The sequence below is a fragment of the Thalassospira sp. GB04J01 genome (assembly GCF_000751115.1).
Lineage (GTDB): Bacteria > Pseudomonadota > Alphaproteobacteria > Rhodospirillales > Thalassospiraceae > Thalassospira > Thalassospira lucentensis.
In genome coordinates this window covers 1-115,343 of sequence record NZ_CCDX020000011.1, presented here as the reverse complement: position 1 = coordinate 115,343, position 115,343 = coordinate 1, and the positions used below count along the sequence as shown (strand labels likewise).

103 protein-coding genes and 1 pseudogene (1 of these 104 running past the window's edge) are annotated in these 115,343 nt (G+C 54.6%); 42 read left to right on the top strand and 62 right to left on the bottom strand.

Annotated features, from left to right (window positions below; all coding sequences use genetic code 11):
* The 5 genes from AMM48_RS11365 to AMM48_RS11345 form a co-directional block, all read right to left on the bottom strand.
* A protein-coding gene (locus tag AMM48_RS11365) for a TIGR02285 family protein (RefSeq protein WP_146030403.1) crosses the window boundary here: on the bottom strand, window positions 1-122 show its 5' end (the start). It extends 799 nt beyond the left edge of the window; only the first 122 of its 921 coding nucleotides appear in the window; it begins with the start codon at window positions 120-122; the stop codon falls past the left edge of the window.
* Window positions 123-264: 142 nt separating this feature from the next.
* Window positions 265-1,164, bottom strand: coding sequence for a hypothetical protein (locus AMM48_RS11360; protein ID WP_102784132.1), 900 nt, complete (start codon window positions 1,162-1,164; stop codon window positions 265-267).
* A 245-nt stretch (window positions 1,165-1,409) separates the two neighbouring features.
* Window positions 1,410-4,604 (bottom strand): efflux RND transporter permease subunit, encoded by a 3,195-nt coding sequence (locus AMM48_RS11355; RefSeq protein ID WP_102784148.1) that lies wholly within the window; start codon window positions 4,602-4,604, stop codon window positions 1,410-1,412.
* A gap of 25 nt (window positions 4,605-4,629) precedes the next feature.
* The gene (locus tag AMM48_RS11350) at window positions 4,630-5,841 is read right to left on the bottom strand and encodes an efflux RND transporter periplasmic adaptor subunit (RefSeq protein WP_102784131.1); all 1,212 of its coding nucleotides are present in this window, start codon (window positions 5,839-5,841) and stop codon (window positions 4,630-4,632) included.
* Window positions 5,842-5,955: 114 nt separating this feature from the next.
* Complete coding sequence (locus AMM48_RS11345) at window positions 5,956-6,540, bottom strand: PadR family transcriptional regulator (RefSeq protein WP_102784130.1); 585 nt, start codon at window positions 6,538-6,540, stop codon at window positions 5,956-5,958.
* A gap of 397 nt (window positions 6,541-6,937) precedes the next feature.
* On the opposite strand from AMM48_RS11345, the gene AMM48_RS11340 reads away from it, so the two are divergent.
* The gene (locus tag AMM48_RS11340) at window positions 6,938-8,266 is read left to right on the top strand and encodes a helix-turn-helix domain-containing protein (RefSeq protein WP_102784129.1); all 1,329 of its coding nucleotides are present in this window, start codon (window positions 6,938-6,940) and stop codon (window positions 8,264-8,266) included.
* Between the two features lie 205 nt (window positions 8,267-8,471).
* A complete protein-coding gene (locus AMM48_RS11335; RefSeq protein WP_244271204.1) occupies window positions 8,472-8,990 on the top strand; it encodes an isoprenylcysteine carboxylmethyltransferase family protein in 519 nt (172 codons plus the stop codon).
* Window positions 8,991-9,059: 69 nt separating this feature from the next.
* On the opposite strand, the gene AMM48_RS11330 is transcribed toward AMM48_RS11335, so the two are convergent.
* The 7 genes from AMM48_RS11330 to AMM48_RS11305 form a co-directional block, all read right to left on the bottom strand.
* Entirely contained in the window at window positions 9,060-9,389 is a 330-nt protein-coding gene (locus AMM48_RS11330; RefSeq protein ID WP_102784127.1) for a hypothetical protein, read from the bottom strand.
* Window positions 9,390-9,647: 258 nt separating this feature from the next.
* On the bottom strand, window positions 9,648-9,950 hold the full coding sequence (locus tag AMM48_RS11325; RefSeq protein WP_146030402.1) for a hypothetical protein: 303 nt from the start codon (window positions 9,948-9,950) through the stop codon (window positions 9,648-9,650).
* A gap of 81 nt (window positions 9,951-10,031) precedes the next feature.
* Window positions 10,032-10,193 carry a hypothetical protein gene (locus tag AMM48_RS22190; RefSeq protein ID WP_022731978.1) on the bottom strand — a complete coding sequence of 54 codons (162 nt, stop codon included), beginning with the start codon at window positions 10,191-10,193 and terminating at the stop codon, window positions 10,032-10,034.
* Window positions 10,194-10,390: 197 nt separating this feature from the next.
* Window positions 10,391-11,182, bottom strand: a complete 792-nt coding sequence (queE, locus tag AMM48_RS11320) for a 7-carboxy-7-deazaguanine synthase QueE (protein ID WP_102784125.1) — start codon at window positions 11,180-11,182, stop codon at window positions 10,391-10,393.
* Entirely contained in the window at window positions 11,179-11,535 is a 357-nt protein-coding gene (queD, locus tag AMM48_RS11315) for a 6-carboxytetrahydropterin synthase QueD (RefSeq protein ID WP_102784124.1), read from the bottom strand. Before queD ends, queE begins: the two co-directional genes overlap by 4 nt.
* A 162-nt stretch (window positions 11,536-11,697) precedes the next feature.
* Entirely contained in the window at window positions 11,698-12,429 is a 732-nt protein-coding gene (gene queC, locus AMM48_RS11310) for a 7-cyano-7-deazaguanine synthase QueC (protein WP_102784123.1), read from the bottom strand.
* A gap of 182 nt (window positions 12,430-12,611) precedes the next feature.
* A complete protein-coding gene (locus AMM48_RS11305; protein ID WP_244271203.1) occupies window positions 12,612-13,490 on the bottom strand; it encodes a class I SAM-dependent methyltransferase in 879 nt (292 codons plus the stop codon).
* Between the two features lie 152 nt (window positions 13,491-13,642).
* On the opposite strand from AMM48_RS11305, the gene AMM48_RS11300 reads away from it, so the two are divergent.
* On the top strand, window positions 13,643-15,085 hold the full coding sequence (locus tag AMM48_RS11300; RefSeq protein WP_102784121.1) for a hypothetical protein: 1,443 nt from the start codon (window positions 13,643-13,645) through the stop codon (window positions 15,083-15,085).
* Window positions 15,086-15,540: 455 nt separating this feature from the next.
* Here the strand turns inward: AMM48_RS11300 and AMM48_RS22085 are convergent, their stop codons facing one another.
* The 4 genes from AMM48_RS22085 to AMM48_RS11280 all read right to left on the bottom strand — a co-directional run bounded on the left by AMM48_RS22085 (window position 15,541) and on the right by AMM48_RS11280 (window position 18,716).
* Window positions 15,541-16,137, bottom strand: a complete 597-nt coding sequence (locus tag AMM48_RS22085; protein ID WP_146030401.1) for a hypothetical protein — start codon at window positions 16,135-16,137, stop codon at window positions 15,541-15,543.
* Between the two features lie 5 nt (window positions 16,138-16,142).
* Window positions 16,143-16,775, bottom strand: a complete 633-nt coding sequence (locus AMM48_RS11295; protein WP_102784120.1) for a hypothetical protein — start codon at window positions 16,773-16,775, stop codon at window positions 16,143-16,145.
* 2 nt (window positions 16,776-16,777) lie between these two features.
* The gene (locus AMM48_RS11290; RefSeq protein ID WP_102784119.1) at window positions 16,778-17,572 is read right to left on the bottom strand and encodes a TIGR04255 family protein; all 795 of its coding nucleotides are present in this window, start codon (window positions 17,570-17,572) and stop codon (window positions 16,778-16,780) included.
* A 475-nt stretch (window positions 17,573-18,047) separates the two neighbouring features.
* Complete coding sequence (locus tag AMM48_RS11280) at window positions 18,048-18,716, bottom strand: DUF5610 domain-containing protein (RefSeq protein ID WP_101302173.1); 669 nt, start codon at window positions 18,714-18,716, stop codon at window positions 18,048-18,050.
* A 415-nt stretch (window positions 18,717-19,131) separates the two neighbouring features.
* Between AMM48_RS11280 and AMM48_RS11275 the strand changes: the two genes are divergently transcribed.
* On the top strand, window positions 19,132-22,134 hold the full coding sequence (locus AMM48_RS11275) for a class I tRNA ligase family protein (protein WP_102784117.1): 3,003 nt from the start codon (window positions 19,132-19,134) through the stop codon (window positions 22,132-22,134).
* A gap of 59 nt (window positions 22,135-22,193) precedes the next feature.
* Here AMM48_RS11275 and AMM48_RS11270 read toward each other — a convergent pair whose 3' ends face one another.
* Window positions 22,194-22,988: a transporter substrate-binding domain-containing protein gene (locus AMM48_RS11270; RefSeq protein ID WP_158246463.1), complete on the bottom strand. Its 795-nt coding sequence runs from the start codon at window positions 22,986-22,988 to the stop codon at window positions 22,194-22,196.
* A 168-nt stretch (window positions 22,989-23,156) separates the two neighbouring features.
* On the opposite strand from AMM48_RS11270, the gene AMM48_RS11265 reads away from it, so the two are divergent.
* Window positions 23,157-24,446 (top strand): nucleotide sugar dehydrogenase, encoded by a 1,290-nt coding sequence (locus AMM48_RS11265; RefSeq protein ID WP_102784115.1) that lies wholly within the window; start codon window positions 23,157-23,159, stop codon window positions 24,444-24,446.
* A gap of 23 nt (window positions 24,447-24,469) precedes the next feature.
* Here the strand turns inward: AMM48_RS11265 and AMM48_RS11260 are convergent, their stop codons facing one another.
* The 7 genes from AMM48_RS11260 to AMM48_RS11230 are packed head-to-tail and all read right to left on the bottom strand — an operon-like array spanning window position 24,470 to window position 32,356.
* Window positions 24,470-24,835 (bottom strand): MmcQ/YjbR family DNA-binding protein, encoded by a 366-nt coding sequence (locus AMM48_RS11260; RefSeq protein WP_102784114.1) that lies wholly within the window; start codon window positions 24,833-24,835, stop codon window positions 24,470-24,472.
* Complete coding sequence (locus AMM48_RS11255) at window positions 24,825-26,663, bottom strand: glycosyltransferase (protein ID WP_158246462.1); 1,839 nt, start codon at window positions 26,661-26,663, stop codon at window positions 24,825-24,827. Before AMM48_RS11255 ends, AMM48_RS11260 begins: the two co-directional genes overlap by 11 nt.
* On the bottom strand, window positions 26,656-28,161 hold the full coding sequence (locus AMM48_RS11250; RefSeq protein WP_102784112.1) for a hypothetical protein: 1,506 nt from the start codon (window positions 28,159-28,161) through the stop codon (window positions 26,656-26,658). Before AMM48_RS11250 ends, AMM48_RS11255 begins: the two co-directional genes overlap by 8 nt.
* The gene (locus tag AMM48_RS11245) at window positions 28,146-28,898 is read right to left on the bottom strand and encodes a hypothetical protein (protein WP_102784111.1); all 753 of its coding nucleotides are present in this window, start codon (window positions 28,896-28,898) and stop codon (window positions 28,146-28,148) included. Before AMM48_RS11245 ends, AMM48_RS11250 begins: the two co-directional genes overlap by 16 nt.
* The gene (locus AMM48_RS11240; RefSeq protein ID WP_102784110.1) at window positions 28,895-30,049 is read right to left on the bottom strand and encodes a hypothetical protein; all 1,155 of its coding nucleotides are present in this window, start codon (window positions 30,047-30,049) and stop codon (window positions 28,895-28,897) included. Before AMM48_RS11240 ends, AMM48_RS11245 begins: the two co-directional genes overlap by 4 nt.
* A complete protein-coding gene (locus tag AMM48_RS11235) occupies window positions 30,042-31,256 on the bottom strand; it encodes a glycosyltransferase family 4 protein (RefSeq protein ID WP_102784109.1) in 1,215 nt (404 codons plus the stop codon). Before AMM48_RS11235 ends, AMM48_RS11240 begins: the two co-directional genes overlap by 8 nt.
* The gene (locus tag AMM48_RS11230; RefSeq protein ID WP_158246461.1) at window positions 31,253-32,356 is read right to left on the bottom strand and encodes a glycosyltransferase; all 1,104 of its coding nucleotides are present in this window, start codon (window positions 32,354-32,356) and stop codon (window positions 31,253-31,255) included. The genes AMM48_RS11235 and AMM48_RS11230 overlap by 4 nt, the downstream gene beginning before the upstream one ends.
* 153 nt (window positions 32,357-32,509) lie before the next feature.
* Between AMM48_RS11230 and AMM48_RS11225 the strand changes: the two genes are divergently transcribed.
* The 3 genes from AMM48_RS11225 to AMM48_RS11215 all read left to right on the top strand — a co-directional run bounded on the left by AMM48_RS11225 (window position 32,510) and on the right by AMM48_RS11215 (window position 36,080).
* Window positions 32,510-33,181, top strand: coding sequence for a WecB/TagA/CpsF family glycosyltransferase (locus AMM48_RS11225; protein WP_102784107.1), 672 nt, complete (start codon window positions 32,510-32,512; stop codon window positions 33,179-33,181).
* A gap of 107 nt (window positions 33,182-33,288) precedes the next feature.
* Entirely contained in the window at window positions 33,289-33,993 is a 705-nt protein-coding gene (locus AMM48_RS11220; protein WP_146030399.1) for a hypothetical protein, read from the top strand.
* Window positions 33,990-36,080 carry a tyrosine-protein kinase domain-containing protein gene (locus tag AMM48_RS11215; protein ID WP_102784105.1) on the top strand — a complete coding sequence of 697 codons (2,091 nt, stop codon included), beginning with the start codon at window positions 33,990-33,992 and terminating at the stop codon, window positions 36,078-36,080. The genes AMM48_RS11220 and AMM48_RS11215 overlap by 4 nt, the downstream gene beginning before the upstream one ends.
* Before the next feature lie 309 nt (window positions 36,081-36,389).
* Here AMM48_RS11215 and AMM48_RS11210 read toward each other — a convergent pair whose 3' ends face one another.
* Window positions 36,390-37,628, bottom strand: a complete 1,239-nt coding sequence (locus AMM48_RS11210) for an O-antigen ligase family protein (RefSeq protein WP_102784104.1) — start codon at window positions 37,626-37,628, stop codon at window positions 36,390-36,392.
* A 201-nt stretch (window positions 37,629-37,829) separates the two neighbouring features.
* On the opposite strand from AMM48_RS11210, the gene AMM48_RS11205 reads away from it, so the two are divergent.
* The 3 genes from AMM48_RS11205 (at window position 37,830) to hrpB (ending at window position 42,807) form a co-directional block, all read left to right on the top strand.
* Window positions 37,830-38,900 (top strand): O-antigen ligase domain-containing protein, encoded by a 1,071-nt coding sequence (locus AMM48_RS11205; RefSeq protein ID WP_244271202.1) that lies wholly within the window; start codon window positions 37,830-37,832, stop codon window positions 38,898-38,900.
* Entirely contained in the window at window positions 38,893-40,230 is a 1,338-nt protein-coding gene (locus AMM48_RS11200) for a prenyltransferase/squalene oxidase repeat-containing protein (protein WP_102784103.1), read from the top strand. The genes AMM48_RS11205 and AMM48_RS11200 overlap by 8 nt, the downstream gene beginning before the upstream one ends.
* A gap of 72 nt (window positions 40,231-40,302) precedes the next feature.
* Window positions 40,303-42,807 (top strand): ATP-dependent helicase HrpB, encoded by a 2,505-nt coding sequence (gene hrpB / locus AMM48_RS11195; RefSeq protein ID WP_102784102.1) that lies wholly within the window; start codon window positions 40,303-40,305, stop codon window positions 42,805-42,807.
* 51 nt (window positions 42,808-42,858) lie between these two features.
* Here the strand turns inward: hrpB and AMM48_RS11190 are convergent, their stop codons facing one another.
* Window positions 42,859-43,785 carry a LysR family transcriptional regulator gene (locus tag AMM48_RS11190; protein WP_022732008.1) on the bottom strand — a complete coding sequence of 309 codons (927 nt, stop codon included), beginning with the start codon at window positions 43,783-43,785 and terminating at the stop codon, window positions 42,859-42,861.
* 98 nt (window positions 43,786-43,883) lie between these two features.
* Between AMM48_RS11190 and AMM48_RS11185 the strand changes: the two genes are divergently transcribed.
* The gene (locus AMM48_RS11185) at window positions 43,884-44,900 is read left to right on the top strand and encodes an NADP-dependent oxidoreductase (protein WP_102784100.1); all 1,017 of its coding nucleotides are present in this window, start codon (window positions 43,884-43,886) and stop codon (window positions 44,898-44,900) included.
* Between the two features lie 83 nt (window positions 44,901-44,983).
* On the opposite strand, the gene greB is transcribed toward AMM48_RS11185, so the two are convergent.
* The gene (gene greB / locus AMM48_RS11180) at window positions 44,984-45,463 is read right to left on the bottom strand and encodes a transcription elongation factor GreB (RefSeq protein ID WP_102784099.1); all 480 of its coding nucleotides are present in this window, start codon (window positions 45,461-45,463) and stop codon (window positions 44,984-44,986) included.
* 93 nt (window positions 45,464-45,556) lie between these two features.
* Complete coding sequence (locus AMM48_RS11175; RefSeq protein WP_244271201.1) at window positions 45,557-46,531, bottom strand: LysR family transcriptional regulator; 975 nt, start codon at window positions 46,529-46,531, stop codon at window positions 45,557-45,559.
* A 29-nt stretch (window positions 46,532-46,560) separates the two neighbouring features.
* Between AMM48_RS11175 and AMM48_RS11170 the strand changes: the two genes are divergently transcribed.
* Together AMM48_RS11170 and AMM48_RS11165 are read left to right on the top strand one after the other, a co-directional pair.
* A complete protein-coding gene (locus AMM48_RS11170; protein WP_102784097.1) occupies window positions 46,561-47,025 on the top strand; it encodes an ester cyclase in 465 nt (154 codons plus the stop codon).
* Complete coding sequence (locus AMM48_RS11165) at window positions 47,022-47,945, top strand: NADP-dependent oxidoreductase (protein ID WP_102784096.1); 924 nt, start codon at window positions 47,022-47,024, stop codon at window positions 47,943-47,945. The genes AMM48_RS11170 and AMM48_RS11165 overlap by 4 nt, the downstream gene beginning before the upstream one ends.
* A 74-nt stretch (window positions 47,946-48,019) precedes the next feature.
* Here AMM48_RS11165 and AMM48_RS11160 read toward each other — a convergent pair whose 3' ends face one another.
* From AMM48_RS11160 to AMM48_RS11145, 4 genes are all read right to left on the bottom strand, one after another.
* Entirely contained in the window at window positions 48,020-49,324 is a 1,305-nt protein-coding gene (locus AMM48_RS11160; RefSeq protein ID WP_102784095.1) for an MFS transporter, read from the bottom strand.
* A gap of 91 nt (window positions 49,325-49,415) precedes the next feature.
* Complete coding sequence (locus tag AMM48_RS11155) at window positions 49,416-50,363, bottom strand: LysR family transcriptional regulator (protein WP_102784094.1); 948 nt, start codon at window positions 50,361-50,363, stop codon at window positions 49,416-49,418.
* 106 nt (window positions 50,364-50,469) lie between these two features.
* Window positions 50,470-51,624 carry a DUF3095 domain-containing protein gene (locus AMM48_RS11150; RefSeq protein WP_102784093.1) on the bottom strand — a complete coding sequence of 385 codons (1,155 nt, stop codon included), beginning with the start codon at window positions 51,622-51,624 and terminating at the stop codon, window positions 50,470-50,472.
* A gap of 99 nt (window positions 51,625-51,723) precedes the next feature.
* Window positions 51,724-51,942: a SlyX family protein gene (locus tag AMM48_RS11145; protein ID WP_022732017.1), complete on the bottom strand. Its 219-nt coding sequence runs from the start codon at window positions 51,940-51,942 to the stop codon at window positions 51,724-51,726.
* A gap of 113 nt (window positions 51,943-52,055) precedes the next feature.
* Here AMM48_RS11145 and AMM48_RS11140 point away from each other — a divergent pair, with 113 nt between their 5' ends.
* A complete protein-coding gene (locus AMM48_RS11140; protein ID WP_102784092.1) occupies window positions 52,056-52,595 on the top strand; it encodes a class I SAM-dependent methyltransferase in 540 nt (179 codons plus the stop codon).
* 9 nt (window positions 52,596-52,604) lie between these two features.
* Here AMM48_RS11140 and AMM48_RS22495 read toward each other — a convergent pair whose 3' ends face one another.
* From AMM48_RS22495 to AMM48_RS11125, 3 genes are all read right to left on the bottom strand, one after another.
* A complete protein-coding gene (locus AMM48_RS22495; RefSeq protein WP_102784091.1) occupies window positions 52,605-52,844 on the bottom strand; it encodes a GDCCVxC domain-containing (seleno)protein in 240 nt (79 codons plus the stop codon).
* Window positions 52,831-53,715, bottom strand: coding sequence for an NAD(P)-dependent oxidoreductase (locus tag AMM48_RS11130; RefSeq protein ID WP_102784090.1), 885 nt, complete (start codon window positions 53,713-53,715; stop codon window positions 52,831-52,833). Before AMM48_RS11130 ends, AMM48_RS22495 begins: the two co-directional genes overlap by 14 nt.
* A gap of 305 nt (window positions 53,716-54,020) precedes the next feature.
* A complete protein-coding gene (locus AMM48_RS11125) occupies window positions 54,021-54,434 on the bottom strand; it encodes a tellurite resistance TerB family protein (RefSeq protein ID WP_101302223.1) in 414 nt (137 codons plus the stop codon).
* 386 nt (window positions 54,435-54,820) lie between these two features.
* On the opposite strand from AMM48_RS11125, the gene AMM48_RS11120 reads away from it, so the two are divergent.
* On the top strand, window positions 54,821-57,964 hold the full coding sequence (locus tag AMM48_RS11120; RefSeq protein ID WP_244271200.1) for an EAL domain-containing protein: 3,144 nt from the start codon (window positions 54,821-54,823) through the stop codon (window positions 57,962-57,964).
* A gap of 76 nt (window positions 57,965-58,040) precedes the next feature.
* Here AMM48_RS11120 and AMM48_RS11115 read toward each other — a convergent pair whose 3' ends face one another.
* The 3 genes from AMM48_RS11115 to AMM48_RS11105 form a co-directional block, all read right to left on the bottom strand.
* Window positions 58,041-58,685, bottom strand: a complete 645-nt coding sequence (locus AMM48_RS11115) for a Crp/Fnr family transcriptional regulator (RefSeq protein WP_102784089.1) — start codon at window positions 58,683-58,685, stop codon at window positions 58,041-58,043.
* Between the two features lie 194 nt (window positions 58,686-58,879).
* Window positions 58,880-59,323 (bottom strand): DUF2946 family protein, encoded by a 444-nt coding sequence (locus AMM48_RS11110; protein ID WP_244271199.1) that lies wholly within the window; start codon window positions 59,321-59,323, stop codon window positions 58,880-58,882.
* A 140-nt stretch (window positions 59,324-59,463) separates the two neighbouring features.
* Window positions 59,464-60,354 (bottom strand): DMT family transporter, encoded by an 891-nt coding sequence (locus AMM48_RS11105; RefSeq protein ID WP_101302229.1) that lies wholly within the window; start codon window positions 60,352-60,354, stop codon window positions 59,464-59,466.
* Window positions 60,355-60,454: 100 nt separating this feature from the next.
* On the opposite strand from AMM48_RS11105, the gene AMM48_RS11100 reads away from it, so the two are divergent.
* From AMM48_RS11100 to AMM48_RS11090, 3 genes are all read left to right on the top strand, one after another.
* Window positions 60,455-61,354, top strand: coding sequence for a LysR substrate-binding domain-containing protein (locus AMM48_RS11100; protein ID WP_102784088.1), 900 nt, complete (start codon window positions 60,455-60,457; stop codon window positions 61,352-61,354).
* Window positions 61,355-61,701: 347 nt separating this feature from the next.
* A complete protein-coding gene (locus AMM48_RS11095; RefSeq protein WP_244271198.1) occupies window positions 61,702-63,543 on the top strand; it encodes a heavy metal translocating P-type ATPase in 1,842 nt (613 codons plus the stop codon).
* A gap of 126 nt (window positions 63,544-63,669) precedes the next feature.
* On the top strand, window positions 63,670-64,239 hold the full coding sequence (locus AMM48_RS11090; protein WP_102784086.1) for a DUF308 domain-containing protein: 570 nt from the start codon (window positions 63,670-63,672) through the stop codon (window positions 64,237-64,239).
* 111 nt (window positions 64,240-64,350) lie between these two features.
* Here AMM48_RS11090 and AMM48_RS11085 read toward each other — a convergent pair whose 3' ends face one another.
* Together AMM48_RS11085 and AMM48_RS11080 are read right to left on the bottom strand one after the other, a co-directional pair.
* A complete protein-coding gene (locus AMM48_RS11085; RefSeq protein WP_102784085.1) occupies window positions 64,351-65,259 on the bottom strand; it encodes an MBL fold metallo-hydrolase in 909 nt (302 codons plus the stop codon).
* A 56-nt stretch (window positions 65,260-65,315) separates the two neighbouring features.
* Window positions 65,316-65,954, bottom strand: coding sequence for a DsbA family protein (locus AMM48_RS11080; protein WP_102784084.1), 639 nt, complete (start codon window positions 65,952-65,954; stop codon window positions 65,316-65,318).
* 99 nt (window positions 65,955-66,053) lie between these two features.
* On the opposite strand from AMM48_RS11080, the gene AMM48_RS11075 reads away from it, so the two are divergent.
* Complete coding sequence (locus AMM48_RS11075) at window positions 66,054-66,965, top strand: LysR family transcriptional regulator (RefSeq protein ID WP_102784083.1); 912 nt, start codon at window positions 66,054-66,056, stop codon at window positions 66,963-66,965.
* 45 nt (window positions 66,966-67,010) lie between these two features.
* Here the strand turns inward: AMM48_RS11075 and AMM48_RS11070 are convergent, their stop codons facing one another.
* The gene (locus tag AMM48_RS11070; protein ID WP_102784082.1) at window positions 67,011-69,797 is read right to left on the bottom strand and encodes an ATP-dependent DNA helicase; all 2,787 of its coding nucleotides are present in this window, start codon (window positions 69,795-69,797) and stop codon (window positions 67,011-67,013) included.
* A gap of 101 nt (window positions 69,798-69,898) precedes the next feature.
* Between AMM48_RS11070 and AMM48_RS11065 the strand changes: the two genes are divergently transcribed.
* The gene (locus AMM48_RS11065) at window positions 69,899-70,750 is read left to right on the top strand and encodes an AraC family transcriptional regulator (protein WP_102784081.1); all 852 of its coding nucleotides are present in this window, start codon (window positions 69,899-69,901) and stop codon (window positions 70,748-70,750) included.
* Between the two features lie 132 nt (window positions 70,751-70,882).
* Here the strand turns inward: AMM48_RS11065 and AMM48_RS11060 are convergent, their stop codons facing one another.
* From AMM48_RS11060 to AMM48_RS11050, 3 genes are all read right to left on the bottom strand, one after another.
* Entirely contained in the window at window positions 70,883-71,497 is a 615-nt protein-coding gene (locus tag AMM48_RS11060) for a LysE family translocator (RefSeq protein WP_198413527.1), read from the bottom strand.
* A gap of 225 nt (window positions 71,498-71,722) precedes the next feature.
* Window positions 71,723-72,085: a hypothetical protein gene (locus AMM48_RS11055; protein WP_028791500.1), complete on the bottom strand. Its 363-nt coding sequence runs from the start codon at window positions 72,083-72,085 to the stop codon at window positions 71,723-71,725.
* Between the two features lie 194 nt (window positions 72,086-72,279).
* A complete protein-coding gene (locus tag AMM48_RS11050) occupies window positions 72,280-72,735 on the bottom strand; it encodes a YqaA family protein (RefSeq protein WP_181951568.1) in 456 nt (151 codons plus the stop codon).
* A 111-nt stretch (window positions 72,736-72,846) separates the two neighbouring features.
* On the opposite strand from AMM48_RS11050, the gene AMM48_RS11045 reads away from it, so the two are divergent.
* Both AMM48_RS11045 and AMM48_RS11040 read left to right on the top strand, forming a co-directional pair.
* A complete protein-coding gene (locus AMM48_RS11045) occupies window positions 72,847-74,457 on the top strand; it encodes a phospholipase D-like domain-containing protein (protein ID WP_102784080.1) in 1,611 nt (536 codons plus the stop codon).
* 43 nt (window positions 74,458-74,500) lie between these two features.
* Window positions 74,501-74,923: a hypothetical protein gene (locus AMM48_RS11040; protein WP_022732036.1), complete on the top strand. Its 423-nt coding sequence runs from the start codon at window positions 74,501-74,503 to the stop codon at window positions 74,921-74,923.
* A 61-nt stretch (window positions 74,924-74,984) separates the two neighbouring features.
* On the opposite strand, the gene AMM48_RS11035 is transcribed toward AMM48_RS11040, so the two are convergent.
* The 3 genes from AMM48_RS11035 to AMM48_RS11025 all read right to left on the bottom strand — a co-directional run bounded on the left by AMM48_RS11035 (window position 74,985) and on the right by AMM48_RS11025 (window position 77,054).
* On the bottom strand, window positions 74,985-75,281 hold the full coding sequence (locus AMM48_RS11035) for a putative quinol monooxygenase (RefSeq protein ID WP_102784079.1): 297 nt from the start codon (window positions 75,279-75,281) through the stop codon (window positions 74,985-74,987).
* A gap of 180 nt (window positions 75,282-75,461) precedes the next feature.
* Window positions 75,462-75,887 (bottom strand): organic hydroperoxide resistance protein, encoded by a 426-nt coding sequence (locus AMM48_RS11030; RefSeq protein ID WP_102784078.1) that lies wholly within the window; start codon window positions 75,885-75,887, stop codon window positions 75,462-75,464.
* 135 nt (window positions 75,888-76,022) lie between these two features.
* On the bottom strand, window positions 76,023-77,054 hold the full coding sequence (locus AMM48_RS11025; protein WP_102784077.1) for an alpha/beta hydrolase: 1,032 nt from the start codon (window positions 77,052-77,054) through the stop codon (window positions 76,023-76,025).
* Window positions 77,055-77,329: 275 nt separating this feature from the next.
* Here AMM48_RS11025 and AMM48_RS11020 point away from each other — a divergent pair, with 275 nt between their 5' ends.
* Complete coding sequence (locus AMM48_RS11020; RefSeq protein ID WP_102784076.1) at window positions 77,330-77,788, top strand: MarR family transcriptional regulator; 459 nt, start codon at window positions 77,330-77,332, stop codon at window positions 77,786-77,788.
* A gap of 13 nt (window positions 77,789-77,801) precedes the next feature.
* Here the strand turns inward: AMM48_RS11020 and AMM48_RS11015 are convergent, their stop codons facing one another.
* The 5 genes from AMM48_RS11015 to AMM48_RS10995 form a co-directional block, all read right to left on the bottom strand.
* Complete coding sequence (locus tag AMM48_RS11015) at window positions 77,802-78,230, bottom strand: DUF1801 domain-containing protein (protein ID WP_244271197.1); 429 nt, start codon at window positions 78,228-78,230, stop codon at window positions 77,802-77,804.
* A 22-nt stretch (window positions 78,231-78,252) separates the two neighbouring features.
* Window positions 78,253-78,660 carry an MAPEG family protein gene (locus AMM48_RS11010; RefSeq protein ID WP_102784075.1) on the bottom strand — a complete coding sequence of 136 codons (408 nt, stop codon included), beginning with the start codon at window positions 78,658-78,660 and terminating at the stop codon, window positions 78,253-78,255.
* 132 nt (window positions 78,661-78,792) lie between these two features.
* Window positions 78,793-80,868 carry a methyl-accepting chemotaxis protein gene (locus AMM48_RS11005; protein ID WP_102784074.1) on the bottom strand — a complete coding sequence of 692 codons (2,076 nt, stop codon included), beginning with the start codon at window positions 80,866-80,868 and terminating at the stop codon, window positions 78,793-78,795.
* Window positions 80,869-81,040: 172 nt separating this feature from the next.
* Complete coding sequence (locus tag AMM48_RS11000) at window positions 81,041-83,491, bottom strand: EAL domain-containing protein (protein WP_102784073.1); 2,451 nt, start codon at window positions 83,489-83,491, stop codon at window positions 81,041-81,043.
* 3 nt (window positions 83,492-83,494) lie between these two features.
* Window positions 83,495-84,556 carry a histidine kinase dimerization/phosphoacceptor domain -containing protein gene (locus AMM48_RS10995; RefSeq protein WP_102784072.1) on the bottom strand — a complete coding sequence of 354 codons (1,062 nt, stop codon included), beginning with the start codon at window positions 84,554-84,556 and terminating at the stop codon, window positions 83,495-83,497.
* Window positions 84,557-84,967: 411 nt separating this feature from the next.
* Between AMM48_RS10995 and AMM48_RS10990 the strand changes: the two genes are divergently transcribed.
* The 4 genes from AMM48_RS10990 to AMM48_RS22185 all read left to right on the top strand — a co-directional run bounded on the left by AMM48_RS10990 (window position 84,968) and on the right by AMM48_RS22185 (window position 88,908).
* Window positions 84,968-86,560 carry a lysine--tRNA ligase gene (locus tag AMM48_RS10990; protein WP_102784071.1) on the top strand — a complete coding sequence of 531 codons (1,593 nt, stop codon included), beginning with the start codon at window positions 84,968-84,970 and terminating at the stop codon, window positions 86,558-86,560.
* 233 nt (window positions 86,561-86,793) lie between these two features.
* The gene (locus tag AMM48_RS10985; RefSeq protein WP_102784070.1) at window positions 86,794-88,542 is read left to right on the top strand and encodes an SUMF1/EgtB/PvdO family nonheme iron enzyme; all 1,749 of its coding nucleotides are present in this window, start codon (window positions 86,794-86,796) and stop codon (window positions 88,540-88,542) included.
* Window positions 88,539-88,766, top strand: coding sequence for a hypothetical protein (locus tag AMM48_RS10980; RefSeq protein ID WP_102784069.1), 228 nt, complete (start codon window positions 88,539-88,541; stop codon window positions 88,764-88,766). The genes AMM48_RS10985 and AMM48_RS10980 overlap by 4 nt, the downstream gene beginning before the upstream one ends.
* Window position 88,767: 1 nt before the next feature.
* On the top strand, window positions 88,768-88,908 hold the full coding sequence (locus tag AMM48_RS22185; protein WP_158246460.1) for a hypothetical protein: 141 nt from the start codon (window positions 88,768-88,770) through the stop codon (window positions 88,906-88,908).
* A 76-nt stretch (window positions 88,909-88,984) separates the two neighbouring features.
* Here AMM48_RS22185 and AMM48_RS10975 read toward each other — a convergent pair whose 3' ends face one another.
* Window positions 88,985-90,040, bottom strand: a complete 1,056-nt coding sequence (locus AMM48_RS10975) for a hypothetical protein (RefSeq protein ID WP_102784068.1) — start codon at window positions 90,038-90,040, stop codon at window positions 88,985-88,987.
* Window positions 90,041-90,232: 192 nt separating this feature from the next.
* Here AMM48_RS10975 and AMM48_RS10970 point away from each other — a divergent pair, with 192 nt between their 5' ends.
* Both AMM48_RS10970 and AMM48_RS10965 read left to right on the top strand, forming a co-directional pair.
* Window positions 90,233-90,823 carry a TetR/AcrR family transcriptional regulator gene (locus AMM48_RS10970; protein WP_158246459.1) on the top strand — a complete coding sequence of 197 codons (591 nt, stop codon included), beginning with the start codon at window positions 90,233-90,235 and terminating at the stop codon, window positions 90,821-90,823.
* 154 nt (window positions 90,824-90,977) lie between these two features.
* Window positions 90,978-91,565: a DUF4136 domain-containing protein gene (locus AMM48_RS10965; RefSeq protein WP_102784066.1), complete on the top strand. Its 588-nt coding sequence runs from the start codon at window positions 90,978-90,980 to the stop codon at window positions 91,563-91,565.
* 93 nt (window positions 91,566-91,658) lie between these two features.
* Here AMM48_RS10965 and AMM48_RS10960 read toward each other — a convergent pair whose 3' ends face one another.
* Window positions 91,659-92,534 carry a branched-chain amino acid aminotransferase gene (locus AMM48_RS10960; protein ID WP_102784065.1) on the bottom strand — a complete coding sequence of 292 codons (876 nt, stop codon included), beginning with the start codon at window positions 92,532-92,534 and terminating at the stop codon, window positions 91,659-91,661.
* A gap of 275 nt (window positions 92,535-92,809) precedes the next feature.
* On the opposite strand from AMM48_RS10960, the gene AMM48_RS10955 reads away from it, so the two are divergent.
* The 5 genes from AMM48_RS10955 (at window position 92,810) to AMM48_RS10935 (ending at window position 99,470) form a co-directional block, all read left to right on the top strand.
* The gene (locus AMM48_RS10955; RefSeq protein WP_158246458.1) at window positions 92,810-93,862 is read left to right on the top strand and encodes a LacI family DNA-binding transcriptional regulator; all 1,053 of its coding nucleotides are present in this window, start codon (window positions 92,810-92,812) and stop codon (window positions 93,860-93,862) included.
* Window positions 93,863-94,169: 307 nt separating this feature from the next.
* Complete coding sequence (locus tag AMM48_RS10950; RefSeq protein ID WP_102784063.1) at window positions 94,170-95,204, top strand: ABC transporter substrate-binding protein; 1,035 nt, start codon at window positions 94,170-94,172, stop codon at window positions 95,202-95,204.
* A 106-nt stretch (window positions 95,205-95,310) separates the two neighbouring features.
* Window positions 95,311-97,542: an iron ABC transporter permease gene (locus AMM48_RS10945; RefSeq protein ID WP_102784062.1), complete on the top strand. Its 2,232-nt coding sequence runs from the start codon at window positions 95,311-95,313 to the stop codon at window positions 97,540-97,542.
* Window positions 97,539-98,627: an ABC transporter ATP-binding protein gene (locus tag AMM48_RS10940; protein WP_102784061.1), complete on the top strand. Its 1,089-nt coding sequence runs from the start codon at window positions 97,539-97,541 to the stop codon at window positions 98,625-98,627. The genes AMM48_RS10945 and AMM48_RS10940 overlap by 4 nt, the downstream gene beginning before the upstream one ends.
* Before the next feature lie 30 nt (window positions 98,628-98,657).
* On the top strand, window positions 98,658-99,470 hold the full coding sequence (locus AMM48_RS10935; RefSeq protein ID WP_102784060.1) for an inositol monophosphatase: 813 nt from the start codon (window positions 98,658-98,660) through the stop codon (window positions 99,468-99,470).
* 57 nt (window positions 99,471-99,527) lie between these two features.
* Here AMM48_RS10935 and AMM48_RS10930 read toward each other — a convergent pair whose 3' ends face one another.
* The 8 genes from AMM48_RS10930 to AMM48_RS10895 all read right to left on the bottom strand — a co-directional run bounded on the left by AMM48_RS10930 (window position 99,528) and on the right by AMM48_RS10895 (window position 109,673).
* Window positions 99,528-102,731 (bottom strand): ATP-binding protein, encoded by a 3,204-nt coding sequence (locus AMM48_RS10930; RefSeq protein WP_244271196.1) that lies wholly within the window; start codon window positions 102,729-102,731, stop codon window positions 99,528-99,530.
* Window positions 102,732-102,858: 127 nt separating this feature from the next.
* A complete protein-coding gene (locus AMM48_RS10925; protein ID WP_102784058.1) occupies window positions 102,859-103,479 on the bottom strand; it encodes a helix-turn-helix transcriptional regulator in 621 nt (206 codons plus the stop codon).
* Window positions 103,480-103,567: 88 nt separating this feature from the next.
* On the bottom strand, window positions 103,568-104,851 hold the full coding sequence (locus tag AMM48_RS10920; protein ID WP_158246457.1) for a four-carbon acid sugar kinase family protein: 1,284 nt from the start codon (window positions 104,849-104,851) through the stop codon (window positions 103,568-103,570).
* Window positions 104,852-104,858: 7 nt separating this feature from the next.
* Window positions 104,859-106,130: a ribulose-bisphosphate carboxylase large subunit family protein gene (locus AMM48_RS10915; RefSeq protein WP_102784056.1), complete on the bottom strand. Its 1,272-nt coding sequence runs from the start codon at window positions 106,128-106,130 to the stop codon at window positions 104,859-104,861.
* Window positions 106,131-106,133: 3 nt separating this feature from the next.
* Window positions 106,134-106,673 carry a VOC family protein gene (locus AMM48_RS10910; protein WP_102784055.1) on the bottom strand — a complete coding sequence of 180 codons (540 nt, stop codon included), beginning with the start codon at window positions 106,671-106,673 and terminating at the stop codon, window positions 106,134-106,136.
* A 10-nt stretch (window positions 106,674-106,683) separates the two neighbouring features.
* A complete protein-coding gene (locus tag AMM48_RS10905) occupies window positions 106,684-107,958 on the bottom strand; it encodes a TRAP transporter large permease (RefSeq protein ID WP_102784141.1) in 1,275 nt (424 codons plus the stop codon).
* Entirely contained in the window at window positions 107,958-108,560 is a 603-nt protein-coding gene (locus AMM48_RS10900) for a TRAP transporter small permease (RefSeq protein ID WP_102784054.1), read from the bottom strand. The genes AMM48_RS10905 and AMM48_RS10900 overlap by 1 nt, the downstream gene beginning before the upstream one ends.
* Before the next feature lie 87 nt (window positions 108,561-108,647).
* Window positions 108,648-109,673 carry a TRAP transporter substrate-binding protein gene (locus tag AMM48_RS10895; protein ID WP_198413526.1) on the bottom strand — a complete coding sequence of 342 codons (1,026 nt, stop codon included), beginning with the start codon at window positions 109,671-109,673 and terminating at the stop codon, window positions 108,648-108,650.
* Between the two features lie 148 nt (window positions 109,674-109,821).
* Here AMM48_RS10895 and AMM48_RS10890 point away from each other — a divergent pair, with 148 nt between their 5' ends.
* The 7 genes and pseudogenes from AMM48_RS10890 to AMM48_RS10860 all read left to right on the top strand — a co-directional run.
* Window positions 109,822-110,874: a LacI family DNA-binding transcriptional regulator gene (locus tag AMM48_RS10890; RefSeq protein ID WP_102784053.1), complete on the top strand. Its 1,053-nt coding sequence runs from the start codon at window positions 109,822-109,824 to the stop codon at window positions 110,872-110,874.
* A gap of 387 nt (window positions 110,875-111,261) precedes the next feature.
* Window positions 111,262-111,702, top strand: coding sequence for a hypothetical protein (locus AMM48_RS10885; protein WP_102784052.1), 441 nt, complete (start codon window positions 111,262-111,264; stop codon window positions 111,700-111,702).
* Window positions 111,690-112,196, top strand: a complete 507-nt coding sequence (locus AMM48_RS10880; protein ID WP_102784051.1) for a hypothetical protein — start codon at window positions 111,690-111,692, stop codon at window positions 112,194-112,196. The genes AMM48_RS10885 and AMM48_RS10880 overlap by 13 nt, the downstream gene beginning before the upstream one ends.
* A 224-nt stretch (window positions 112,197-112,420) precedes the next feature.
* On the top strand, window positions 112,421-112,669 hold the full coding sequence (locus AMM48_RS10875) for a hypothetical protein (RefSeq protein ID WP_102784050.1): 249 nt from the start codon (window positions 112,421-112,423) through the stop codon (window positions 112,667-112,669).
* A 3-nt stretch (window positions 112,670-112,672) separates the two neighbouring features.
* Window positions 112,673-114,346, top strand: coding sequence for a portal protein (locus AMM48_RS10870; protein WP_244271195.1), 1,674 nt, complete (start codon window positions 112,673-112,675; stop codon window positions 114,344-114,346).
* Window positions 114,343-114,582 carry a hypothetical protein gene (locus AMM48_RS10865; protein ID WP_102784048.1) on the top strand — a complete coding sequence of 80 codons (240 nt, stop codon included), beginning with the start codon at window positions 114,343-114,345 and terminating at the stop codon, window positions 114,580-114,582. Before AMM48_RS10870 ends, AMM48_RS10865 begins: the two co-directional genes overlap by 4 nt.
* 139 nt (window positions 114,583-114,721) lie before the next feature.
* Window positions 114,722-115,343: pseudogene (locus AMM48_RS10860) on the top strand (hypothetical protein); the annotation flags it as partial.

Here is a 115,343-nt window from a genome sequence, read left to right as displayed (position 1 = left end):
GGCTGGGCCAACACCGGGGTGATAAAAGCCGGGGACATAAATACCGGGGCGCTTAACGCTGGGGCAAACAATCCCAGCGCCATCCATCGGGCGCGCTTAAGGCAGGAACGAAATAACAACATCAACACCAAACCGGTTGTTCATTGAAATCTATTCTACCCTTAGTAATAAGTGTACTGCAGATGGAATTTGCAAATTTTTTCTGATTTTAATCAGATGCTTGCTCAGATAAACGATCCAGCTTGAGGGGAAGTTGGTCCAAGGTTAGAAAATGCTGGCACTGATAAATTGCTGGCGGGCCTGTTCAAACCATTCGCGGTCCTTGGTATTAAGCCATGCGGCGTAAAAGTCGGTCCAGGGCATGGTGGGGTTGGCATCAATAATCGCATTGATCCGCTTGATAACAGTCCGTCCCGCCGGTGTGTTGGCACAGCCAATCGTTGCTTCAAGCAAGTTGGTGTTGCCTGCAATCGGCAATGCCATGATCGCCTGATCGGGGGCTGACTGGCGGCGGTAATATTCTGCTTCAGACGGGAAATACAGGCTCCAGTCGATCCGTTTTAACGCCAGCATCTTTAAAAGCTTGGTGTCATCGACAACTTCCATCACTTGGTCGGAGGTGCGATAACGCGCCAGATGGCTGTCAACCAGCCCGCCATAAGCGCGCTCAAGGCGCACCGCACCTTGAAAATGAACGTTCGACAGCAACTGCCACAAAAGAATGTGGCCCTGATCATTCATGAACGGTTTGTAACGATCAAAATCTTCTTGGCGGATAACAATCGAAATCGGCAGATGCAAAAGAACCGTTTTCGCAAAGACAATGAATTCGCGCCGGTCCGGGGTCGGGATCAGGGTGGTGCTGCACCGGATGCCATCGGCCGTATTGCGCATTTCCGCAAGCAGGCGTGACAAAGGAATGTGCAGGACAGTGTGGTCGTAATCGGTCAAACGCTGCACGAACCAATTCTGGGTATCGGCGGCATAGCCTGTCAGGTTTGACTGGTCAGTGATGAAAGCCGGCGCAAACGGGGGAACCGCCCATGTCAGCATTTCTTTTGCCAACGGCGCGGTTGGTTTTGCAAAGGCGCACATCACAAACGCACCGGCAAACGCACCAACAAACGCGGTGTACCTCAGCCACTTTTTAACAGCTGTTTTCATTCGATCTTCCCACACGGACTATTCTTATGTGTCTTCTTCTTAGCGCTAAGGATAAGCCAGAAACCCTTATCAAAATATGTATGTAAGGCAATGCGCATCTTAAAGAGGGCGCTGCTGTGGGGATAAAACGTTCGGGCAGTGTCTTGGGCCGTGATCCTAAAGATAACCAGCCCCCAAACGGGGAAGTTTGGGGGCTGGTCTAACCGCGCGGCGGGGTCGGGGGGAAGTGTCGCGCGGCTATTGGGTTAACGTGAAGTCGCGGGTCTGATCTTTCCCATCACCTCGGACGTTTTTTGTCCAATCCATGGTTTGAGCCGCCTGAAACCACCGCCCATCTTGTGACGCATCATCAGCGCACAGGGGGTAAAGATCAGGGTCAAGACCGTGGCGAAGGCCAGACCAAACGCAATGGAGGTTGAAAGCTGCACCCACCATTGCGTGGAGGGCGCACCGATGCTGACGTCACGGGCGACGAAATCGATATTGATCTGAAGCACCATCGGCACCAGACCCAGAATGGTCGTCACCGTGGTCAGCATCACCGGACGCAAACGTTGCGCACCGGTCTGAAGAATGGCCGCCTCGATACTGCCAGCGGTATGTTTAAGCCGGTCAAATGTATCAATCAGAACGATGTTGTTGTTCACGACAATCCCCGCAAGTGCCACCACCCCGATGCCGTTCATCACAATGGAAAACGCCTGCCCGGTGATCATCAGGCCAAGGAACACGCCCGCTGTCGACATGACGATCGCAATCATGATCAGAAGCGAACTTGAGATGCTGTTAAACTGTGTCACCAGAATAATGAACATAATGAACAGCGCGACCGTAAAGGCATTCATCAGGAAGTCCGCCGATCTTTGCTGTTCTTCGTCCTGACCTTTGAATTCAATCGACACACGCGGATCAATATCAAGGTTGCTCATCCATGCCTTGACTTCACCAAGCTTGGTATCGACCAGAACACCATCGGCAACGTCGGCCTTAACCGTCAGCGCCCGGCGGCTGTCAACACGGGTCAGTGTACCGGTTTTAAGCTTCGGCGTGCGTTTGACAAAGTTCGCCAGCGGCACCAACCCTTTTTCGGTGGCAATCTGAAGGTTGTTAAGCTCATCAAGAGATCGATATTTGGCCGGGAACCGTCCGACAATGTCGATTTCCTCGGTGGAATCATCGGGGCGATAGGTCGAAAAATCGATCCCGTTGGTCACCAGTTTAATGACATTGCCAATCTGATTGATGTCGGCGCCAAATTTAAGCGCCTGTGCGCGATCAACGCTAAATTCCCAATCAATACCGGGTGGTGATTTACCATCCTCGTAATTGTACATGCCGCCGATTTCCTGCAATCCGGCAATCAGTTTGCTGGCGGTTTCATCAAGAAGCTCGGGATAGAACGACCGCAACTGGATCTGGATATCCTTGCCTTGCGGCGGGCCTGCTTCCTCGGCACGGACTTCGACCTGAATGCCCGCCAGATCGGCGGTTTCGGCCAAAATACGTTTTTCAATTTCGCTAGCTGTGGGGCGTGTTTGCCAATCGGCATATTCAAGTTGAACCACACCAATGACGTCTTCCGGGGCCTCGTTGCCGCCTGCACCGTTGCCCGACCGGGCATAGATGGTGTCAAACCAGTTCTCACCTTCATGATGGGTATCAAGGGCCAGGATGCGGTCTTCAACTTCTTTAAGCAACGCATCCTGTTCGTAATAGGACATGTTGCCGCGCGCACGGACCTGAACAATGGCGACTTCCGGTTCAACTTCGGGGAAAAACTCAACCCCCTTGCCGAGGATACCAAACGATGCCCAAACAGAAGCAAGGATCACAAACGCCGCGGGCACCACGGCCCAGTAATAGCGAAGCGACCCGCGCAGCATGCGGATATAGAACCCGGTGCCACCTCTGACCTTATCAATGTCATCGGCATGGTCGGCGGCAATGGCTTGGAGGCTTTCATTCGAAGTTGCACCGGGTTTGCCAAACCATGCGCCAACGGTCGGTACAAAGATCAAAGCCATGGCAAGCGATGCGGTCAGGGTAAACAGCACCGTAATCGGCAGGAACTTCATGAATTCGCCAACAACATCGGGCCAAAATGCCAGCGGCAGGAAGGCCGCAAGTGTCGTTGCCGTCGATGCAATGATCGGCATTGCCATGCGTTTGGCCGCCAGTGGATAGGCTTTGCTACGATGCAGGCCGTCAATCATTTTACGATCGGCATATTCGGTGACAACAATTGCCCCGTCAACCAGCATCCCGACCGCCAAAATCAGGCTGAACAGCACGACCATGTTAACCGTCATGCCGAGCGCCCACAGGACCAGAATAGCTGTCAGGAAAGATCCAGGGATCGCAAGACCCACCAGCAAGCCTGACCGCCAGCCAATGGACCAGATCACGACAACCATCACCAGCAGGATCGCCAAGATGACACTGTTTTGCAGGTCATTAAGCATCATTCGGATGTCAGATGATTTGTCCTGCGAATAATTGATGGTCAGGTTGGGCGGAAACGCTTGTTGTGCTTCGGCCGTGGTGGCCTTGATAGCATCAATCACCTCGATGATATTTTCACCAACGCGTTTGGAAACTTCAATTGCGATGGCGGGTTGACCATTGAGCCGGGCAAAGCTTTGGGCGTCTTTGAACGTCCGGCGAACTTCGCCGATATCGCGGAAACGAATGACGGAATCGCCATCGACAATCAACGGCATATCAAGGATGTCATTGACCGATTCAAACAGGCCGGGAACCTTGATGTTAAAGCGCCCCGTACCGGTATCAACCGCACCCGCAGCCACCAGCGCGTTCGAATTGCGCACAAGCGACACGATGTCGATGCCATTAAGCCGATAGGCCTCGATCTTCATCGGATCGATGATGAACTCAACCAGTTCTTCACGATCCCCGGCAAGATTGGCCTCAAGAACGGCAGGCAATCCTTCGATGGAATCTTTCAGGTCGCGCGCCATGCGCAGCAATGCGCGTTCGGGCACATCGCCAGACAGGGTGACAACCAGAACCGGGAACAGCGACAGATTGATCTCGTGAACTTTGGGCTCGTCTGTTTCTGCGGGTAATTCGGATTTGGCGATATCAACCCGTTCGCGCACATCGGCAAGCGCTTCGTCGATATTAACATCGGAATAAAATTCAAGCGTGACAGACGCCCCGTCCTGATAGGACTGGGAACTCATTTCCTTCACACCTTCGATGCTGCGCAGTTCCTGTTCCATCGGACGCAGCAAAAGCCGTTCGGCATCTTCGGGCGACACGCCGTCATGATGCATGGTGACATATAAAACCGGGATCTGAACATCTGGATCGGCTTCTTTGGGGATGGTGTTATAGCCAACCCAACCCGCCGCCAGCAACAGGATCAGAACCAGAATAACCGTGCGTGATCTGTGTAATGCGTGATCAATCAGGGACATTTTCATTGCTCCTCATGTCCACGCATCAGCGCGCGACTTTTTCCGACAGGGTGGTCGCACTTTGGTCATCGGCATCCGTCTCGGCATCTTTCACCTCGGTCGGGATCGGCAGGCCGTTTTCATCTGTTTCCAGATGCACAACGCCGACAGTCGCCCCTTCCTTGACCCAGTCATGGCCGACAACGATCAGTTCGAACTTTTCGGGCAGGCCGCCAATCCACACCCGTTCACGATTGCCGCCCTGAAGCTCGACGGGCAGGAAATCGACCTTGTTGCCGTCAACCACCGAGCGCACGCCAAGTTTTCCGTCGTCATTCAGGGTCAAGACCGATGGTAGAACCTGATGGGCGCGTTTGGTGCCAACCGGAATTTCCATCTCGGCGGTCATGCCGTCGGGAATGGAAAGATCGGTGTTGTCGATTTCAACTTCGACCCGGAAGGTGCGTGTGCTGTTGTCAGCAACCCGTGCCGCATACCGCACGATACCGTCATATTCAGTCCCGTCATACAGCCGCACATGGGCAAGCTGGCCCAGATCAATTGCCCGGATTGAATGTTCGGGAACATGGGCGACCACCAGCATCGGGTCTGCCTTGATCAGGGTTGCAACAGGATCACCAATTGACATCAGATCGCCGATGTCTGCGGGCAGGTTTTCAACAATGCCGTCAAACGGGGCGCGGATTTCGGTGTGGTTCAACTCGGTTTGGGCGATTTTAAGGTCGGCACGTGCCTCTTCGAGCAATGCCAGCGTTTGGGCAACACCGGTTTTCGACCGGTAGTTCTTTTCGGCCAGACTTTCGGCCGCCTTGCTTTCAAGTTCACGCTGGGCCACAAGCGCACGCGCCTTTTGGACCTGTGCCATGCGGCCATCAACGGCCAGCTTGGCAATCAGATCGCCTTTGTTGATGGGCTGGCCTTTGGCAATGCCAAGCTCAACAACGCTTGCTTCGGTTTCTGCCCGGATTTCAACGGAAATGACCGCTTCTGTCCGTCCCGATACTCTCAGGAAATCAACATGATCAACCGCATTGCTGGTGATGGTGCGGACACTGGCGCGTGTGGCCCCATCGGTGCCGGGGGCATTCGCGGTGCCTGAGGCACCTGTCGTGCTGGCGTCATCAGCCTGTGCCATGGCGGCGTCATCAGCAGTATCGTCTCCGACCAGATAGGCCGAGCCAATCCATATGACGGTCCCAACGACCAGAAAAATGGCAATAAGCCGTGATGCATTCATGTTCTTGTTCCCTCAAATATTCCGGTGGCGGAATGCGTCTTTGACATCATCGTAGGCACGTCTTTGGCGTGGTGATCAGATGTAGTCCGGGGCCGTTCGGGGCTTGCCGTCTGATCAGGATTTGTTGGACTTGAAGGTCTTCAAATCTTTGATCAGGTCCTGTTTGTTGTCTTTGATGAATTTCACCGTGGCATCGCACATTGCCTGACCCAATCCGGCAACGAATTTGCAACCGGGCGTGATATTGCCGTCATCATCGCGGCCGGGACCCGATGCACAGTCCTCTTTGTCCGGGTTGTTCGGATCAATCAGGTTGTTCATGGTTTCATAGCGAACGGCAAATTCATCTATCAGCGCCTCGGTCAGCTCAATCGGAAGCTCTTCGGCAAAGGTCAGCGTGAACAGAATATCGGAACGGTATCGATCTTCCGCCGGACGGTTTTGCAACAGGGTGCGGATGAATTTCTGTCGACCATCAGACGTCAGTCGATAGATTTTCTTGTCCGGGCGGTTTTCCTGTTCATGTTCGACAAACGTCACAAGCCCGTCTTGTGTCAGTTTGGTCAAAGCCGGATAGATCGAGCCAAGCGACGCGATTTGAAAATGGCTAAACGGGCCATCTTCAAACATCTTGCGGATTTCATATCCGGTCGCTTCCCCGCCCATCAGGGCGCCCAGGCAAAGTGTACGTACATCCATATTCTGTTCAGTGTCCTTTTTGACTTCCCCCGAACTGACGACGTGCTGGCGGGGGAAGATGCCAGAACGACTATATCAGTTCGATATATGCTGAATTGTCATATATCGAATTGATATAGTCAATAGAATATGAGCGAAAATTTTGTAACGGCTTTTCCATCAGGACGATCCAAGATGGTGCGATGTTACAGACAGCCCGCAAAACTCTATGGCCGCACATCAAGGGGATGTTGATCGGTTGGCCGCCAAATTGTCTTAAAATGCGACATCCTGCGTCCGTTTGTGCATAGTCGGACGCTTTTCACGTCCGACTATGCCTATTGAAACGATATAGTTGGACTGATGGGGCAAAACGGACCAACGCAGATGCAATATAAATGAACAGGAGCATGCCGGAATGGCAAGTTGGACGGACTATGTAAGTGTCGTGGTTGCGGTGATCGGATTGGCGCAGGCGGTATTCTTATGTCTGCTGCTACGCTCCGAAGGCGGACGTGCGTTTGGCGCGAACCGCTGGATGATCCTGTTTATCATAACCATCGCTTTTAATCTGATCGAAGACGTCGCCGATATCTTCGTCATTGGTGACAGTGAAAGGCTGCTGAACCTCTTTTTCGGGCCAATCAATTTCGTGATCGCACCCGCTGTCTATCTGTACTTCCGTGAAATATCGGGAAACCCTTCACGCCGACCATGGGTGCATTTCATTCCTGCCCTGATTGTTTTCAATCTGATGGGCTGGACGGTTTTCCGTCAGGAAGAGCAGACCGGGGCTCTTTCGATGGCCGAGGTCGTCGATGCAATTTGCTGGGGTGCCATTTTCGTTCAGATATCGGCCTATATAGCGCTTCTGTGGCGCGTGGCGTGTCGTTATTTCCGTCAGACACAAGTACAGCTCGGCGCGGATCGGAAGGCGATGCAACGCTGGATGTGGGTTATTCTGGGCGGCGTGACGTTTGCTTTTATTTCCGTGGCCGTGGGGCGAATTATCGGACTTTATATGCCTGACAGTACGGACATGTTTGGCACCGAAATCGCCTTTACCCTCGCGCTGTTTGCCATGAGTTATGAAACCGCGACCCGCCCGGTTCTGTTTGTCATGCCCGACTGGCCATCCGACTTTGAATCTGACGACATCAGGGGCGGCGGCGACCTTGCCCGTCCATCAAACGTTTCAAACCTGCCCAATCGTAACATGTCCAATGCGATTGCCGGCTCAATTACCGGTGTGGCGGCACGAAGCACAGATGCGACAGACAAAGAGGCACGTCCGGCAACAACCGAGCCGACAGGCGTGCGGCCGTTGCTCGATGAGGACGGGGTTGAACGGGTCGTCGCCTTACTGGGTGATTTTCAACGGCGTGGGGACATCCTGAATGATCCGCTGGTGTCGATGCCAAAGCTTGCACGTGCCGTTGGCGTGTCGCCCAATCAGTTGTCTTATGTGCTTAATCACCATATCGGGCAGAATTTCTTTGATTTCGTCAACAGTGCCCGGATCGAGGAAGCCCGATCGGTCTTGCTGCTGGAGCCTGATCGCACCATTCTTGATGTGGCACTCAGTGTCGGGTTCAATTCGAAATCGACGTTCAATCTGGCGTTTAAGAAAATGACCGGCGAAACACCAAGTGCGGTGCGTGAGGCGGCAAAGAAGGCGGAAAACCAACAACCCGAAGCGTCCGATGTAGCACCCGAACGACCAGATATGCAGCCTAGGACGCCATAACAGTAATTTGACGATAAAGCTTCTGCAGTTTTTAGTGCAGGAGCTCGAGAAAATGTATCGCCAGTCTAAGGCCCGTTCCCCCAATAAAGGGACAAAAATCATAGCGCCGACGGTCGATGATCTGCGACAGATACAGCGTCGTCGAAAATTGGTTCTGCGGATTGGGGTCGTGATGCTCTTGGTTTTGGTGGCCGGAAGTCAATCGATGGCTGCCCGCGAAGGCTATGTTCACCAGATGATCACGACGATTGGAGTTGTTGCGATTGCAATCTGTATTTTCGGTCGCGGGTGGTGTTCACTTTATATTGGCGGACGCAAGAGAACCGAACTGGTGACGCGCGGTCCATATTCAATCTGTCGCAATCCGCTTTATGTTTTCAGCTTTATTGGCGCTTTCGGGTGTGGGGCACAGACCGGCAGTGTGGTGATGGGGTTTATCTTTGCCCTGGGATGCTGGCTGGTGCTTCGAAGCGTCGTTTTGCGTGAAGAGGCAATGTTGGCTGAACGGTTCGGCGTGGTTTTCACGCGGTATCAAAACACGGTGGCACGCTTTCGGCCGACCTGGTTCCGCTGGCAGGATGAAAACAAACTGATCTGCCAACCATCATCATATCTTGCCACCACACGTGATGCCCTGTGGTTTCTAATCGCAATCCCGGTGTTTGAAGGTGTGAAGCTCTTGCAAGATCACGGCTGGCTGATGCCACAGATCAGGTTGCCGTAACATATACGGGCGGGGGCAAGGTTCCGGGGTTGGGGTGAGCGACCTCTATCGGGTTTGGCTAAGGCTTTCTCAGGCCGCATCATCCTCTGGCTGACCACCATGCGATATGATCATTTGCTTGCGATCAGCAGCGCGCAGCGGATCAGAATCAAGGGCAAGTGCCGCCTCAAGCTTCTGCGGATCAACGGTCAGGATGTTGGTGGCTTCGCTTTTGTCTTTGTCCGACCAGATATGGACATGACATTCCAGCGCTATGTAGCGGCGCATGGGGGCGTCAAGATCAAGCTTTTCAAGCGTATCGATCTCATATTCACCTGCGGGCAGCAATCCGTCATGACCGGGCAGGTGGGTTGGATGAAAGAACGTCACCGTGCGATGGGTTGTGCGGGTAATGCTCATGATCATGGCTCCTTCGAGCAACCGGCGCGTCGCGATGCGATCTGTTGATACGCAAAGCGTTCCGGCAGTTTGACAGGGCCCGTGTTCCCGATTTTAAGATCCCGATCTTTCGGGGCATCCTGTTGCGGGCAGGGACCCTGAAACAACATGCGTGCTATTTTGCAAGTTAGACGCGAAATAGCTTATATCTATAATATGGTAAGGTTGCCGCGAATGTGCAATTCCATACCCGCCATGTATTTGGAATTACACATTTTTTTAGTGGTTTAGAATGTCGGTCGGGGTGGATGGTGCATCCAAAAAGGCTGCATCCTTGGCAAGGGCGGCGTCCAGATCCGTCGGAGTGACGCTTAAAATCCGTTCGGACATCATGCCGTTGATTTTGGTCCGCAGGTGCAGTTCCGTTGACACCCGGCGATAGGCCGTGATCGAGACGCTTTCGATCAGCTCCTCGGTGGTGTCGACCACGTATTTCCCTGCCGGAAAAAGGTCTTTAAACCCGCTAAGCTGAAACGGATGGCGGAACGTCACTGTCTGGTTGGATGTGCGCGAAATGGTCATGGCTTTGGTGCCCTGTAACGTTGGCGAACGATAAAACAACGACGGAGGGGCATGCCCCTCCGTCCGTGCAAAGATCAAAGATCAGTCGTTCGCACCTTGATGCGGGGCGGGCATCGGGGCGTGTTCGGCGGCCGATTTATCGGGCAGCGATCCGGGCGCATCGCGTGCGACGCCGTCCAATGGCTGAATGGGGATGTTTTTGACCGTCTCGGGATGGGTTTTGGAAAAATCGCGAAATGACATGATCTGTACTTTCCATGGTGAAGCACAAAATGCGCTTCCTTCTTGGAAATGTAGAGGATCGGCGCAATAGCAAATCGTGATGATCGATCCAGTGGCACCGACAACCGCCATCCCCATGATAAGGATCAGCAATTTGGGATAAAATATATTTTCATATCATCTGATGAAATAAAACCAATGCACCCAGCCGCCGATCCCTATACCCCGCGCAGATTGCCCCAGACATGCACATGCCATTGCGGCAATACGCGCACATCAAACCATTTGCGTTTGGCCACCTCATCGACCAGCCAGCGATAGCGCGCGGTCAGCCCTTCAAGATCAACACCGTCCGCGCCATCGGGGTGGGGTTCCGCCGGCGTTGTGTTGACCGGCTGCACACAGACCGGAATGCCGGTGTGAAGACGGCGCACGTGATCGGCAAACAGAAGGTCGGCATCATCGCGCACCGGGAATTTCAACGTAATCGCCGGGCCGGAAAGCATCCCCTTGGCATTGGCCGCATCAATGCAGGCGTTAAGCGCATCGGCGTCAAAGCTGGTCGAGGCACTGGGCGGTTTGGGGCTGATGGTCAGGTAATTCAGATCGGCAAACCAGTCCTTGGCAATACTGCCCTGCGTTTCAATCGCAAAGCTAAAGCCTTCTTTCTGACCGAGCTCAATCAACCGGCCCAGCGGCTGGATCGCCGGATTGCCGCCCGACAGCGTGATCAGGATCGGCGCACCACCGGTCAGTTTTTTGACTTCATCAAGTACGGCCTCTGCGCGCATCGGTTTCCAGTCGGCGCGAAAGGCCGGATCAACCGCATAGAGCGTATCACACCACGAACAGCGAAAATCACAGCCGCCCGTGCGCACAAACACCGTCGGCATGCCAATCAGGGTGCCTTCGCCCTGCACGGTGGGGCCGAAAATCTCCGATATGCGGATTTTACCGTTTTTATCCTGTGTGTCTGAAAGTGCGGCAAGGTTTGGATCATGTGCACTCATGGCCGATATTCCGCCCATGTTTTTGGCGTTTCCGACACCCGCACGGCGGATACTTCCGGCCAGCGATCATGGGCCCAGTCATAGAAAAACAGGGCCAGTTGCTCGGCCGTCGGATGATCGTGACCCAGAACTTCATTGAGGTGCCGGTGATCAAATTCATCATCAATCAGGCGCTTAAGCGGCCCAAGTTCGCGGTAATCACGCACGAACCCGCGCGCATCAAGGGTCTCACCCTTAAGCTCCACCTCGACAATATAGTTATGGCCATGCAGGCGCGAACAGGGGTGGTCGGCATCAAGCCCGGCCAATTGATGGCTGGCGGAAAAGGCGAATTGCTTGGTGATGGTAAACATCGGATTTCTTTCGGTGTTTCTTTGATGCGGCGACCATGCGGATCGAGGTTCCCGCCTGCGCGGGAATGACCTACGTTCCTTTTTACAAAGGAAGTCCCGTCATGACAGCTTCGGCGGGCATCTATGGCCGCACATAAATTGTATGAGGATTAATTCGCCGCGTTATCCCGGTGCGTTCTGACGGGCAAACTTGCGCGCCACATGCTCGGCGTGGGCCTGTTTCCAGTACTCGCGATCCTCATAAACCGTCGGATCTTTCACACACGCCAGCTCAAGCGCTTCGCGTCGCTCAACACAGGTACCACATCGTCCGCAATGGGTGTCATGGCCCTTGTAGCACGACCATGTCAGGTCAATCGGCACGCCAAGGCGCCCGGCCTCAAGGGCGATGTCGGCCTTTGATACATGGACAAACGGCGTATAAAGCGAAACGTCCTTAACACCGTCAAGCGCATGGTTTTGCATCGCCCCAAACGCATTGATGAAATCCGGGCGGCAATCAGGATAGATGAAATGATCGCCGCCATGTACGGCGGTCGCCACCGCATCGGCCCCGGCACTTGCCGCCGCACCAAAGGCCACGGCCAGCATGATGGCATTGCGGTTGGGCACCACGGTGATGCGCATGGTTTCTTGCGCGTAATGGCCATCGGGCACATCAATCTCATCACTGGTTAGCGACGATCCACCCAAAAGGGCACCGACCGAGGTCAAATCCACAATGTGATGTTTAACCCCAAGATCACGCGCGGTACGCGCGGCGTAATCAAGTTCCTTTTTATGGCGTTGGCCATAATCGAACGAAATCAGGGAATGGAGCTTATGCTCGGCCGCGACCTTATAGGCCAGGGTTACGGAATCAAGCCCGCCAGAGCAGACGACAATCGTCTTCATAGTCATATGTCTTTCGTGTTTTTAACCTGGTGCTACGACAGGGGAACGTTACATCGTTCCAAGGGTGCGCGGTGTGCCACGCCATCGGTAAAAAGGCAAGAAAAAACCAAGTATCTCCACCATGTCACATTGGCAGGGATGCTTGGCTTTTGATCAAAATTGCCGGTTAAAAACACGGTTGATTAGGCGTGCGTTCCGCTAAGCACATGAAAACAAATCGGAACCTGAAAATGGCCGTCTTCGACATAGGGCGAAAGTGTTTCAAACATCGCCGCATTAAGTGCGCCCATCTCCATATCCGATGCTTCGCGCAGGATATGGCCAAACAGCATGTCCATCTGCGGTTTCCAAAATGCCACCGTTTCGGGAATACGCCCCGCCGGGCTGTGGGTGGTGGCCTGAATGCCCCGAAACCCGGCACTTTCAAGGCGCATCATCGACTGATCGACATTGCCAAAGCTAAACGGATCAAGCCCGGCCTTATCAAACCCGATGCCAAGAATATTGCCCAGCACCGCATCCATCGCGGCAAAAAGTGGATTATCGACCAACGGCGCCCAGACCATAAAGACGGCCCGGCCACCAGCCCGCAACACCCGGTGACTTTCACGCAACGCCAAATCCGGATCGTCACAAAACATCACGCCAAACCGGCACGACACCACATCAAACGACTGGTCGTCAAACGGCAGGTTTTCCATATTGGCGGGCATGACGGTGATGTTGGCAATGCCGTCTTCTTGGGCGCGTGCACTTAATCCGTCGCACATCTCGGGCACGATATCGGTGGCGGTGACATGGCCGGTAATACCTGGTGTGTTAGCGCTAACATCGCGCTGCCCCGACAGGGCCCGGGCAAAGGTAAAGGCCGGTTCACCGACCCCGGATGCCAGATCAAGAACGGCCAAATCCGCCCCGCCTCGCGCATGGGCAAGGGCGGGCAGATCAACCGCCTCAATCATATGACGATTGATTTTCCCCGCCGCCGGGGCAAGGCGATCCGCCCAGTTGATCCAGTCAGAGGAAAGGTTGTGCCACGTCGTTTGGTCCTGATGGGTCATGATCATCCGAGCTGTCGGTTTAAAGATGCGACGACAATAGGGGGAAAGATGGGGCGAAAGAAAGACCGATTTCCCCCAATGCGCCCCTCACATGTGCGATGGCCACGCGTCAATAAACCGATGCCCGCATAAATTGCGACGTGAGAGGCACCATGTCCCTTCAGAAAGAGACCAACACAGCACTCGCACGCCTTGGCAGTGCCGGGATTCTGATGAGCCTGGCCTGTGTGTTGTATGTTGGATTTGTCGTGACCCTGTTTGCCGGGTTCACCGCCGATATTCAGCGCGACATGCTCAGCCGTGAAATCGCCACCTCCGCGCCCGGTGATCTGGAACGCATGATCCGCCAAAGCTTCTACGAGGCCGAACTTCACGAAGAAATCAAGCAATTACAAAGCGATATCCGCAAAACAAATACTGCTGCACTTGAAAAATTCCGCGTCGGTCTGACCCTTCGCAAAGATGCGATGGCCGCCTTCTGGCAGGCCTATGATGGTGCCGCCGCCCTAAGCACAACCGTAACGCAAAACCGCGCAACGTTTGAGGATGATTTTGCCGCTGCCTACCTTGACGCCATGACGATGGCACATGATTTTGTCGCCCGCTTTCAGGCGCAAAAACAAAACCCGTCTTCTGATCAAACCCCGCTTTCTGATCAAAATAACGGCGACACGGAGACATCCGGTGGACTGCACGCAGATGACGGGGCATTGGTCGTTGCCGCCCTTCGCGCTGCTCTGGCCAAACTGGCCTTTGCAGGCACGACAGGCGATATCGGCTTAACGGTTGTCAGCACGTTTGAACAAGGAGTCTATGACACGGTTGATCAGCTTGGCAAAACGTTTCGACACTTTGATGATCAAAACATCCAGTCGCGGGTCGTGTGGGAAAACATCCGGGCGGAGCAACGCCAGGTCGACAAGATTTTACGCAACATGCAGGCTCAGATTGACGAGATCGAAACAGAACTTGCGCAGAGCAAGACCAAAAAGGAGATCGATCTTTCCGCCCTTGTCGCCCTGTTTCAGAACCCGATTGGCGGTTTTCTGTCCATTCTGGTGCAATTGCCCACCATCATGCTGACCCTGCTGGTCACGGTTGCGGCCGGGGGATTGGGGGCGGTGGTTGCCTTCACCCGCCAGAATTTTGGGCACAGATCAAAAGAGACGCCGCCAAACATAGACCCCGGCCCACCTCAACCCGGTTCGGACCAACCCAGTTCAGACCAACCAAGCTCAAACCAGCCGAGCTCGGACCAGCACGACCCAGCAGCATATGTGCCCCATAGGCCCTTTGACACTGCACCGGATAACACCGCGCATGGCCTTATGGCCTCGGCCCGTCTCCTGATGATGACCGGAGAAGGGATTGCGGCCGCAATTGCGATTTTCCTGTTCTCAGAAGCCGGGATGCTGATGCTGACCCAAGGTGGGCCGAATGGCAGCGGCCAGGTCGATATCAGCCCGTATCTTGTGACCTTCATGGCATTTGTCTCGGGCTTTATGGCCAAGGACGCCTTTAGCAAAATTCAGGATGCCGGGCACAAGATTTTCAAAATCCGCGATAATGACGACGCATCAGGTATGGGGCTTTGAGGCCGATTTGATACGGTCGTGATTGGCAAGGGGAGTGCCGCCGCGATTGCGGTTTTTCTGTTTTCAGATGCTGGGATGCTGATGCGGGCCCAAGGCGACCCGGATGGCAGCGGTCAGGTCCGTATAGCCCGTATCTAGTAACCTTCATGGCGTTTGTCTCGGGCTTTATGGCCGAAAACGCGTTTAACCGCATTCAGGATGCAGGCCGAAAATTGTTTCCGGGGGCATATGGATGGCCGTGGTCCCGGTTCAGTTAAGCCGGGTGGGTAGAGGGATTGCTGGTTTATCACGCCCAGATGCCAGATCAAGTGCCGCCAACGCACTGTTTCGCGCGGGGGCAATATCAGCCAGATCAACCGCCTCAATCATATGGCGATTGATTTTCTCGGCTGAGGGGGCAGGGTGATTGGTCCAATTGATCCAGTCTGAGGAGATGTAGTTCTAGATCGCCATAATCAATCAGATTTTGTAGTAAGGATTAGAGAACCGTCACGGAAGCTGGCAGCAGATGAAAAGTTCGTTCCGATTTGATCTATGATTTCTTTAATTACGATTTTCTTGCGCTGGCTTAATTGCCTTCGAGTTAATACTTGTTCAGGACCTGTCCAAGGAGCTGACATGACATCTGCATGGTTTGGTTTATCTGGTAGTGCGGTGTCGTAGATACAACACAAACGCTTACCCTCAAGGTATCGGACGGATCGAGCATCAAACGAGACTATCCCTTCGAGTTTGCGTTCTTTAGATTCCCATCTTGGGCGAAGTTGTTTGATCGTAAGCTCAAACTCTGAATTTGACGCTGTGTTACGTAATACACTTAGGCCATTAAGTGCTACTTGATTCATGAATAAAGGATTTATGTGCCCGCTCTCGGTTCTTCCATCTGGAGTAGGAACCAAATAGTTTAAGGTTTCCTCATCTAGAACAGGACCGGGGGAGTTTTCAGATGCGCGGTATTTTTCACATCCGCAGGGCTCGGATGTGCATTTGTTAACTTCATTAACCTTGTCTTCAGTTGCAGATAATGCCGCTCTGCACGCCTCACATGACATTTAGCCTACTTTAAAATTTTAGCCGCTACGGTTACAAAATTAATTCCATTGACTAGTACATCGTCTCCAAATGATTCTTGTTTGTCTTTTACAACGTACCAAGAGATCAGCTCTGGAGCGTCAATGGTTAGGTGCAGGTATATGTGGTCATTGTACAGAGAAAACCCGGGGCAACCTTCTGAGTCGACAGAGAAACTTGGTCTTAGATGGCTATCTAAATAGCTGAATCCAAGTGCTAAAAATTCTGCGGTCGTTAAAGATGCGTTCTCTGGTGCTGGAGCCAATGCTCCGTCCCAACCGTCTTTGAGGTGTTTGTGCGCGTTGATGGCTTCCAAGCAATTGTTCAGCCAAGTATCGCGGTACTGAATCATCGATAGTGGATCAAAATCAGTATGCTGCGTTGGGTTCGCCGTTGTTGAGTTTTCTGAAATCTGAACACTTTGGTCGACTACTAACTCATAGGGTTCCGACTTTGTCGAACGTGCACTAATTAAAAAATAATGGTCAGGAGGGTTTTGAATTGAGTTCATGGAATTAATGTAAGTGCTTGATGCTACCTCACCTATTTCTCTAGTAAGAGTTATACTGTCTGCGGTAAGGTAGCTTTCGCTTTTTATTGAAAAATTCAGTTGAGGCATATTCATTCACCTGAATTTAAATTGATCATTTCTGAAGCACTGGGCGTTAGAACTTGCGACAACAAGTGCTTCATCTCGTCGTGTATTTGGTCAAAACGCTTTATTAAACTCAATGTGTTTAATTCATCTCTTTCTGCATCTGTCCGAGTTTGATCGTGAACCATTGTATATATACCAACACTGGGTTGATCAGTAGCTGTAGGTGAGTTTATGCTAATCAAGTCAATATTAACATTTATTAACCGTCGACCAAAATTTTTTGTCTCAAACCAACCAACATGATTATGCCATTCTCGGGAAAATTGTCCTGCCGCCTTGATTGAGAGTTCACTATCGGACTTCAATAGTTTTTTGATGTCTAGGTCATCCCAATTTCCTTGCCAGAAAAAACGATCCCAGTATTCGAGTTTGATTGAGGAAACGTTTGTTGCTTTATCAAACTCGCTTAATAATGGTTCAGTGCTTTTCTGAAAGTCTTGCCTAAAATTTTTCCAACGCAGGTATTGTTTAGTTCCCCAAACTATAGCGTCTGGTAACACATGTAGTTGTACAACATTGTTTTCTGACGAGAACTGCGTTGGACCATGACCGTCAATTGGAGAGACCTTACCAGTCGCCACATCAAACTGAAATCCGGATGGTTGCTGACCTTGCACAAGCCCATTAGCAGTTAAAAGCGGGGTCGCACTCTCTAGCAATTGACCAAATACTTTCTTTGGCAGCTGATCGCCAAATGCAACCGTTGCCGCACATTTTTCAATTGCATGAGATTTATATATGGGGCGGAATTCAGGCATCTTCCTCGCAGTTCAAAGTTTGAGCGGCATCAACTAACTTTTGCTAATAATATTTTTTGCACGAATTTAGAAAATTTTTTCATTCTCTATTCCCATAAAGCGTGCATACAAATACATTTGTTATAAGGACGATACCGGAATGGTTTTGTGAAATCCATCGTTAATCGTGAGATAAAATTTTGCCTTGTTTTTGGTTCGCTTAAGAGACTTGCAGGGGGGACATTTATTCGCCTTGTTCTCATGGGATTGTCCAGCATCACGACGAAATCTGAAGTGATATTTAACGAGCACAGGCCGAATAAAGAGGTCGATTTTTTCATGTGTTTGTATCAGATCAAAGTTAATTTCATAGTTTCTCTATTCGGTGGAGATACCTTTTTAAGGTTGTAGGTAACGCTGAGATTAGTTTAATACGCGAAAACCGGTGCCGTAGGCACCGGTTTTCGAAAAGTTTAAGCAAGCAAAAGATTTAGGTTTACCCGTTCGTCCCATACCGTGGCGCATTGCGCTGGGCGTTGGTGGCGGACTCGGCATAGGCTTGGCTTGCCTGTGCGGTCTGGGTGACCTGCGATTGCAGGACCTGCTCGTCACGTTCCGGGGTGATGTTGGCGGCTTCTTCTGACGGGCTGCTGTTATAAAGCTCGGTCAGGCGCTGCTCGATGGATTTAAGGCCTTCGTTCAGGCGGTCTTCGGTTTCGGTGATGTTGCCGTTGATTTGCTCATTCAGCGCACCAAGGCCTTCAAGGAACTCACGCGCATCATCAAGGCCGCGTTTAATGCCTTCGCTGGCCTTTTCGAAAATCTCGCGGGCTTCGCCTTCGGTATCGGAATTCGCCGCAATCAAATCACCAACACGGGCCAGAATACGATCAGCCACGGCTTCGGGGGTGTAATCACTGGGATCGGCACCCTGAATGGAAATGCCGGTTGACGACAGGCTTTCATTGATCGCCGCGACGATCTTATCAGCCGATAAAAGATTGGCCGATTGAGAGGACAGGGAAACCGATGTCGCGGCCGCAAAGGCCGAGGTGCCGTTGTTCCCGGTTTTGTCCGCGTCACTTTGACCGGGCAAATACGATTGCGCCGAGCGCGAAGAAGCGCCGGTTTGCTGGGACGTCAGGCCGCCAATGGTGATATCCATATTCGTCCTCCCTGGACGAGAGCGTTGAAAGCTGTGCCACACGACTGCACGTGGACCCAAGCACCGATGCGCACGCCAAATCCGTGCACAATCAACGACTTGGTAAATACCAACCCCTAATATGGCATGGATGGGGGTAAAAATCCAGTGGTGTTGCGAAATTTCGGGTTGATGGGTCTGCAATGCCGCCCTGCATTTAAGGTGGGGATCGCTTCAAGCGATGGTGCGGGGATGGGGTGTGAAATTAACAGTATTTGCGCCGATTTCATGTGATCTGATGTTGCACAGCGGCCAAAGCCCGCTTATGAACACAGGTTCAGATTTATATGTAACCCAATTTGGTATGGCAGGCGCGCCTTTATGATCCGCGCCCGAGGCCAACAAACGGGACCCGATAGGCAGGAGTTGAGTGAGCGTGGCGAACTATCAGGAAAGTGCGCAGGAATTCGAAAAGCGCTGGCAGATATATTGGCGCGAAAACGATACCTATCGCACGCCAAATCCCGGCGATGCCGATTTTGACGCGTCCAAGAAGAAAAGCGTCATCCTTGATATGTTCCCCTATCCAAGCGGGGTTGGCCTGCATATCGGCCATCCGCTGGGCTATATCGCGACCGATGTAAAGGCCCGCTTTGAGCGCATGCGCGGCTATAACGTGCTGCATTCCATGGGGTTTGATGCCTTTGGCCTGCCGGCTGAACAATTCGCCATCCAAACCGGCCAGCATCCGCGCATCACCACCGAAGCCAACATTGAAAATATGCTGCGTCAGCTCCAGGTCATCGGCCTTGGCCATGATCCGCATCGTCGTTTTGCCTCGACCGACGTTGATTATTACAAATGGACGCAGTGGATTTTCCTGCAACTTTTCAACAGCTTCTATGACCCGACGGTTGAATGGAAAGGCCCGCAAGGCCAGACCATTTCAGGCCGTGCGCGCCCGATTGCCGAACTGCGCCCGCTTTTGGAATCTGGCGAATGGTTGCTTGACGAAGATGGTGTTCCGCAACCCAAAGCCGTGATTGGCGATGGGACCAAGGCCGAAGGGGCGGAAATTGACCGCGCAATTGATCGCGGGCGTCTGGCCTATGTCGATGAAGTGCCGGTCAATTGGTGCCCGATGCTGGGCACGGTATTGTCGAACGAAGAAGTCACCAATGACGGCAAATCCGAACGCGGGGATTACCCGGTTTATAAACGTCCGCTCAAACAGTGGATGTTGCGCATTACCGATTATGCCGACCGTCTGGTCGGTGATCTGGAAGGGCTTGATTGGCCCAACGGCGTTGTTGAAATGCAAAAGGGCTGGATCGGGCGTTCGGTTGGCGCGCGCGTCAACTTCCCGGTCACACTGACCAGCGGGGATGCCGACAAAATCGCGGTCTATACCACGCGGCCCGACACCATCTTTGGTGCGACCTATATGGTTCTGGCCCCGGAACATCCGTTGGTCGATAAGCTGACCAGCGCAGACGCCAAGGACGCGGTCGCGGCATACCGCGAACAGGTGAAATTGGCCGGGCCGGTGTCGTCCAAGGACGAAGCCAACCGTGAAAAAACCGGCGTGTTTATTGGCGCACACGCCACCAATCCGGTGACCGGCGAAGACATCCCGGTCTGGATTGCCGATTACGTCCTGATGGGCTATGGCACGGGTGCTATCATGGCGGTTCCCGCCGGTGATCAGCGCGATTTTGAATTTGCCCATAAATTCAACCTGCCGATCAAGGCGACCACCAAGCCGTCCGATAGCTGGCTGCGCGCCAATGCACCGGCGGACACCGATGACCTTGATGATGCGGCATTGCTGGCCCTTTATGAAACGGCACCGGGGCAATTTAAGATCGCCCAGACCGACACCGGCGATACGATCAATTCCGCCAATGACGAAGTATCGCTGAACGGGCTTTCGACCCCGGATGCCAAGGCGGCGATCATTGACTGGATGGAAGCCAAGAATATTGGCCGGGGCCGGGTGCAGTATAAACTGCGTGACTGGCTGTTTTCGCGTCAACGCTATTGGGGCGAACCGTTCCCGGTGCTGTTTGATGAAAAAACCGGGCAGGTGCATGGTGTGGCAGAGGCCGCTTTGCCGGTTGTCTTGCCCGAAATGACCGATTTCAAACCGCAATCAAACGAAGATCCCAACTCGGAGCCAGAACCGCCCTTGGCACGTGCCAAGGACTGGATGGCGGTGACCGGGATTGTGCTTTCCGATGGTTCGGTTCTGCCGGTTGATGCGGCTGTGGGTTCCACCCATACCCATGATGGTGCGGAATACGAAGTGCGCGCCTTTAAACGCGATGCCAACTCTATGCCCAACTGGGCGGGGTCGTGCTGGTATTACCTGCGCTATTTCGATGCCAACAACACGGATGCCTTTGCGTCTGATGCGGCGGCGGCTTATTGGGCCAACACCACCGATGACAAGGGTAATCCGAAACCCGGCGCGGTTGATCTTTATGTTGGCGGGGCGGAGCATGCTGTGCTTCATCTGCTGTACTCACGTTTCTGGCACAAGGTCCTGTTTGACCTTGGCCATGTGGGCACGCCTGAGCCGTTCCAGAAACTGTTTAATCAGGGCATGATTACCGCCGATGCCTATACCGATGCGCGCGGCGTTTATGTTGATATCCATGACGTTGAAATGCGTGATGTCGATGGCAAAAAGCAGCCGTTTAACGCCAAAACCAACGAAGCCCTGACGACGGTTCCGGGCAAGATGGGCAAGCGTTATAAAAACGGCATTCCGCCCGAAGAAATCTGCGATCAATATACGATTGATACCTTCCGGACATACGAGATGTATATGGGGCCGCTTGATAGCTCCAAACCGTGGCAGTCCGATGCGATTATCGGCATGATGCGGTTCCTCTCCAACGTCTGGAAAGTCACCACCCAGATGGAGCGCACCGATGCGGTGGATGGCAAGATCGAAACGATCCTGCATAAAACCATCGCCAAGGTGACCAAGGACGTGGCCGAGCTTCGCCATAACACCGCGATTGCCGCCTTGATCGAACTGACCAATGCGTTGACCAAACAGGATGCGGTGCATGATGATCATGCCAAGGCGTTGGCATTGATGATGGCCCCGTTTGCCCCGCATCTGGGCGAGGAGCTTATGAGCCGCTTGGCCGCCGATGAATTCGGCACCAAAAAATCGGTGATCAAGTTTGATTGGCCGGAATTTGATGCCGAAAAAGCCAAGGACGACGAATTTGAAGTCCCGGTTCAGATCAATGGCAAAAAACGTGCATCGGTAATGGTCGCAGCAGGTGCCGATCAGGCAACGGTCGAAGCCCTTGCCAAATCAGACGAAAACATCGCCCGCCATCTTGAAGGCAAGGAAATCGTCAAGGTGATTTATATCGCCAAGCCGACCCCGAAATTGCTCAATATCGTGGTCAAGGGCTAAGTCCCTTACTGCGATCGGTTTTCAAACAGGGCGCGTTGATATGACGCGCCCTGCTTTGTTTACCGGGTCTTGTTGGAGCCGGACGCAACACAGTCCTTGCGCTGGTTTTGCACCGGGATGTCGCGTTCAAGAAGCGACAAGTCGGGCACAACGTCATCTCGTCCAAAAAGGGTTGCCAACGTTCCGTCGCACAGCATGTCATAGAGCGCCAGATTAAAGACTTTCTGGTTCTCAATGCCCTGTCGGTTGGCCTGAAACAGGGGGAATATATTTTCCGTTGTGACCGAGACATCCGCGATATCAATCACATCGGAAAGACCCAACTGATCGCGCAGATGAAAGCCCGAGAACTTTTCAAGGATCGCGGCGTCAAGTCGGCCATTGGCAAGCATGCGCAAAAGCGACTGATCATTGGGGGCGCGTTCAAAATTAACCCCCGCAAGATTGGTGATGGCGGGGGGATAAGGGTAGGCCGAAAGGCCAACATTGTGTCCGGCCAGATTGTCAGGATGTTGAAGGCTGTCCGCAGGAAAGTAACCTGATTTATAGAAGATCAGGTTTTCGCGCAGGTAAAAGGGCACGGATGCCAGTGATACCGGCAGGGCGGTCAGTGACGGGAAGGCGCCCAAGGCATCATAGTCGCCAGATACAAAGGCCTGAACCGCGCGACGAGGGGGCGCAACGTCAATCACGATGTCCTTATCCGTGCGCTTGGCGATTTCCTGATACATCTCGATGAAAAATCCCTCGGTCGGGCCTTCGGCCATCAGCGGGATATAGGGCAGGACAATGCGCACCGGGGTACTGTCTGCGCGGGCACCGTGGATGCCGACGCCAAGGCAAAAAACAGCCATGAGAATGATGGAAGATAATTTTCGCATGAGCAACGGATTGATTTTCCAAAGATTTATTCTATCACATATTTTTTTGATTCCTTAAAGCAGTTTGGGCTTTGCTCTTTTATTGACGGGTATGGCCAGTCTGGCTAGAAGTCAGTCAGACTTCATTTCAAGGGTTGAGCAATGAGCCATGGACGCAAGATTTCTGTTATCGGGTTGGGCTATGTCGGGTTGCCGGTTGCGGTGGCTTTTGGCACGGCCATCGGGCGTACCGTTGCCTTTGATATTAACACATCCCGCATTGAACAGCTGAAAGCCGGTCATGATGCCACCGGCGAAGTTGACGCGCATGAGTTGGCGGCAGCCGATCTTTTGATCAGCGATGATCCGCAGGATCTGGCGAAGGCTGATTTCCATATTGTCACCGTGCCAACCCCGATTGACAGTTCCAACCGCCCCGATCTTTCCCCGCTTCGTTCGGCCTCAAAAACCGTTGGCGCCATTCTTAAAAAGGGCGACATCGTTGTCTATGAAAGCACGGTTTATCCCGGTGCGACCGAGGAAGAATGCGTGCCGATCCTTGAAAAGATTTCCGGGCTGAAATCGGGCACTGATTTTACGGTTGGCTATTCGCCTGAACGGATCAATCCGGGCGACCGCGAACATCGCTTTACGACGATCACCAAGGTTGTATCGGGTCAGGACAAGGCGACCCTTGATATTGTGGCGGATGTCTATGGCAGTGTTGTCACGGCTGGTATTCACAAGGCGCCGACGATCAAGGCAGCCGAGGCTGCCAAGGTGATTGAAAACACCCAGCGTGATTTGAATATCGCGCTGATGAATGAATTGTCGCTGATCTTTGACCGTGCGGGCATTGATACCCGTGATGTGCTTGAAGCAGCCGGGACCAAGTGGAATTTTCTTAAATTCACGCCGGGGCTTGTCGGCGGGCATTGCATCGGGGTGGACCCCTATTACCTGACCCATAAATCCGAAGAACTTGGCTATTACCCGCAGGTGGTTCTGGCCGGCCGTCGGGTGAATGATGGCATGGGCGAGGTTGTTGCCAATAAAGTCATCCGCGCGTTGCTGCGTGAAGGGGCAACCAAAAACCCGACCGTGACTGTGCTGGGCCTGACCTTTAAGGAAGATGTGCCAGACATCCGCAATACCCGCGTGATTGACATCATCCGTGAGCTGGAAGATGCCGGCATCACGGTGCAGGTCCATGACATACATGCCGACAAGGCTGAAGTCGCGCATGAGTTTGATGGCCTGGAGCTTTATGGCGACAATGACCTCAAACCGGCCGATGCGCTGGTGCTGGCGGTATCGCATAAGGAATATGTCACCAAGGGCTGGCCACTGGTGCAAAGCCTGCTGAAAGATGGCAGGGGATTTGTTGCTGATGTGCGTGCTGTTTTGCCGCGTGATGGGGTGCCGGCTGATATCGACCTTTGGCGTCTGTAGACCGATATAATCGGCGTGATTATTCACTTTTGGTGAAGAGTAAGCTCGCGCTGCAGTTTCTTGGTTAGTCCTTTGAAAACAATGCGGTGCGAACTTTCGATGTGACTTTTAAGGTCGTCATCGGCAAGGTCCGGTATGTCGTAATGCTGGATCCATTTCATCCCACGCGACGCCAGATACGGTGCCGGTCGCAAACCGGGTTGATCCTTTAGGACCTCATAACCGATTTCAGATGTCTTGAAAGTGATGCCCAGCGTATCGGTTTTGGTCCAGCCGCCGATGGCAAAAACCTTGCCGCCCACCTTCCAGACATCCGCACCACCCCATTGCACAACATGGGTTGCATGGGGCAGGGATTTGCAAAAATCATTGAACTCGTCACGGGTCATTTTTGTCGGGTCCTTCTTTTGGGGCAGGTTCCATTTTACAGACTCTACCCATAACGCCGCAGATATCACGTGCAAAACGATCCATGGTGAAATCGGTTTGGCACATGAAGCCTGCGGCCTGTGCCATGGTATATGTTTGGTCGGGGCTGTCGATGGCCTGCTTGATCGTGTGTGCCAATTTGTCAGGATCATCGGGCTGACATAACCGCCCGGTTTCACCATCACGGACAAATTCGGGCAGGGTGGCGATATTGCTGGTGATCACCGGTACACCGGCGGCCATGGCCTCCAGCACAACAAGCGGCTGGGCCTCGTTGGGGTAATTGCTGGGAAAGACAAACAGGTCGGTCGTTTCAAACAATGCCATGCGCTGATCCGCATTGACTGCCCCGTGATAGGTCGCGATGTGCGCAATCGCATGTTCGGACAGAAGGTGCTTGAGTTTCTGTGCGGTAATGTCGCCCGGCGCACCGGCAATGTCGAGTGTCACCGCAACACCGTCTTTGATCAGTAGTGCAGTGGCTTTGAGCAGGGTTTCAATGCCCTTGGCGCGAAACAGGTTAGAGAGATAGAGCAGCCTGACCGGTTGGTGTGCCGTCCACTTTGCGGTGCCTTGGGGCGCAAAAGTGCGAGTGGGTAGGGCGTTTGGTATAATGACCTTGGTGCAGGGCAGGCTGTCAACTTCATCCATCAATCTTGAGCCGAGCACAATCGCGGTTTGATTGGCGAAAACCAACCGTTGCAGTCGGGCAACCCCTCGGTTTTGACCCATCGCTGCCAAGCCCCGTCCGTGCAGATGCAAGATCGCCGGAACGCCAAACAGCTTGGCCAGCAGGACATAAAGACAATCGCGGTAAAAGGCGGCACCTGACGGGGCAAAGCAGATGTAAAATGCCTTGGCGCGGGGCAGGAGGAAGCCCAATTTAACCAGCAACCACAGGGCAAGGGCGACTTTGCGGCATGAGAATTTTGCAATACCGCCAAGGTCTTTGCCAAAGCGCAGTTCAATCAGTGTCAGGTCCGAGCAACGCGCAAGTGCGTCAACCGCCTGCAGGTTCATTACCGCAGCACCATGCATGGGCGGGGGGAGTTGGACCATGGCAATGCATTTTGGTTTGGATGTCGGCGCTGAAAACGGTAGGTCGCGGATTTTATCGCGATAGCGTGCGAGAACCTGATCACGGGTGTGGTGATAGATTTCGGGATCAATCCTGGCAAAGAACCGGGTTTTGGGATCAAGGTTGCGATCAATGACCTTTGCGCGGAGCTGGACGATTTTTGCCTCGGCCCGTGCGATCGCGCGCAGGTAAAAATCAAGATCGATGCAACAGGCAAGATCAGGATCATATCCCCCCGCCTGTTCCCAAATTGATTTATCAAAGGCCAGTGTTGAATGGTGCAGCGGGTTGCCGCGATAGAGGCGTTTGGCTGAAATATGTCGATGGGGCAGTGGCCAGAGCCAAGGTCGATCAGATGTGGCGCAGCCAAACACCAAGCAGTCGGGATGGGCCATGAGAAATGCTGTTTGGGTAGCCAACCGACCGGGCCGGGAAAGATCATCAACATCCTGAATGGCAATCAGATCGGTTGGGGCGGCTTTGATGGCGATGTTCAGCGCCGCACCGCGCCCGATCTTGCCCTGCGTGATCAGGGTGAAACGCGGGTCTTGCGCAAGATATTCCGGCAACCGCAATGGATATTTAGAGCCATCATCAAAGATTACCGCAAAATCCTGATCGCGTAAAGTCACCGCAAGGTTGGCAAAAAACCGATCACGAAAACAGTCGCCATCGCGGATGGTGGTGATGACGGTGATGGCATCAGGCATCGTCGGTCCCCCAGCATATGCGCAACGTGACGTGATCGGTGTGGGGCGCGATAACCCTGCGGGCAAGCCCAGCAGCGGTGAAGTGGTTTGTCTCATCTATGACAAGGTCACGATCCGCATGGAATGAGATGCCTAGGTCCGGGGCGTGAAGCTGCTGTTGTGAGATATGCACCAGCTTTACGTCGTGATGCACCAGCAGTCGAAGCAGATCGCATTTGGTGGCGATCTTGTCGGTGATGGTGATTTGGGTGTCCTCAAACGTGATGGTCCGTTGTCCCGAAACTCCGGCCAGTTTGAAATTAATTCGGACGGTGTTTTTGGTTCTGGATGCTTTGCAAATTTGCGCGAAATACTTGCCGTCCGAGGTCGCTGGAAGGGGGATGGACGCCGGGCCATACAGGCTGGGTGTATCTTCTTCGCCTCCGGTTGGTGCGAACAGCAAGGATGCGGTGTTTTCCGCGCCGAACAGCACAACCGGGCAGGGGGTGAGATCGAAACTGTGTGTGCCGCATAGACACATCTGCGCCTGATAGGTGGCGTTTGAAAAGATTGCGATGGGTGCCGCTTTTAACTCTGGGGTCGTTGGCTGAGGTCTTGGGGCTGTCGGGGTGGTCGCAATCTTCAAAAGCCAATAGCCCGCAAACGCCAGATAATCATCATGGCGGTTATAGTTGTACCAGCCCGGTGTCTTCGGGTTGGCTGGTCCCGGATCATCGGGTAGGTCTGCGGTGGAAAACAGATTAAGCGGCAATGTCCCGGTCGTGAGAAATGCGTTTTCAAGCCGAAACAGGACCGCGTCGGCTTGGGTCTGGAACCCGTGTTCCGAGAGTGCGTATAACGCACACACCGCACCAAAATTTTGCCCGGCCCCGCGCCCCAGAAGGTTTGCATAGCCATGATCACCAGAGAGCTCGGCAATCAGCGTGGTGGCCTTGGCGGCAATGATGCTGTGGGCGGCTTCGGGGCTGTCGGTCAGAAGGGCGGCGCAAAAGGCATGATATTGACCGGAAAAACAGGTCGGCCGATCCCAGAAAAACGGGGCGCGCCAATAGCGCAGGCGGATGAAGGCCCAATGTAGCCAGTTGATGAGTTTCCGGTTTTTGCCAGCACCCTTTTTTAGCGAGAGATGCCGGTTGATCATGCCAAGCACCTGCCAATTGGCAACGTCTGGCGATTGGGTGGGGGCGGTGCGCAGGATGGCGTTAAGACGTTTGTCAGAAAGGCCCGGTATTTGCCGGAGGCCATATTCGATAAATTCGCGGTGGTAGCGCGGGGTTTGCTGTTCGGCTTCAAGGGCGGATAACGCGACCTCGATCTGATGCGCGTAAAGTGCTGGGTCCAGTTGTGCCCATAGGGCGGCGGCAAAGGCGGGAGCGTAAAAGCTGTGTTGCTCGAACGTGCCATCGGGTTGTTGGCGTTCGGCAAGCTGATCGGCAATCAGCCTTGCAAGGCGTTGGCTGCGTTCGGCCATGCTGGTGCGTGTTACAGGAAGCGACATGTCACCCCCAGCGACAGCGTTTGACCGGCCAAAACAGTGTTGAGCGGGATGGCCTGAATTTCGGGGCAGTGCCGCCCCAACCGTTCGCGCAATCGCCAGAGCAGTTTTTGACCGCCGGGCATGTCCCACAGCGCACGGGCCAATGGATCGGGAGCCGACAGGGTGAAAAACCGGTTGGCCCAGCGTAGCCAGACGTGATCGACCGGGTTTATCGGCAACAACCGTGCATGCACAATCCAGTGATCACCGCGATCACGTAAATAGAGATACGGCGCAAAGCGCCCCGCACCGTCAAACGTATCGAGCGTGATGATGATCTCACTGCCATCTGTGCCAACGAGGCGGACGTCGCGTGCCTGACTTAGTGGGAAAAGACGGTACTTGTCACTGTCGCGATGCTGGTAGGTTTTTCCGGCGATTGCGCCGAGGGCAATGGAATGCTTGTCAAACACCATGCGCAAAACGGCGTCTTGCAGCGGTGCATCGTCAAGGGCGGTGAATTGGGTGTGGACGGTGATGGTTGTGGGGTCGGTTTGGGCTGTGTGCAACCTTGTTTGCCAGCGACCTTGGCGGAACTGCCAGATGTCATTGGAGAGGCGGGCGTTGCGCGGCGTATCGGTCAGGGTGGCGAAGGAATGCCGGTCGGAAAATTCGATCCCCCACGTGCCAAACGTGATGGCGCCAAACTGCCCGGATATCAGACGGTGATTGCGGATATCTATTTGAAGCTGGGTCATGATGGCATCACCCGCCGCAGGTATTTCAGCCCACTGACATAAAGTAGTGCAAGGAGCAAAGCCAAACGGACTTGCATTAAAATAACGGTATCACTTGCCTGTGACGGTGCCGGGAGGAGAGCTGCGCTTAAGATCATGCCGCACAGGCACAGCCAGCCGACCCACATAGCGGAGGGGTGTTCCTGCAATATTAAAATCTGCCGACTGAGCAGAGCCAGGAGGATCGGCCAAATTGCGCCAGTTTGAAGAAGGGTGATGAGCGCGTCGCTTGGTTTGGCATAGATCAGCGCGGCAACGCCATCGGGCCATATCCAGAGGGTCAAACTTGCCGCCACCATTGGTGCGATTAACCAGATATCGCGCAGATGTCCGGGTTGCTGTTTGGCAAAGAGTGCACCGGAAATGGCCGCTAAAAATGCTGCACAGATCAGGAAAATGCGCTGGGCGAGAAACAGCGTGGTGTCGGAACTCAGCAAGACAAAATCGAGATTGGGTAAAACACCCGCAAGCAGGGTAAAGCCGATCATGCCAAAGCAGGATTGTTGTGACAGAGCCGCATGTTCGGGAGGCTCGGTTGTGCGATCCTTTGCCGGGTTAAAGGCAAAAATGATTGAGGAAATCAAGCTTGCGACCGATATGGCCGGGGCAACGGCAAACAGCAAATCGGGGTTACTGGCATGTGCCGCCCATGCCGCCATTCCGATCCCGGCCATCTGGGCAATCAACGCAATCATATTGATCCGGGAAAATTCGGTTCGGGCGGAGATGATCCAGTCTGGTGACAAGGCCGCCGTGATGGGCATCAGCAAAAGTGGCCCGTATTGCGAAAGGGTGTCGGTGCCCATTTCAACGATGATCCAAAGGATGGCACCCAGAGCAATTATCGCGCGCAAGACAACACAGGCCATGGCCCACCGGAGATTTCCGGCTTGCTGTAATCGGATTAAAAGCGGTCCGGTTCCGACCTGTGCCGCCGTAACGCCAAGCCCGACCACAGCCAGCATCGCGAAATAATCACCAAGCTGGTTGGCTGCAAACCCATGACCAAGGATCAAAAGAATGATCATGCCGCCCGCGCGTGCGGTCAGATTGGCGGCAATCAGCCACAGCGGATAAAAAAGCGGATAGAGGCTGTGCGCGATCCTATCCATGGCGGGTCAGCAGTGTGTCATAGGCCATCTCGACCCGGTTGCCATAGCCGGTTTCAAGCATGTTCTTGATCTGGCTGCGAGCGGCCTGGGCAATGTTTTGTCGCATCGCGGGGGTGGTGATCAGGGCCGAGACGGCGGTGGTCAATGCCCCCGGATTGCGCGGCGGTACAATCAGGCCGCTTTGCTGGTTGATCACCGGGCTTCCAGCATCAAAGGTGGTGACGACGGCACAGCCTGCGGCCATGGCTTCAAGGGTTGCCAGGCTGCTGCCTTCTGACAGGCTGGGAAAAACAAAAATATCCGCACCGAGCAAATGTTGGGCAACCTCGTGTGAGGACCGCCGCCCAAGCCAGTCACAGCCATCAGGAAGGTCTTTGACCAACGCCTGTGCGCAGGGCTGGACCGGACCAATAAGGGTCAAACTGATTCGACCTCGAAACTCTGCGTGCAATGCCCGCCATGCGTCCAGCAACGCCGCGATGCCTTTGGCGATGGAAATATTGCCAACATACAGCAGCCGGACAGTTGCATCCGTTCGCGTAGGTCGTTCCTGCTTAACAAGCGTCTGACAAAGGGGCGACATAAAGGGGATGTGAAAGATTTTATCGGGAGAGATGCCACACTTCAAAAGCCCGTCGATGACTGCATCGGAGGGGGCAAAAACAGCATCGGCGAAATGAGCCTCGGCAACCCGGCGACGTGCAAGAAACCGGGAAATCTCGCGATATGCGCGGCCATGAGCTTGATATTCGTCGGCAAGCTGTTGCGCGCGGATCGGGGCAAGCTGGCCGGTTACATCGGCGATTGTGATCATGCCGTTTTGCTGGGCGCGTCGCATGGCGGGCAGGCTGTAATTCCCTTGACCGTGCAGGATGCGTGCCTTTGGCACATGGGATGCGGCCAATAGCGACAGGGGGATATCGGAATAAAGGTTATGGGCCGGCAAGTGCAGTGTTCGCGCCGCTTTGCCCAAAAGATCGGGGATCAAATGACGGCCCGCAATATCGGTCAAAATCGGGTCCACTTTGCGCGCGGTTGGACATATCACGCCCTGCCCATCATGGCGCCAGAAACTGTCCCATCGCGCCAGTCGGTTGTTTTGGGCCAGATGCGTGGCAAGAACGGCAAACTGATCGACCCGCCCGATCATCCAGATATCGGGGGCGGTGTGGCGGCGGTGTTGAACCGGTTTTGGGGTGTTTATCATGCCGTATCTCGCGACCGGCTTCGTGCGGCAAGGACAGCCTGCCAGATCGAGCGCGCGTGATGGTCGGCTGTATTGGTGGCAATGCTGGCCGATTGTGCGGTGCGTATGTGATCCCATTTTCCCGGGTTGGTGAGTAATTCCTCGCAGGCGGTAGCCCAATCTGAAGCGGTGTCGGGTGGAAGGATTTGGTCAGATGCCAAAACATCCGGTGCACAGCCGACCGCATCGCTCGCAAGGACGAGGGCACCACATGAAACCGCCTCGACCACGCCAACGCCGTAGGCATCATTGTGGCTGGGAAACAGGCAGATTTTTGCCTGTGTCAGGAAATCCGGCAAGTGTTCGGGCGGCACGAATGGGTGAATGTCGGTGATGTCCGATAGCCCGTATTCTGCGACCTTTCGTTCGGCCTTTGAGATATTAAGCGCGCCGACAATCCCGACCTTCGTGATCGCCTTCCTGACTTTGAGCATCCGGGCTGTTTGAAGAAACGTTTCAAAGCCCTTTGCGGTGGTCGTGCGCCCGCACCACAGAATGTCAAACGGGCGGTGGGTAAAATCAGGGATGGCTTTTGGTGGGGCAAAGGATGTTGGGATCGGGCTAACCGTGATCAGGTCCGGGGGAACGCCAAATGTTTCGAACCAGTCTTTGCCGCGGGAACTGGCGGCGATAAAACCGCTGGCTTGTTTGATCATGTTTTGGCGCAAGGCCCGCCGAACCCTGTTGTCATAGGCGGCATCGGATCCCCGCCAGCCATCAAACAACACAACGGTTGGTATGGCGTGGTTTTTTGCCCAGCGTTGTGCACGCCACATGGTTGGGCCAAAGCCCGACAGGATCAGAACATTCGGGGCGGTGCGGGCAAGTTCACGCGTCACGCCAAAGTTAAACGAAAGCCTGCGGTTTTCCCCAAGCGGGATGCGAAATGCCGACAGGGAACAGCAGCTCAAGGGGGCGCTTTGTCGCGCCCAAATGTGTTGGGTTTCGTCGACGTCCGTACAGATAACATGGCATGTTCCGCCAACCGATTTGGCACGTTCTGCCAGAAGGCCAAAAGCCGCCCGACGGTAAGGGGGGACAAGGTTGGTCAGCAGCGTCACCTTCACCGAACTCTTTACCCCAAGATGCTGATGTTGCTGACAACTCAATCATAAGTTATTATCCATATCAATGATTTAAACGCAGAATTTGGGACAGGTTCGCGGTCCGGATAGAACGATAAAAAACGCATCCGGGTTTCACAGGGGTGGTGAATGGTATTGGCGACGTCGGCGTTCTTTGGCCTCAAGCTTGACCTGCGCGCACAGGAAAAACTGTGTGACGATATCTGTGACAGGTTGAAAAATCGGCCTCAAGATGGATGTTTTCGCCATCAATGCCTGAACGCGGTGAAATTGCCGCAGGCCCAAAAACATGCTGAACTTTACCACGCATTGCAGAACGCAGATTGCCTGTCGCCGGATGGTATGGGGATCGTCTGGGCGGCGCGTTTGATCGGAATTCCCGTCGGTCAGCGTGTCACGGGGATTGACCTTATGACGGCGTTGCTGCCGCGATTTGCGAAGTCGGGGACGCGTGTTTTCCTGCTTGGGGCCAAGCCCGATGTTGTTGAAACCCTTTGGAATACACTTCCCATTCAGTATCTCGGGCTTGTGATTGCCGGGGTTCATCACGGGTATGAGCCCGATGATGACAAGCTGGCGGCGGTGATCAGGCAAAGCGGTGCGGATGCGCTTTTTGTCGCCTTGCCATCACCGCGTAAGGAGCTTTTTGTCGATACCATCGCGCCCAAAACAGGATGTCGGTTTGCCATGGGGGTTGGCGGTGCATTCGATGTGCTGGCGGGTGAAGTGCACCGCGCGCCGGTGATCTGGCAAAATGCGGGCTGGAATTTTTGTGGCGCATTTTGTGTCAGCCGCGCCTGATGATGCCGCGCTATGTGCGGGGGTTGGCGGGATTTGGTAAAATAATCGTCCCAGCCGTCCTTGGATATCATGCCGACAGGTTGCGTAAATGGTCGGGTGTGATGGTTATGGCATTGACTGTTATGGGCATGGCAATGAGTGGAATTGTTCAAAACCCGACCGCATCCGCAGCCTCTTTGCCGGGATCAACCAGCCAAACTCCCGCCGCGCTTAATCAACAAGACACCCGCGCATGGATTGAGCAGCGATTATCAGAGATTGCGACGACGGATGATCTTGATGCCATGATCAATGACATTCTGGGCATGCTGATCGGGCAGGATACGGATACGCAAGGGGCGACTGGGAAAACATTGGCAACGTCGGACTGGGATGCCGTTGATGAGGCGATCAAGGCGCTTTTGGTGGTGTTTGAAACCGTTCTTAAAATGTCGGGCGCAAACAGCTTTTTGATCGAAGCGGTCATTGGCGGGGTGATCGGGCATTTGTTTGACATCCACCCCGAACCGGAAGGGTTTGCCAGAATGGTGGACTTAACCACCCCGGGTTTGAGTGCCCGGATGTTTGGCAACCGGAATACGATCCTGTTTGACAGCGAAATGGTTTCCCGGCCGAGAATGACCATCCAGCCCGGCACTGAGCCGGTTTCACGCCAAACCACCGCGCCTGATAGATTCAAATTCGCGCAGCCATCGCTTTATTTCATTCGTCCGGTCAATCGTGGCTTTGCCGGGGAAACGTCATCCTGGGGGACGGCGGAGCGCGAAGAAAATATCTTTGATTTCGTCTCGGAGGATGCCAGTCCGCGATGACAGGAACCCCCAACAACCCAAATCAATATGCTCCACGATTTGACCCGTCTTTGGGCGATCTTGTTGCGATCATGTGGCAGCGTCGTGGTGTGACGCTGTTGGCGTTTGTCGTGATCCTTTTGAGCGGGCTGATTACGGTGGGACAATGGCAGTCAGAATACAGGGCGGTGGCCGAAGTTGGCCTTACCCTCCCGGTTGACGTGCCGCAACCAAGTGCGATCCAAGCACAACCGTCGCGAACAGGACAGGTAACGGCACAGGAAATCGAAACCCTGATTGCTGAAATGAAAAGTCAGGATGTTTTATCAGCCGCCCTTGCGGTTTTGCGCGGTGATGATGTCTGGAACGCGGGGCAATCGCCATCCACAATCTCCGAAACCACAATGATTGATACGCTTCGCGCCGGGCTTGAGGCCAACCGTATTGGTAATGCGGCGGTGCTTGAGGTCAGTTATCACAGCATATCCCCCGATCTTGGCCAGACTGTTTTACAGACAATTATTGAAAGCCATGTCTGGTGGCGTGAAGGACGGCAAAAACAATATCTGCGCCACCGGGCACAGGAGGTCGAGGCACAATATCAAACAGCACAGGCCGAACTTGCCAAACGCGAAGAAACTCTGACCAGCTGGCAACGCGATGCCGGGGTTCTTGATGAGCAAGAAAGCAAAATGATGCTGGCGCGCATCTATGCACTTGATGCGCAGGCCGAAGAAATCGGGCATGAATTAATCGCCGCCCGTGTTGCACGCGATCACGGTGCGGATTTGCAAAAACTGTCCGACCTTCTGGCGATGCCAGACGTGGCAGGCAATCCGATTGTCAGCCAGTTGGCGAAACGGTTTGATGAGTTGCGCTCCGAATATGTCACACTGGATCAACGCTACGGCCCAAAACACCCGGTTATGCAAAGCAAAAGCCGCGAACTTGATACACTTCATTCCGAGCTGTTTACTGCTGCGCGCAGTGCGGTGGACCGGGTTGTACAGCAACTTGATCTTAAGGTGGCGGGGGCATCGGGAAAGTTAAAACTTGTCACACAACAGCGCGATCAATGGCATGACCGCATGACAGAGCGCCATGACAGGATGCAGGGACAGGCGGCCTTGCTGCGTGCGGTGGAAATGGCCCGTGCAGATGTTCTGGAGTTGGGGCAAAAATCGCAAAGCCTGCAGCGTGATTTGGTGGCGTTTCGCGGGGATGTTGAAATCCTGCGTCCGGCGACGGCTGCGACAACCGCCGAGTTTCCCAATAAGCGCGACCTTGTGCTGATGGTGGTGTTCATTGCGATGTTCGGGTCTGTTGGTGCCGCCTTGCTACGTCATTATTTCGATCAGACCATTGACGATGGTTTTGACGCCGAAACCACGCTTGGCATCCATCTTTTTGCCAGCATACCCGATATGGAAAGCCCGGATGACGGGCAGGAAGCCATCGGGCATCTGGCGGTTTTAATGCGCATATTGCATCAGGAAAAAGCAACACCCGCCGACCATCGGCAAACCGCACAACTCATTGCGATGGGATCGGCCGTTACCGGAGAGGGCAAAAGCCATATTTCAAGATTGCTTGCCGGCGTTTTGGCCGGATTTGGGGGGCGGGTGTTGCTGATCAATGCCGATCTTCATGATCCGGGGCCGCTTGAAGCCGTTGGCGATGGCGGGCGGGATTTGACCGCTGTGTTGTCGGGGGATTGTGCGTTTGAGGATGCGATTATCGGCGGACAAGGTGGCGCTTATGATCAGCTTGGTCCGGCCTTTGCCGTGCCGGGGACGATGGCCACCCGTTTGATTGAAACACGGCTTGCCGATGTGCTGGCGAAGCTGCGTGATCGCTATGACCATATCATCATTGATACACCGCCGATCCTTTCGGTTGCCGATGCGATCGTTGCCTTCAGGCAGGCCGATGTCGGGCTGTTTGCCGTGCGATGCGGATATAGCAAACGGCGCGACATTGCCGATGCCATCAATCAGTTGCGCGCTGTTGGGGTGCGGCCAAACGGGGTGGTGATGAATGGTGCACGTCCAAGGGTGGCCTATGGGGCTGTGCCATCCTCAATCGCCCCGGTGGAGCGTACGTCATGACAATAAACGCGGGTGCATGGTCGGTGGCGCGGGGCTGTTTGCTGTGTCTGGCGGTATTGCTTGTTGTGGTCGGGGTGGTGCGAGTTCATCAGGAAATCGGTGCAGGTGCATCGGTTGAAAACCTGCGAGACGGTTTTCGCAACGCCAACGGCTTTGGCGCGCAAGCCGATATCACGTCATTGCGCGGAGCCATGCTTTCCGGGGATCGCGTGCGGATCGTGGAACAGGTATCCGCACAGATGAAAGGCGCTCCGTTTGATCCGGTCTTGATGGCACTTGATGCCCGGATCGGGGCGAAAGACCTTCGGACTATGGCCGCACAGCTTGATCGCGCGTACCAGATTGCGCCGCAAAACCAGATGGTCCGTGCCCTTCGCGATGGCGCCTTTCACCAACTTGAGAACAGCCCGCCCAGACAAGCCCGATGGGCAAAATAAGGGCGGGCAAGGTGATGATCCAATCGACCGATGCACTTAGAACAAAGATGGTTGTGATGGTCCCAAACAGCGCCTTTTGCGGTGGGGTGCTTAACCCGCGCCAGATTTTAAAACCGGCAAAAAGGGTGGACAAAACCAAACAGGCCATCATTGGCAGACCAAGCGTGATCGCCCCGTCGAGCCAGATGTTATGGCTGCTAAACCAGTGGGCGTTGGCGTTAAGCCCCGGTGTTGCGAAATGACCCAGAACAAGCGCGATACTGCCCGGACCATAACCCGTGATCGGACGGGCCATGATGGCATGAACCCCGCTTGCCCACACATCATCGCGCTGGATCAGGTCATATCGGGCGAGCTCTATAAAGCGGGTGGTAAATTCCGGGGTGGCCAGTGCGACAAAGACGATACCGAACATAAAGACCCCGATTGGGATCAAGATGCGGTGCCATGCAGGACTGTCGCGCATCTGCATCACCGCAAAGACAGAGAGGCTGCAAAGCGCAATAACAAAGCCGCTGCGCGAATGGCTTTGGAGCAGGGCAAAGGCAAAGATCATGGCAAGGGCCAGCCATCCGCCCTTTTGATCGAGCACCTTGCCAAGGCGCACTTGTTGCTGCCCGCCAAAGCAATAAAGACTGGCAAGAAGGCCAAAGATCATCAATGTGGCAAAGGCGTTACGGTTGGCAATGCTTCCGGTCCAGTCGCCGATATGGGCGGTTTTGGTAAACCAGAATGTCGTTTGCCATCCTGCGATCTGGTCCAGCGTGGCAAGCCCGACCTGAAGGGCGGCGGCACATGCCGTCGTGATGCAGACCTGTTTGATAAAGCTGTGGGGGTCTTTGCGCGCAAGCAAGGATGCCAGCGTCAGGGTTGCGATAAACCACAGGATATCGGCCGCTGTGCTGTGCCATGCGGTGGGGTAAAGGGCGATGTGATCGGCGTTAAATGGGGCGGCTTGCGTGGGCCAGATGGGCAGGGATTGCATGACCATCCAGCCCGCGACCAAACCCGCCATCAACCAGATGACGCGCAGATAACGCGGGAGATAGATCGGCATTTTCGCGCACAATGCCAAGATGCCAATCCCGGTCAGAACCGACAAAATCCCCATGGCCCATGGCCCATGGCCGCGCCCCGCCCAGCAACAGCGGGGCCAGAATGATTTGGGCCAAAAGACAAAATTGCGCCACCCGAAAGACCACTGGAAACACCGTACTGCGTCAATATGGTTTGGGAACAAGGACCTAAGCGTATCGGAAAAACTCCATCCTGTCGCTTTTGCTGATCATCGCGTTGTTCGGTGGGTACGGTCATGACGGTTGGTTTTCGCCCCGGCACGCAGCGTTTTACCGCCATGCCCCATCCGGGTTTGCCGGTCTGGTGTGTGGTTTTGGGCACTGCGGTGATGGTGGTGTCCCTGTGGTTGCTGGGCGCTGGTGGGATGTCGGCAAAACTCGTGTTGTTGGGGTTCTGGGCGGTTGTTCTGGCCGGATATGGGCGGCGGATTTCAGTATCACCCGGTGGGTTGGGCGCGCTTCTCCTGCTGGCTGGGATGACTATACTGGTGGCGTTGGGCAATGGGGTGTTGATCGAAAAGCTGCGTCTGATCGGCAATCTTTTGATGTTGCCGGTTGGTTTGGTCGCAGGTTTAATGTTCGGGCGCTACTGTTTGCGCATGATGGTGCCCGCACTGGTGATTTACTTGCCGTTGGCGAGTGCGTTTTACCTGACCCATGAAGGTTTGCGGCTTAACCATCCGTTCCTGTTTTTGGGGCTGTTTGCTCTGTGTTCGGTCGCTGAGGGGCGTGCGGGCCGATGGATTGGCGGCTGTGCGGCGATTGCCGTGCTGATGAGCCAAACCCGGATTACGGTGTTGGCGATGATGGTCAATGCGGTGGGGCTGCTGCGATTGTCACGGGCGAAAACATGGCTGGTGGGGGTTATTGCCTTTGCGGGATTTGCCGTGATTGGGTGGCAGGCGTTACCGCGCCTGCTGATGACCCATGACAGCGGGCGGCTGTTCTTTTGGCGCCAATTTGCCGATATCTGGCTGGGGGCATCCGATCCGCAAAAATGGCTGGGGTTTGGTGCTGGTTCGGTTGAGCAGATTTTATCGGGATATACTTCTTTTGCATCTTTTGGCGCGCTGCATAACGATCATTTCCGTATCCTGTTTGAAACCGGAATTTTGGGGGCGGGGCTTTGGCTGTCAGGATGGGTGGCGATGCTGTGGTTTGTGCGGCATTCACGGTTGTCGGTGTGTCTTTTGATTTCTGTAGCGATCACTATGATAACCGATAATGCCTTGAATTACGGGCATTACCTGATCTGTGCCGGGATGGCGGCGGGCATGGCATCGAGCCGGGATAAGGCGCATGGATAAAACGCATCTGATGAATATCCGCGACCGGGTTTTGCGCCAGATGGCAGAAAATGACTTTGCCGGGGCCGATCCATTTGACGGGCTTGAAAGCCGGGTGTTTAGCGCAACAGGATTAAACCGGTTCCGGCTTGCCCGGTTGTTGTGGGTGCAGGCGATCAAACGCGGGCCGGATATCCTGCGCACTGCCGCGCGCATTCCGAAAATGGTCAATCCGAAAACGCTGGCCTTGCTGAGCGGGGCGGCTGATGGCGTGGTGCTTGGCGATTTTAAGTCCACGTTGCTGTCCATGCAAAATGCCGATGGCGGCTGGGGTTATCCGTTTGCGTGGCAAGCCCGCGCCTTTTACGCCGCACAGAACCAAAGCAACGCGATTGTCACAAGCTTTGTGATGGATGGACTTTTCGCAGCGGGTGTGACCGGCGATGACCCGGTGATGGGGCGTGCGGCGGGGTTTATCGAAGATCAACTTTGGCGCGATGGTTATTTCGCCTATGTCGCCAACACAGACGCCGAAATTCACAATGCCAGCCTGTGGGCGGCGTTTGCGCTCTCACGGGTGCTACCGGGGAATGACAAGACCGAGCGCGCGGTGCTGCGTGTGCTCGACGCCCAGCGGGATGATGGCAGTTGGGCCTATGGCACCTTGCACCATCACCAGTTTGTGGACGGGTTTCACACCGGCTATGTGCTGGATTTGCTGGATCGATTGCGCCGGGGCGGCATGGCGGGGCTGGATAGCGCGATTACGCGCGGCTGGGCATTTTATCGCGATGCCTGCTTTGATGCGGACGGTGTTCCGCGCGGCTTTGCCGGGCGGGATGGCGATATCGATGCCCACAGCGTTGCACAAGCCATGGCCAGCCTGTGCCGGTTTGGCGATTGTGCGGGGGCAACTCGGATCGCCGATTGGGCCGTGAAACATTTGTATGAGGAAAGTCGTGGGCTGTTTTATGCCGGGATTGGGCGGTTTGGGCCGGACCGGCGGGTTTATATGCGTTGGACGCAAAGCTGGATGGTCTGGGCCCTGTCGATTGTGATAGATCATATGGCTATGACAGACCCGTTTGATCCGCAAATCCCGTTATCGTTTGAGCATCCCGATCCTGACCGGGCCGCAAAAGAAGCCGCCCTGCGCGCGCTGTCCGAAGAAGGGTTTCGCGCGTTGTTTGCTTTGACACGCGCGGCAGCATCGCAAAAACGTGCATCGGGCGAGATGGAAGCGCTTTATGGTCTGACGCGCGGGCTTAAAACCCTGCAACGGATTGGTGGGGAACGCGGGATTATTTTGCAGGCCCGACCGATCAAGCATCCGCCCGCCAAGGCAACGTAGCGACCGCGATGCTTGCCCTTCTGTGTGATTTGCGAAATAACCGCGACAGGCCCTTAAAACCGAAAGCCGCTGATGACTAACGCCTTTCCCGTCCTTCCGATTGATAGCGTTCTGCCAGACGTTTGTTCTGCGCTGGAACGCGGCACCAATGCGGTGCTGCAAGCGCCACCGGGGGCGGGCAAAACGACAAAGGTGCCGTTGGCGTTGCTTGATGCCAAATGGCGCGGCGATCAAAAGATCATCATGTTGGAGCCCCGCCGGTTGGCCGCCCGGGCCGCCGCCCGGCGCATGGCGCATTTGCTGGGTGAAAATGTTGGGGATCGTGTCGGTTACCGCGTGCGGTTCGATAGTAAGGTCACGGCCAAAACCAAGATTGAGGTGGTGACCGAAGGCATTCTTGTGCGGATGATACAGGATGACCCGGAATTATCGGGTGTGGGTGCGCTGATCTTTGATGAGTTTCACGAACGATCCCTTGATGCCGACCTTGGTTTGGCGCTGGCACTCGAAACGCAAGGTGCGCTGCGCGATGATCTGCGCATAATCGTCATGTCGGCCACCCTTGATGGCGATCCGATTGCAAGGCTGATGGGCGATTGCCCGGTGATCAGCAGCGAAGGTCGCGCCTATCCGGTGGAAACCACATACATCGCACCGCGCGTTGATAACTGGGGCAACATCCGTATTGACGCGGAAATGACAGCCGCCATTAGAACCGCATTGCGCGAAGAAACCGGATCAATTTTGGCGTTTCTGCCCGGACAGGGGGAAATCACCCGGGTTGAGGCCGCCCTTAAACAATCGGTGGGCAAAGACGTGATTGTCGCACCACTGTATGGCGCGATGAATGCGCAGGCACAGGACATTGCGATTGAACCGGCCGCGGATGGCATGCGCAAGGTGGTTCTGGCGACGTCGATTGCCGAAACATCACTGACCATTGATGGCATTCGGGTGGTGATCGATAGTGGGCTGCAACGATTGCCGCAATTTGATCCGGCATCGGGGATGACGCGGCTGGTGACGGTGAAATCATCGCAAGCCAGTGCCGAACAACGCCGGGGCCGGGCCGGGCGGTTGGAGCCGGGCATGTGTTATCGCCTGTGGGCGGAGGCCGAACATCGTGCGCGCCCGGCCTTTACCAATCCTGAAATTTCGGTGGCCGATCTGGCACCACTCACACTTGAACTTGCGCGCTGGGGCGTTACTGATCCCAACAGTTTGCCGTGGCTTGATGTGCCTGATGGCGCAAAGCTTGATCAGGCGCGCGATGTTTTGCGCAGGCTTGAGGCGCTGGATGAAGCCAAACGGATTACCGCGATGGGAACGGCGATGGCCGGACTGCCGGTGCATCCGCGCTTGGCCCATATGATGTTGCGCGGTGATATGCTGGGCTTGGCCGATCAGGCGTGTGCCTTGGCAGCCTTGTTGTCGGATCGTGATTTCATGCGCGGGCGCGGCGCGGATTTGCGCCTGCGGGTGGAGGCGATTTTAAACCGCCAAGCGCCTAAAATGATCGGTGAAGCTGCCAAACAACTGGCGCGGCGCTTGAAAGAAGCCCGCCATAAAGTCGATTTGACCGGGGATAAAGACCGGGTGGATCGCGCCGATCAGGTCGGTTTGCTGTTGGCATTCGCCTATCCCGACCGGATTGGCGAACGGCGTAAGGGGCAGGATGCGCGATACCGCCTGTCGGGCGGGCGCGGCGGTGTTTTGCCCAATGGCGACAGCTTGGCGGCGGAACCCTATATCGCGGTGGCGGAACTGGACGGGCAGGCGCGTGAGGCCAAGATTTACCTTGCCGCACCGCTTTCCCGTGCCACCCTTGAGACACACTTTGCCGATCAGATTTCCGAGGGCACAGAGGTGTTTTGGGAGGCGCAATCAAGTGCCGTACAGGCGCGCTGGCAGCGCCGGATCGGGGCGCTGGTTCTGGATGAAAAAGCCACCCATGACGCAGCCGACCCCGAGGCGATCACAACCGCAATGATCGAAGGTATCCGGCGGCTTGGCCTACATTGTCTGGCGTGGGATAAGGCAGCGGACGGCTTGCGCGAACGGCTGGCGTTTTTGCACCGGGTTGATGGGGAAAGCTGGCCTGATGTCAGTGATGAAGGATTGTTGGCATCGCTTGAAACGTGGCTGGCCCCGTATTTAACCGGCATCACCAAACGCAATCAGCTTAAACAGATCAATATCAGCGAAGCCCTGCTGTCGGGCATTGATTGGCAACAGCGACAAGAGCTTGACCGGCTGGCCCCGACCCATTGGCAAGTGCCGACCGGATCAAACATCCGCCTTGATTACAGCGGCGATACCCCGGCCCTTCCGGTGCGCATGCAGGAAATGTTTGGCGCGACCGAAACGCCGATGGTCGGTGGGGGCAAGGTGGCGGTGACATTACATTTGCTGTCCCCGGCCCAACGTCCCATTCAGGTGACCAGTGATTTGATCGGGTTCTGGAACGGATCCTATGCGCAGGTCAAAGCCGAAATGAAGGGTCGCTATCCCAAACATTACTGGCCCGATGACCCGCAACAAGCCGAACCGACGCGCCGGGTAAAAAGCAAGATGTGACGGGCAAAATGCTTCTGAGAGAAAACAGGTTTTTCAATCGGAACTGGGTTGCTATTCCGAAAGAGGCGTCATCTGGGCTTTAAAAGCTTTCTGCAGATAGGGCAGGAAGGCACGCACAGCGGGATTAGTGCGTCGGCTTTCTGGCCAGAGAGCCGTAATGTTTTGGCGTTTGACGGCGAAGTCCTGCAGCACAGGTTGCAGCTCACCCCGGGCGACATAAGGGGCTGCGATAAAGGTTGCACTGATACCGATGCCGCCCCCTGCCGCAAGTGCTGCAACCAGTGCATCGCTTGCATCAACAATCAGATCGGAAGGCGGTATAATCTCACTAATTTGGCCGTTAACCTGAAATGGCCAGCGAAACATTCGACCTGTACTTTGGTAGCGCAGGTTAACTGTTTTATGTTTTGCTAGATCATCAGGATGGGTTGGAATGCCGTGCGTTTGCAAATAGGTAGGTGACGCAAAAGCGCAGAGTTGATGGGGGGCAAGCGGGCGCGATAACAGTCGGGAGTCTTCAAGCTCGCCGATCCGTATGGCGATGTCTATTCCCTGTTCAATGATATCAACGATCTGATCGCTCATGCGTAGATCAATGGTTACATCGGGATAGAGTGCGTTGAACGAGGGCAGGATGGGGGCAATCACGTGAATGCCAATTGGCAATGAGGCTGCAATTCGGAGGGTGCCTGACGGTTCAGAGCGCGCTTTTATTGCAGTTTGTTCTATTTCCTCCATGTCGTGCAAAAGTTTGAGCGTTCGGTCGTAAAGTTCGCTTCCTTCTGGCGTGAGCTTGAGTGACCGCGTCGTTCTTGAGAAAAGCGATACTCCAAGGTGTTTTTCCAGTCGCTGTATGCTTTTGCTGACAGCTGACGGGGAAATTGAAAGGGACCGCGCAGCGGCGGTGTAACTCCCCATTGATCCTGCGCGCGCAAACGCAATCAGGCCGGTCAATCGATCTAAGCCAATTTGTTCCATGATGGCATAATTGAAACAACTTGCTCTATAATTGTCAACTTAAAGTCGCTCCCATACATAGGTCGTGAATAATCACCGTTTATGTATGGAGCTTCTTTATGAGTGAGATGATGAAAGCCATAGTGCAGCGTTCTTTTGGGGGACCGGAGGTTCTGCAATATGAAGATACACCTTTGCCAAGATTAAAAGCTGGTGAAGTGCTTGTTCGCGTTCATGCCATTGGCCTTAATCCGCCTGACTGGTACCTGCGTGAAGGATACAAAATGCTGCCTGCAGAATGGCAGCCGCAGGTGTCATTTCCTGTTGTTCTAGGAACTGACGTGTCGGGGATTGTTGTGGCGGTCTCCGATAATGTCGACGAGTTCGTCGTCGGAGATGAGGTTTATGCCATGGTTCGATTTCCCGATGGTCTTGCCGGGGAGAGCCGTGCCTATGCTGAATATGTAAGTGTCCCCGTATCCCAAGTTGCTTTGAAGCCTGTTGGTGTTGATCACATGCATACAGCTGGTGCTCCGATGTCCCTTCTTACGGCATGGCAATTCCTTGTCGCACTCGGTCATAATGAGCCCAATCCCCTTCAGGAATACAGACATGAACCGGTACCACTTACAGACAAAACTGTTCTGGTGAATGGTGCTGCGGGCGGGGTGGGGCACTTCGCCGTGCAGGTCGCGAAACTCAAAGGAGCAAAGGTCATTGCCGTCGCGTCGGGTCGACATGAAGCACTTTTAGAAAGCCTGGGTGCCGATGAATTCGTTGATTATACGAAAACAGTTCCCGAGGACGTTGTTCGGAATGTCGATCTGGTTGTGGATTGTGTTGGTGGTCCCGCATCTGGTCGATTTTTGCCGACGTTGAAACGTGGCGGCGCATTGTTTCCGATATATCCATTGGGGTTTGCAGATACCAAAAAGGCCGAGGAAATGGGCATTACAGTTTCGGCAACGCAAGTTCGTTCAAACGGTGCTCAGTTAGCCGAGCTCGCAACGTTGCTCAGTGATGGGACTATCCGGGTCGTTCTCGACAGCACTTTTCCTCTTGCCGATGCGCAAAAGGCCCACGAGCGTGCGGCTGATGGTCATATTCAAGGCAAGATTGTTGTGAAAGTAATGTGAGAAGAAATCTTGTACGGGGAGGTCGCCTCGAACAGCCTCGCGGTATTTGTGTAGACTACCAGGCCGAGGAAACCGGAGTTTTGTCAGGCTGAATAACGGACCGCGAGCACTTCGAGCTCATCCTCGCCCGCCGGGGTGCGCACTGTCACCACATCGCCAACCCCTGATTTCATCAGGGCGCGGGCGACGGGGGAGACCCAGCTGATGCAGCCATTGAGGCTGTCGGCTTCGTCTTCGCCAACGATGCGGATGGTTTTTTCTTCGTCACGCGCATTCACATAGGTCACGGTTGCGCCAAAGAAAATGTGCGTATGATCGGGTTGTTCATCGGCGCGGACAACCACCGCGTCCTCGATCCGTTTGATCAGATACCGTACCCGGCGGTCGATTTCACGCAGGCGCTTTTTGCCATAGATGTAATCGCCATTCTCCGACCGATCACCATTGCCCGCAGCCCAATGAACAACGGCCACGATTTCGGGGCGTTCCTTTTTCCAAAGGTGGTCGAGTTCCTTGCGCAGGGCGTCAAGGCCTTCGGGCGTGATGTAAATCGGTTTGTCCATGGGCGGGTTTTAACTGAAATCGGGCAGGGAAGAAAGAGGGCGTATTGAGGTGTCGATCACGGCTTGGAATCCATGGCTAGACCGAGCGAAATCTTACGCCAAATCCAACCCGGCAACGAAATCGCGAAACCAGCGTTGGGCGGGATGCACATCATTGCGCCGATGCCACGCCAGCACAAAGGGAACAGGGTCAATCGCGATGGGGCATGGCGTGATGGCGAGGCTGTGCGAATGTCCAGATGCCTTAACCACGCCTTCCATCAGGGTGGCGATCAGATCGGACCGGGCGATCAAAAGCGGTGCGGCATATAAATTCGCCAAAGTCACGGCAAGGCGGCGTTTGTGGCCCATGCTTGCCAGTGCGGCATCGACCAGCCCGAACCGTTCATTTTCCGGCGATACCAGCAGATGCGACAATGACAGGAACGTGTCGAGATCAAGTGGGCCGGATGCAGCAGGATGATCACGGCGAAGGACGCAGACAAAGCGTTCTTCGAACAAGGGGCGGGTCAGGATGCGCGCAGTTGATGTCGGGGGGACGCCAATGGTCAGGTCAGCCCGCCCTGCGTCAAGGATGCTAATGGCATCATCGCGTGCGACGAAGTTATGGATGCGAAGCGTGATCCCTGGTGCCTTTTGGCGCAAGGCATCAAGAAGGACCGGCAGCAGTTTGAAGGTCGGATGATCTGAGAGGGCGACCGAGATTGTTGCGGTTGAAACCGCGGGATCGAATGTCTGAGTGAAGGCCAGTGTGCGTTGAATTTCAGAAAGCGCGTATCCCAGTGGTTCGGCAAGATCAAGCGCGCGCGGGGTGGGCTGAAGACCATTGGGACTGCGAATAAACAACTCATCGCCAAGCAATCCGCGCAGCCGTGACAAAGCCGCACTCATGGCCGGTTGTGTGCGCCCGATCCGGATGCCTGCGCGTGTGACATTCCGTTCAGCCATCAAGGCATCAAAGGCCACCAGAAGGTTCAGGTCGATACCATGTAAATCCATGAAATGGATAATGCCATATATCTTATATCGATTTCCAGTATATTGAGCCGGGCGGTAGTGTTTTTCCATATTCAACGATCCGAAATGGAAAAACGACAATGAGTAATACCTCCCAACAGCCAAAAATCTTTGGTGTTTCAGATGTCGACCGCAAAGCCATCGAGTTGCTTTACCGCGCGTTTTCTGAAAGTGCGGACCTTCTTGATGAGGCCGTCACAGAAGATTGGCAGGATATTCCACTGGCCCCCGGACAGGAGCCGGGCCGCGATGGCATGAAGCCATTGATCAACGCATTTCGGGACGCCTTTTCCGATCTGCAGATCATCATTCATGAAATGATTGGGGCACCGGGCCGGGTTGCTGTGCGGGCCGAAATCACCGGAACGCATCGCGGTGAGTGGTTTGGTGTGGCGGCAACCGGCACGTCATTCCGGATGCCCATCCATGAATTTCATTATGTCGAGAATGGAAGAGTGACCCACACTTGGCATCTTGAAGACTGGCTTGGCTGGTTCTTTCAAGTTGGGGCGTTTCCTGTTGGCGAAAAGGATGCTGCACAATGAAAGCCGTAAGACTTGATGGATACAATGAGGCGCCGGTCATTCGCGACATTGCGATACCCGACATCGGGCCGGATGATGTGTTGGTCCGTGTGCATGCGGCCGCCCTTAACCCACTTGATGTCAAACTCCATAGCGGGGTTTTGCAGGATTACTTCCCGCTTGAATTTGGCTACACGCTTGGCAGTGACCTTGCCGGGAAGATTGAGGCCGTTGGCGCGCATGTTACCGGCTGGTCAAAAGGCGATAAAGTCGTTGCCCGGCTTGATCCTGTCAGCGGTGGCGCATTTAGCGAATTGGCCTGCGTTCCGGCCACACAACTGGCGAGTGTACCGGCCTCCATGTCGTTTGAAACGGCTGCGGGTATTCCGACAGCGGCGGGGACCGCGTGGCAGGCATTGTTCGAGATTGGCGATCTTCAGGTCGGGCAGACGGTTCTGATCCATGCGGGGGCTGGCGGGGTTGGCAGCTTTGCCATCCAGCTTGCCCGTGCGGTTGGCGCGCGGGTGATTGCCACGGCGTCGGGCGACGGAATTGATATTGCCCGGACATTGGGGGCAGATCAGGTGATTGATTATCGCAACGATGATTTCGCGGAGGTGCTTTCTGATGTCGATCTGGTGCTTGACACCATCGGGGGCGAGACGCAGCAAAAATCGTTTGGCGTTTTGCGCCGTGATGGCAGGTTGCTGTCGCTTGTGGCTCCGCCCGATGAGGCATTGGCAAGTGCGCATCATGTCACGGCCAGTTTTGTTTTTCATATGTCCGATGGCGCGCGGTTGCGATCCGTTATGACGTCCATCGCCACAAACGGGATTAAAACCCTGATCGACCAGACGGTGCCGTTGGATGAATTTGCCACGGCCTTTGCCCGTCAGGCATCTGGCCGGGCGCGCGGCAAGATCATTTTAACGATGGTCTGATCTTTCAAAAAAGCCGTGGCACCAATTTAACGGTGTCACGGCTTTTAACGATACGATGTGGAATGCACCAGCAATCAGGCGGTTGCCGTTTTGCGCAATTCCTTGTCATCAATTGGTAAGTGAACAAGGGCGGCAAAGACGCCAAGGGCGACGGATGCCCACCACACACCATCAAAGCTGCCGGTCAGGTCAAAGACAAGACCGCCCATCCATGCGCCAAAGAACGCGCCAATCTGATGGGACAGCATGACAATACCAAACAGGGTGGCCATATAGCGGGGCCCGAAAACCTGTGCGATCAGGCCGCTGGTCAGCGGCACGGTCGACAACCAAAGCGCACCCATGGAAGCAGAAAACAGCAAGATGGTTTCAGATGTTTTGGGTGAAAAGATAAAGACAATGATGACCAATGCCCGCATGCCGTAGACAAATGAGAGGGCATATTTTTTTGGCCATTTTCCACCCGCCCAACCGGCCGTCAGGGTGCCGACGATGTTAAACAGGCCAATCAGTGCCAGTCCTTCGGCGGCAACCGAACGCGGCAGACCGCAAAGCTCGGTAAAGGTCGGAAGATGGGTGGCAATGACTGCGATGTGAAAACCACAGACAAAGAACCCGGCATTGAGCAAGGCAAAACCGCGATGTTTGCGGGCCTCGTGAAAGGCGGCGATCAATCCTTGTGGGCCCATGTCAGGCGTGGCGTTCGGGCTGTTGGCCTCGGCTTTGCCGGTCATGGCAAAGGCGGCCGGGATGATCAGCATCGAAATGGCGGCAAGGATGGTCAGGGTCGTGACATAGCCCATCGAGCTGTTGAGCGCCTGTGACGTCGGGGCCATGACAAACTGCCCGACCGACCCGCCAGCCGATGCCAGACCAAGGGCGAAACTGCGTTTGGCTGGGCTAAACACGCGGCTGATGGCGGCAAGCACCACCGGGAAGCTGGTTGCACCGACGCCAGTGCCGATCAAAACACCCGCGGTCATGTGCAACTCGCCGGGCGATGTTGATGTGCCCATCAAATACAGACCGAGTGCATAAATAAACGCCCCGACAATCAGGGTGCGCGTGGTGCCAAACCGGTCGGCAAGCGCGCCTGCGATGGGGGCGGAAATCCCCCACATCAGGTTCTGAATGGCAAAGGCCAGACCAAAGGTCGTCGCCGTCCAGCCGGTATCGGTCAGCATGTCGGGAATGAACAGGCCCAGCGACTGGCGCACGCCAAGGTTCAGCGACAGAACCAGACAGCCACACAGTAACACCAGCCATGGGAACCATTTGGTGGCGCGCAGGATGGTCTGGCGGGTGGGGCTATTATCTGGGCTGTCGGGGCGATGGGGCGGCGTTCCGGCGGTGCCGCCGGTATTTTGCGTGGGGCGCATCGATATTCCTCCGAGGGGCGTTTATTGGCGGCGTTGTCGTGTTTGGTTTTTATTTTGAGGGCGGGCGCACTATGCGTCCAATTCATTCGACTTATGATGCTGATAATAATTGTGCATGATCGGGGTTTGATATCGCACCGGCCTTGATCACGATATCGCCAACCTTGTCGATAATATCGCAAAGATCACCATTGGAGGCACGCCGTATCAGGGTGATTGCCATGTTCCAGTTCATGCCGGGAATATCAAGAATACGCACCCGGTCCCGCGCCGAACTGTGCATGCAAAACCGCCGCGCCATGATGCCGTATCCGGCCCCGGCGGCGACCATTTCGATTTGCAGTTCAAGGGCGGAGACTTCAAGCACGGAGGTGAATTCAACGTCGTTCTTGTGCGCCCACGCATTGCCAAGGGCGCGGAAGGTGCAGCCTTCGGGCATCAGGACCATGGGGTGTTTGGCCAGTTCGGCAATAGTGGTGGGATGGTGGCGGGCCGATTTTGGGCCGATGGCCACAATCTGATCATCAAGCAATGTCTGGGGCTGCAAGCTTGTCGGAAGATCGCGGCTTTGAATGCCCCCGACAATGCCGTTCGGCCCATCAAGGGAGAGCATCGCGTCAATTTCACCCCGGCGCAACAGCGGCAGGAGTTCACTTGACCAGCCACTTTTGATGGTCAGTGACATGTCGGGAAAGGTTTGATGCAGTTCACGAAGTTCGGACGCGGCCATAAGGGGGGCGACCCCATGGCTAAGCCCCAGGCGAAAAGGGCCTTGCGGGTTTTTGGCCCCTGCGATGGTGTCGTTGAACCCGTCAAGGCGGCGTAAAAGATCGCGGGCTTCTGTCAGGGCGCGATGACCGGCTGATGTTGGCTGCAATGGCTTGGTCGTGCGGTCAAACAGCGATGTGCCGATGCGTTGTTCAAGGCGCTGGATGCGCCGGGTGACCGCGGGCTGTGTCAGGCCAAGCCGACTGGCCGCACCATGAAAGGATTGCGCGTTGGCAACGGCAATCAGGGCTTCAAGTTCGCGGGTGTCCATGGCGCATTCCTGATCCGTCAGTGATCAGGGGAGTGTCTGGTAAAATCCGATGCCATGCAAGAAATCTATCGAAATTGTGGGTTGATGTGTTTCGCGCATGAGACTTCTAGCTGGCCTGGGCGCGTTTGATCTTGTCTTTATAGACCGTGGATGCCGCCGTATAGCCGCCTTCGCCACCATCGAGAAAATGGAAATGCGCATCGTTGGTGATGGAGGGCACGATACAGGTCATGATGGCGGTGCGTTGACGGTGGGTGCCAAAATGAATGTCGCCGCGCTGTTCAGCAGTTTGCAGATAGGCGTCAATTTCATCGGCCAATGCTTTGCTGCAATTGACCGTCATCCAAAGTCCATCGCCAAATTTGCGAAAATCGGTGTTGTAGCCGGTATAATCGCGGTAGCGTTTCGGATCAAAATCACCAAGTTTCCAGCCGGTCTTCATCAGGATCAGGGCAATCAGCGAAATATAAAGTGCTTTGAGCCAAGCCTTGATATATCCGCCTTCCTTATGGGCTGTGGCAATTGCTTCGAGGCGCAAGCCGGGCGGTGGAAAGGCAAAATCGGGGCCATCTTCTGGAACCGGGCTGCTGTTACGTGGGCCACCATCAAGGATTTTAAACAGCCCGGTGGTCACAGCTTCGAACTTGGCCAGATCATCCTTTGGCTGGACAATAATTGAGACGATCTTATCTGATCCCTCAGCCGTAATGGGCGACCAACGGCATGACAAGCCGGTAAGATCCGGGCGTGTCCCAGGCGGGGCTGGTTGTACCGCATTTTTCCCATCTTTCATGCGGTCTTCTGCCCATTTCAGGCCCCGACCATTGAACATGGCATAGGCGACGGGTTGAGACACCGCATAGCGGGCAACGCGGACATCGCGACCCGTCGCACGGATCGCAGCGATTGAGATCAGTGCAACGCGCAAATCAAAATCAAGGGTTTCGGCCGCCCAGGTTGCCGTGGCGGCAAGAGCTGCGCGCACTGCATCAATGTTATCGGGCGGGCAGGCAAAATTGGCCCCGTCGCCCCCAAAAATAAACGGATAATCGGAATGACCCAAGGCGTTGCTGACAGCGCAAATCACCGACGCACCAACGGTGTTTACATCCTTGAACCGGCCCTCTGCGATGGCCTTGGTGGAGCCGACAATATCGGATGTGCCAATCCACCAGTCATCGGGAAGGGAATGATAAACCGAGCGATCAAGACCCTTGGCGAAATCGTCAAATACCGGAATATCAAGATAGGGATTGGTCACGTCATTCTTCCACGCTAGATGATGTCAAAAGCAATATCGGCACGTGAAAGAGAACATGGTAAAGGCGGTTTCGACGGCCTTTAGACATATGGTACGCGATCAATAATGCGGCGGTGGTACGTCGTCTTCTGATGATGTACGCATGAAATCGCCCATCCGTTTAACGTCATCTGACATTAATCTATTTCGACGCTCTAGGATGTCGATGCGGTCCCATTGGGATTTAATCATGTCGGACAGGTCATTTATCATGGTGTCCATGTGCGCCATCTTGGTTTCAAGATCGGTAATGCGGCTTTCCGCGTCGTTGTGGCTCATGCTGGCTGGCTCATGCTGGTGTCTTCGGGAAATGTGGCTCAATGGGAACTTGTAGTGCCTGCTGCCCTGTGGCAGGAGTGTGCATTCCTGACCGTAACATATTTCGCGGGCCAATGACCGATTTATCCGTACTTGTTTTTACAGGCGTTATTCTGGCCTTGATCGCGATTTACGCCATCAGGCTACGTGTCGTTCCGATGCCAAGTCTGGCCGCAGCACGGGCGGAAATCATTTCCTATATCCCCAGCGACACAAAGACCGTCACTGATTTTGGATCGGGATGGGGGGATCTGGCGATCGATATTGCGCGCCATCGGCCCGACATTGCGGTGACAGGTATTGAGCTTTCGCCCGTGCCTTATGCCATTAGTCGGATGCGGGCGATGTTGGCAGCCAAGCCAAACCTGACACTGATCCGGGCGGATTTTCGCAAAATGGATCGTGATCCGGGCGATGTTGTGGTGTGTTTTCTTGATCCGCGCGTGATGGGGGATGTTGGCGATGTGCTGGATCAAAAAATGCGCGCTGGCGGCATTGTGATTTCACGCGCCTTTGCCATTCCCGGCTGGCAGGCCTTTGGCGAGGTCCCGATGAAGTCCGGTAGCGATATTCTGTATCTTTACCGTGTTGGGAAACATAAGGCCGAAGCCTGATTTTGGTTCCTAACCGCCACAGCAACCGGCATTCTTGCCATCAATCTGGACCGGCGGGCAGGGCGCGGTACCAAACGAGCAAAACACACAACAATCGCCTGCCAAGGGACGCAGTACAGCGCCGCACCCCTTGCAGTCATAGAAATACTGGCAAGCGTTTGTTGGCATGGTTTCGCATTCCTGATGCCCGCATTGCGGGCAGGTCAGGACGGAAACGGTTTGAACGGTTTGGGGATCAGCCTTCTTCATACACTTTGATCAGGGCGGAATGGTCAAGATCGCCATCGCCCATGCCAATCAGTTCGTCATACAGCTCAAGTGCTAGACGTGAGAACGGCAGTTCAAGGCCAAGTTCGCCTTCGGAGAATTCAAGCGCCTGATAGAGGTCTTTACGCTGGGTGACGACTTTGCCGCCCGGTTCGAAATTGCGTTCGATCATGCGTTCGCCGTGCTTTTGCAAGATGGCTGAATCGGCAAAGCCGCCGGTCAGCGCACTGCGCATTTTGGCAATATCGACCCCGGCTTCGTCGGCCATCGAAAAGGCTTCTGCAACCGCGCCAATGGTGATGCCGACAATCATCTGGTTGGCGGCCTTGGCTATTTGCCCCGCACCAACATCGCCGACATGGGTGACCCGTGCGCCCAGAACATCGAACACGCGGCGCACACGGTCGAAATCTTCGGCGTCGGCACCAACCATGATCGACAGGGTTCCGGTTTCCGCCCCATGCGTGCCACCCGATACCGGGGCATCAATCCAGCTGCCACCCGCGTCTTCGACGGCCTCGGCAAAACGACGTGTGGCGTCAATCGCGGTTGTGCCCATGTCGATGACAATCGTGCCTTCTTCCATGCCATCAACAATGCCGTCTTCGCCCAGAAGGACGTTTTCAAGCGCATTGGTATCGGCAACGCAGATGATGACGATATCGGCATCCACGGCAGCGTCCGCCGGGGTGCCCGCCGTGGCAATGCCCAGATCCTCAAACGCATTGAGTGTTTCGGGATTACGAGTGTTGACTGTCAGAACCGCGCCGGCCTTTTCAAGGTTCAACGCCATCGGGCGCCCCATTAAGCCAAGTCCGATAAACGCGATATTTTCCCCGGAAAGAGCGGTCATGATAGCAGTCCCTCATTGGCGGTGGTTAAACACAAACTGCGTTTAAAAAGGTGCGACATTACATGCGCGCACAAATACCTTGGCGTCTTATGACGCAAGGATGTGTCGGTAATGTGGGCAAGGCCATAACACATTGTGGCAGCGCGGGCTGTAGTCAATTGTCTACCAGCCCGAATATCGTCCCAAATAAAGCTGCGATGGCGGGGAATTCCCGACTGCGCTTTTGGGGGATGGCAAATTCAATGGTTCAGGCGTCTGCCGACTTTTAGACGTTGTCTGAAGAACGGTGTGCTGTTTCTGGTCGCTTAAAAATCGCCGGGTCGGACATAGCGCGCGGCCATGGCCCGTTCAATTGCCGCACCGGCAAGGCGATCAATATCAAGTTTGTGACGCAGCAGTTCGAGTATGCGCAATTCTTCCTGACTGATTTCACCATCCGACAGGACAATTTCGCAGGCAAAAACATATGCCGTTTCGCGCAGTTTGCGCGGCAGGGCATCGCGGATCATCTCAAGCGCACGATCAAGCCCGTCTTCCTCGCCCATCAATGTTGCGCAGTCGCGCGCGACACTTGTCACCGCGTCATTGTCAAACCCGGCGAAAATCGGAAGATAACGGACTCGACGGCCCATCGCAGAAAGTTCAGCATCGGTAATGTCATTGTCCGATGCGGAAACCATAACCATTGTGTAGATCAAGGCATCATGATGCGAAATCACGTTGGTTGCTCCTTTCCAAAGCGGGTGTCTGAAACACAGTGCGGGCCATATTTTTGACAGGGACCGTCAAGACATTTGACGGGTGTCGCACATGTCTGTGACAACCTCAGGGCAGAAAAATGGTAAGCTCATAATTGTGTTCGGGCAACAGTTAACCGATTAAACTTTCTCGATTTTAATGATTACGTAGTGAAATCGCCTCATTCTTCACGTGCAGATCATATGGGGGCTTTCGCCACACGGTGGAGAAGGGTAAAGATCGGTAAAATAAAAAATGAAGCGGTTACAAAAGAATAGCGTAAACATAGTGACCGCTTGTACTTTCTGGGAAAATTTGCCTTTGCACGGTATGGGGTAGAAGTTATGGTCGCGCAGCAATAACCACAATGACGATCAAAGCAGGTATGGGAGACATCAACGCAATCAATTCCGCCGGTACGCTCGCGGCATTGATCAGCAATTTGAGCATGCCATCAGGTGTCTATGACCCTGTCGGCAGGCGTCTGCTTGTCAACTCGGCATGGTCGGACTGGTCTTTCGGGGCTGGTCCTGCGGTCGGGCAAGACGGCTGGCATGCGCTTGATGACGTTGATGACCTGTCGAAAATCCTTCCTGACCTCAGCACTGAAATCCAGATGTCTGACGGCTATTACAGCCGTACGGAGACGAAAGATGGCAAGGACGTTGTTCTGTTTGGCTGGAAGCTACAGATCAGTGGCCGCGAATATGTGCGTTTTCTGGGAATAGATTCCGATATTTCATCAGGCATTGGATCGCTTATTTCGCCGTTGCCTGTTTTGATCTTTGAACGTAACGGGGCCCTGCGTTGTGCGAATAAGGCGGCCGAAAGACTTGCCCTTGACGTTGGCTTCATAACCCCGCTATCGCTGGCCCATCCAAAAGACCAACGAGCACTGGTTGCGCCAGACGGGCCGCAGTTCGATACCGATAGTTCGCGCACACTCCATTACGGGCAACGGTTTTTCCAATGGCAATGCATGCCGTTGCTGGGGGCTGATCACGTTGTTTTATTCGGGCAGGAACGCACGCGTGAAGAAAGTTATCGCCGTGCGCTTGAACATGCTGTTCACGGCATTATTGATCTTGATGCCGACGGGACGGTTACCAGCGTAAACGAAGAAACCGCAGCACTGTTTAATTTTGATACGGTGCGCGAAGTCGTTCAGGCCTATTTGCGCCGCCCCGAAACATTTTATGCCCACGACAGCGACCGGGTGCAATTGCGCCGCGATCTGGCGTCGGGCATTGGCGTTCATGCGCGCGATATCGAAATGCGCCGCGCAGACGGCAGTCAAATCTGGGTACGTTTTAATGCCACGGAAATTCGCGGTGAAGGCGGCGGGTTGCTGGGCTATAGCGTGACCATCACTGACATTACCAAAAACCGGCAGGCCGAATATGACCTGCGCCGCCGTCAGGAACGCTACCGGGCGTTGGTGCAGACCGCAGGCAGCGTGATCATGTTCCTTGATTCCGAAGGTCGCATTCTGGAATACAACCGGGAATGCGAATGGACCTTTGGTTATTCCTGGATGGAAGCTGCGGGTCAGAACTTTTTCGATTTCCTGCTGGTGCAGGAAGACCGTGCGCGCGTGCGCATGGCGGTGCGCCGGTTGTTATCGGGCGAAATCATCAAGGACGAGGTTTTCTCGTTCAAGCGGCGCGACGGCGAAGAACGCCTGTTGCAGTGGAATGCGCGTGCGCATTTCGGCGAGGACGGCGATATCGCAGGGGTGATTTGCATCGGGCAGGATGTAACTGAAAAACTGTCGGTCGAACGGGCCTTACGCCACGCCGAAGAAAAATTCCGCGGTATTTTCGAAAACTCCGCCGAGGGTCTTTATCAAAGTATGCCGCTTGGCCCGGTTTTATCGGCCAACCCGGCGTTTGTTTCCATCCTGGGCTATGAAACAGTCGATGAACTGTTGACCCAGGAAAACGAACTTCAGCAGCATTACCTGAACCCGGTGAGCCGCCTGCGTCTGACCGGGCGGTTGTTGCGTGACGGTATTGTGCAGGGCTATGAAACCGAATTGCGCCGTGCGGATGGCCGGATCATCTGGGTCGAGGAAAATGCCCGGCTGGTGCGCGATGAGCGGGGGCGGCCCACCGTGATTGAAGGATCGATCACGGATGTTACCGACCGTAAACGCAGCGAAGCCCGCATCCAGTTCCTGGCCCATCATGACGGATTGACCGGTCTTCCGAACCGCACACTGTTTCAGGAACGTCTGGCCTCAGCGGTGGAACGCAGCAAACGCGAACGCCGCAGTTTCGTTCTGATGATGTTTGATCTTGATAACTTCAAGGACATCAACGATACGCTTGGTCACCCGATTGGCGACCTACTCTTACAGGGGGTGGGGGAACGCATGCGGGTGTGTCTGCGCAATGAGGATGTGGTGGCGCGCCTTGGCGGGGATGAATTCGCGGTTCTGATCCATGAACCGGGATCGGCCGAAGAAGTGACCTTTGTCGCGCAGCGCCTGATTGAGCGCGTGTCGGAACGGTTCATGCTTGAGGGCAATGAAGTACAGGCATCGACCTCGGTCGGGATTTGCATGTATCCGCAAGATGGTCGCGATGAAAAAGATCTGCTGCGCAATGCCGACCTTGCCCTTTATTGTTCCAAGGCCGAAGGCCGTAACCGGTATCATTTCTTTGAACCGCGGCTTCAGGTTGAGGTACAGGAACGCAAGGCCATCGAACGTGACCTTGGTCATGCAATTGAAAATGACGAGCTTGAACTGTTTTATCAGCCGATCATTGATATGGGCGGGCATCGGATCATCGGGATGGAAGCATTGGTGCGCTGGTTTAGCCCGTCACGCGGTCTGGTCAGCCCGGTCGAGTTTATTCCGGTTGCCGAACGCATGGGCATTATTGCCGATATCGGCAAATGGGTTTTGAACCGGGCCTGTGCGCAAACCCGGGCATGGCGCGATGACGGTTATGGCGAATTGACCATATCGGTCAATCTATCCCCGCTTGAACTGGCCCGTCACGAAGACCTGATTGAAAGTGTCGGCGATGTTTTGGCGCGTTCGGGCCTTGATCCCCATCAGTTGCAGTTCGAGGTTACCGAAGGTGCGGTGATGGATAACCCGCGCGAAGCCGCGATTACGCTTGGCATTTTACGCAATCAGGGTATTCGCATCGCGATTGATGATTTTGGTACCGGCTATTCGTCGCTGGCGTATCTTAAACGGTTCCCGGTCGACAAGATCAAGATCGACCGGTCGTTCATCATTGATATCGACAGTTCGGACGGCAATGCGGCGATTGTCCGTGCGGTGGTGTTCCTTGCCCGGTCGTTTGGCATGGCGGTCAATGTTGAAGGGATCGAAACCGAAACCCAGCTTGATCACATCGCATCCGAGGGTGTTGACGAGGTGCAAGGGTTCTACTTCAGCAAGCCGGTACCGTCGGGTGAGATGGAAATATTGCTTAAGGCCAATGTCAGCGGCGCGACCAAATTACCGGTGAATGTTTTGGGCAAGCCGCACTGAGTTCTACTTAATTGCATCAGATACCAAGATTTAAAACAGGCCCGTCATAGTGCATGACGGGCCTGTTTTTTTGGTTTTACGCGGCGGATTGTTCGTGAATTTCACCTGCGCGTGCCGTGAGTTTCTCCCGATTGATATTGACCATCGATGCCAGAACCGGGCTTTTGGCGATGGCCCCCTGACGTTTCAAGTCGGCAATCATCCGGCTGGCGGTTTCGGTCGTGGTGGCGATGATGCTGCCCAGCTTTTCGCGGTTGGGCAGGGTGACTTCATCCTTGTTGGCCGCCCATAACAGGAACCGGCAAATCCGGCGCATGGCCGATCCGGTGCCAAAGCTTATTTTAAGCTGCTGACCGTCCATCACCTCACTTGCCAGAAGTGACATGATCGCGGCCTGCGTGCGTGGATCATTTTTCTGGGCCATGCGCAGCCGCGTGATCGAAATGCGTTTGATCACGGACGGCGCAATGGTCTCGATCACAAGCGACGGATCGGTCACGGATAGCATTTCAAGCCCGATCAGTTCGCCCGGTCGATAGACGCGACACACCTGTCGCTCGCCGTCCTCGGTATATTGGCAGCGCATGGCAAGGCCACTGACCATGACGTGAATGAACGTCCCGTCTTCGGCGTGATGGCCAATGCAGGCATCGGCGGGCAGGGTAAGTGCAGAAGGTTCGGCAAGTTTTTCCAGAAAAATGAAGGCGTCTGCTTTGTTCATGGGTTTTCCCCCCATTGGCAAAATGGAGATACGCGGCGATTGCGGGGTCGCGTACCGACACCAGTCTATGGACCCGGCATGACGTCCGGGATCGTACCCGTATCGACGGGCAGATATGCCTGTTTCTGATCGAAAACCGGCCTTGCAGATGCACTGGTGGCGTTAAGCGATGCCGCCGATGATCAGAAACAGGATTAAATGGCTTTTGGGGGTGCGCGCGGCGATGCTGCGAGCGGGCAGAAGTCATGCAGCCGTGCGGTAATGTGAAGGGCGGTAACCTTATTGGACAGTTTTACGCGGTGAACCAGCGGCAGTTCGGGATGAACCGGCAAGCCAACCGCATGATTACCAAGACCGCAACTGGCACATTGGAACCCCTCATAGCTGTTGGAGCTGTGTGGGGATGTGCTGCCGTCTTCGGCAACGTCTGCCGGAACCGAGATTGTCTTGATTCCGTTTGCCGTACAGATGATCAGCGGAACATAGGTCTGGGCACTTTCCGTGCCGGTGGGAACCGCAGCAAGTGCGACAGGTGCGTGCATGAACCCGAACATCATGGCGTTCACCAGCAACAGCCACCCTACGAAAAGGGAGAGCGTGCGTCGAGCAGCCGATATGTTTTTGCGGGTTACAGACACGAGCTTCGATCCATATTGGAAAGATACGAACTTTCAATAAACCCTGAAAGACACCCTGTCAAAGCCTCGTCGTGTGAACCAGTTATCAGTATTTCTTTATAATGATTTGAAAACGCCGGGTAATGCCCGGCGTTTTGTCATCACGCGGTTGCCTTGCGGGGCGATTGGCCGGTCCAGAAACGGAAGATAACCACCCCGCCAATCGCAACACCACCGCCGATGATGGTCAGAATATCGGGGGTAATCGCACTCAGACTCCATGCAAGCGCAATGGCAAGTGGCGGCACGAGATAGAGAAAGTTGGCCGCAAGTGCCGGACCAAAATGCCCGATGGCGAAACTCCATGTCGCGTACCCAAGGGAGGCCGAAACCAAACCAAGAAATACCATCGCAGAGATCACCGGCATGGGAGCGGTGCCAAGCTGTGCCAGTCCATCTGGCAACCACGGCGATAACCAGAAGGCACCAGTGATCAGGGTCCAGCAGGTGCAGGTGCCCGCCCCGTAACGCGCGATAAGACCGCGTACGAGAACAAAGTAACTTGCCGAGAGGATCGATGCCAACAGGATCAGCGAACTGCCATTGCCAAAGCGCATTTCGCCCGGCTGACCCTGTGCGATCAAAAAGACGCCCGAAAAGCTGATGGCCGTGGCAATCCATGCGCGATACCCAAACCGTTCCCGCAAGAACAGGGTTGCCAGAAGGGCGGTCCAGATCGGCAGTGTATTGATGATAAAGCTGGCGGCCCCCGGCGATACAGTTTGCTGTCCGGTATTGAGAAGCCAGTTATAGATGCTGATGCCAATTGCACCGCCAAGTGCCAGGCGGGCCAAGTCACGCACGCGCGGAAGCGGCGGGCGTATGATCAAAAGCCAGATGACGGCCGGGCAGGCGGCAATGGCAAAGCGCGTAGCCGCGAGTGGCAGTGGATCAAAATGACCAAGTGCCACCCCGATCAGGGGAAAGGAGGCGGCCCATGACAGGACCGTAACCAGTGCGGCGGTGAGGCCAAGTGTGGATCGGGAAAACATCGCATATCCTTTCAAATGCTATGCTGTGTCGTCGTTTAAGACCGTGATAGCGCGATGAATGCTGTTGACATAGAGCACGACTAAGGGGTCAGATGTGCATATGGCGCACAGTAATGACCTGACACTTCCTCCACTCGCCCTGTTGCCGGCAGTTCTTGCTGCGGCACGCAGCGGATCCTTTTCGGCAGCAGCAAATGAAATGAATGTCACGCACAGCGTGATCAGCCGGCATGTGTCGCAAGTCGAACAATGGCTAGGCTACGATCTGTTTGAACGCTATGGGCGCGGGGTGCGACCGACCCCGGATGGGCAGCGGTTTTTGCGTGATACGCAATGTGCGATTGATCTCTTGTCACAAGGCGCGCAGCCATGGCGCCAGCGGCGCGGGCCTGATGTCATCAAGGTCAGTTTGCTGCCGTCCTATGCCCGGATCTGGTTGCTGGCACTGGTGCCGCAAATCGAACGCGATCTTGATGTGCGGCTGGAACTTGAAATTTCCGAACGGCTGGCGGATTTTACCGGCGGTCAAACCGATCTTGCCATCCGGTGTGGCAAGGGGCAGTGGCAGGGCACGCGATCAACCGTGTTGTTTTCTGATCAGTTGATCCCGTTGATCGCACCGTCGATGCTCGATGGGCGCGATCCCGGCGAACTTGATGCGGCGGGTGTCGCAGGCTTGCCGCTTTTGCATGACAGTGACGCGACCGGATGGCGGCACTGGCTTGACGCGCATGGGGTTAAATTCCGGCAAAAACCATCAGACCGCCGATTTGAAGATTACAGTGTTGTTCTGGCGGCCGCAGAAGCCGGGTTGGGCGTGGCGCTGACGCGGTTGCCGTTTGCGCGTGCCGCCATTGCCAAACATGATCTTGTTGCCTTGCCGTTTGCCCCGGTTCAAAGCCCGCTTGCGACCTATTTGGTGCAACCGTCTTATGAACAGCGCCCGGCCGTGCGTGAGGTTGCCGAATGGCTTATCCGCGCGGCGGGTTCTTGTGCATAGGTCGAGGTGCGTATGACGTAGGGGCTGGGGACATCGGTAAAATACGGATGTCTGATCAATCTTTGAAGGGCTGACATCCAAGCCAACCCGGGTGCTTTTTTAAAATTCTTCTTAAAAGTGATGTAACCGCATGCTGCATAAGGTCTTGATCTTTGCGCGATGATTTCAGGGGTGCCAATGGTGCCAGAAATGTCGGCATTTGATGCCGTTCAGGTTAGATTTATCTCGCGAAAACAGGTGTTTGACCCTAGGCTTTCTGTGGTGTCATCAGCGGAGAATGCGATATGCCCGGTGCTAAAACCCCAGAGTGTCAATCGAGATGGTCTGCGGCAGGTCTGAATATTGCTGTGCTGGTTCTGACTGTTGTTGGCATGGTGCTGCATTTTGTTCTGATGGCATTTTCGCTGCGGCCCGTGATGGGGTTTGATCTGATTGATGTGCCGTTGTTTGTTGTTGTGATTTTTGGTGGTGGGGTACTGGTTGTCGAAATTATCAGCAAGGTGCTTCAACGTGATTTCGGGGCAGATTTTTTGGCTGTCCTGGCCTTTGCCACCGGCGTTGCCCTTGGCGAATATCTGACCGCATCGCTGATTATCCTGATGCTGAGCGGCGGGCAGGTGCTTGAGGCATTTGCCATGCGTAAGGCATCCTCCGCCCTTAATGCGCTGGCTGATCGTATGCCGGTGGTGGCTCATCGCAAGGACGGGGAAAACATCACTGATATCGGGCTTGATGACATTGCGATTGATGATTTGATTGCGATTTTCCCGCATGACACGGCCCCGGTTGACGGGGTTGTGGTCGATGGTCATGGCAGCATGGATGAAAGCTATTTAACCGGTGAGCCCTATGTCGTGGCCAAGGCGCCGGGTGCATCCGTTCTTTCCGGTGCGATTAATGGGGATGCGGTCCTGATTATTCGCGCCGAACGCCGGGCACAGGATTCCCGCTACGCCCAAATCATGCAGGTCATGGCCGAGGCGGAACAAAAACGCCCGAAAATACGCCGGATCGGCGATCAGATCGGGATATGGTTTGCGCCCTTCGCACTGCTGGTGGCGGCTTTGGCCTGGTATCTGAGCGGTGATTCTGTGCGGTTTCTGGCCGTGTTGGTGGTGGCAACACCCTGTCCGCTTCTGATTGCCATTCCGATCACGATCATGAGTGCGATTTCGATGGCGGCCCGGCGCGGGATTGTCATCCGTGATCCGACGGTGCTTGAACGTTTGCCAACCTGCACAACAGCGATTTTTGATAAAACCGGCACATTGACCTATGGCCGTCCTGAACTGGTGGCGGTTTTGCCCGCCAGTGGCCATTCGGAAAATGACGTGTTGCGACTGGCCGCCAGCCTTGAACGATATTCAAAGCATCCCTTGGCGGTGGCGGTTTTGGCCGCAGCCAAGGCGCGCAATCTGGCACTTGGCGATGTCGGAATGGTGTCGGAAAAACCCGGGCAGGGTTTGAGCGGGGTGGTCGATGGTCGTGATATTGCCGTAACCCACCGAAAAAAACTGATCAAAAGCGATCCGGCACTGGCCGATATCCTGCCGCCCAGTGCCAGCGGGCTTGAATGTGCGATCATGATTGATGGGGCCTATGGCGCGACATTGCAGTTTCGCGATAGTCCGCGTGTTGAAGGCCGTGATTTCGTCGGGCATCTGGGGCCGGTGCACCATTTTAAAAAGATCATGCTGCTATCAGGGGATCGCGAAAGCGAGGTCAGTCATCTTTCCAAACTGCTGGGCATTGATGAAAGCCTTGCATCGCAAACGCCCGAACAAAAGGTCGAAATCGTGCGCCGCGAAACCGCTGCCGCACCGACCCTTTTTATGGGGGATGGGATCAATGATGCCCCGGCACTGGCGGTGGCAACGGTCGGCATTGCCTTTGGCAAGCATAGCGCGGTTACCGCAGAGGCCGCCGGGGCGGTCATCCCGGAAAGCTCGCTTCAAACCGTGGATGAGCTTTTCCACATCAGCACCGCCATGCGCCGCATTTTACTGCAAAGTGTGGTTGGTGGCATGGTGTTATCAATCGTCGCCATGGGGTTTGCCGCCATGGGCTACATTAGCCCGGTGATGGGGGCGGTGCTTCAGGAAGGCATTGATGTGATTGCAATCGTAAATGCCTTGCGATTGGCGCTTGTGCGCAACATTCATGCGGATCTGGTCGGGGAGCGACAGTAACGCCCCCATCATGCCGCCGGTAACTCCCACGTAATGGTCATGGTGGAACCATATTGTGGTATCAGCGTTTATGGTGTCTGATACCCACAGAAAATGTTGGTAAAATTCAACCAAAAGGACAGGGCCATGACGCAGGTGGTAAATGACGGCACGCCGGAAATGAAGGGCTTGCTGGAAAAAGGACGCAAGCGGTTGCGTAATGTTGGTGTGATCCTGCTGGTGCTTGGGGTTCTTGCGGTGGCCTTTCCCTTTGCCACGACGATTGCCTTTAAAACCGTGATTGGCTGGCTGTTCCTGATTGGGGCGATGGGCCATTTTTACGGCGCATGGAATGCCGATACGCCCACCCGGCGCGGGGTGGATGTGGTGCAGGGCATTATTTTTGGATTGATCGGTGTGTGGCTGGCCTTCTTCCCGTTGGGCGGGATTGTGACGCTGACGGTGTTGCTTGCGATTGTGTTTATCCTTCAGGGCCTTGTCGAAGCGCTGATGGCGTTTTGGCTCAGCCAGTTTCCCGGTTGGAAATGGATGCTGTTTTCCGGCGGGGTTGCCGTGCTGGTCGGTGTGCTGATTTTCGCCGAACTGCCAAGCTCAGCCACCTGGGCGATTGGGTTGCTTTTGGGGATTAACCTTCTGTCATCGGGGTTCAGTTACCTGATGGTGTCGTTTGCGATGGGTAAGGTTTCCAAAGTTTGACGTGACGTTGGATGACGCATTTCCAGTTTCGCGCCGTACACCATATATCTGATATGACACAAGGGAGACCGTGATGGTCTCCCTTGCTGCATTAGGTTCTGACTTAGAGTCTTATCCCCATGTCATCTCGCCGGTTGCTACTTTTGATCCGATATCGAGTGCAACGCCCATCCCAAGGTTGGGGAAGCGTGTTTCCATGGCCGCTTTGAGCTCTTCTGCATTTGATGCCTTAGTCAGTTCTTCGTCGAAAGCGATCAGGTAGTTCTTGGTGTGCGCAATACCAGTGGTGTCGGTTGTGCTATCGGCGGTCATATGGCCCGCGACAACAATTTTCGGATTGCGGCGTGCAAGTTGATCAAGGATTTCAATCCATTTTTGACGGATTTCTGTGGTTGGCGTGTCGGCTGTCCATACGTGAACGCCCGAGAAAATCAAAACACCGCCAAATACAGCCTCAAGCGATGGCACCCAAAGGTAACGGCGGTTTTCCATGCCTTTGACAGACACAATTTCGATTGTTTCACCGTCAACCGTAAGGGTGTCACCATCAAACACCTCAGGCATTACAATGTCATCCATGGTTTGAGGCCCATTTTCGCCAAGTTTCGGCCCCCAAACGGAGAGCTTTTTCGCAACATTGCCTTTGATGGCCACAACCGTTTCGGATGCGGCAATAACTTTGGCATCCGGGAAGGCTTCGTGGATCGGCTTTAAGCTGAAGTAGTAATCGGGGTCGGACTGACTGATATAGATGGTGGTTAGTTTTTTGCCGCTTTTGCGGATGGCATCGACAATGGCGAGCCCGTCAGGATAGGAAAATCCGCCATCAATCAACACTGCTTCGGTCGCACCCGTCAGCAGAACCGGGGCGCGATAAAAGCCGTTTGGTCCGGCTGGAAAATGTTGCCAGCTTAGGCCGTTGCCGGTTGCGGCGATTGCGCGCCCAAACGGAACCTGTGCAACGGCGGCAAAAGTTGCGGCGGCTAAAGTCGATTTGAGGAGTTCTCTTCTGGTTGGCATGGATGATGTCCTTGTGGTGTCGCGCGTTGATAGGGCGCATTTGAAGGAGAAGGGCGTTAGGCGCAAAGCGCCTTGAGTTCCTGGGACAGGTGATCGACATCGCCATACAATAAATTGCTGGCAACCTGCTTTGGTCCGCTTGCGGTTTCGATCAGCAGCGAAGGCACACCGTTTAGTCCGAAACGTTGCATTAGACGTTGCGCTTCTTGGGTCGTGTCCTGATAGGTCGCGTGTAGTTCGTTGGTCGGATGCGCAAACAGGTCTGCTGCGGAGGCAAGATCAAAATCACGTAAAATTTTGATCAATATGTCGTTGTTTGTATTGTCCAGCCCATCGACATACCGCGCGTTCTGGAATGCTTTGAGTACGGTAAGTGTGTGTTTTGGTGCGGTCATTTGGACCGCAGTGAGTGCAAGTCCGGCAGGACCTGAATCAAACGATCCGCCCGGCGTTTTCAGAACGTTATTTTGATATGCGGTGCTGAAAACCTGCCCGGTCAGTTTGGCAATACGTTGATCGTTTTTCCACGCATAGGATGCAAAGTTTTCATCCATTACGCGCGCACCATGTCCGGCAAAAAGACCGGTCGGCAAAAGTGTGACAGAGACGTCGGGAAGTTTGCTAAGGCGGGTCATTGCAGGCAGCGCACCATAGCACCAGCCACATAGCGGATCATAAAGATAGGATAACTGCATCGTGAAACTCCTGTTTCGCGAACAATATCCCCTTTTGTATTGGGATAAAATATGGGTTAATAAAACAGACTGTATGGTTTTAGTTTACAAAGGTGTCTGGTGACAAAGGCGGGAAAGCAGTTCAATCTTAATCGGCTGGTGTATTTCTCTGCCGTTGTCGATACGGGTTCATTCACCCGTGCGTCAGATCGTCTAGGTGTGTCCAAAACCGTTGTCAGCCAACAGGTGGCCCGGCTTGAAGAAGAAATCGGGGCAAGTTTGTTGGTCCGCACAACAAGACGGGTCGAACCGACCGAGGCGGGGGTATCGCTTCATGAAAGGTGCCAGCGCATTTTGCGTGAAGTCGATGATGCTTATGGTGAGTTGGCGCAAAACAATACCGAACCGCGCGGTATGTTGCGGATTACGGCCCCGAACGATTACGGGCACTCGGTCATTGCGCCCTTGACGGCGGCATTTTGTGCCAAGTACCCATCATGCCAGATTGACCTTGTTTTGACCGATAGTCGCATTGACCCTGTTCTCAATCAGATTGATCTGGCCATTCGTGTTGGCTGGCTTGACAGTTCGAGTTTGCTTGCCCGGCGGGTTGGCGTGTTTGAACAGTTTTTGGTCGCAGCACCAGACATGGCAGAACTGCCCAATGTCGCACAGCCAGAAGATATTGAAAGCCTGCCCTACATCGCCAATACCGCCCTGAAAAACCCGCTGGCATGGGACTTTTCGCACGATAAAAATGGCACGCGATCTGTGCAGGTAAAGGCAAAATTAAGTGTGAATACCACCCCTGCGGCACTGTGTGTCGCGCGTGAAGGGGGTGGGGTATCTGTTTTACCCGATTTTCTGGTCGAGAAAGAACTTGCGTCTGGTGAGCTTGTGCATGTTCTACCCGATTGGCGGTTGCCTTCGGGGGGCATCTACGTTGTCTATCCGGCGATGCGGTTTCGACCGCCAAAGGTGACAGCCTTTGTCGAGATGTTGGTCAAAAAGATCCGGCAAAAGAAACCGTGATTTTTGGGCCGGGTGGCGTGTTGGATTTAGCGAAATGTCGGGCGATTAAGACGGGTTTTTATCTGAGGGTGTTTTGGTCAGAAACGCCCGCGTCTGCTCAATCGCCTCGCGCAATCCAACCCGCTGTACCTCAACATCCTCCGGAAATGCCCCCAAAAGCCGTGATGGCATCCGGTTATCCAGTAGAACAAACACCCCGCGATCCTCGGCACGCCGCACAAGGCGGCCAAACGCCTGCTTCATCCGTAGGCGGGTGAGCATGTCGTCGTAGCGTGCGCCATGGAACGCGGCTTTGCGGGCACGGTGCAGGATGTCGGGGCGCGGCCATGGCACGCGGTCAAAGACAATCAGGCGCAGGCTGTCACCCGGCACATCGACGCCGTCGCGCACCGCATCGGTACCGAGCAAGCAGGCATCGCGTTCGACGCGGAAAATATCAATCAGGGTGGAGACATCCATGCCGTCAATATGCTGGGCGAGTAATTGCAATCCGGCATCATCCATCGGCCCGGTCAGGCGTTCGTAAATGGCGCGCAGGCGCGTAATGGCGGTAAACAGCCCAAGTGCACCGCCGCCCGATGCCAAAAACAGTTCGCGATACGCCGCGGCAATATGGTCGGGGTTATCGCGCCCCAGATCATTGACGATGAAAACACGGGTTTGTTCGCGGTAGTTATACGGGCTTTTCATTGCCGCCCGGATGGCGGGCAGCGGCATGTGTGATGCGCCGGTGCGGTCCTCGGCGACGTGCCAGTCGAAATCATCATCGCCCGTGCCATCGCGAAGGGTGGCGGATGTCACCACCATGCCGTGGGCGGTGGGGGCAAGGGCGGATGTCAGCGGCAAGGTTGGGTCAAGGTAATGGCGGTGCATGCCAACATCAAAATCGCGGCCAAACTGGCGTTCAATGGCAAACCATTCGACAAACGCCGCCGGAGTATTTTCAACCAAGGACGCCAGCATTTCGCGCCATGCAGCAACCTGCATGATGGCGCGCCGTTCGAGCGACCGGATCGCGGCGTCAAGGCGCTGACGTTCGGCCGATTCAAGTTCATCGGCCTTTTCGTCCAACATATGTGCGATGGTTTTAATCAGCAATTTTGCCGGTTTTTCCATGGCGGCAAGTGCACGGTCCAGATCGGCGGCACTGGCGAGAACTCCGTCAATGGCCGGTTTGCAATCGGTTTCAATCGAATAACCCCGATCCCCATCCGCAGCACGGGCCAGAACCTGTGCGCGGACATGGGCCAAAAAGGCCTCGGCCGGGCCTTTGGCATGTTCCGATCCATCATGAATGCGCGATAGCCAGCCCTGTTCAGGCAGGCATTGGGCGGCGACAATTACGGCATTGACCGCATCGCGCAGCTCATCGCGATCAACAATCAGGGTTTCAAGCCGTTGTTTTAAACCGCGTGCACGCGATGATCCTTTTTGCTCCGCGCCGAGCAACCAGCGGCGCAATTCCTGACCTTCCTGTCCGGTCAGATGGGCGGAAAAGGCCTTGTCAGCGGCATCAAATAAATGATGGCCTTCGTCAAAGACATAGCGCGATGGCATTGAGGCATCATCCAGCCCGCCGAGGGCTGCCTGCACCATCACCAGCGCATGGTTGGCGACAACGATTTCAGCGGACCGCGCACGGCGCACGGTTTTTTCGATAAAGCAGCGCGAATAATGCGGGCAGGCGGCATAAATACATTCGCCGCGCTGATCGGCAAGCGCGCCGGTAAAGCGGTTACCGATCAATTCGGTCAGCCATGCCGGGAAATCCCCGCCGACCATGTCGCCATCACGGGTATGGAGCGCCCAGCGCGCAATCAGGCCAAGTGGCGTTGCCTGATGAGGTTGCTGATTAAGCGGGCGTTGGGCTTCTTCGAAATTCAAAAGGCAGAAATAGTTTTCCCGGCCTTTGCGGACCACGGCCTTAAGCCGTTTGTCCTTGGGATCGGTATAAAGGCGGTCGAGTTCCTGATCAATCTGGCGCTGCAAGTTTCGGGTATAGGTCGAAATCCACACTGCACCGTCGTTTTTCTGTGCCCAGAGCGATGCCGGCGCAACGTACCCCAACGTTTTGCCCGTCCCCGTTCCGGCCTCGGCCAGAACAATATTGGGCGCGCCATCATGAAGGCGCGGGCCAAAGGCCGAACAAACCGATGACGCATAATCGGCCTGTTGCGGGCGTTCTTCGGCCCCGTCGCCCAGAAGTTCCTTAAGGCGTTTACGGGCATCTTTTGGATCGACCGGATTGTTGGCCGGCGGCGGGGGTGGGGCATGTTCGGCCCATTCGCCAAGTTTCTTCCAGACTTTCAATCCTTCATAGACCGCATAACGATGCGGCCCGTCGCCATCTGCCCCCAAGGCGGCCAGCACCGACACACCCCACGGCCAATGTCCGCGCGCCATCGGCCATGCGATGGCAAGGGCGGGGGCGCGTTTGTTGCGGTGAAGGGTGGCCAGTTCCTGCAAAAGTCTTTTCATCGCCTCGGCCAGGGCTTCGGCCTGTCCGATCAGATCGTCACAGGGTTTTTGCCCGGTGGCCAGCGCAATGCCACGCGGCGTCGGCACGCAAAATTGCGCCGGGCGGACAAAGGCAAACAGTTCAAGCAGGTCATGGGCCGGAAACGGATCGGTTTTCAAACGCCGCGCGCAGGCAGGCGTATGCACCAAAATCGGGCGGGTTGACCGCGCCCGTTTGGCCGCCGCGCCGTGGGGGAGTTCTTCAATCTCGCCATCGGGCGATAAAAACACAGCATGGCGCAATCCAACGACCATGACCGGCGCGTTGGGCGGATTGAAACGGGGTGTGTTTTCGTCGGAACGATCATCGAACATTTGAGGCACTATAAGCATCCCTGCACGGTGGCGCCACCGGGGAAATTGACCTATGTTTGAATTTATAAAACTTGACCCTGATCACAAGAAGGCAGCCCTGCATGGCACCGCCCAATACCCGCAATCAGCACTTCTGGCGTGACAACGCTTTGCCGTTCGTTGAGCTGCGCCGTGTCGCGGACGGGCATGCGGTCTGTTATGAACGTCACAGCCACGATACCTTTTCGATTGGCACGGTAAAGGGTGGCTACAGCACCTATTGGAACCGGGGCAAAATCCATGAAACGCAGGCCGGATCGGTGGTGATCCTGAACCCCGAAGATGTGCATGGTTGCAACCCGGTCAAGGGGGCGGACTGGTGTTATGACATGCTGTTTGTCGACCCGGACTGGCTTTTGGATCTGCAGATTGAAATTGATGCCGATGCGGCGGGAAAGTTCGCGATGTTTTCCGATACGCTCAGCCATGATCCGCGTCTTTATGCCGGGTTGCTGGGGCTTGCCGATACGTTAAGTGACGCCGATACAGATGTGCTGGGCAAGGAAACGGCACTGGTGTCGTTCTTTGGTGATTTGCATGTGCAGCTTGACGGTACGGGTGTTCTGGACCGTCAGGTCAGCCTGCAGACCGGACGCAAGATGGCCGAGGTTTGTGATTATATCCGCAGCCGATGCCATGAAAATGTCAGTCTGGATGATATTTGTGGGGCGGTTGGCTATTCACGGTCTTATTTGGTGCGGGTGTTCAAAAAGACATTTGGCATGACGCCCTATGCCTATTTGATCAATTGCCGCGTTCAACGGGCCCGCCATGCGTTACGGCGTGGGCAAAAGATCGCCGATGTCGCCCTTGAAACCGGCTTTGCCGATCAGGCCCATTTTCAACGGATGTTTAAACGCCTGATGGCGGCGACCCCGCGCCAATATGCGCGGGCGCAGGAAATGGCCGCCTGATTTTCCCGACATAAAGTACATGGATGCCCGCCTTCGCGGGCATGACAAATTTGAGGTACGTTTCAAGTTCCCGTCATTCCCGCGAAGGCGGGAATCTTTTTCAGGCATAACCCGTGCTGCCAGCCGTACGGCTTACCCCAAAATCAAATACACTGCACTGGCCGCCAGCAATCCGGCCATCACCCGGTTAAATAGGCGAATGCGCGATGGATTGCCCAGAAAACGGCCTAGAAACGCCCCGGCATAGGCCCAGCAGGCGACTGACGCGAAGCACACCACAAAGTAAATCGCAGTAAATTCCCAGATCAGGGTCGGCGCACCGGACGCCGCATAAGCGCCCATCCCGGCAATCGAGGCCAACCATGCCTTGGGATTGACCCATTGCATCAGCGCCCCGGTGATGGCCGAGGGGCCGGACCCGGCGTCGCGTTTACCAAGTTCGCCGCTGCTGACAAACAGCTTCCACGCCATGAACAGCAAAAACGCCACCCCGGCCCATTGAATGATCGTGGTCATTTGCGGAAAGGTGGTCAGCAATTCATGCAGGCCCAGCCCGATCAGAAGCAGCAACAGGCAAAACCCCGCCGTGGCACCAAACACAAGACGCAGTGACGCACGGAAACCAAACTGCACCCCGGAGCTTAGAACAATGATATTGACCGGGCCGGGGGTGATGGAGGCGGCAAGGGCGAAGGCCGCCATCGACAGATACAGGCTTATGGGGATTGTACTGGTGGCGGCAAACATGGGGCGTTTCCTCTGATCGGCGTGGTGGTATTCTTTGCCGTCAGAATGGCGCATCGGGTGCCGGGTTTATTGAACGAAATTGCTCTTTTGCTGTTTTCATTCGGACATTCAGATCCCAGGTCAAAAAAAAAGCGCAACGGAACGATGGGTTCGGTTGCGCTAGTTTTTGGCCGTCAGTGGTCTGAACCCATTCGGGTTCGTTGGTAGGTCGGTCGTAGACTGGTTCTAACTCAGTTCCATCAACAGGCTTGCGCATGAGGCGGCAATTTCATCTGTTGGTGCATCGCTGCCGGGCATGGTGGCCCAGCCTTTGGCGATGACGAAATCATCCCGCTTATATGAGCTTTCCTCTTTTAAGGCGGCAAGCTGTTCGGTTTGATTGTTAGGTGTCAGCATTTTGAACTGGGCAACGCAAATCGGGGCCATGGCTGCGATTGCCGATTGTTTGCCGCTGTCGTCTGCCATCTCTTGTGCTGTACTGCCCGATACGACTGTATCGGTGCTAAAGCCGACAATCGTGATGAGGGCCGCACCGATAATGCCGCCCCATATTCCGGGTTTGACCCATGCGGGGATTGTAACTGGCATAATAAAAATTCCTTACTTCAGACGATGATAAAGTATTTTCCATCGCGATATGAAATATAAGGGAAACATTATTTGAAAATAATAGCGAACGAATTATATTTTTATATTCGAGCAACCAATGTCACTGGCATGAAATTATTTACGATGAAAGCAAAGGTACTTAATTTTATTTTCGATTATTTTTATATTTTTGATCAGTTTGAAATGATCGACGCGATCCATGTCGCGCCCCCCGCAATCAGAGTATAGCGTGCGGCCTTGCCAATGGTGACAAGGATCAGAAACGGTACAAAGCGCACACGCATGACACCGGCAAGCAGGGTCAGCGGATCGCCAATGACCGGCAACCATGCCAAAAGCAATGACCAAAGCCCGTATTTGCCAAACCAGTGTGACGCCCGATCCAGCGCATCGGGGGAGACCGGAAACCATCGGCGGTTTTTGAAGCGATCAACATAAAGGCCGAGTGCCCAGTTCACCGTTGATCCCAGAACATTCCCGGCTGTTGCAACCGCCACCAACCCCCACACAGCATGATCGCCCGATGCCACCAATGCGGCCAAGGCCGCCTCGGACGTGCCGGGCAGGAGGGTGGCGGATGTAAAGGCCGATAAAAACAGCCCGACCATCACTGTGAACGTTGTGATCATGAGGTTCGATTAGCGCGGATTGGCGCACCCGTCCAGTGATTAGAATTTCACGCCAGCCCGTTGCGTGCGTCATTCAACCAATCAGGATTTAAATCGTGTGAGGATTGAAACATGCAGGTCACCCGGGCCAATAGTAATGCGCAATTCCTGTTGGACGGGAATGCGTATTTTGCACGGCTTCACCAAAGCCTTGATGGTGTGATTGCGGCGGGTGTGGGCGGCAATCGGTTCGTGCGATTGGCATTTTGGCAGATTGCACCTGATGCTTTTCTGCCCGGTTATGGCGGGGGTGCTGGCGCACTTTTGATCGACAAGCTTGAGGCCATTGCACGTTTGGGCATTCGGGTAGAAATCATTGCCTGGGCCGGGGCGCAGGTTCTCAATAACGTTGTGCCTGAGATGAAATCTGGCTGGAAGACAAGGGCATGGGTCCAGCAGGTCAACAATCGCAACGCGGGTGCTGGCGCCTATCGGCCCATTCAGATCTATATGGAATCATATGGGCGGCGGACTTTTGGCATGAGTACGCATCAAAAAATTGTTGTTCTGTCGAATGGTGCTTTGAAGGAAGCCTATGTCGGGGGCATGAACATGGCGCACAAATATCTGTCGTCAGATGTGCATGATCCGGAAAACTGGTGGCACGATGCGGCTGTTCGTGTCACCGGTCTGATTGTCGATGATATTGAAGGTGAATGGGTGCGGCGCTGGAACAAACAACAAGCGTTGCTGGCACCTGCGGCAACAATCGGTGTAGCCGGTGCTGACCCTGCCAATCTGACGATTACGATGATGACGACCAACTCGGAAGCCAACCCGGCGGAGCGTGATATTCGCGCAGGATTGCAAGCAAGGATCGCTGCGGCTGCGAACTATGTTTATCTTGAGAATTATGCCTTAACCGATCCATCCATTGTCGAAGACCTTGCGACCTTTAAGCAGGGCGGGGGAACCGTCATTCCGGTTGTCAACCATCCGGCAAACACGACGATGGACGGTTTCGAGGCGTTTTCCTATCTGATGTATTACACCTATGTGGAGTTGGCGCTGGCCGATTTGAACGCGTTTGATGCGGCAGACAGCTGGCGCGGACGCGTCGGCCCGTTAACCAATTATGTCGCCGCCAATGTTGTCGGCGCGCATGTCGACAAGGCGGGCTATAACCCGGCAAACATGGCGACCCTTAACCCTGCGACGGCCTATCGCGTGACATTTAACACCGCGGCTGGTGTGCCAAGGCAGATTGGTCTTCGTTATATCTGGGATATTGCGGCGAACAATGATGTGATGTTCGCGCCCAAGACATATCGACATAACGACCCGACGAAATGGACATATCCGCATTCGAAAGTTGCAATCATCGATGATCAGTACGTGATGGTCGGTACCAGCAACTGGACCTATCGTTCCATGCAGTACGACGGCGAAATCACCCTTGAAATTGATGACGGGGCGTTTGCGCAAGCCGTCCGTGCGCAACTGTTTGCGCACTGGCAGATGCCCGGTGCGGCTGCTGCAGGCGGGGCTGCGGGTGTTGGGGCTGCTTGGTTGCTTGATGCTACGGCAAATCAGGTTGCATGGGCGGGGAATGCATTCGCCCTGAGTGAAACGCGTCTGGTTCCGTTGGCGTTTGACGATTTTATACATCCGATTTCCCGAGAGGCTTGGAGAAAGAGTTTTTCTTCCGCCAGTCTGGCATCAATCGGATCATCGTTTTTCTAAGGTTTTATCTGAACACGGCAAACAGATTTAAGAGGAGAAAGTCATGGCGGATGGTCTTTTCGTGCAATTGAGCAGCCAAGCTTGGTCGCAATACAAATCGGTGACGTCACGCGACACCAGTTATCTCACGCTGCTCGAGCCTAAGTATCAGACTTTTTTGTCTGCTGCGGGCAAGGTCGATGCGTCTATGGCAAAGCTGACGACACCGCCAAAGGCCGATCAGATCAGCCCTGTTGCGGATGCTGTCACCCTGATGGAATCGGCTCAATCCGGAATTATCCAGATCATCGAGAAATTTGTGCAAATGGATGCGCAGGCTGTAAAAAGCACCGGGACGGTCAATCAGAAGACCCTGTCTGACAAGAATGCGCAGGAACAAAGCACAGATCAGGACTTTCAGCTCGCGATTGATGGTGTCGTCTATCAGGCGCAAGTGCGGCTGGCCGCCGCAAGCGCAGAAGTGTAAGCAACTGCGATAGGGCGGCCAAGACCTAGGCCCAAGATACAAGCCCGGCTCGCTTGAAGAATTATGATTTCAGCGAAAATTTACGCACATCAAGCGGTTCGGCAAGGATTTCATCTTTGCTGTCGGCAAAGGCGCGCAGGTACGGCTGTTCGAAGTGAAGAGCGAGGTCCTCTTCGGACCGCCAGTTTTCATAGGCCATCCAGACCGCAGGATCGTCCTTGGACTGGTGCATGTCATAACTGATGCAGCCTTCTTCGGCGCGCGATGGTTCGACAAGGGCCAAAAGGCGTTTGCCAAGTTCTTCTTCCATGCCCGGTTTTGCACGTGAAAAGACGACGAGAGTAAGCTGGTTTGACATACGGGTTTCCTGATTCTGAATAGTATTTTTTTGATGGGCAGGATCATCGGGGGACATCGCCGATCGGGCAACTGTTATTTGCCAAGCAGCAAAAGAAAGGCCCGGTGCAGGGGAACACCGGGCCTGTAAGTGCCGGTCGGCTGTTGGGGGGATGCCGACCAGCAGGGGGGAACTTTAAGGTTAGGCAATGGTGGTGGTTACATCGACATTGCCGCGTGTTGCGTTTGAATACGGGCAGATGGTGTGGGCGGTTTCGACCAGTTTTTCTGCATCGGCCTTATCAAGGCCCGGAAGGGACACATTCAGTTTGACGGCAATTCCAAAGCCGCCTGCGCTGCGTGGGCCAATGCCGACTTCGGCATTTACCGATACGTCATTTGGGACCTTGATTTTGGTCTGGCCAGAAGCCACTTTCATCGCGCCGATAAAGCAGGCGGAATAGCCCATGGCGAAAAGCTGTTCAGGGTTGTTGCCCTCACCGCCAGCACCACCAAGTTCCTTTGGCGTGGTCAGTTTGACATCGAGACTGCCATCATCGGTTTTCGCACGGCCATCACGGCCACCGGTGGCAGAAGCATGCGCGGTATATTTGACTTCAACAGACATGGTTTTCATCCTTTGTTTGAACAGTGGTTCGGTGGTGGTGAGCGCCCGGCTGTCTAGGTTCGTTCCCAGATGATATGTCGCCGGGAGGCGGCGGGCGCAACTGCACCCGCCTGAAATAATGTGAAACTTTCGTGATCACTTCCCGTGAAGGGCGGTGTGCAGATACTGTCCGGCCTGGGCAATTGCCCCTTTGGCGGCCGGGGTGTCAGCCAGTACATTGAGCATGACAAAGTCGTGGATCGTACCGTTATAGCGGGTCACGGTCACATCAACGCCAGCCTGTGACAGTTTCCGGGCATAGGCTTCGCCTTCGTCACGCAGAACATCATTTTCAGCCGTGATCACGAGTGCTGGTGCCTGACCAGAAAGTTGTTCAGATGTTGCATGGATCGGGGTGATTTTCGGATCCGTGCGATCAATTCCTTCAGGCAGATACTGGTTCCAGAACCAATCCATCGCCGGTTTGGTCAACCACGGGCCATTGGCAAACTCGGTATAAGAGCCATTGTCAAAATCGGCATCGGTGACCGGATAAAACAGGACCTGTGCCGTGATGTCCGGCCCGCCGCGTTCCTGTGCCAACAGGGAGACGACCGCTGTCATATTGCCGCCAACACTGTCGCCGGCAATCGCCAGGCGGGTCGGGTCAACATTAAGCTGTTCGCTGTGCTCGGCGACATATTTGGTCACCGCATAATCCTGTTCGATGGCAACCGGATAGCGGGCCTCGGGAGAGCGTTCATAATCAACAAACACAAGGGCTGCATTGGCACGCACAGAGAGTTCACGCACCAGTCGGTCATGCGTGCCAGTATCGCCCATTACCCAGCCAGCCCCGTGGAAATACACAATCACCGGCAGTCGGTCGGTGTTGCCCTGTGGCCGAATGATCCGGACCTTGGTCGCACCGGTCGGGCCAACGGCAAAGGTGGTGTCGGTGATGTCAACGGCCGGTTTGGCAATCTCGCCGGACTGGGCACCTGACAGAACGTCGCGGGCCTCGGCCGGGGTCAGGGTGTAAATCGCCGGGCCACCCGATGCCGACAGGGCATTGATGAATTTCTGGGTGGTGGGTTCAAGAACCGGGTCGGCCAGTGCGGTGTTGGCAGACAGGGCGGTGGTCAAGGCAATCGCAGCAGAAGCAACTTTGGTTTTCAGCGGGCTCATGATTTCGATCCTTTTAAGGGGCCGTCTTAACCGGCCGGTGTTTCGTTTTGGTGATTGTGTTATCGCATACGATTTAATCGCGTGCGATATAAATGTGGGAATGTCAGCTATGTGAATAAATCGTTTGTAATTTAATCGTGTGCGATTTAAATTAATCGGCTTTGAGTCGCATGACGGTTGCCGGTGCGGGTCTGTATGGTCATTTTTGGTGACCTGGACTGCCCGGAATTCCCAAGGTCAGGTCGGCCAGATGTTTCAAAAACGGGAAGAAGACAATGGATGACGCGTCAAAAGAAGACTTTCTGGATCTTGAAAAGTTTCTGTGCTTTTCGGTATATGCGGCCAGCCATGCCTTTAACCGCATCTATAAGCCGCTGCTTGATCGGCTTGGCCTGACCTATCCGCAATATCTGGTGATGGTCAGCCTGTGGCAGGAAGACGATCAATCGGTGCGCAGCATCGGGCAAAAGATGTTTCTTGAGTCCAGCACGCTGACCCCTTTGCTTAAACGGCTTGAGGCAAATGGCCTTGTCGTGCGCAAGCGTGACCCGGAAGACGAACGTTCCGTGCGCGTGCGCCTAAGCGTTGAAGGGAAGGCATTGCGCGAGAAGGCCGAGGAAGTTCCCGCCTGCATTCTTGATGCGACCGGACTGGACATTGAAACCGCCAAACGGTTGAACCGCGATTTACAAGAACTCCGCACGCAGCTTGAAAGTGGTGCGAAGAAGCTGTAACCCGCGACTTGCCCTAGGACACCTTTGCCTTACGGTCGTGGTGATAGGTCAGCGCCCAGCCAAGGGCGGTTTTAAGGGCTGCTTCGGGCAGGGGCGTATCAATCGGCAGGATGATCGCCCGGTTACCCTCGCAAGTCAGATCGGCCGATAAAAGACTGCGCGTGCGGTCAATCAAATCGGTTTTGCAATCAAAGAACACCATCACCTGATCTGGTGACTTTTCCTTCCAGTCGGCGCGGATGGTGATACCCGATCCCGATTTTGGTCGCCATGCCGGTTCACCCCATTTCAGGCTTTCGTCCAGCGTGCCGATACTTGCCTCATCCCCGGCGATCTCAAAGATCCAGTGCCGGATGGTCAGAAGCATCTGACGCGGTTTGTCGGGATATGTGGCAAATTTCGCCGCCACATCGGTGGTGGCGAAATCATGGGGCATCACCATAGCCATTCTTTCCGTGCTGACGTTACATGCTGCCCATCTGGTTGCTCAGCGTTTGCACCAGCAACCAGACACCGACCACAATAAAGGTCAAATGCTGCATCAAAACCGCCGGTGCGATCAGGCTTTTGTTGGACCGCGCAAGGGTCCCAATGGCATGAAGGGCGCGGGCGACAAACAGAATGGCGGCCACCAGCCAGATGGTCGTCGAGGTTGCGAGTACTGCCTCAAGCGCCAGAACAAGCAGAATGCACATCGGGGCATTTTCGATGAAATTGCCGTGTGCGCGGATACGGCGACGCAACACCAGATCATCGCCGTCGCCAAGGGCAACGCGAAGTTCGCGGCGGCGCAGGGAAACATTCAGGCTTAACGCCGTCAGCATCAATGCAAAAAGTGCGGTCAGGCAGATCGTCACGGGAAGCGGCAACATGATGCGGTGTCCTTATTTGAATGGGCCTAAATGGTTACGGCAATTCAACCACCGAATGGTTCAGGTATCAACAAAATGAAAAAGGCGGCACCGTCACATGGTGCCGCCCTGATAAAATCTATGGTCCTGATCCTAGATATTGCGCAGACGATCAAGGAAGTTTCTGACCTGTTCGTCAAGATTGCGGGCTTCTTGTGCCAGTTGGGTTGCCCCGGCCTGCACATTTGATGCGGCATCCCCGGTTTCGCGCGATGTATTGCGCACGATCCCGATGGAGGAGGAGACTTCGTTTGTCCCGGCTGCTGCCTGTTGAATGTTACCAGAAATTTCGGCGGTGGCCGCTCCTTGCTGTTCAACGGCCGATGCAATGGCGGTGGCGATTTCATTGATGCTTGAAATTGTTTCGGTGACCCGGCCAATTGCCCCAACAGTATTGTGGGTTTCTGACTGGATCGAGCCGATTTGCTGGGCGATTTCATCGGTGGCCTTGGCCGTCTGATTGGCAAGGTTTTTGACTTCTTGTGCGACCACGGCAAACCCTTTTCCCGCTTCACCGGCACGGGCGGCCTCAATCGTGGCGTTCAGCGCCAAAAGGTTGGTCTGGGCTGCGATATCACTAATCAGGCTGACGACCTCGCCAATGCGATCAGCCGCCTCGGCAAGGCCGGTGACCATTGTGTTGGCATTGGATGCCTCGGTCACGGCGGTATTGGTGATGTCCGATGACTTTGCCACCTGGGAGCTGATTTCCTGAATGGAGGCAGACAGTTCTTCGGTGGCCGATGCGACGGTTTGAACATTTGCGCTGGCCTCATCGGCGGCAGCGGCAACGACAACGGCCTGTTCGGAACTTTGATCGGCCGCCGTACGCATCCGGCGCGAGACCTGTTCCATGTTTTCGGCACTGTCAGACACATTGACAACAATACCGCCGACAGATTTTTCAAACTCGTCGGCCATCTGATGGCGGGTCCGGTTGCGTTCATCGCTGGCACGTTTTTCGGCGTCGAGCTTTTCCCGTTCGGCTTTTTGCATGCCTGCCGATGCTTCCTTGAACGATTCAAGTGCCTTGGCAATTGCACCGATTTCATCGGATCGGTCGAGATAGGGGATCTGGACGGAAAAATCACCCTGTTGCAGATGGTCAATCACACCCGCCACACGGGTCATCGGACGAGCGACAAGGCCTTTGGTTAAGAACAGAATGACGCCAATCACAATCACCAACAAGACCACCCCGCCAATCAAGGTCGCGTTGCGCAGGTCATCGGCCGGGGCGAAAACGGTGGCCAGCGGTACATTGACAACCACGCCCCATTTGTTCGGGTATCCGTCAATTTCGACGGGCACAATCATGTGCATGGTCGTGGCGTCATCAATTCGGCGCGGTTCGCCCGACTGCATGGCATCGAGAATGGCAGTCTGAATCGCGTCACCCTGATCAAGTTTGGTGCCGCGAATGTCGGCATTTTCATGTGCAACCCATGTGCCTTGGGCGGACACAAGATTGACCGTGCCGGTACCAAACGGGGTCAGTTCGGCAAACCGTTCCGACAGGGCGTTGAGTTCAAGATCGGCACCGAGAACACCAAGGAACTTTCCGGCCTGATCCTGCACCGGATAGACGAATGAGGTCAAAACCACGTCGCGTCCCTGAATGTCATAGGTGATGGCATCGGTGACATAGGGCTGATTGGTGGCCTTGGGGGCGGTGTAATATTCGTTTACTTCGGGGTTATCAAGGCCGGTCAGGTGATAGGGCGTAATGCCTTCCCCGAAGTTATAATAATAGGTCACATATTGACCCGTCCCGTCGCCAAACGGTTCGCCTTCGCCCTTGTAATCTGCATCCTTGCCGTCAAGCGCGTTGGGTTCAAACCCTGACCATGCCCCGGCAAGGGACGGATTATCGATCAGGGTGCGGTTGAGGATTTCGTTATAGGCCGCGCGGTCGGTGCCGCCCTGTTCGCGAATGGCGCGAAACGTTCCGGCAAGGTTTTGCGCCACCGACATCCCGCCATTCAGAACGTGACCGGCCTGTTCGGCGTGGTAAAGCGCAACCGATCTGGCTTCACCAACGGTGAGTTCTTCGGTGGTGTTGCTGGTTTCAAGCGTTTGAAGAAAAATACCAACAATCAGGCAGGCGGCAATGGCAAGCGCACTGACAAGTGTCAATTTCGCGCCCAGCGACAGGTTAGAAAAACGCATCAAACCACATCCTTTTCGGCCTATGCTTTTGGGTGATATTAGAAATATGGATATGCATCCCAAAGTTTCAATAACTTGGGGAAAAGCACAAGCATTTCAGTCACCCGGCCTATACTTTAGGGCCGGACCCATCAGATAGCAGCCGATTTTAAGTCGCGGTGGGGAGAAGGATTTATGAAATCTTACTGTTAGGCTTCTTTTTGGCTGCTTTGTCGGCAAAGACCGCATCCGCTGGAACGGGTTTGCTAAACAGGAAGCCTTGCAGGTCGGTGCAGCCCATTTCGCGCAGGAAATGATACTGTTCTTCGGTTTCGACACCTTCGACAGTGGTATGCAGGCCAAGCGAGCTTGCCATTGCCAGCATGGCCTCGACCAGGGCGGCATCGTCAGCTTTGCCCGGAAGGTCTTTGACAAACGCGCGGTCGATTTTAATGCGTTTGATCGGCAGGCTTTTGATCGACCGCAGGCAAGAATACCCCGTACCAAAATCATCAATGGCAAGCGAAACGCCAACTTCGCGCAATTCGTGCAGCATGCGGATCATACTGGTTTCATCCTGAATCATGCTTTCGGTGATCTCGATTTCGAGATATTCCGCCGGCAATCCGGCAACAGCCAGTGCATGTTGCACCGTTTCGGCAAAGTTGGGCATCTTCAACTGACGGACCGACACGTTGACCGCCATGGTGATTTTCTGATCAAGCTCATCCTGCCAGCGCCGGGCCTGCAGGCAGGCTTCGCGCAGCACCCAGTCGCCGATTTCAATAATCAGGCCGCTTTGTTCGGCGACCGGGATGATTTCATGCGGGCCGAGCAAGCCACTTGTCGGATGGTTCCAGCGCAAAAGTGCCTCCACCCCGACAAGGTCGCCAGTATGGGCGTTCATTTGTGGCTGGTAGTATAAAACCAGTTCGTTGTTTTCGAGCCCGCGCCGCAATTCCAGTGATCGGGTCATATAGCGGGTTGCGGTTTCCGTCATTTCCGACTGATAAAACGCATAAGTCCGCCGGCCGCGGTCTTTTGCCGCGTACATCGCGGTATCGGCCAACCGGATAAGGTCCTGTGGCGACAGAGCATTATCAGGATACAGCGAAATCCCGATGCTGGCCGACAGGGTCAGTTCATGGCCGATAATGTAAAACGGGCGTTGCAGTTCATTGATGATCTTCATCGCAAGATTGGCCGCCGCCGTGGCGTTCTGGATGTTCTCACGGATGATCATGAATTCATCGCCGCCAAGGCGTGCAATGGTATCGGCGCGCTCGGTAACCGCCTTGATCCGGGTTGAGGCGATCAGCAAAACCTGATCCCCAGCCGCATGGCCCAGTGTGTCATTGATGTTTTTAAAGTCATCAATATCAAGAAACAGGCAGGCAACACGCGCACCGACAGGTTCGCTGCGTTCAATCGCACGGTTCAGGCGGTCGGTTGCCAGCAACCGGTTGGGCAGGCTGGTCAGCCCGTCATATTGCGCAAGATAATGCAATTCCTGTTCGGCCTGACGGATGGCGGTGCGGTCCGAAACGATGGCAACAAAATGGGTCAGTTCGCCGTCGTCGTCTTCAACCGCGATAATCTGTGTCGCCAAGGAAATCGGGTTACCCTGAATATTGCGGGTTTCGATGTCGCGGTGCCAATGGCGTCTGTGGCGCAAGGTATGAAACAGGTCTTGATAAAAACCGGCTGAATACTCCTCAGGGGCCAGGAAGTAGGGTGGTTTGTTCAGTGTGCCTTTGGGGCCTGTGCCGGTAATATGGTAGTAGGCCTTGTTGGCATTGGTGACATTAAGGTCCGGATCAAGGATCAGGATACCATCCTGTGTCGTTTCATAGACGGCCATGGCTTCGCGCAACTTGTCATTGGTCATGCGCTGATCGGTGATGTCTTGCATCATGCCAATGATGCGGTGCGTGCCATTGCGGTCATTGGAAAATGATTTGCCGCGTGCGCGCAGCCAACGCTGCTCATTATGCACGTTGATGCTGCGGAATACGACGTCGTAAAAATCACCGTGCTGCACGGCATAGGTGAATGCCTTATGCACGCTGTCGCGGTCCTCCGATGCCACCCGGTCAAGGAAGGCATCCCACGTTTCGGTCACTGTTTCGGTTTCCTGAGGTGTTTGGAAATTCCCAAGACCCGTGCTGTGCATTTCGCGCGTGTTGACATCAATTTCCCAGCAACTCATTTGAGCCGCGGACATCGCCAGCGACAGGCGTTGCTGACTTTCGCGCAGGGCCATTTCGGCAACCCGGCGTTCCAGTGCCATCTGTATCGTGGCGTGCAGTTCGCGTTCAGAAAACGGTTTTAACAAGAAACCATAAGGACGCGTTTTCTTGGCACGCGCCAAGGTGGCATCTTCGGAGTGGGCCGAAAGATAAATCACCGGGATCATCAGATCGGGTGGAATGCCAGCCGCCGTTTCAATACCGTCAATGTCGCCATCAATGCGGATGTCCATCAAGATGATGTCAGGTGGATCGCGCTCAATCGCTTTGAGCGCGTCGTAGCCAGCACTGTGCGCGGAGGTTCGGTCATAGCCGAGTTTTTCAAGTTGCTTGCGCAAATGCAGCGCAATCACTCTTTCATCTTCGACGATCATGACATGAACCGTTTTGGGCATTTATCATTCGTCCTGTAAGGTAAATGTGATGTGAAAACGCGTCTCGGGGGACGTATCGATGGTGAGCTGTCCACCAATTTGATCGACAAGAAGTTCAATCAGCTGAAGACCCAAGCCGGAGCTTTTGCCGATGGAAAAATCATCTGGAAGACCGTGCCCATTGTCAGAAATGCACAGTTCGACGTCACGATCGCCATGCATTTTGGTGGAAATCAGGATTTTACCGGCATGACCATCGCGAAACCCGTGTTTAAGCGCATTGGTGATTAACTCATTTGCAATCAGCCCACATGGCACAGCCTGATCAATGGCAAGTTCCACCTCGGCCAGATCGCATTTGACGCGAACACGATCAAGATCAATGTTGTAGGCGGCCAGCAGTGATGAAACCAGACTTTCACAGAAGTTGGCGAAATCAACCTTGGCCATATTTTCGCTTTGATACAGCGACTGGTGAATTTGCGCCATCGACCGCACGCGGTTGCAACTGTCAATCAGTGCATCACGCGCCTGTTTGTCGGCAATCGAGGCTGTTTGCATGTCCAGCAGGCTGTGAATGATCTGAAGGTTGTTTTTAACCCGGTGGTGGACTTCAGAAAGCAGGGTTTCCTTTTCCTTGAGCGACCGGGCAATTTGTTCTTCGCGGTGTTTGCGTTCGGAGATGTCGGATATGGCGGCAAGGATCAGTTGACGATCCCCGCTGGCAATTGGATTGAGGCCGATTTCGACGGGAAATTCGCTGCCGTCCTTGCGCAGGGCATAAAGATCGCGCCCCGGGCCCATTGGACGGGCATTCGGGTTTTTGCCGTACGATCCGCGTAAATGCGGGTGACCTTCGCGAAAGCGTGTTGGCACAAGCATCTCTATTGCCTGACCGAGCAGTTCGGACCGGGCATAGCCAAAAATGATTTCGGTTTGCGCATTGACCATTTCCATGCGGCCTTCGGCGCTGATCAAGATCATCGCATTGGGGGCGTATTCAACAACGCGTTCAAATCGCTGATCAGCACTATTTGCTGGTATTGCGTCTATTTCGTCCGGCAAAACCTTGTCGCTGTGCGACATTGGTGGAACCTCAAAACTGCTCTGATACTTGAATTTACGTATTCATCGTCACTAACATATTCACGTTTGGTGCTTTCCTGCCCCGGAGTTCTGGGAGCCTGACAAGGACAGTGTCGATAGCAGGGACTTTTGGCACCTTAGCTGCATATTTGCGGTCGTGGCGGTGAATTCAACTACACTTTAGAGTGGGATTTTTGCAATTTATGCGGAAAATAGCCTATGAGAATACATGCTCAGAGAACGGTATCCGGTATGTCGCACGTTGCGGGTCATTTGGCAGCCATGCGCAACAGATGCTTGATCTGAGGTGTGGTGCGGTATAGCTTCGCGCACGCACGGGATCCGGGTGACCCTGCGCCGTCAAGATTTCCAAACAATTCAACGATCCAACTGACAAACAAGGTTTCAAAAATGACAGCCGATCTTCGAGATGCCGCACTTAACAGCAACGTCTGGGCCTTTCAGGAAGCCAGCAAGCTGGTCAAGCGGTATAAACAGAAGGCGCCTGAAAAGGGCTATGTCCTTTTTGAAACCGGTTATGGTCCGTCGGGTTTGCCCCATATCGGCACCTTTGGCGAAGTCGCGCGTACGACCTATGTCCGCCGCGCGTTTGAAACCATGTGCGATATCCCGACCAAGCTTTTCTGCTTCTCCGATGATATGGATGGCCTGCGTAAGGTGCCCGACAACATTCCCAACAAGGAAATGGTTGGCGAGCATCTTGGCAAAGCGCTGACAAGTGTGCCTGATCCGTTTGGCACCCATGAAAGCTTTGCCCATCATAACAACGCGCGCCTGCGCGATTTTCTCGATGGGTTTGGCTTTGAGTACGAGTTCAAATCATCGACCGACTGTTATCGTTCGGGCATGTTTGATGCGGCTTTGTTGCGTCTTCTGGAACGCTATGACGCGATCCAGAAGATCATGCTGCCGACGCTTGGCGAAGAACGTCAGGCGACATACAGCCCGTTCATGCCGGTTGAACCGGGCACCAACAAGGTCCTGATGGCCAAGGTGACCGAGCTTAAACCTGAAACCGGCAGCATTGTTTATGAACATCCTGAAACCGGTGATCTGGTTGAAACGCTCGTCACGGGTGGTAACTGCAAGCTGCAGTGGAAACCCGACTGGGCGATGCGCTGGTACGCACTGGGTGTGGATTATGAAATGGCAGGCAAGGATTTGATCCCGTCGGTTGAGCTTGGCAACAAGATCGTCAAGGCACTGGGCGGCACCCCGCCGGAAGGATTTAACTACGAGCTGTTTTTGGATGAGAACGCCCAGAAAATCTCGAAATCCAAGGGCAATGGCATTTCGATGGAAGACTGGCTGAAATATGCGCCGGAAGACAGCCTGTCGCTGTTCATGTTCCAGAAACCCAAAACCGCCAAACGCCTGTATTTCGACGTCATCCCGAAAACCGTCGATGAATATCTGACGTTCGCAGAAAAGCTTAAAACCGAAACCGATCCGACCAAGATCTTGCAGAACCCGGCTTGGCACATTCATGCCGGAACGGCACCGGATCGCGACATTCCGCTGTCGTTTGGCATTCTGCTGAACCTGGTTTCGGTTTGCAACACCGATGACCGCGATCTGCTGTGGAAGTTCATTTCGCGCTATGTCGCCGGGGCAACCCCGCAAAGCTCGCCGTACCTGGACAAGCTGGTCGGCTATGCGATCAACTATTACAACGACTTTGTCAAACCGACGAAAAAATACCGTGCCGCGACCGAATCAGAGCAAGCCGCCCTCAAAGATCTGCGTGATGCCCTGTCGCAAATCGCACCGGGGACCGAGCCATCCGACATCCAGACCGAAGTTTTCACGGTGGGCAAAAACCACAATTATGAAAATCTGCGCGAATGGTTCAAAACGCTCTATGAAATCCTGCTCGGTCAGGAGCAAGGGCCGCGCATGGGATCGTTCATTGCCCTTTATGGCCTTGATGAAAGTGTTGTGCTGATTGATCGTGCGCTTGCAGGTGAAGACCTCAGCGCCTGATAGACTGCCGAAATAGACACGGGGCATCAAGAACATTGGTGTCCCGTTTTTCTTTGTTGACACGAAGAAAAACAATGTGGTTTATAAATAGAGGGTTTGCAATATTCCTTGGGACGCCGCTAAATCGTTCGCGTTGGCGTAAAAATTATTGCAGATGCGTTCAGCATTCAGACTTTTTTCTCCCAGTATAGATTTTCGGTGCAGGCGAACGTGCATCTTGCTGGAGAGATCATATGTCTTATCGGACTTACTTCCTTAAATTTCAGAACTTACACCTTTCCCCTATCAATGGAATAGATCCTGATTCCATTAAGAAATCCGCAAAAGAGACGCGTGAAACATTTCTTGGGAATGAAAAAGCGTCGGAGTTTAAGCATACGACAGCCTTAAACCATATCTGTAAATCGCTTGGCTTCAAGGGTGGGTTCTCTGGTTACAAGAAGGAATGGGAAAGCAATCTCAAGCCTTTTATGAAGCGCCATGGACTGCTGGAGCGGTCAGAGGTGATTGAAGAGGAACTTCAGGACAAGTTTGTAGAGCTGAAGGCGCGCGAAATTGCTGATCGTTTGTTTTGTCCTGGGCAGAAAATCCCCAAAAAAATATTTGTTGGCGCAGATTATTTCGACTTATTGAAGGTCGTTGCCGAATGCGGATTTGGCGATGTGGCGATTGCTAGAGGAAATTTGCAATTCGCAAGAGTTTCCTTGGATCAGGTATCAGAATATATTCCGCCAAATAATTACTTTGTAGTTGGTGAAGAGGCGCGTTTTCGTTGGGAAGATATTTTTAACTGTCTCGACAACCTGATAGGTGATCAGCTCTTAGACTTTGGCTCGGAAACTAATAGAGCCAATATTGTAGCGCAGCTTTACAATACAAGCGCGGCGGAAATGCAGGAAATTGAGGCCGCAGGGGCGTTATTTGCCAAATGTATTCGCTTGCTGGAAAGTGGTTGGATTGATGTCATCCCCTATAACGAAAATCTCGTATTTCTAAGGGCAAAAAACGGAAAATATGATTTCGTTTTCAAAGATATGCGAGATGAAGAGTTCCAGAGTAATCCCTATAAGCCATACCTTCGTAGTAAGGACATTTCTTCGAATGGAGAGGAAAATCAATTTCGGGAATGGTTATACTTCAAGTACGATGGATGGCTTGCGGAAGATACACATAAAGCAGAACACACCTTTTACGATAAAGGAGGTGTTGTTTCGGGTTATCCATCGCAAATGAAGATTCTTGAGGATTACTTTGTTTGTGAAAAACGATACCAGCCTATCGTGAAACGTTATCGCCATATGAGTGGATTCCACCCTGTATCTTTAGGCAGTAAATCGATTTACTTTTCGGATTTGATTACAGTTGGTCAGTTCAAAAAGTTTCTTAAACGTAATCCGGACTACGTATGGCACCGGAAAAAGCAATCAAATCTGGATAGTCTGTCTGTCCTTGAGAATGAAAAGGATAACTATCCGGCATCTGTGACGTGGTATGACGCCATGGCTTATGCGCGTTGGGTAAAGCGTGAAAAACGAGCACCGGTGCGTTTGCTTTCGGAGGAAGAGTGGCTCTCTCTTGCGGATAGATTAGGGCAGCGCACAGTAAACCAAAAGGTGGTTTCTGAAGCCCTTGGTTGCCGTTTGGCATCGTTTTATGATCCTTCAGGTGAAAAATTTGAAGGACATCCTCCATACTCGGACGACTTTGATGCTTGGGAGTTGCGTTATGAAGAAGATGCATTTTTCAAGCAGCAGGCAGAAACGGGATTTGAGGTAGTTTGTTCCGCGTTTTTCGGTGAATGGCTCAATATGCAAGGAGCAGCCATCAATTCCTTGTTTGGTTGTTCGCAATATTGTGTGTGGGAAGCTGCTCTCAACATCGTATCGGCAAACAGAGCGCGGTTTGCGCCAACAAGTACGGGTAAGTATAAATCAATGAAAATTGGCTTCCGCGTTGCTTATGATGCGGAGGCAGTGGCATGAAATTCAGTAAATCTGAAAAAGTGAATATAGAAGTTAAAAAGCTTATAGCACATGGTTGGAGTTATAGACGTGGATCCAAGCACGGTAGGGTCTATTCGCCGAATAAAAAGTTCTTTGTCGTTGTTCCTGGTACACCAAGTGACAAGCGGACAGGCTTTAATTTTGTAAGAGATGTAAGGCGTATGCAGCGGATGGTTAAAGAAAACGAAGTTGCAGTAAGTTAGATTGCTGCTTAATTCACTTTATGAAATCCTGCTGGGTCAGGAGCAGGGTCCGCGTATGGGCTCCTTCATCGCCCTGTATGGCCTTGATGAAAGCGTTGCCTTGATTGACCGCGCACTTGCCGGTGAAGATCTTAGCGCCTGATTACGGTTTACTGATCCGAAATGACAAAGGCCCGCATCGTAATGATGCGGGCCTTTGTGTTTGCGTGTGTGCAGCGTTAACTTGGCGGTAGATAACGCCGCCATGCATGATCCTCGAACGGGTTCAGGATCACATGGCGGGCTTTTTGCCAGCCAACGCCAAACGCCATGACCAGCCCGCCAATGATAAAGCAGACCAGAACAACTGTGACGGATGGGTCAATGGCAACGCCTTCGAAACCCGATTGCAGCAAATAGCCAACATAGATCAGCGCACTGATGATCGGGGACCGGCGATCAACGATCAGTGAAAACAGCATGGCAATGATGATGACGGGCACCATGACCCATGCCGATGCCTCAAAGGCGATGGCAACCGAATGGATGGTCATTGGCGCACCCATGACATAAAGCCAGAACGCGCATTCCGCCCAGCCATTGATCCGATCAGGATCGCGGCTGTCGATATAAACACCAAGGCCGAGTACCAAAAGCCCGGTCACTGTAATCAGGGCATGCTGATAATTTGCAATGTCCGGGCCGATCAATGCGGTCAAGCCGGACCACATCACGCCAAGAATCCCGGCTGCAATCAGGGCAAAGGATACAGGCAACCGATAGCGCAGGAAAAATCCGACCTGAAACGCAAACCCGATCAGCGACACCACCACCAGAACATTGACCGATCGTTTGCCAAATTCAGCGATCTCTTCAAGGGACGATGCCGCATCTGATTGCACGGCAAATGACATATAAAGCGCAACCGCATAAAGCATGATGGTCACGCCAAGCGATATCATGATCGCAATGGAAGGCAGGGACGCCTTAAGCTTACCGGCAATGTATTCTGCCAGCGCGACATAGGCCACAATGGCAAGTAATGGTGCGACCCAGAAGGCCGGGCTTGCGATCAGCATGCCCCACAGAATGAACCAGCCAACACTTAGGGCGACGACACCAAGGGCAATGAAGATATCATTCATGCCGCGAAACAGCGTGAATTTCTCTGTTTCGGCTGCTTGATGTGATTGGGCGGTCAGGAAGCTTTCAAGCTTTGCGAAAGACTCTTCGCTTATGACACCGGCCGAGATGGCATTTCGGATGTCTGCAAGTGTGAATTGACGGTTTTCCACCAATGCTCCGGTTCTTTTTGTTTCGGGGGCTTGTTGACTATGCTTTGATACACGGCAATGCGGTCGGGTTCAATTTTTAGACATAGCCAGCAAAACATGGTCGTCCTGTGGCGCGCAGATAGATTGACAGGCCACGTCGACAGGATTATTAAGTTAGTTAACTTACTTAAGCATTTACAAGGCATCCCGGTTATGGCCGCAAAAATGACCTCCGAGGAAAAACGCCAGAAGCTTGCTCGTGCGGCAATGAATGTGATCTGGCGCGATGGGTATCATGCGGCAACCATTCAATCGGTTGCCAAAGAAGCCGGATTGCCTGCTGGTGGCGTGTTTTACCGGTTTCCGAAAAAACACGATCTGGCACAGGCGGCATTGGAAACCATGGAGGGCGAGTTTGCCCCGCTTTTGGCAAGTATCGCGCCAAACGGAACGGTCGGGGAGCGACTTTCGATTTTCTTTGATTATCTTGATGCGATGACGCCGCGCCGAGTTAGCTACGGTTGCCCGTTGGCAAGACTGATGCTTGACCTTCCCAAGGAGAATGCGTTTGGTCCTGCGCGCGAAATCGGGCAGGGGGTGTTTCAATCGCTTGTAAGCTGGTTGGCAGACCAGTTGATCAAAGGCGGATTAGGGGCGGTTGATGCGGCGGCAGAAGGACAGCGGATTATTGTCCGCTGGCAAGGTGCAATCGTTCTGGCCCATTCGATGAATGACCGTTCCATTCTTGATGACGAGATCAAGGATCTGCGAAAACGAACCCGGCAATTGGTTGGAATTGCTTAGGTCCTGCCCCTAAGTTGCTGGCCGTTGATTTTGGTGCGATGGGATATGCACTTTAAAATTGCCATCATGAAACCAAATTCTGTTGATGGTATTGTTGTCCCCGAACGTCATATAAACAAAGACAGTTTCTGGTTGAAGCAAAGGGACCGACATCATGCAGATAGTGAAAACCGCCATCGCAGGCCTTCTGGTGGGAATGCTAGCGGCCTGCGCCAGCGGGCCAAAGGTCTATATCGATGCCGACCCGGCCGCCGATTTCAGCCGCTATCAAAGCTTTGCCTTTTTTGAAGGGGCAGGAAAATCGGCTGAGGAAAAATACACAACCCTGTCAGGTCAGCGGATTGAGGATGCCATCAGCACGGCACTTGAAGCACGCGGATACCGCGTTGACATCAACAACCCTGATTTTCTTGTGAACTTCCACCTCAAGACCGAGGAAAAAACCCAAACCTCGCCGCCGGTCTATATGGGCGGATATTATGGGTATCGCGGCGGCATGTATGTCGGCTGGCCGGGCTATACGGAGCCGGGATACACCAGCACCTATACCGAGGGCACGCTCAGCATTGATTTCGTGGATCGCCGTACCAACCAGATGATCTGGGAAGGGACGTCTGTTGGGCGTGTGACCAGCTCAATACGTGATGCACCCAATGAAGCCGTGCGCACGGCAGTGGCCTCGATCTTTGCCAAATACCCCTATGTCGCAGGCAGCAGCGTGCCGGTTGCGCCGACGCAGTAAAAGACGACAGGCCTGTATAGGGCATGAAAAAAACGGGTCGGAATTTCCGGCCCGTTTTGTATTTGTATGGACGCGATGGGCGCAGTCTGTGGGTTAGTCGGTGCTGGCCGCCGTGAACGCCATATAAAGGTCCTGCGCGCGGCGCGTGATTGGGCCGGGTTGCAGGGGGCGTTCATCGAGTTTCACACACGGGGCGACCTTGTAATAATTGCCGGTACCAAAGATTTCGTCGGCGGTTTCAAGCTCGCTGTACGCACAGGTTTTCTCAACCACTTCGACACCATCTTTGCGCAGAAGGGTGATGACGCGCTGACGAGTCAGGCCGTTGAGGAACGTGCCGTTGATCGCCGGGGTATAAACAACATTATCCTTGGCAAAGAACAGGTTGGCGTAGGAAAATTCGGCAACATTGCCAATCGGGTCCAGCATGACACCGGTGTCAAAGCCGTCATTGTTGGCTTCGGTCACAGCGCGCCCGACATTGGGATACAGACAGGCTGCCTTGGCCTCGGTCGGGGCACTTTCGGGCGATGGACGGCGGAAACTTGATTTGCGCGCACTAAAGCCGGTTTGCACGGCGGCGGGCATTTCAGTCACCGAAATGCATAAAACAAATTGTGCGCTTTCGGGGATCGGGGCGAGGAACCCTTCGCCGCCATAGACAATCGGTTTGATATAAAGGGCCAGTTCCGGATCGAATTTTTTGACCCCTTCCTTGACCAGTGCGACAATTTCGTCGGTGGTGATGGCGGGCTTTAAGCCCATCAGGTTGGCCGACCGGATGACACGGGCACAATGGGGGTGAAGATCGGGCATTTTGCCGTTCATGCGGCGTGCACCGTCAAACACGGTCGAGGCCATCCACACACCGTGGGTTTGCGGGCCCATGATGTTGGGGTTGCCTTCGTGCCATTCACCCTTGAACCAGGTCCAGGTGGTAACGGTGCTGTCGGTGGCGGCGTGGCCCATGATGTACTCCTGATGGTCTTTGGGATTGCCAAGGCGGGCCTTGGTTTTTCGGTGTTGTGGCTGTTGTCGTGTCTGTGGGGCAGTCTGTTATGTGGGCATCAGAATAGGATTTTTGCCCAAGGCGGGTCAAAGAAAAATGACAGTAAGCGCGACCTATATATTCGATATGACAGTTTTATAAAGTTGTCGAAACGTGCACACGTGTGCGTTGGCGGCTGCGCTGGGCTATGGTATGTGTCTCTAGTCAATCGGTGTGTCGTAAGGAACTTGCCCGTATGAGCGGTGATCGCCAGAAACCCGGTAACGAGGTGAAAAAGAAGGCGCATCAAGTGGTGACGTCTGCTGATGTTGCGCGTGAAGCGGGGGTGTCGCGGTCAACCGTGTCGCGTTGCATGGCGGATGATGAGCGCATTTCCGAGGCGACCCGAAAACGCGTTCAGGAAACGGCCGCCCAACTTGGCTATCACGTCAACAAGATCGCCAGTTCAATGAATCGGCGTAAAAGTGACTTGATCGGGCTGGTAACATCCGGGCTGACTGACCCGTTTCGCATTGAGTTTCTTGATTGCCTGATCAGCCAGATTCAGCAATCGGGATATCGCCCCTTGGTGATTGATGTCTCTGACCCGGACCAGATGGGGATATCAATGCTTAATCTACTGCAATATCAGGTGGCGGGGGTTGTTGTAACGTCGGGAAGCCCATCCCCGGAAGTGGGGACTCATTACCTGAAACGAAATGTTCCGGTTGTTCTTGTCAATCGGGCAGGGCGTCTGGAGGGAGCCGATGTTATTAACTGCGATAACGTGCACGGGGGCGAACTGGCCGCAGACATGTTGCTGAAAAGTGGTAAAAAGCGCCTTGGTTTTCTGAACGTGCGGGGCGGTACCTATAGCGGCAATGTGCGCGGGGAGGCATTTGTTTCACGGATTGCACCGCGTCTTGCGGACGGCGAGATCAGTTTTACATCGCTTGTGTGTGACAGTGCGGATTATGACGGTGGATTTCACGCGGGCCTCAAATATCTGGCGGGTGGGGAAAGCACACCTGACGCGATTTTTTGTGCCAAGGACCATATTGCCCTTGGTCTCATGGATGCGGCCCGGTTTGAGCTGGGGCTGAAAGTTCCGGGTGATCTTGCCATCATTGGATTTGATGATATTGCCGCGGCCCGTCAGGGTGCCTATCAACTTACCACAGTGCGCCAGCGGGCAGACCAACTGGCCGAGATGACAGTGGAGCGGTTGCGCCGTCGCATCGGGGGGGATGAGCTTGGCGATGAACGGCTTGTTTTACCGGTTGAATTTATCCGCCGGCAGACTGTCTGATCCCTGACGCCATCCTGTAAAGATTGGGACTCGTGAAGAACCGGACTTTTCATGCGCACGTGTGCACATGATTCGGCGCATTTTGTGCCATAATGCAGGCGATCCCATTCGGCCTTCTGATGTCGCATTCTATGATTAAATCGATGTAAAACAGTATGTTGAGCTTCGCCGGTAGAATGGAAATTCCAAAGAATAGAATTTTTTTGTTATTTTTGAAGTTCTGTGATTAAATCCTCGCAGCACGTGATCCGCACCCTGATTGTGCACACGTGTGCATTCAACGAAATGCAAACGGGAGGAAACCCAAATGACGTTTAAAAATACTCTTTATGCTGGTGCTGCTTTTGTCGGACTGGTTGTTGCCGCTGTCGGACCTGCCAATGCGGCGGGCCGTCTTAGTGTCATCTGCTCGGCCGATAACGAATGGTGCGAGATGATGGAAACTGCCTTCGAGCTTGAGCATGACATTGATGTTTCGATGGTGCGCAAAAGTTCAGGTGAGGCCTATGCGCAGGTGCGTGCCGAAGCCAGCAATCCGAAACTTGATATCTGGTGGGGTGGTACGGGTGATCCGCACTTACAAGCCGCAGCAGAAGGCCTGACCGAAGAATATACATCGCCGCAACTTGGCGATCTGCAGGACTGGGCCGTGCGTCAGGCCAAGAATGCCGATAACAAGACGGTCGGTATTTATGCCGGTGCGCTCGGCATTGGCTATAATAACGATCTGCTTGCCAAAAAGGGCCTTCCTGCGCCGAAATGCTGGAAAGATCTGGCTGATCCAGCCTATAAGGGCGAAGTTCAGATTGCCAATCCAAGCTCGTCTGGTACGTCCTACACGACGCTTGCCACACTTGTGCAGTTGTTTGGCGAAGAAGAAGCTTTCGCGTTTCTCAAAGAGATGCACAAGAACGTAAATCAGTACACCAAATCGGGTTCTGCCCCGATCAAGGCGGCTGCAGTTGGCGAAACCACGATTGGCATCACCTTCATGCATGACATGATTGCCCAGATCAAACAGGGTGCCGATTTGACCGTGGTGTCCCCGTGCGAAGGTACCGGGTACGAAGTGGGCTCGATGAGCATCATCAAGGGTGCACGTAACCTTGAAAATGCAAAAATCTGGGCCGAGTTTGCCCTTTCTGCAAAAACACAGTCGATTGCCGAGGACGCGCATAGCTATCAGGTCCCGTCAAACAAGGAAGCCCGCATTCCTGATGGGGCACCGCGCTTGGATGAGTTGAAACTCATTGATTATGACTTTGCCAAATACGGTGATGCGGAAGTCCGCCGTCATCTGCTGTCACGTTGGGATGATGAAGTGAAAAACGCGCCGCAATAATCGGCCTTTTTCCTTTTTCCGGACATCAGTGCAGTTCCGCCAACCCATCTTTGGGCGGAACTGCCGACCTTGACATTCTGCACGCGGGAGAATTTTGGTGAACCGAATGCTTTGGATCTGGCTGGCCATCGGCTGGATTGGATTTGTCATATTTCCCTGGTATCAGCAGGAATACGGCTTCTGGACGTTGGAATGGCTGTTTGATGGCTATCCGACCTACGTCGATTATGCGCCTGCGATCCTTCAGGCCACCTTGCTTGAAAAATACTGGTTGTTGCCGGTCGGGCTTTTCCTGTTGGGGCCTTTGTTGCTGGCGCGGCAAGGACGCGCGCATCCGAAATACGCACAGATATTGATCATCAGTGGCCTTGGCGGGCTGATCTGGATGGTGGGGCAGGGCTTTGCCATCGGGATTTCCGGGTGGAGTTACGGCTGGCTTGAAAGCCTGTTTGGTCCGCTTGATATGCGTCAGTACGGATTGGGCTATGGCGCCCTTCTGATGGCGGCCAGCTATCTGATCATATTGTGTACGGGGCTTGCTGCTGCTGGTGCCATGCGCGGCGATGTCTTTGTGACCTCCGCAATTGGGACAGTCGTTGCGCTTGTCGCCTTGTTTGTCTTCTTCCCGGTCGCACGTATTCTAGGCAGTGCCTTTGTGGATATTGACGGGGCTGTTTCCGGGGCTGCCTTTGCGCGCAATTTCTTTGACGACAGCGTCTGGGGGTTGGGTTGCCTTGCGGGTGGGGCCTGCGGGGTGGCGTGGAATACCGCATTTCTTGCGATCCTGACGGCGGTCTCAACCACTTTGCTGGGGCTTGCCTTTGCGCTGGTCGTGACGCGCACAGGGTTTCGATACAAGAAATCGCTGCGTGTTCTGACGGTTCTTCCGATTATTACGCCGCCATTCGTTATTGGTTTGGCACTGATCCTTCTTTTTGGCAGATCGGGCGCTGCGACGCAGTTCGTCTCTGATCTGCTCGGGGTGGAGGCAGGGCGTTGGCTTTACGGCCTCCCTGGTATCTGGCTGGCTCAGACCCTGTCCTTCACCCCGATTTCTTTTTTGGTGCTGATCGGTGTTGTCGAAGGTGTCAGCCCGTCGATGGAGGAAGCCTCCCAGACGCTACGTGCCGGGCGCTGGAAAACCTTTGTTATGGTGTCTTTGCCCCTGATGCGTCCGGGGTTGGCCAATGCGTTTTTGCTAGCCTTTATTGAAAGCATGGCCGATTTCGGCAATCCGATGGTTTTGGGGGGCAATTATGAAGTCCTTTCAACCGAAATATTCTTTGCGATTGTCGGGGCCCAAAATGATGCCGGGCGGGCGGCTGTTCTTGCACTGGTTCTGTTGTTCTTTACCCTGTCGGCATTTGCCGCACAGCGTTTCTGGCTGGGCCGGAAATCCTATGCGACGGTTTCGGGTAAGGCAGAAAGCGGGGCACATATTGGCCTGAACCCGGCGTTGCGCCGTTTGGTTTATTGCACGGCGGTGCCGTGGGGGATCTTTACGGTTGCTGTGTATGGCATGATTTTCTATGGCAGCTTTGTGACGCGCTGGGGCTTTGATAATACGCTGACCCTGGACAATTATGTTGACGCGTTTGGCATTGGCTGGAGCGAGCATGGCATCGTTTGGACCGGGGCCGCATGGGACAGTTTCTGGACGACGTTGAACATCTCGGCGATTTCTGCGCCATTGACGGCGGCCGTGGGGCTGACGACGGCTTATCTTCTGGTGCGTCAGAACTTTCGTGGCAAAAGCGCCTTTGAATTTGGCACGATGTTAAGTTTTGCCATTCCCGGAACCGTGATTGGTGTCAGCTATATTCTGGCATTTAACGTGCCACCGTTTGAATTGACCGGAACCGGGGTGATCCTTGTGATCTGCTTTATCTTCCGCAATATGCCGGTGGGGGTGCGCGGTGGGATTGCCGCAATGAGCCAGCTTGACCGCAGCCTTGATGAAGCATCACTCACACTGGGGGCAAACAGTTTCACCACGTTCCGCCGTGTGATCCTTCCGCTGTTGCGCCCCGCGATTGTTGCCGCCCTTGTCTATAGTTTCGTGCGCGCAATTACGTCTGTGAGTGCGGTGATCTTCCTGGTAAGTGCCGACCACAATATGGCGACATCCTATATTATCGGTCTTGTGGAAAACGGGCGGTACGGCGTGGCAATTGCCTATTGCTGTGTCCTGATCGTTGTGATGTTGGCGGCCATCCTTGCAGTGCAAGGGGCCATCGGCAAACGCAAACTGCGCCGTGAAGATCGCATTGCACCAGACCGTCTTACACCAGACCGCGTTAGCCCTGCTGGCGAAAATCTGAAAGAGAAGCATTCATGAAAATCAAAACACGCGCAGGTTCGGTCGTGTTCGAAAATGTCACCAAGACTTATGGTCTGGGGGCGGTGACCGCGATCGACAATGTATCCTTCACGATCAATCCCGGCGAACTGGTGACTTTGTTGGGGCCAAGTGGCTGTGGCAAAACCACAACGCTTCGCATGATTGCCGGTCTTGAACATGCAACAAAGGGCAAAATCCTGATTGGTGGCAAGGATGTCACCCAACTTCCTGCAACAGACCGTGATGTCAGCATGGTGTTTCAGTCCTATGCACTGTTCCCGCATATGACCGTCCTTGAAAATGTGGCGTACGGTTTGACGGTGACTGGCGTTGCCAAGGCCGAAGCCCATGAAAAGGCCGAGGAGGGCCTCGATCTTGTCGGGTTGGCCGGTTATGGCCGGCGGCTGCCGTCCGAACTTTCAGGCGGGCAACAGCAACGTGTTGCTGTTGCGCGTGCGCTGGTGCTTGAACCCGAAGTCCTGCTGCTGGATGAGCCACTGTCGAACCTTGATGCCAAGCTGCGCCGACAGGTGCGAACCGAAATCCGTGAGCTTCAGCAAAAACTTGGCCTGACGGCGGTCTATGTTACCCATGATCAGGAGGAGGCCCTTGCGGTATCGGACCATATTATTGTGATGAACCGCGCGGTAATTGCGCAACAAGGCACCCCGCGCGAACTCTATGAACAACCTGCGTCCGGCTTTATTGCCGACTTTATCGGGGATGCCAATTTGGTCGGGGCTGAACTGGTTGAGGTTGAGGGCGACATGGCCCATATCGAGATTGGCGGGCTGCGACAGACCTTGCCACATCGGGGCTTGGGCATTGGGCCGGTGAATGTTGCTGTGCGTCCTGACGCGATTGAGCTTTCTGCGGTGAATGGGGAAAGCGGGCAATCATCGCTAAAAGGTCACATTACCCATGCAGCATATCTTGGTAATCAGATGCAATACTCCGTGACGTCGGACATCGGTGACCTGTTTGTCATCGATCCGCACATTGATGCACCGATTGCCACTGGGGATGAAGTTCGTATCGGCTTTTCAGGGCGTGGCCTTGCGGTGGTTCCCACCGATGAATGATCAACAATAGAACAAACAGGCAGGGATAAAGTGAACAAAACAGCATCCAGAATTGACGTTGAATCGCGGCTTGAACATGCCCGGGATGTCATCCGTGCGGCGGGTAAACGCGCCATGGACTACTACGACGGAACGGCCGGTGATCTTGAGATAGAGGTCAAGGCCAACGCGCTTGATATGGTCAGCATTGCCGATAAAAATGTCGAGGCGATTATCCGAGACCGCATCGCCGATGCCTTCCCCGAGGATGGGTTCCTTGGTGAGGAAATGGGCATTGAGCAGGGTGAAAATGACTGTCTTTGGGTGATTGATCCGATTGATGGCACGGCGTGCTTTGTCAGTCAGATGCCGACCTGGTGCATTTCGGTGGCCTTGATGGTCGGCAATGAGGTGGTTTTGGGCCTGATTTACCATCCTTGCGGCGATGAGCTGTTTACCGCGATGAAAGGCGAGGGCGCGTATGTGAACGGCGAGCCGGTCGAAGCAAGCAAGGTCACCAAGGTCAGCGATGGCTTGTTGGGGCTGGGCCTATCGCATCGCACCAAAAGCGATGTAATCGTGCCGGTGATGACGCAACTTCTTGACCGCGAAGGCATGTTTATCCGCAACGGGTCGTGTGCGTTGATGATGGCTTATGCGTCTGCGGGGCGGTTGATTGGTTATTACGAGCCGCACATCAATCCGTGGGACTGCATGGCGGGGATTATCCTGATGACCGAAGCGGGCGGCTGGACCAATGATTTCCTGGGCATTGCCAATGTTCTGGAAGAAGGCGGACCGATCCTTGCGGCCGGGGCCAATGTTGCCGATGAACTGGCCGAGATAACCGGGGTCAAACGCTAACGCAACGGGCCTAAGGTGCGATCATTGATGGATGCACGCAACGATCAAAAAGGTGGGCTATTCGCCCGCCTTTTTCTGTAGTGCGCGCCGTTCTTCAAGCATCCGGTGTTCAAGGCGGGAAAGCTCGCTATTGATGGTTTTGATGTCGAGCGGTTTGGTGCAATGGGCATCAAACCCGGCTTCGCGGAAGACCGCGAGATTGTCATTTGAAATATCCGCCGTCAGGGCCAAAACAGGGATGGTGGCCTTGACCGGGTCTTCAAACTGACGAACAAAACGGGTGGCCTCGATGCCGTCAAGGACGGGCATATGCACATCCATCAACACTGCGTCGAAATCTTCGGCGGCAAGAATATCAAGGGCAATCTGTCCGTCGGCGGCGGTGGTAACTGTGTGGCCCTGTAGTTCAAGCAGTTTCTGCGCAAGGATACGGTTGATTTCGATGTCTTCCACCAGAAGAAGGTTCCAGCCCCGCGCGCGCGGTTCTTCGGCGAACGCGTTTTCGACATTTTGGGCATCGGTATTTTCAGATGCCGCACCTTCGGTGCTGCGTGGCAGTGTCAGGTCAAACCAGAATGTGCTGCCGTCGCCCTCCTTGCTTTCGACGGTGATCGCACCGCCCATCGCCTGAATGATCTTCTGACAGATCGCAAGGCCTAGACCGGTCCCGCCATAGCGCCGCGTTGTCGATGTGTCGGCCTGGGCAAAGGCTTCGAAAATAGAATCGAGTTTGTTTTGCGCGATGCCAATACCATCATCGCGCACCGCAATGCGCATCGACAATGTGTCATCGGTGACCGTCAAGGGAGAGACATCAATAGTGATGTTGCCAAACTTGGTGAATTTCACCGCATTGGACACAAAGTTGGTCAGCACCTGTTTAAGGCGTACCGGATCGCCAACCACCCAGCGCGGCATATCGGTGGCAACATTCAGATGCAGTTTGTTTTTCTGCGCGCGTGCTGGGACCAGCATCATTGACGATACTTCCTCGCAGACCCGGTGCAGATCAAACGGCACTTCTTCAAGTATGAGTTTCCCGGCTTCGATCTTGGAAATATCAAGAATATCGCCAATCAGAGACAACACATGACGGCCGGCACCGCGGATCGTCGACAGATATCCGCGCAGGGTTTCCTGTGCCGGATCATTGCCAAGGCTATCGGATGCCAACTGCGTATAGCCAAGGATCGAAGTCATCGGGGATCGGAATTCGTGGCTCATATGGGCAATGAATTCCGATTTTGCCTTATCGGCCTGCTGTGCCTGGTTCATGGCACTTTCAGCTTCTTCGCGCGCGTCTTCAAGTTCCCGGGTGCGCAGCGAAACCAGATCGACAATCTGGCGTTCTGTTCGGGTCAAAGATCGCAAGTAGATCATCAGAAGGATGGATACTGTCGCGCCAAAAATAAAGATGGCCCACGGTTGCCAGTACAGAAGCCCGGCATAATGTGCATTTTCCTGATGCAGGTCGATGGTCCAGTCACGATAGCCAAATGTGAAGTTCGAGATGTTCGGATTGAACTGAATGGCGCGTTCATCGGCAAGGTGTTTCACCGTGTAGTCGGCCTTGCGGTTTGAATAGATAACCTGTTTGCCATCATCTGCATCAAAATCAGCCAGATGCAGTTCGTAGTTTGATGGCAAACGCGCAACCCGTGCCGCCCGGGTAATCATATTGGTCAGGCGCAATACACCAATCGCAACACCAAGGGGCGGCCCGCCTTTGTCACGCCGGTTCTGCACGCCAAGCAAGGCCAGAGACGTGACAACGGCCGAATCTGATCGAAACAGGTCAAGCGGTTCGGTCAAGGTGATGTTGCCGGTACGCAAGGTGGTTTCAAGTGCGCGTTTGCGGACCGGATCACTGGCAAGATCAAAGCCGATTGCCTGTTCATTTCCAGATCGTGGAAAGACATAGAAAATTGGAAAATACCCGTCATCGCGCAAGGGTGAACGGGTGAGTTTTCCGTCTTGAAGGTGGCGGATTTCGAAATCTGCGACGCCGCGCAGATGGGCGTTTTCTTCGACCAGATTACGCGCACGCCCTTCGACAAAGGGCGCCCATTCAAGGGCCGAAATGCCGGGCCGCCGGCTTACCCATGGGGCAATCATGGCATCAAAGGTATTAAACGATACGTTGCCATGAACATCAAAAAGGGTGCGCACAGCCACCAGAGAGTCGGTCGCACGCCCCAGTTCTTCGCGCAGGGATGCTTCAAACGCACGGCGATATTGTTCGGTTTGCGCACTGTCGGCCTCGCTAAGCTGGACATAGGTGTACCAACCAGCAACGGCGGATATGCCAAACCCGAGAACAGCAACGATGACAGCCAAATTACGGCGCAGACGGTGAATATCATGCGATATTTTGCCATCCCGTGCGCGAGTTGTGACCGACGCCATTTTCTCAAGCCCCACCGCCAGCAAAATGGTCACGAATGTGACGGCAATGATGTAGTTGTATGTTTCACCAGGGCCGGTATTGAAGTTCTGGCTGACAAAGCCACCGGTGCCAAAGGACGTAAAGACAATGATGTTGATCATGATCAGGGCATTGATCAACGTGGCGCCGAGCAGGCCGAACCGAACAGCCGCCCAGATGACAAAGGGCAGGGAGACAAAAATAAACAGGAATTCCGGCCGCGACATGATCGGCGTGATCTGGATGATCGAACTGACGATCACGGCGGCACATGAAATGAAGGCCAGCTCAAGATAATAGCCAAGATGGCGGTTTTTCCATGGCTGGTTGAAAAGACGCAGGATCAGTGGGGTGCCAACCAGTGTTCCAACCGTGCCTGAAAGCACCCAGCCTTCCCAGACGGTGCGAAGGTTTTGCACATCCGTAACGTCAGTGATCAGCGCAACGCCACTTCCGACAGTCGCCGATATCAAAGGTGCCCCCAGCGCACCGATGAGCAGGAACATAATCAGGCCGCGTAACGATGACAGCGGGCTTGTGCCACAAAGTCGGGTGATAAGGGCGGCGGGGATGGCTGTCGAAACAGTCGTGCTTGTCGCAAATAATATCGCAGTAAAAAGGGAGAAATCGCTTGCTAGGGTGAGCAGCATAGACCCGCAAAATACCGCAGGAGCATAGCGCCAGCCCCATATGATCAGGGACGCAAGGGCAATGCCCGTCGGCAACCAGATCAACCATTGGGTTGTATCATGATACGGAAGAAGGAAAGCTGCTTTCCCGGCAAGGAAATACGCGATGGCAATCGCCAGAAAGCGAATTATGTGGTGGCGTTGCACGGGCAAATAGCGTCCTTTCCCGGTATCAGGGTTCAGACCCTAATGTAGGGGGCGGCACGGCGTTTTTGAATAATGTATTCGTCGTGCAGGCAATATTATTTTCGCGGGGCATCGGGTTTTTGCCCGATTACTGGCTGCACCATAAAACGCGTGCCACCCAGTCAAGGTCTTGGGCGGCGATAAATCGGTCCTCATAGGCCGGGTTGAGCGATTTAAGCTCCACGCCAAGCGCCCCGCGTCGGACCAGTTCCTTGGCCATGACTTCACCCTCGGTGGTTTTGACCACAACCCGGTCTTGTGGGCGGATGTTTGACGCCGGACTGACAATGATCAAATCACCATCGCGAAACACTGGCGCCATGGACTCACCTGAGATGCGAAGCCCATAGGCGGTCGGATCATGCATGGCCGGGAACGTAATATCTTCCCATGCGCCACCAACCGGATAGCCCGCATCATCGAAATACCCGCGATTGCCAGCCTGGGCAAAGCCGATCACCGGGATACGCCCGGCGCCATTGCCATCCACCAGTTCGGAAAACTCGCGAAAACTGACATCGGTGACCGATAAAACCTTGGAAATGCTTTCGGTCGACGGCCAGCGCGATTTGCCCTGATTGGTGGTGCGTTTGGACCGGTTGAATGTCGTCGGGTCAAGCTGTGCCAGACGTGCCAATCCCGACGGGGTTAACCCGTGGTCGGTGGCAATCTGATCAAGGGCGGCCCAAATTTGTTGATGTCGGATCATGCCCCATCCTAGCAGGCCGTGTGCCCAAAACGGAAGGAATTAATTCCTGTAAATAGCGCAAATAATGCCTGCCGTTCGGGCCAGTGTTTTAGTCGTTATTCGGGATTATCGGCAGAGCACTGATGTTATCAAACAGGTCGGGTTTTCCCATCTGCCCGCCTTTAAGCAGCATCGGCAGGCCATCAAGATATGGCGTGTCAGCATGTGCGCGGATGACCGGGGCACCAGCATCAAAGTCAGCAGCAAAAGACAGGCTGTTGATGCCAAGTTCCTGCACCGCAAGGCTTGATGTATCGCCCCCGGCAATGGCCAAAAACCCAAGGGCGGTGTTTTGACAAATCTGGGCAATGAAGGCCGCACTGGCACGCGCCAACGCGTGACTGCCAATGTCGTGATTGCGATCATCGGACAGCGATACCAAAAGGTGATTGCCCGCGTTCAGGGTCGACAGGCTATCGCCAATAAGGACTTTGACCCCGGCGGGGTCAAGCAGGTCTTTCGGCGCGATGCTGCGTTTGACATAGGTGCTGGCATTTTCGACTTGCCCGGCGGTATGGGACGACCGGCTTCCGGCAAAGGCAAAGACCGGCCCCGCGCGACGGGATGCTTTGGCCCCGCTTTGCACTGTTGGGGAAAAGGATGGAAACAGGGCCTGCGCGACACTGCTGGCCCCAACGCACAGGGTCGGAACGGTTTTGGCAATGTCACGGATCGCTTCACCAATGGTCAGAAGGTCAGTGTCATCGGTTACATCAAACAGCGTTTCACATTCCCCGGCGTCCAAACGGCGGCGGATTTCATTGATCAGGGCAACGCGGCCCTTGCGAATGATGGTAAAATCAATCAGGCCGATATTGGGCCAGCCTTGCGCGGCAAGGTGGCGGCACAGATTGGCTTCATGCATCGGGGTTACCGGGTGCACCGACATCACCGGATGACGATCAATGCGGTAAATATGCCCGTTACCCGCCCCGGCGAACAAATTGCCCATCAGGCAGAACCGTCGCAATGATGGCTGCCCGCCAATAACCGCCTTCCAGCGTGTGCCGACCGATTGTGCGTAACGGTCCGCAACAGCGGCAATGTTGCCGATGTCCGGGCTACTGTCGAATGTTGAGCAGACTTTGAAGTGATAGAGACCGCACTTCGTGCGTGCCAGTGCATCGGCAAGGGGGCCGATGGTCGCAACGCTGTCATCGACCGTAAGGGCACGAAGCGACGTTGCGACACCAATGGCATCCAGATCGTTTGTGCTGTCTAATGGTGCCGGTGCGTTCAAATACAGGCGTGTTGAAAGTCCGGCCCGCGCCAGTGTCGCCAGCGTATCAGAAGCGCCCGTGAAATCATCAGCACAGAAAACGATCTTGGTCATGAGATGTCTAGCCCCGCGCACCATAGAATGTCAGGGCCTCGGCCAGTTCGGAATGACCCGTGGCATGTTTTTCAAGGCTGACGCCCGCCTCGCAGGCATCCCATGCCTGACGCAGGCTTTTGATCCCGGCACTGGGGCCAGACGGATGGGCCAAAATGCCCCCCCCGGCAAGAAACATGAAATCAGCCGATCCGACCGCCTCATAGGTGGCCGGAATGGTACCGGCCCATTGCCCGGATGAGAAGACTGGCAGAACGTGGTCTTCGTCACCATTGCCCGGTGCCAATGGCTCGGCACAGATTTGGGCGGATGCCTGCACTTCGCTGTCTTCGTCGCAGAATTTGCCACCCATGCCATGCACATGCATATGGTCCATGCCGGTCAGACGATACAGCGTCTGATAAGCCGGAAACGCCATACCAATCAGCGGATGGCGCGATAACGCACCAAACCCGTTGCGATGCCCGTGCAGCACAAGGTCGGTCGATCCGCGCAGAGTTTGCAAGGCCGACAAGCCGGTCCAGTTCATGCTGACCATCGCGCACGACCCGCCGTGTTCGGCGATCAAATCAGCATGGCGGCGCATGGCATCGGTTTCATCGGTAATGTTAAAGGCAATCATCACATCGCGCCCGGTGCGGTCGCGATAGGCACGCACCCGTTCCATAACCGCCGGAATGCGGTCCGTGATCGGGGCGGATGCCGGATTGGCGCAGACTTCATCATCCTTGATGAAATCAACCCCGGCCTCGCACAGTTGTTCGACCAGATCGGCAATGTCATGGGTACGCATGCCGACATTGGGTTTAATGATCGTGCCAAAGAACGGCCGGTCATGAACCTTCATTAGCACCCGTGTGCCCTTGGTTCCGGCAACCGGATAGTCATACAGATCGCGATAGGCCTTGGGCAGTTTGATGTCCATCAGCTTAAGCCCGGTGACTTCGCCAAGGTCATAGAGGTTGCCTGAAACCGTGGCTGCCAGTGTCGCCAGATTATGCCCGATATTATCGACGGGAAAACCAACCCGGACTTCAGCCCGGCGGTATGGCCCATTGATGCCGCGTGCGGTCAAATAGGCACTTTGCAGGCTGGGATGATCAGCCGGGGCCAGTTCACGGATCGACAAAACGCTGGCCGCACAACGTTCGCGCAGTTCGTCGGTTTCCCCGGCAACGCGTACGAACGTGCCGCTGCTTTGCTCACCGGCAATGATGGTGGCGATTTTTTCGGGCTCGAACGGTGTTTCGATCAGATAGCGGGCTTCAATCAGGTCCATGGCTCAGATTTCCGACAGCGACGGGAAGGGACGGATCGGGTCTTTGCCGTTCCAGCCAATCGACGCCTCATAAATGGATTTGAACAGGCGGCCTTTGGGGCCGACCACTTCGGACAGCTCAATCACTGTGCCCGGATGCATTTCCTTATCGAAATAGACAAACCGGCCATTGTCCCCGACCTTGCCGCTCATCTTGACGGCAAAACCCTTGCTTTGCATCAGGGCCAGATCATTGTCGAAATCTTCGGTCCAATAGGCAACATGTTGCAGGCCGGTGTTCCCTGCCTTTTGGAAGTCGCGATACATCGACGGCGCGTCGTTGCGCGTCTGGATCAGTTCGACCTGAACATAGCCGGAATTGGCAAGGGCGACCGAGTTATGAACGTCATAGGATTTGCCGTCATACTGGTAATCTTCGATCGGCACCTTGGGGTTATAATACCACGGGCCAACACCCATCGTTTCGGCCCAATAGTCCATGGCCGCTTCGATATCGGGCACAACGTAACCGAGCTGGCGAATTTCGCCGAGAAATCTGCTCATGTTTCCTCACTTAATCCAGAAGGTTGGGCAACCAGACGGAGATCGCCGGTATGCAGGTCACTGCGAGCAGCGACAAAAACAGGGGAAGAAGGAAGGGCAACCCGCCCCGGATCACCCGGTGCAGCGGCATCTTGGCGATGATGCTGACCATATAAAGGCTCATGCCGACAGGCGGGGTCAGAAGCCCGATCATCAGGTTAAGCACAAACACGATACCAAGTTGCAGCGGATCAACGCCCGCCGCCATCATCGCCGGGGTAATGATCGGGGCGATGATCAGGATGGCGGCAATTGATTCCAGGAACATGCCGACCACCAGCAACAACACATTGACAATCAACAGCAACACCAAAGGATCGCTTGAAAGTCCCAGCAAGAACTCGCTGGCGGTGGCAGGCAGACGGTCCATGGTCAGAACCCAGGCAAACAGGGCGGCGGTCGACACGATGAACAACACACTGCCGGTCGCATCGACCGTATCGCGGGCGGCCGTGACCACCCGTTTAAGGTCAAGCTGGCGATAGACAAATTTACCAATCAAAAGCGCATAGGCCACCGTGACACCGGCAACTTCGGTCGGCCCGAAATAGCCCGATATCAACCCGCCGATCAAAAGGACCGGTGCGGCCAGGGCGGGTAGGGAAATGACGAATTTGCGCGCAAAGGCGGCAATCGAAAATTTCACTTCATCGCGCGGCAATTTGTAAATCCGCGCCATCACCGCGACCTGCGCCATCAACAGGAGGGTGATCAGAACGGCGGGGACAATCCCGGCAATCAGCAATTTGACCGCCGACACATTGGCGACCGAGGCAAAGATAATGATCGGAATGCTGGGCGGGAAAATCGGCCCGATGGTCGCCGCCGCCATGGTGATGCCCGATGCAAACTCGGCCGAATAGCCCTGCTTGCGCATCATCTTGATCTGAACCGCACCCAGCGCGCCAATATCGGCCAAGGCCGCACCCGACACACCCGAAAAGATCAGGCTGACCAGCACGCTGACCTGTGCGGTGCCGCCCCGAATCCAGCCAACCATCATGCGCACCAGTTCAAACAAATGATTGGTCACACCCGACAGGCTGAGCAGGTTGGCGGCAAAGATAAACAGCGGCACGGCCAGAAGCGGGGTTGAATCAAGTGCATTGACCGTGCGCTGGGCCAGAACCGTCATTGGCAGGTTAAACAGGATCATCACGGTCGCGGACGACAGACCAAGGCACACCGCAATCGGCAGGCGAATGATCATGAGTGCCAGAAACAGGATAAGAAGCGTTGCACTCATCATTTCTTGGGATCCTTGGACGTATCTTCAGCCAGTATTCCCGCTGACATTTCCTTGGCGATGGCATCGGCAATCGGATTGCCGCTTTCGGCGTTCCCGTCTTCGCCTTCGTAATCCGGGGCGGTTTCGGTGCGTGTGATCAGCCGATAGAGTGCGACGATCAACAAAAGGACAATGGCCATCACCACCGGCGCATAGACCGCGTAATTTGGCATGCTCAACGACGGGGTGGTGAATTTGCCCGCCCGGCTTAAAAATTTATAAAGTGAAAACAGGAAGATACCGGCAAAGCCCGTGATCAGCGCATAATTGGCAAAGCGTAGGATCGCCTGACCGCGCGCATGCAAGGCACTGTACAGAAGGTCAATCGCGATATGGCGGTTATGCAGCATCAAGGCCGGAACGGCGAAAAACACCAGCGCGACATTGGCAATGCGCGATAGCTCGTCCGCCCACGGCAGACCAAGATCATACATATTGCGCAAGATCACCTGACCGACGACCAGTACCGCCATCAAGGCCAGCATCACCATCGAAAAGGTGGTTAAAACCCGGCAGATACGGTCCAGCCCGCGATAGATCGGGGAGTTCCTGTAAGGCATGACGAAACCTGAAATGATGGGCAATGAAAGTCACGGTAAGGGCGGCTCCCCCGGAAAAATATCCCCCGGAACCGCCCTTTGGTGCGATTATTTTACAGCAGCGATTTCTTCGAAATACGTGGCGTATTTTTCGTCAAAGCGCTCATGCACAAGCTTTTCAACACCTGCACGGAAGGCCGCAACATCAAGCCCGTCATCCGGGCCAATGATCGTCATGCCAGCTTCCTTAAGCTGCTCAAGATCGCCTGCCTCGCTATCAAGGATCATTTTCGATGCTTTGTGGCGCACGGTTTCCGCCGCCTTTTCAATGCCGGCCTTCACGTCATCGGGGAAGCCCTGCCAGATTTCCTCGTTGATCACGACGATCTCGGCGGCCGAAATATGGCCGGTCAGCATCATGTGTGACTGCACATCATACAGTTTATGGACCAATGCAACATTGACCGGATTTTCCTGGCCCTGAACGATGCCCGTCGCAAGGGCGGTCGGAACTTCGGACCAATCGACGGGAACTGGTGCTGCACCAAGGCCCTCAACCGCGGTCAGATACACCGGGGACGGGATGGCGCGGATTTTAACACCGGCCAGATCCGCCGGGGTTTTGATCGCACGGTCGGCGGTCAGCTGACGGGTGCCAAAGTAAAACGCATAGAGCACACGCATGCCGGTATTGTCGATCAGGCCCTGATTAAGCTTTTCCATCACCGGGGAATGAATATCGACAACATTCATCAGGTGATCATAGTCGCGGTACAGATACGGGATATCAAGCACGCCGAAATCTTCATACAGCGAGCTGATGGCACCAGCCGTATTATGCGAAAGGGCGATGGACCCCATCGACACACCTTCGGCCAGTTCCTGAATCTTGCCAAGCTGGGATGACGGATAAACGTCGATCTTGACCTTGCCGTCGGTGTTTTTGGCGACTTCTTCGGCCAGCCAGTCGGCCTGAAGCCCGACAATGCTGGTCGGGGAATTCATGTGGCCGTAATTAAGCTCAATTTCTTGGGCCTGTGCGCCAAGCACCATGGCATTGCAGGATACGGCGGCGGCGAAGGTGGCAACGATATGCCGGAATTTGGTGTGCCAGAGTTTGGTGTGAGTGACCATGGTTTCCTCCCTGATGGTCTATGATTGCTTTTAGCTGTTTTCCGCGTTGGGTTGTTTTTATTTTTGCTTGAATAATCTCAAGGTACGTGAAAGTTTATCCATCATCAAACATCATTAAATGATGCGTTTTGATGTTTTAAGGATAAAAATGCCAAAAACAACCGGGCCGATCATCAAGGATATTGCCGAGCTGTGCGGGGTGTCACCCGCCACGGTAGACCGCGTATTAAACAAGCGCCCCGGTGTACGTGAGCGTACCGCAAAGCGCGTATTGCAGGCCGCAGGCGAACTTGGCTATTTGCCCGAAACCGACATGGTCGAAACCTTCCGGCCCAAACCAATGCAGGTGGTGTTTTTATTGCCATCGGGCACCAATCCGTATTTGCGGCTTTTGGGCGACCGGATCAAAACCGCGGCCGAGGCAACCGCGGGCCAGAACATCCGCGCGCGGTGCTTTTTCATTGACGGGTTTAACCCGCAACTCCTGTCCGAGGCGCTGCGTCAGCATGGGCAAAAGGCCGATGGCATTGCCTTTATGGCGATTGATCATCCGCTGGTGCGTGAAACGGTGTCCGAATTGCAGGATGCCGGTAAACATATGATCACGGTGGTGTCTGACATTTCCGGCGTGCCCCATGCCGCCTATGTCGGGCTTGATAACCGTGCCGTGGGCCGAACAGCGGGCTATATGCTGGGCCGGTTCATGGGACCAAACCGCGTCGAGAAACCCCATCGTGGGCGCGTGGCCCTGATCGCGGCCAGCCGTACTTACCGTGCGCATGAAGAACGCGAAATGGGCTTTTTAAGCCTGATGGAAGAAGCCTTTCCCGGCATGTCGCTGGTGGCCGCCCGCGAAGGCCACGATGACCGCAGCGAAAATTATCACCACACCATGTCCCTGCTTGAAGAATACCCCGATCTGGTCGGGATTTATAATGTTGGGGGTTCGTCCGACGGGGTGGCGCGTGCGCTACGCGAAAGTGGCCGGGGCCGCGACATCATTTTTATCGGCCATGGCCTGACCCCTGACACCCGCCGCTTTTTGCTTGAAGACATCATGGATGTGGTGATCACCCAAAGCCCCGGCGCGATTGTCCAAAATGCGCTGCGCATTTTCGATAATCTGCGCAATGGCAGTGACCCAAACGCCGATGTCGCCAAACTGACCATGGAAGTGGTGGTAAAAGAAAACCTTCCGTGATTTCAGGGCTGTATGTTGGGTGCTCTGATCGGATGCCCTACGATTGGGGGATGTGTTCTGCTATCGGTATAGGAAATTAATCCTTTACAAAAGGAACAAAAAGGGATTATAGCTTGTGCATCAACACCGGAATTGCATCCGGAAGTAGCCGTGATTTTATCGGGTTCGGGCATCAAACGGCCTTGCACAAGCAGCCGTCGCACAGCGCATTGGTCCGACCTGCGATACCGTCACGATAAGGGGAAATCACTGATCAACAGCCATCAAAGGTGCATGGAAAAGCCATGCGCCAACGGTCAGTCACATCCTTTTGCCGCCGGTTTGGCATAACCGACCGGGCGGCGCGTTGCCGGTGTTGGGGATGAGTTCAACATGCAGGAGGGCGACGTGACCGAACAAAGACTTTTCCCAAAACCCCTGTCAGAACGGCCCATCACGCCGTTTGCCAGCGCCGAGCAGGCGTGGTTCTGGTTTGTGCGCTGTCAAACAGCCCGCATCGAAGGGGCGCGCGTGATTGCCGATGCCGGTGAGGTGGTGCGCCCGTGCGATCCTGATGATGTTTATAACGCGGTGATGCGCCTTAAACAGGGCGGGGCTTTGACCGACCGGCATTTGCAGGTGATTGAATATTACGGGCTGGTCGAACGGTTGCCCGATCCGCGCGACCCCCGCGAAGGGCCGAAATATGATCTGTGGTGCGCGACCATGGCTGCCCTTGAACCCGAATTGATTGCGCGTGACATCGTTGAGTTGCGCCCGCCCGAAACCTTTGACAGTGAAGATGTCATGATCGAGATGAGCGGGGATTTATCACCATGCGGGATATAGGTTTTGAGGGCACCGTTAGCGTAAAAACCGTTGGCGGGATGGCGCGCGACTGGGTCGATCAATCGGCATCGGGTCGGGAGGTTTCGGTGCTGGTGGTGTTCGGTGATGCCCCGGAAAAGCCGCTGTTACGTTTCCTGAAACCCGGCTTTCGCCATTGCTTTGTGCTGGTGTCGGGTGCGCGGGCCGGGGAATGGATTTGCCTTGATCCGCAAAGCCATCGCATCCGGTGCGAGACGTGGTGTTATTCGCCGCTATTTGATCCGGCATCCTATTACCGGGCGATTGGCCATCATTGCGTTTGGGCCGACTACCCGCGATCATTGCCGCGCAAAATCCGGTTCGGCCCGATGAGCTGTGTCGAGATGATCAAGCGGCTGTTGGGCATTGGCGGTGTGTGGATTGTCACCCCGCATCAGCTTTATCGCACCCTTGTCAAACGCAGTGAAAGCACGGAAAAATCAGGTCAGGTGCATTTTTCTGAAAAATGTTCTTGATTTGTTCTTTTTAATGTGACATAACAGACAAATCAACACCACACCTGCGCCCGCATGGCTTTTGGCCCTGTGGGCGTTTTTGTTTTCGGCGGTAGGGAATATGTGGCGGGAGGTTCCCGCCTTCGCGGGAATGACGTTTGTTCCATTTTTCATTTTGGGCTCCGTCATCCCCGCGAAGGCGGGGATCTTGTGCCGGATGCTCATGCTCATATCAGGAGGCCCCGATGGGAAGTTTGTTTTCGACACCCAAACCAACAGCAATACACGCCCCTTCGGCAAGCCAAACACCAACGCCAACGCAGAGTGCTGACAGTGCGCAGGACGCAACCCGCACCGCCCGTCAAGAAGCACTGGAACGTCGGCGGTATGGCCGGGCCAGCCTGATTGCGACCGGGCACCGCGGGTTGCTGTCGGACCGGATCAGCCGTGCGGTGAATGGGGCGGCGGGCGGCAAAAATCTGTTGGGGGATTAAGGCATGGCGAGAAAGACAAAGCGAACCTATCGCAAGCCAGTGATGAACGTAGGTGGCGACATGTCGACATCGACCGGGGCATCGGGGCAGCTATCTGGACAGGCGACAGGACAGGCGAGAGGACAGGCGGGCGCGAATACCGGGATGACGATCAGCCCCCATCGCAGCACGCCGCAAAATGACCTTTCGGTTTCGGTCTTACGCCAACGTTATCAGGCCGCCGTTGCCAAACGCCGCACGTGGCTGGCCCATTGGCAGGACTGTTATGAGTTTGCCCTGCCACAACGCAATGGGGCGGCCCTGCAAACCAGTGGTGGCAAACGGCTGGATCGGGTGTTTGATGCAACCGCACCCGATGCGGTCGAACAACTTGCCGCGAGTTTGATGGCCGAAATCACCCCGCCTGCCGGTGGCTGGTTTGATCTGGAGCCGGGCGGCAATGTTGCGGGCGAGGATCGGGCGGTTTTAACCGAACAACTCGGCCGCGCGGTTCGGATTTTACAGGGGCATTTTGACCGATCCAATTTTGCCGTTGAAATGCATCAGGCCTTCTTGGATCTGGTCACGGCGGGCACGGCCTGCCTGCGGCTTGAAAGTGATGATTTCAAAAGCCCGTCGGCCTTTCGTTTTGCCGCCGTGCCGTTACGTGATCTGGTGTTTGAAGAACGGGTTGATGGCAAAATGGATGCGGTGTTTCGCACACTCAGCCTGACCCGATCCGACATTCTCGCCACCTGGCCCGATGCCAAACTGCCAACCATCGCCAAAGGGGAAGATGAGGCACTGGGCCAAAAACGCCACACCGTGATCGAGGCGGTGATGCCCCATGGTACGGAACGCAGTGGCTATGGCCTTTGTGTGTTTTATGCCGATGGGGGGGGCGATGGTGCGCACACCGCCAGTGATGACGTGCTGTTTCGCGATCATTTTGATGTGTCGCCCTATGTTGCCTTTCGCTGGATGAAGGCGCCGGGTGAGATTTATGGCAGGTCGCCTGTGATGAAGGCGCTGCCCGATATTAAAACCGCCAACAAGGTGGTCGAACTGGTGCTTAAAAACGCCTCCATCGCGGTGACGGGTATTTGGCAGGCCGATGATGACGTGGTGCTTAATCCGGCCACCATTCGACTGGTACCGGGAAGCATCATTCCAAAGGCGGTCGGATCGGCGGGGTTAACGCCATTGGATGCACCGGGGCGGTTTGATGTGTCTGATCTGGTTTTAAGCGACCTTCGTGATCGTATCCGGCGCTGCTTGCTGGCCGACCGGTTGGCGCAGGTCGATCAACCGGGCATGACCGCGACCGAGGTGCTTGAAAGGGCATCGGAAAATGCGCGGTTGCTGGGTGCCACCTATGGCCGGTTACAGGCCGAATTGCTCTATCCACTGATCGCGCGCGCCCTTTACATCCTCGCCAAACGCGGGGAGCTGCCCGACATTCCGATTGATGGCGATGTGGTTGTCCTGCGCCATGCCGCCCCCTTGGCACAATTGCCAAAACGGGTAAAGGCCGCACAGGTGCTTGATTGGGTGTCGCGCATCGCAGGACTTGGCCCTGATGCGATGGCGGAGGTCGATGTGCCCGCCATGGTCCATTGGTTGGCCGATCAGTTTGGCGTGCCCGAGCACGTCTTGCGACCCCATTTGCCGCCTGAGGTTTTGGAGGGCACATCATGACCGGCTGGGATTGGTTTGACCCTGACACTGCGGCAAAAGAAGACGATGCCGGCACACACTGGCAGACCTGCTTTGCCAGCGATGCCGGGCAACAGGTTTTGCGCGATCTTGAAACACAATTTATCCGGTCATCCTTGGGCCCGGATGCCGGACAGGCCGCCCTTTGGATGCGCGAAGGGCAGCGTGGATTGGTGTTGCAGATGATGCGGCTGGCGTCACGTGAAACGGGGGAGTGAACGTGTGGCGCTAGATCCCCGCCTTCTCGGGGATGACGAGGCCTAAAATAGCGGTATGGAACGACCGTCATTCCCGCGAAGGCGGGAACCTCGACCCACAAGCTCAATCTATCGCAAACCTCATAAACGGAGAACCGGCATGACAACCATTCCGGCACAGGAAACAGATTCAGAACCCACGACAGAAATCGCAACAGAGACACACCCAGAAACGGGCCCTCTGGTCGATTTCGGACTGGACCAAACACCGGCCCCCGATGTGATCCCAACCGCGCCGGAGGATGTCGAGAGTAATCTGGCGATCATTCCCGACAATCCCGATGGTTATGCGATTTCGGTTGATGAGGGGTTGGGTGGGGTTGATGCGGCGTTGAATGAACGCCTGCACAAGGCCGGGTTTAACAATGCGCAGGCGCAGCTTGTCTATGATCTGGCGGGGGAAATCATTCCCTCGATGGTCGAACAGGTCCAGCAGGCCGGGCAGCGCGCCAGTGACCGGGCGGCCTTGGTGGCGGAATTTGGCGGCGCACAGGCATGGAAATCCCTGGCCCCTAGAATCGAGAAATGGGGCCGTGAAAACTTGCCCGATGTCGCCTTTGACGCAATGTGCCAAACCGCAAGCGGGGTCAAGGCCCTGCACCGGCTGATGACCGCGGGCAAAGAAGCCGGTTTGGGGCGGTCCGACACCTCCGAACCAACCGCCGGAATGCGGTCTGATATTCAGCGCAAAATGAACGATCCGCGCTACTGGCGGGATCGCG

Coding starts and splice junctions, on each gene's coding strand:
- AMM48_RS10950 (WP_102784063.1), top strand. CDS start 94,170: ATGACGTTTAAAAATACTCTTTATGCTGGTGCTGCTTTTGTCGGACTG.
- AMM48_RS10970 (WP_158246459.1), top strand. CDS start 90,233: ATGGCCGCAAAAATGACCTCCGAGGAAAAACGCCAGAAGCTTGCTCGT.
- AMM48_RS10915 (WP_102784056.1), bottom strand. CDS start 106,130: ATGGACCTGATTGAAGCCCGCTATCTGATCGAAACACCGTTCGAGCCC.
- AMM48_RS11080 (WP_102784084.1), bottom strand. CDS start 65,954: ATGCAGTTATCCTATCTTTATGATCCGCTATGTGGCTGGTGCTATGGT.
- AMM48_RS11090 (WP_102784086.1), top strand. CDS start 63,670: ATGACGCAGGTGGTAAATGACGGCACGCCGGAAATGAAGGGCTTGCTG.
- AMM48_RS11305 (WP_244271203.1), bottom strand. CDS start 13,490: ATGACCCATCAGGACCAAACGACGTGGCACAACCTTTCCTCTGACTGG.
- AMM48_RS11050 (WP_181951568.1), bottom strand. CDS start 72,735: ATGATCACAACGTTCACAGTGATGGTCGGGCTGTTTTTATCGGCCTTT.
- AMM48_RS10900 (WP_102784054.1), bottom strand. CDS start 108,560: ATGCCTTACAGGAACTCCCCGATCTATCGCGGGCTGGACCGTATCTGC.
- AMM48_RS10945 (WP_102784062.1), top strand. CDS start 95,311: ATGCTTTGGATCTGGCTGGCCATCGGCTGGATTGGATTTGTCATATTT.
- AMM48_RS11085 (WP_102784085.1), bottom strand. CDS start 65,259: ATGCCAACCAGAAGAGAACTCCTCAAATCGACTTTAGCCGCCGCAACT.
- AMM48_RS11010 (WP_102784075.1), bottom strand. CDS start 78,660: ATGTTGCCGCTTCCCGTGACGATCTGCCTGACCGCACTTTTTGCATTG.
- AMM48_RS11215 (WP_102784105.1), top strand. CDS start 33,990: ATGACAGGAACCCCCAACAACCCAAATCAATATGCTCCACGATTTGAC.
- AMM48_RS11200 (WP_102784103.1), top strand. CDS start 38,893: ATGGATAAAACGCATCTGATGAATATCCGCGACCGGGTTTTGCGCCAG.
- AMM48_RS11060 (WP_198413527.1), bottom strand. CDS start 71,497: ATGTTTGCCGCCACCAGTACAATCCCCATAAGCCTGTATCTGTCGATG.
- AMM48_RS11360 (WP_102784132.1), bottom strand. CDS start 1,164: ATGAAAACAGCTGTTAAAAAGTGGCTGAGGTACACCGCGTTTGTTGGT.
- AMM48_RS11035 (WP_102784079.1), bottom strand. CDS start 75,281: ATGTCAAACCAGCTTACTCTCGTCGTCTTTTCACGTGCAAAACCGGGC.
- AMM48_RS11055 (WP_028791500.1), bottom strand. CDS start 72,085: ATGCCAGTTACAATCCCCGCATGGGTCAAACCCGGAATATGGGGCGGC.
- AMM48_RS11205 (WP_244271202.1), top strand. CDS start 37,830: ATGACGGTTGGTTTTCGCCCCGGCACGCAGCGTTTTACCGCCATGCCC.
- AMM48_RS11015 (WP_244271197.1), bottom strand. CDS start 78,230: ATGGTGATGCCCCATGATTTCGCCACCACCGATGTGGCGGCGAAATTT.
- AMM48_RS11070 (WP_102784082.1), bottom strand. CDS start 69,797: ATGTTCGATGATCGTTCCGACGAAAACACACCCCGTTTCAATCCGCCC.
- AMM48_RS11290 (WP_102784119.1), bottom strand. CDS start 17,572: ATGCCTGAATTCCGCCCCATATATAAATCTCATGCAATTGAAAAATGT.
- AMM48_RS10865 (WP_102784048.1), top strand. CDS start 114,343: ATGACCGGCTGGGATTGGTTTGACCCTGACACTGCGGCAAAAGAAGAC.
- AMM48_RS10880 (WP_102784051.1), top strand. CDS start 111,690: ATGCGGGATATAGGTTTTGAGGGCACCGTTAGCGTAAAAACCGTTGGC.
- AMM48_RS22085 (WP_146030401.1), bottom strand. CDS start 16,137: ATGTCATGTGAGGCGTGCAGAGCGGCATTATCTGCAACTGAAGACAAG.
- AMM48_RS11250 (WP_102784112.1), bottom strand. CDS start 28,161: ATGTCGCTTCCTGTAACACGCACCAGCATGGCCGAACGCAGCCAACGC.
- AMM48_RS11130 (WP_102784090.1), bottom strand. CDS start 53,715: ATGACCGCTCTTTCCGGGGAAAATATCGCGTTTATCGGACTTGGCTTA.
- AMM48_RS11270 (WP_158246463.1), bottom strand. CDS start 22,988: ATGGCTGTTTTTTGCCTTGGCGTCGGCATCCACGGTGCCCGCGCAGAC.
- AMM48_RS11245 (WP_102784111.1), bottom strand. CDS start 28,898: ATGACCCAGCTTCAAATAGATATCCGCAATCACCGTCTGATATCCGGG.
- AMM48_RS10995 (WP_102784072.1), bottom strand. CDS start 84,556: ATGTCGCACAGCGACAAGGTTTTGCCGGACGAAATAGACGCAATACCA.
- AMM48_RS11175 (WP_244271201.1), bottom strand. CDS start 46,531: ATGGAAAAACACTACCGCCCGGCTCAATATACTGGAAATCGATATAAG.
- AMM48_RS11000 (WP_102784073.1), bottom strand. CDS start 83,491: ATGCCCAAAACGGTTCATGTCATGATCGTCGAAGATGAAAGAGTGATT.
- AMM48_RS11255 (WP_158246462.1), bottom strand. CDS start 26,663: ATGCCTGATGCCATCACCGTCATCACCACCATCCGCGATGGCGACTGT.
- AMM48_RS10940 (WP_102784061.1), top strand. CDS start 97,539: ATGAAAATCAAAACACGCGCAGGTTCGGTCGTGTTCGAAAATGTCACC.
- AMM48_RS11025 (WP_102784077.1), bottom strand. CDS start 77,054: ATGAGCCCGCTGAAAACCAAAGTTGCTTCTGCTGCGATTGCCTTGACC.
- AMM48_RS11235 (WP_102784109.1), bottom strand. CDS start 31,256: ATGATAAACACCCCAAAACCGGTTCAACACCGCCGCCACACCGCCCCC.
- AMM48_RS11030 (WP_102784078.1), bottom strand. CDS start 75,887: ATGTCTGTTGAAGTCAAATATACCGCGCATGCTTCTGCCACCGGTGGC.
- AMM48_RS11045 (WP_102784080.1), top strand. CDS start 72,847: ATGCAGGTCACCCGGGCCAATAGTAATGCGCAATTCCTGTTGGACGGG.
- AMM48_RS22190 (WP_022731978.1), bottom strand. CDS start 10,193: ATGTCATTTCGCGATTTTTCCAAAACCCATCCCGAGACGGTCAAAAAC.
- AMM48_RS11145 (WP_022732017.1), bottom strand. CDS start 51,942: ATGAGCCACAACGACGCGGAAAGCCGCATTACCGATCTTGAAACCAAG.
- AMM48_RS11155 (WP_102784094.1), bottom strand. CDS start 50,363: ATGGACACCCGCGAACTTGAAGCCCTGATTGCCGTTGCCAACGCGCAA.
- AMM48_RS11105 (WP_101302229.1), bottom strand. CDS start 60,354: ATGTTTTCCCGATCCACACTTGGCCTCACCGCCGCACTGGTTACGGTC.
- AMM48_RS11345 (WP_102784130.1), bottom strand. CDS start 6,540: ATGGATGTACGTACACTTTGCCTGGGCGCCCTGATGGGCGGGGAAGCG.
- AMM48_RS11280 (WP_101302173.1), bottom strand. CDS start 18,716: ATGGATATCACCATTGGCGGCCTGACGTCCCAGCAAACCGGCGCTTCT.
- queE (WP_102784125.1), bottom strand. CDS start 11,182: ATGAGTGCACATGATCCAAACCTTGCCGCACTTTCAGACACACAGGAT.
- AMM48_RS11040 (WP_022732036.1), top strand. CDS start 74,501: ATGGCGGATGGTCTTTTCGTGCAATTGAGCAGCCAAGCTTGGTCGCAA.
- hrpB (WP_102784102.1), top strand. CDS start 40,303: ATGACTAACGCCTTTCCCGTCCTTCCGATTGATAGCGTTCTGCCAGAC.
- AMM48_RS22495 (WP_102784091.1), bottom strand. CDS start 52,844: ATGAAGAAGGCTGATCCCCAAACCGTTCAAACCGTTTCCGTCCTGACC.
- AMM48_RS10980 (WP_102784069.1), top strand. CDS start 88,539: ATGAAATTCAGTAAATCTGAAAAAGTGAATATAGAAGTTAAAAAGCTT.
- AMM48_RS10985 (WP_102784070.1), top strand. CDS start 86,794: ATGTCTTATCGGACTTACTTCCTTAAATTTCAGAACTTACACCTTTCC.
- AMM48_RS11065 (WP_102784081.1), top strand. CDS start 69,899: ATGGCACCGCCCAATACCCGCAATCAGCACTTCTGGCGTGACAACGCT.
- AMM48_RS10910 (WP_102784055.1), bottom strand. CDS start 106,673: ATGAGCAGATTTCTCGGCGAAATTCGCCAGCTCGGTTACGTTGTGCCC.
- AMM48_RS11300 (WP_102784121.1), top strand. CDS start 13,643: ATGTCCCTTCAGAAAGAGACCAACACAGCACTCGCACGCCTTGGCAGT.
- AMM48_RS10870 (WP_244271195.1), top strand. CDS start 112,673: ATGGCGAGAAAGACAAAGCGAACCTATCGCAAGCCAGTGATGAACGTA.
- AMM48_RS10960 (WP_102784065.1), bottom strand. CDS start 92,534: ATGGGCCACGCCGCCACCGACAGCACCGTTACCACCTGGACCTGGTTC.
- AMM48_RS11335 (WP_244271204.1), top strand. CDS start 8,472: ATGGCTGCCCGCGAAGGCTATGTTCACCAGATGATCACGACGATTGGA.
- AMM48_RS10890 (WP_102784053.1), top strand. CDS start 109,822: ATGCCAAAAACAACCGGGCCGATCATCAAGGATATTGCCGAGCTGTGC.
- AMM48_RS11185 (WP_102784100.1), top strand. CDS start 43,884: ATGAGTGAGATGATGAAAGCCATAGTGCAGCGTTCTTTTGGGGGACCG.
- queC (WP_102784123.1), bottom strand. CDS start 12,429: ATGAAGACGATTGTCGTCTGCTCTGGCGGGCTTGATTCCGTAACCCTG.
- AMM48_RS11350 (WP_102784131.1), bottom strand. CDS start 5,841: ATGAATGCATCACGGCTTATTGCCATTTTTCTGGTCGTTGGGACCGTC.
- AMM48_RS11260 (WP_102784114.1), bottom strand. CDS start 24,835: ATGACCCGTGACGAGTTCAATGATTTTTGCAAATCCCTGCCCCATGCA.
- AMM48_RS10990 (WP_102784071.1), top strand. CDS start 84,968: ATGACAGCCGATCTTCGAGATGCCGCACTTAACAGCAACGTCTGGGCC.
- AMM48_RS11160 (WP_102784095.1), bottom strand. CDS start 49,324: ATGCGCCCCACGCAAAATACCGGCGGCACCGCCGGAACGCCGCCCCAT.
- AMM48_RS11340 (WP_102784129.1), top strand. CDS start 6,938: ATGGCAAGTTGGACGGACTATGTAAGTGTCGTGGTTGCGGTGATCGGA.
- AMM48_RS11225 (WP_102784107.1), top strand. CDS start 32,510: ATGGTATTGGCGACGTCGGCGTTCTTTGGCCTCAAGCTTGACCTGCGC.
- AMM48_RS10965 (WP_102784066.1), top strand. CDS start 90,978: ATGCAGATAGTGAAAACCGCCATCGCAGGCCTTCTGGTGGGAATGCTA.
- queD (WP_102784124.1), bottom strand. CDS start 11,535: ATGTTTACCATCACCAAGCAATTCGCCTTTTCCGCCAGCCATCAATTG.
- AMM48_RS11115 (WP_102784089.1), bottom strand. CDS start 58,685: ATGAACAAAGCAGACGCCTTCATTTTTCTGGAAAAACTTGCCGAACCT.
- AMM48_RS11265 (WP_102784115.1), top strand. CDS start 23,157: ATGAGCCATGGACGCAAGATTTCTGTTATCGGGTTGGGCTATGTCGGG.
- AMM48_RS11170 (WP_102784097.1), top strand. CDS start 46,561: ATGAGTAATACCTCCCAACAGCCAAAAATCTTTGGTGTTTCAGATGTC.
- AMM48_RS11120 (WP_244271200.1), top strand. CDS start 54,821: ATGACGATCAAAGCAGGTATGGGAGACATCAACGCAATCAATTCCGCC.
- AMM48_RS11190 (WP_022732008.1), bottom strand. CDS start 43,785: ATGGAACAAATTGGCTTAGATCGATTGACCGGCCTGATTGCGTTTGCG.
- AMM48_RS10955 (WP_158246458.1), top strand. CDS start 92,810: ATGAGCGGTGATCGCCAGAAACCCGGTAACGAGGTGAAAAAGAAGGCG.
- AMM48_RS11325 (WP_146030402.1), bottom strand. CDS start 9,950: ATGACCATTTCGCGCACATCCAACCAGACAGTGACGTTCCGCCATCCG.
- AMM48_RS11295 (WP_102784120.1), bottom strand. CDS start 16,775: ATGCCTCAACTGAATTTTTCAATAAAAAGCGAAAGCTACCTTACCGCA.
- AMM48_RS11330 (WP_102784127.1), bottom strand. CDS start 9,389: ATGAGCATTACCCGCACAACCCATCGCACGGTGACGTTCTTTCATCCA.
- greB (WP_102784099.1), bottom strand. CDS start 45,463: ATGGACAAACCGATTTACATCACGCCCGAAGGCCTTGACGCCCTGCGC.
- AMM48_RS10875 (WP_102784050.1), top strand. CDS start 112,421: ATGGGAAGTTTGTTTTCGACACCCAAACCAACAGCAATACACGCCCCT.
- AMM48_RS11140 (WP_102784092.1), top strand. CDS start 52,056: ATGACCGATTTATCCGTACTTGTTTTTACAGGCGTTATTCTGGCCTTG.
- AMM48_RS11355 (WP_102784148.1), bottom strand. CDS start 4,604: ATGTCCCTGATTGATCACGCATTACACAGATCACGCACGGTTATTCTG.
- AMM48_RS10925 (WP_102784058.1), bottom strand. CDS start 103,479: ATGATCCGACATCAACAAATTTGGGCCGCCCTTGATCAGATTGCCACC.
- AMM48_RS11240 (WP_102784110.1), bottom strand. CDS start 30,049: ATGGATAGGATCGCGCACAGCCTCTATCCGCTTTTTTATCCGCTGTGG.
- AMM48_RS11210 (WP_102784104.1), bottom strand. CDS start 37,628: ATGGGGATTTTGTCGGTTCTGACCGGGATTGGCATCTTGGCATTGTGC.
- AMM48_RS10895 (WP_198413526.1), bottom strand. CDS start 109,673: ATGGTCACTCACACCAAACTCTGGCACACCAAATTCCGGCATATCGTT.
- AMM48_RS11100 (WP_102784088.1), top strand. CDS start 60,455: ATGGCGCACAGTAATGACCTGACACTTCCTCCACTCGCCCTGTTGCCG.
- AMM48_RS11020 (WP_102784076.1), top strand. CDS start 77,330: ATGGATGACGCGTCAAAAGAAGACTTTCTGGATCTTGAAAAGTTTCTG.
- AMM48_RS11220 (WP_146030399.1), top strand. CDS start 33,289: ATGGCATTGACTGTTATGGGCATGGCAATGAGTGGAATTGTTCAAAAC.
- AMM48_RS11005 (WP_102784074.1), bottom strand. CDS start 80,868: ATGCGTTTTTCTAACCTGTCGCTGGGCGCGAAATTGACACTTGTCAGT.
- AMM48_RS11165 (WP_102784096.1), top strand. CDS start 47,022: ATGAAAGCCGTAAGACTTGATGGATACAATGAGGCGCCGGTCATTCGC.
- AMM48_RS10920 (WP_158246457.1), bottom strand. CDS start 104,851: ATGACCAAGATCGTTTTCTGTGCTGATGATTTCACGGGCGCTTCTGAT.
- AMM48_RS10905 (WP_102784141.1), bottom strand. CDS start 107,958: ATGAGTGCAACGCTTCTTATCCTGTTTCTGGCACTCATGATCATTCGC.